This is a genomic window from Zoogloea sp. (assembly GCF_041911615.1).
Taxonomy (GTDB): Bacteria; Pseudomonadota; Gammaproteobacteria; order Burkholderiales; family Rhodocyclaceae; genus Zoogloea.
Map to the genome: position 1 here is coordinate 1 of NZ_JAYROR010000089.1, position 81,471 is coordinate 81,471.

At 68.8% G+C, this 81,471-nt stretch carries 68 protein-coding genes and 1 tRNA gene; 33 read left to right on the forward strand and 36 right to left on the reverse strand.

Features of this window, described 5'->3' with window-relative positions; genetic code table 11:
• The coding region (locus ACE3P2_RS10330; RefSeq protein WP_374264095.1) for an Hpt domain-containing protein at positions 1–602 on the forward strand (602 nt) is incomplete at its 5' end.
• 15 nt (positions 603–617) lie between these two features.
• On the opposite strand, the gene ACE3P2_RS10335 is transcribed toward ACE3P2_RS10330, so the two are convergent.
• The gene (locus ACE3P2_RS10335; protein ID WP_374264097.1) at positions 618–4,175 is read right to left on the reverse strand and encodes an ATP-binding protein; all 3,558 of its coding nucleotides are present in this window, start codon (positions 4,173–4,175) and stop codon (positions 618–620) included.
• A gap of 378 nt (positions 4,176–4,553) precedes the next feature.
• Between ACE3P2_RS10335 and ACE3P2_RS10340 the strand changes: the two genes are divergently transcribed.
• Together ACE3P2_RS10340 and ACE3P2_RS10345 are read left to right on the forward strand one after the other, a co-directional pair.
• Complete coding sequence (locus ACE3P2_RS10340; RefSeq protein ID WP_374264099.1) at positions 4,554–5,657, forward strand: ABC transporter substrate-binding protein; 1,104 nt, start codon at positions 4,554–4,556, stop codon at positions 5,655–5,657.
• A gap of 14 nt (positions 5,658–5,671) precedes the next feature.
• The gene (locus tag ACE3P2_RS10345; protein WP_374264101.1) at positions 5,672–7,447 is read left to right on the forward strand and encodes a bacteriohemerythrin; all 1,776 of its coding nucleotides are present in this window, start codon (positions 5,672–5,674) and stop codon (positions 7,445–7,447) included.
• A gap of 15 nt (positions 7,448–7,462) precedes the next feature.
• Here ACE3P2_RS10345 and ACE3P2_RS10350 read toward each other — a convergent pair whose 3' ends face one another.
• On the reverse strand, positions 7,463–7,906 hold the full coding sequence (locus tag ACE3P2_RS10350) for a hemerythrin domain-containing protein (RefSeq protein WP_374264103.1): 444 nt from the start codon (positions 7,904–7,906) through the stop codon (positions 7,463–7,465).
• A gap of 150 nt (positions 7,907–8,056) precedes the next feature.
• Between ACE3P2_RS10350 and ACE3P2_RS10355 the strand changes: the two genes are divergently transcribed.
• The gene (locus ACE3P2_RS10355; RefSeq protein ID WP_374264105.1) at positions 8,057–9,265 is read left to right on the forward strand and encodes an MFS transporter; all 1,209 of its coding nucleotides are present in this window, start codon (positions 8,057–8,059) and stop codon (positions 9,263–9,265) included.
• A 24-nt stretch (positions 9,266–9,289) separates the two neighbouring features.
• Here the strand turns inward: ACE3P2_RS10355 and ACE3P2_RS10360 are convergent, their stop codons facing one another.
• On the reverse strand, positions 9,290–11,125 hold the full coding sequence (locus ACE3P2_RS10360; RefSeq protein WP_374264107.1) for a diguanylate cyclase domain-containing protein: 1,836 nt from the start codon (positions 11,123–11,125) through the stop codon (positions 9,290–9,292).
• A gap of 127 nt (positions 11,126–11,252) precedes the next feature.
• Here ACE3P2_RS10360 and ACE3P2_RS10365 point away from each other — a divergent pair, with 127 nt between their 5' ends.
• Complete coding sequence (locus ACE3P2_RS10365) at positions 11,253–12,071, forward strand: class I SAM-dependent methyltransferase (protein ID WP_374264109.1); 819 nt, start codon at positions 11,253–11,255, stop codon at positions 12,069–12,071.
• A 52-nt stretch (positions 12,072–12,123) separates the two neighbouring features.
• On the opposite strand, the gene ACE3P2_RS10370 is transcribed toward ACE3P2_RS10365, so the two are convergent.
• The 3 genes from ACE3P2_RS10370 to infA all read right to left on the reverse strand — a co-directional run bounded on the left by ACE3P2_RS10370 (position 12,124) and on the right by infA (position 13,452).
• Positions 12,124–12,198, reverse strand: a tRNA-Thr gene (locus ACE3P2_RS10370).
• Between the two features lie 297 nt (positions 12,199–12,495).
• Positions 12,496–13,053, reverse strand: a complete 558-nt coding sequence (locus ACE3P2_RS10375) for an SRPBCC family protein (RefSeq protein ID WP_374264111.1) — start codon at positions 13,051–13,053, stop codon at positions 12,496–12,498.
• Positions 13,054–13,188: 135 nt separating this feature from the next.
• Positions 13,189–13,452: a translation initiation factor IF-1 gene (gene infA, locus ACE3P2_RS10380; RefSeq protein WP_374264113.1), complete on the reverse strand. Its 264-nt coding sequence runs from the start codon at positions 13,450–13,452 to the stop codon at positions 13,189–13,191.
• A 520-nt stretch (positions 13,453–13,972) separates the two neighbouring features.
• Here infA and ACE3P2_RS10385 point away from each other — a divergent pair.
• From ACE3P2_RS10385 to grxD, 5 genes are all read left to right on the forward strand, one after another.
• Positions 13,973–14,512 carry a hemerythrin domain-containing protein gene (locus ACE3P2_RS10385; RefSeq protein ID WP_374264115.1) on the forward strand — a complete coding sequence of 180 codons (540 nt, stop codon included), beginning with the start codon at positions 13,973–13,975 and terminating at the stop codon, positions 14,510–14,512.
• A gap of 158 nt (positions 14,513–14,670) precedes the next feature.
• Positions 14,671–15,921, forward strand: coding sequence for a glutamyl-tRNA reductase (gene hemA / locus ACE3P2_RS10390; RefSeq protein WP_374264117.1), 1,251 nt, complete (start codon positions 14,671–14,673; stop codon positions 15,919–15,921).
• 45 nt (positions 15,922–15,966) lie between these two features.
• Complete coding sequence (prfA, locus tag ACE3P2_RS10395; protein ID WP_374264119.1) at positions 15,967–17,052, forward strand: peptide chain release factor 1; 1,086 nt, start codon at positions 15,967–15,969, stop codon at positions 17,050–17,052.
• Positions 17,045–17,884, forward strand: a complete 840-nt coding sequence (prmC, locus tag ACE3P2_RS10400) for a peptide chain release factor N(5)-glutamine methyltransferase (protein WP_374264121.1) — start codon at positions 17,045–17,047, stop codon at positions 17,882–17,884. The genes prfA and prmC overlap by 8 nt, the downstream gene beginning before the upstream one ends.
• Positions 17,885–17,948: 64 nt before the next feature.
• Entirely contained in the window at positions 17,949–18,257 is a 309-nt protein-coding gene (gene grxD, locus ACE3P2_RS10405; protein WP_374264123.1) for a Grx4 family monothiol glutaredoxin, read from the forward strand.
• A gap of 25 nt (positions 18,258–18,282) precedes the next feature.
• Here the strand turns inward: grxD and ACE3P2_RS10410 are convergent, their stop codons facing one another.
• The 6 genes from ACE3P2_RS10410 to argH all read right to left on the reverse strand — a co-directional run bounded on the left by ACE3P2_RS10410 (position 18,283) and on the right by argH (position 24,229).
• Positions 18,283–19,407, reverse strand: coding sequence for a nucleotidyltransferase family protein (locus tag ACE3P2_RS10410; RefSeq protein WP_374264125.1), 1,125 nt, complete (start codon positions 19,405–19,407; stop codon positions 18,283–18,285).
• On the reverse strand, positions 19,404–20,321 hold the full coding sequence (locus ACE3P2_RS10415) for an HprK-related kinase A (RefSeq protein WP_374264127.1): 918 nt from the start codon (positions 20,319–20,321) through the stop codon (positions 19,404–19,406). The genes ACE3P2_RS10410 and ACE3P2_RS10415 overlap by 4 nt, the downstream gene beginning before the upstream one ends.
• Positions 20,308–20,640, reverse strand: a complete 333-nt coding sequence (locus ACE3P2_RS10420; protein WP_374264129.1) for a hypothetical protein — start codon at positions 20,638–20,640, stop codon at positions 20,308–20,310. Before ACE3P2_RS10420 ends, ACE3P2_RS10415 begins: the two co-directional genes overlap by 14 nt.
• A gap of 18 nt (positions 20,641–20,658) precedes the next feature.
• Positions 20,659–21,231, reverse strand: coding sequence for a hypothetical protein (locus ACE3P2_RS10425; protein WP_374264131.1), 573 nt, complete (start codon positions 21,229–21,231; stop codon positions 20,659–20,661).
• Between the two features lie 251 nt (positions 21,232–21,482).
• Complete coding sequence (locus ACE3P2_RS10430; RefSeq protein WP_374264133.1) at positions 21,483–22,763, reverse strand: protein kinase; 1,281 nt, start codon at positions 22,761–22,763, stop codon at positions 21,483–21,485.
• An 11-nt stretch (positions 22,764–22,774) separates the two neighbouring features.
• Positions 22,775–24,229: an argininosuccinate lyase gene (gene argH / locus ACE3P2_RS10435; RefSeq protein WP_374264135.1), complete on the reverse strand. Its 1,455-nt coding sequence runs from the start codon at positions 24,227–24,229 to the stop codon at positions 22,775–22,777.
• 84 nt (positions 24,230–24,313) lie between these two features.
• Between argH and ACE3P2_RS10440 the strand changes: the two genes are divergently transcribed.
• The 10 genes from ACE3P2_RS10440 (at position 24,314) to ACE3P2_RS10485 (ending at position 35,943) form a co-directional block, all read left to right on the forward strand.
• Positions 24,314–25,333, forward strand: a complete 1,020-nt coding sequence (locus ACE3P2_RS10440; RefSeq protein ID WP_374264137.1) for a sensor histidine kinase — start codon at positions 24,314–24,316, stop codon at positions 25,331–25,333.
• Positions 25,330–26,112 (forward strand): LytR/AlgR family response regulator transcription factor, encoded by a 783-nt coding sequence (locus tag ACE3P2_RS10445; protein WP_374264139.1) that lies wholly within the window; start codon positions 25,330–25,332, stop codon positions 26,110–26,112. The genes ACE3P2_RS10440 and ACE3P2_RS10445 overlap by 4 nt, the downstream gene beginning before the upstream one ends.
• 119 nt (positions 26,113–26,231) lie before the next feature.
• On the forward strand, positions 26,232–27,317 hold the full coding sequence (locus tag ACE3P2_RS10450) for an acyltransferase family protein (RefSeq protein WP_374264141.1): 1,086 nt from the start codon (positions 26,232–26,234) through the stop codon (positions 27,315–27,317).
• A gap of 149 nt (positions 27,318–27,466) precedes the next feature.
• On the forward strand, positions 27,467–29,557 hold the full coding sequence (locus ACE3P2_RS10455) for a YgiQ family radical SAM protein (protein ID WP_374264223.1): 2,091 nt from the start codon (positions 27,467–27,469) through the stop codon (positions 29,555–29,557).
• 213 nt (positions 29,558–29,770) lie between these two features.
• Positions 29,771–30,385 (forward strand): hypothetical protein, encoded by a 615-nt coding sequence (locus tag ACE3P2_RS10460; protein ID WP_374264143.1) that lies wholly within the window; start codon positions 29,771–29,773, stop codon positions 30,383–30,385.
• Positions 30,367–31,341: a hypothetical protein gene (locus ACE3P2_RS10465; protein WP_374264145.1), complete on the forward strand. Its 975-nt coding sequence runs from the start codon at positions 30,367–30,369 to the stop codon at positions 31,339–31,341. The genes ACE3P2_RS10460 and ACE3P2_RS10465 overlap by 19 nt, the downstream gene beginning before the upstream one ends.
• A gap of 134 nt (positions 31,342–31,475) precedes the next feature.
• Positions 31,476–31,898 (forward strand): GtrA family protein, encoded by a 423-nt coding sequence (locus ACE3P2_RS10470; RefSeq protein ID WP_374264147.1) that lies wholly within the window; start codon positions 31,476–31,478, stop codon positions 31,896–31,898.
• Positions 31,895–32,905, forward strand: coding sequence for a glycosyltransferase family 2 protein (locus ACE3P2_RS10475; RefSeq protein WP_374264149.1), 1,011 nt, complete (start codon positions 31,895–31,897; stop codon positions 32,903–32,905). Before ACE3P2_RS10470 ends, ACE3P2_RS10475 begins: the two co-directional genes overlap by 4 nt.
• Positions 32,902–34,710, forward strand: coding sequence for a hypothetical protein (locus ACE3P2_RS10480; RefSeq protein WP_374264151.1), 1,809 nt, complete (start codon positions 32,902–32,904; stop codon positions 34,708–34,710). Before ACE3P2_RS10475 ends, ACE3P2_RS10480 begins: the two co-directional genes overlap by 4 nt.
• Before the next feature lie 21 nt (positions 34,711–34,731).
• Positions 34,732–35,943, forward strand: coding sequence for a hypothetical protein (locus ACE3P2_RS10485; protein WP_374264153.1), 1,212 nt, complete (start codon positions 34,732–34,734; stop codon positions 35,941–35,943).
• A 100-nt stretch (positions 35,944–36,043) separates the two neighbouring features.
• On the opposite strand, the gene ACE3P2_RS10490 is transcribed toward ACE3P2_RS10485, so the two are convergent.
• Positions 36,044–36,592: a hypothetical protein gene (locus ACE3P2_RS10490; protein WP_374264155.1), complete on the reverse strand. Its 549-nt coding sequence runs from the start codon at positions 36,590–36,592 to the stop codon at positions 36,044–36,046.
• A gap of 244 nt (positions 36,593–36,836) precedes the next feature.
• A complete protein-coding gene (ppc, locus tag ACE3P2_RS10495) occupies positions 36,837–39,599 on the reverse strand; it encodes a phosphoenolpyruvate carboxylase (protein WP_374264157.1) in 2,763 nt (920 codons plus the stop codon).
• A 190-nt stretch (positions 39,600–39,789) separates the two neighbouring features.
• Between ppc and hemC the strand changes: the two genes are divergently transcribed.
• The 6 genes from hemC (at position 39,790) to ahpF (ending at position 46,217) form a co-directional block, all read left to right on the forward strand.
• Entirely contained in the window at positions 39,790–40,719 is a 930-nt protein-coding gene (gene hemC, locus ACE3P2_RS10500) for a hydroxymethylbilane synthase (protein WP_374264159.1), read from the forward strand.
• 9 nt (positions 40,720–40,728) lie between these two features.
• Positions 40,729–41,520: a uroporphyrinogen-III synthase gene (locus ACE3P2_RS10505; protein WP_374264161.1), complete on the forward strand. Its 792-nt coding sequence runs from the start codon at positions 40,729–40,731 to the stop codon at positions 41,518–41,520.
• 9 nt (positions 41,521–41,529) lie between these two features.
• Positions 41,530–42,618 (forward strand): uroporphyrinogen-III C-methyltransferase, encoded by a 1,089-nt coding sequence (locus tag ACE3P2_RS10510; protein WP_374264163.1) that lies wholly within the window; start codon positions 41,530–41,532, stop codon positions 42,616–42,618.
• 8 nt (positions 42,619–42,626) lie between these two features.
• Positions 42,627–43,802: a heme biosynthesis HemY N-terminal domain-containing protein gene (locus ACE3P2_RS10515; RefSeq protein WP_374264165.1), complete on the forward strand. Its 1,176-nt coding sequence runs from the start codon at positions 42,627–42,629 to the stop codon at positions 43,800–43,802.
• A gap of 208 nt (positions 43,803–44,010) precedes the next feature.
• The gene (ahpC, locus tag ACE3P2_RS10520; protein WP_374264167.1) at positions 44,011–44,574 is read left to right on the forward strand and encodes an alkyl hydroperoxide reductase subunit C; all 564 of its coding nucleotides are present in this window, start codon (positions 44,011–44,013) and stop codon (positions 44,572–44,574) included.
• A 98-nt stretch (positions 44,575–44,672) separates the two neighbouring features.
• Complete coding sequence (ahpF, locus tag ACE3P2_RS10525; RefSeq protein WP_374264169.1) at positions 44,673–46,217, forward strand: alkyl hydroperoxide reductase subunit F; 1,545 nt, start codon at positions 44,673–44,675, stop codon at positions 46,215–46,217.
• A gap of 60 nt (positions 46,218–46,277) precedes the next feature.
• On the opposite strand, the gene hemF is transcribed toward ahpF, so the two are convergent.
• The 16 genes from hemF to ACE3P2_RS10605 all read right to left on the reverse strand — a co-directional run bounded on the left by hemF (position 46,278) and on the right by ACE3P2_RS10605 (position 66,073).
• Complete coding sequence (hemF, locus tag ACE3P2_RS10530) at positions 46,278–47,186, reverse strand: oxygen-dependent coproporphyrinogen oxidase (RefSeq protein ID WP_374264171.1); 909 nt, start codon at positions 47,184–47,186, stop codon at positions 46,278–46,280.
• Positions 47,187–47,235: 49 nt separating this feature from the next.
• Positions 47,236–47,601, reverse strand: coding sequence for a 5-carboxymethyl-2-hydroxymuconate Delta-isomerase (locus ACE3P2_RS10535; RefSeq protein WP_374264173.1), 366 nt, complete (start codon positions 47,599–47,601; stop codon positions 47,236–47,238).
• 3 nt (positions 47,602–47,604) lie between these two features.
• The gene (gene purD / locus ACE3P2_RS10540; RefSeq protein ID WP_374264175.1) at positions 47,605–48,894 is read right to left on the reverse strand and encodes a phosphoribosylamine--glycine ligase; all 1,290 of its coding nucleotides are present in this window, start codon (positions 48,892–48,894) and stop codon (positions 47,605–47,607) included.
• Between the two features lie 13 nt (positions 48,895–48,907).
• Positions 48,908–50,476, reverse strand: a complete 1,569-nt coding sequence (gene purH / locus ACE3P2_RS10545; RefSeq protein ID WP_374264177.1) for a bifunctional phosphoribosylaminoimidazolecarboxamide formyltransferase/IMP cyclohydrolase — start codon at positions 50,474–50,476, stop codon at positions 48,908–48,910.
• A gap of 49 nt (positions 50,477–50,525) precedes the next feature.
• A complete protein-coding gene (locus ACE3P2_RS10550) occupies positions 50,526–50,765 on the reverse strand; it encodes a helix-turn-helix domain-containing protein (RefSeq protein WP_298603410.1) in 240 nt (79 codons plus the stop codon).
• A complete protein-coding gene (dusB, locus tag ACE3P2_RS10555) occupies positions 50,762–51,790 on the reverse strand; it encodes a tRNA dihydrouridine synthase DusB (protein ID WP_374264179.1) in 1,029 nt (342 codons plus the stop codon). Before dusB ends, ACE3P2_RS10550 begins: the two co-directional genes overlap by 4 nt.
• 98 nt (positions 51,791–51,888) lie before the next feature.
• Positions 51,889–52,581 carry a monofunctional biosynthetic peptidoglycan transglycosylase gene (gene mtgA, locus ACE3P2_RS10560; RefSeq protein ID WP_374264181.1) on the reverse strand — a complete coding sequence of 231 codons (693 nt, stop codon included), beginning with the start codon at positions 52,579–52,581 and terminating at the stop codon, positions 51,889–51,891.
• Between the two features lie 11 nt (positions 52,582–52,592).
• Positions 52,593–53,414, reverse strand: a complete 822-nt coding sequence (gene aroE / locus ACE3P2_RS10565) for a shikimate dehydrogenase (protein WP_374264183.1) — start codon at positions 53,412–53,414, stop codon at positions 52,593–52,595.
• A 7-nt stretch (positions 53,415–53,421) separates the two neighbouring features.
• Complete coding sequence (locus ACE3P2_RS10570) at positions 53,422–54,372, reverse strand: energy transducer TonB (RefSeq protein ID WP_374264185.1); 951 nt, start codon at positions 54,370–54,372, stop codon at positions 53,422–53,424.
• Positions 54,373–54,378: 6 nt separating this feature from the next.
• The gene (locus ACE3P2_RS10575; RefSeq protein ID WP_374264187.1) at positions 54,379–56,343 is read right to left on the reverse strand and encodes an RNB domain-containing ribonuclease; all 1,965 of its coding nucleotides are present in this window, start codon (positions 56,341–56,343) and stop codon (positions 54,379–54,381) included.
• 79 nt (positions 56,344–56,422) lie between these two features.
• The gene (locus ACE3P2_RS10580) at positions 56,423–62,332 is read right to left on the reverse strand and encodes an Hpt domain-containing protein (protein ID WP_374264189.1); all 5,910 of its coding nucleotides are present in this window, start codon (positions 62,330–62,332) and stop codon (positions 56,423–56,425) included.
• Positions 62,333–62,381: 49 nt separating this feature from the next.
• Positions 62,382–64,505, reverse strand: a complete 2,124-nt coding sequence (locus ACE3P2_RS10585) for a methyl-accepting chemotaxis protein (protein ID WP_374264191.1) — start codon at positions 64,503–64,505, stop codon at positions 62,382–62,384.
• A gap of 47 nt (positions 64,506–64,552) precedes the next feature.
• A complete protein-coding gene (locus ACE3P2_RS10590) occupies positions 64,553–65,068 on the reverse strand; it encodes a chemotaxis protein CheW (RefSeq protein WP_374264193.1) in 516 nt (171 codons plus the stop codon).
• A 9-nt stretch (positions 65,069–65,077) separates the two neighbouring features.
• On the reverse strand, positions 65,078–65,443 hold the full coding sequence (locus tag ACE3P2_RS10595; protein WP_374264195.1) for a PleD family two-component system response regulator: 366 nt from the start codon (positions 65,441–65,443) through the stop codon (positions 65,078–65,080).
• Positions 65,444–65,463: 20 nt separating this feature from the next.
• The gene (gene pilG, locus ACE3P2_RS10600) at positions 65,464–65,862 is read right to left on the reverse strand and encodes a twitching motility response regulator PilG (RefSeq protein ID WP_374264197.1); all 399 of its coding nucleotides are present in this window, start codon (positions 65,860–65,862) and stop codon (positions 65,464–65,466) included.
• A gap of 58 nt (positions 65,863–65,920) precedes the next feature.
• A complete protein-coding gene (locus tag ACE3P2_RS10605; protein WP_374264225.1) occupies positions 65,921–66,073 on the reverse strand; it encodes a rubredoxin in 153 nt (50 codons plus the stop codon).
• Positions 66,074–66,191: 118 nt separating this feature from the next.
• On the opposite strand from ACE3P2_RS10605, the gene ACE3P2_RS10610 reads away from it, so the two are divergent.
• The 3 genes from ACE3P2_RS10610 to hemL are packed head-to-tail and all read left to right on the forward strand — an operon-like array spanning position 66,192 to position 68,958.
• Positions 66,192–67,034 (forward strand): hydroxymethylpyrimidine/phosphomethylpyrimidine kinase, encoded by an 843-nt coding sequence (locus ACE3P2_RS10610; protein WP_374264199.1) that lies wholly within the window; start codon positions 66,192–66,194, stop codon positions 67,032–67,034.
• Positions 67,034–67,651, forward strand: coding sequence for a thiamine phosphate synthase (gene thiE, locus ACE3P2_RS10615; protein ID WP_374264201.1), 618 nt, complete (start codon positions 67,034–67,036; stop codon positions 67,649–67,651). The genes ACE3P2_RS10610 and thiE overlap by 1 nt, the downstream gene beginning before the upstream one ends.
• A 20-nt stretch (positions 67,652–67,671) precedes the next feature.
• Positions 67,672–68,958, forward strand: coding sequence for a glutamate-1-semialdehyde 2,1-aminomutase (gene hemL, locus ACE3P2_RS10620; protein WP_374264203.1), 1,287 nt, complete (start codon positions 67,672–67,674; stop codon positions 68,956–68,958).
• A gap of 117 nt (positions 68,959–69,075) precedes the next feature.
• On the opposite strand, the gene ACE3P2_RS10625 is transcribed toward hemL, so the two are convergent.
• Positions 69,076–69,609 (reverse strand): MarR family winged helix-turn-helix transcriptional regulator, encoded by a 534-nt coding sequence (locus tag ACE3P2_RS10625; protein ID WP_374264205.1) that lies wholly within the window; start codon positions 69,607–69,609, stop codon positions 69,076–69,078.
• 100 nt (positions 69,610–69,709) lie between these two features.
• Between ACE3P2_RS10625 and ACE3P2_RS10630 the strand changes: the two genes are divergently transcribed.
• On the forward strand, positions 69,710–70,543 hold the full coding sequence (locus tag ACE3P2_RS10630) for an EamA family transporter (RefSeq protein ID WP_374264207.1): 834 nt from the start codon (positions 69,710–69,712) through the stop codon (positions 70,541–70,543).
• Between the two features lie 36 nt (positions 70,544–70,579).
• On the opposite strand, the gene mgtE is transcribed toward ACE3P2_RS10630, so the two are convergent.
• The 5 genes from mgtE to ACE3P2_RS10655 all read right to left on the reverse strand — a co-directional run bounded on the left by mgtE (position 70,580) and on the right by ACE3P2_RS10655 (position 76,360).
• Positions 70,580–72,022 (reverse strand): magnesium transporter, encoded by a 1,443-nt coding sequence (mgtE, locus tag ACE3P2_RS10635; protein WP_374264209.1) that lies wholly within the window; start codon positions 72,020–72,022, stop codon positions 70,580–70,582.
• 135 nt (positions 72,023–72,157) lie between these two features.
• A complete protein-coding gene (locus tag ACE3P2_RS10640) occupies positions 72,158–73,300 on the reverse strand; it encodes an FAD-dependent monooxygenase (RefSeq protein WP_374264211.1) in 1,143 nt (380 codons plus the stop codon).
• Between the two features lies 1 nt (position 73,301).
• Positions 73,302–74,618 (reverse strand): Xaa-Pro aminopeptidase, encoded by a 1,317-nt coding sequence (gene pepP, locus ACE3P2_RS10645; protein WP_374264213.1) that lies wholly within the window; start codon positions 74,616–74,618, stop codon positions 73,302–73,304.
• Between the two features lie 22 nt (positions 74,619–74,640).
• Positions 74,641–75,342, reverse strand: a complete 702-nt coding sequence (murU, locus tag ACE3P2_RS10650; protein WP_374264227.1) for an N-acetylmuramate alpha-1-phosphate uridylyltransferase MurU — start codon at positions 75,340–75,342, stop codon at positions 74,641–74,643.
• A 19-nt stretch (positions 75,343–75,361) separates the two neighbouring features.
• Positions 75,362–76,360, reverse strand: a complete 999-nt coding sequence (locus ACE3P2_RS10655; protein WP_374264215.1) for an aminoglycoside phosphotransferase family protein — start codon at positions 76,358–76,360, stop codon at positions 75,362–75,364.
• Between the two features lie 81 nt (positions 76,361–76,441).
• Between ACE3P2_RS10655 and ACE3P2_RS10660 the strand changes: the two genes are divergently transcribed.
• From ACE3P2_RS10660 to pdxA, 3 genes are all read left to right on the forward strand, one after another.
• Positions 76,442–78,988, forward strand: a complete 2,547-nt coding sequence (locus tag ACE3P2_RS10660; RefSeq protein ID WP_374264217.1) for an LPS-assembly protein LptD — start codon at positions 76,442–76,444, stop codon at positions 78,986–78,988.
• 14 nt (positions 78,989–79,002) lie between these two features.
• Positions 79,003–80,298 carry a peptidylprolyl isomerase gene (locus ACE3P2_RS10665; RefSeq protein WP_374264219.1) on the forward strand — a complete coding sequence of 432 codons (1,296 nt, stop codon included), beginning with the start codon at positions 79,003–79,005 and terminating at the stop codon, positions 80,296–80,298.
• A 117-nt stretch (positions 80,299–80,415) separates the two neighbouring features.
• Positions 80,416–81,399 carry a 4-hydroxythreonine-4-phosphate dehydrogenase PdxA gene (gene pdxA / locus ACE3P2_RS10670; RefSeq protein WP_374264221.1) on the forward strand — a complete coding sequence of 328 codons (984 nt, stop codon included), beginning with the start codon at positions 80,416–80,418 and terminating at the stop codon, positions 81,397–81,399.
• The last annotated feature ends 72 nt before the right edge of the window (positions 81,400–81,471 follow it).

Below are 81,471 nucleotides of genomic sequence, written 5' to 3' on the forward strand. Positions count from 1 at the left end.
CCACCCTGCGCGACATCGAGGGGCTGGACGTGGCGGCCGGCGTGCGCAACGCCCTCGGCCGGGAGGCGCTGTATCTCACGCTGCTGGGCAAGTTCGTGGCCGGACAGCGGGATTTCGGCGCCCACCTGAAGGCCGCACTGGCCGAGTCCGACCGGGTATCGGCGGAGCGGCTGGCCCATACCTTGAAGGGCGTCTCGGCCCAGATCGGGGCCCGACCGTTGAGCGCCCAGGCGGAAGCCTTCGAGGCGGCTCTGCGCCGCGGTGACGCGGCCGAGGCGCTGGCGTCGCCCCTCGATGCGCTGGTGCTGCGGCTGGGCGCGCTGCTCGACGCGCTGGCGGCGCGCCTGCCCGGCGAGCGGCCCGCACCAGTGCGGGTCGAGGTCGATCCACAGGCACTGCAGGCGGTGTGCGCCCGGCTGGCCGGTGAGCTGGCGGCCGACGATTTCGCCAGTTGCCACACGCTGGAAGCCAACGAGGCGTTGCTGCGCGCCGGGCTCGGCCACCGCTTCCCGGTGATCGAGGAGGCGGTGCGCAGCTTCGATCTGGCCGCGGCCCTGGCAAGCCTCAGGGAGGCGGCGGCCAGCCTCGACATGCCGCTGTAGCCCCGGCGGGCGGGCTCAGGCGTCTTTCGCCAGGTAGCGCTCGATCAGGTCGGTGAGCAGCTGGTGGGCGGCTTCGAACTCGAAGTTGTCGATGGCCGCGCCGATCTCCCGTGCCGCGTCGGGTTGCAGGGCGTCGAGCAGGTTGCCGTTGGTGCGCCACAGGCTGCTGCTCTGCATGTCGTCCTCGGCCAGCAGCTTGGCCAGGTCGTCGGCAAAGCGGCGGATGCTGGCTCGATCGCCGGCGGGGCGGGGCGGCTTGGCGGCCGGCGGGGTACCCAGGGCGGCGTCGATGGCCGGGATCAGGCCCGTGAGCCGGACGTCGAGCCGCGCGATGAGAGCCTCGACCTGTTCGGCGGCGGCGTGCTGGCGCAGCGCCAGCTCGAGCTCGGCGGCGCAGCGGCTCACCTCGGTGGCGCCCACCGAGCCGGCGCTGCCCTTGAGGGTATGGGCGGCGCGTTCGGCGTCGCTGTGCCGACCGTCGGCGAGCCACTGGCGCAGCTTGGCGATTTCGTCCCGGTGGCTGCGGGTGAAGATGCCGAGGATGCGGCGGTAGCGGTCCTCGTGGCCGTGGGTGGCACGCAGCCCGGCCTGGAGGTCGAGACCTTCGATGTCCGCCAGACTGGCGGGGGCCGGCGCAGGCGCCGTGGGGGCGACCACGGCCGGCGTCGGGCTGGGCGGTGCGGCTGGCGGGGTGGTGGGCAGCCAGCGCAGCAGCGCCTGGTAGAGCACGTCCGGGTCGACGGGCTTGGCAACGTGGTCGTTCATGCCGACGGCGAGGCAGCGGTTGCGGTCCTCGTCGAAGGCGTTGGCGGTCATCGCGAGGATGGGCACCTGGCTACCGCCGGGCAGGGCGCGGATCGCCGCGCTGGCTTCGAGGCCGCCCATCACCGGCATGCTGAGGTCCATCAGGATCAGGTCGAAGTGGCCGCCGTGGCGGATTTTGTCCACCGCTTCGAGGCCGTTGGCGGCCAGCTCGACGGCGAGGCCGGCGTCCTTCAGCAGCTCGCAGGCGATTTCCTGGTTGAGGGGGTTGTCCTCGGCGAGCAGTACGCGACGGCCGGCACCCACGTCCCGCAGGCGGCTGGCCGCGTCGGCCGGGGCGGGGAGCGGGACCGGGCCGCCCGGGGTGGTTTCGCCGAGCGCGCCGGGGTGGCCGATGTCGAGCTGCAGCGCGATCCAGAAGGTGCTGCCCGCCTCGGGGGTGCTGGCCACGCCGATCTCGCCGCCCATCAGCTCGGCGAGGCGCTTGCTGATCGCCAGCCCCAGGCCGGTGCCGCCGTACTTGCGGGTGGTGGAGTTGTCGGCCTGTTCGAAGGGTTTGAAGATCGAGGCCTGCTGGGCGGCATTGAGACCGATGCCGCGGTCTTCGACTTCCAGGCGCAGGCCGATGCGCGGCGCGACGGCGCCCGGCTGATGGCGGGCGCGCAGGGTAATCGCGCCGTGGGGCGAGAACTTGATCGCGTTGGACAGGAAGTTGACCAGGATCTGCTCGATCCGCACCGGGTCGCCGCGCAGCACCGGCGGCAGCGCCGCATCGACCACCACTACCAGCGCGAGGCCCTTCTGGCGGGCGCTCTCGCGCACCAGGCTGGCGGCCTTGTCGAGGGTCGGGCGGAGCGGGAAGTCGATGGATTCGATGGTGATCTTGTCGGCTTCGATCTTCGACAGGTCGAGGATGTCGTTGATGATGCGCAGCAGGTGCTGGGCGGCGGCGCCGATCTTGGTGACCCGGTCGAGCTGCTGGGGCTCCTCGATCTCGCGCTGGAGCAGGTGCGACAGGCCGATGATCGCGTTCATCGGGGTGCGGATCTCGTGGCTCATGTTGGCCAGGAAGGCGCTCTTGGCGCGGTTGGCGCTTTCGGCCTCGTCGCGGGCGGCGGCCAGTTCGCGGGTGCGCTGCTCGACCAGGTCGGTCAGGTGGTGGCGGTGGGCCTCGAGTTCGCTGTCGAGCTGCTTGCGTTCGGTGATGTCGCGCACGACGCACATCACGTAGGTCCGGCCGCCCCATTCGACGCGGCTCGACTTGATGTCGGCGGTGTAGGTGCTGCCGTCCTTGCGCTTGTGGAGGGTTTCGAAGCTCTCGCCGAGGGGGCGGATGCTGCGCACCATCTGCTGCAGTTCGGGCTGCTTGAAGCGGCCCTCCCAGTCCCACACGTGCAGGCGCGCGACTTCCTCCGGGGTGTAGCCGATCAACTCGCAGAACTGGGGGTTGGCCTCGAAGACGCCGCCGTCCTCGTTGAGGATCACGATGCCGTCGCGATCCATCTCGAACAGCGTGCGCCGCCGCGAGGCTTCCTCGGCGGTGGCCTGCTGCGCCTGTTGCTGGGCCACGCGCTGGGCGCCGAGGGTGTCGAGGAGGCGGTTGAAGTGGGTGGCGAGCTGGGCGATTTCGTCGAACTCGTCGTCGAGGGGCACGCGGGCGCGCTCGTCGCCCTGGTGGACCGCCGTCATGGTGTCGGAGATGCGGGCCAGGCGCCGGGTGATGTCCTGCGAGCCGCGCAGGTAGGACAGCGACAGGACCAGCATCGCCAGCGCCAGCAGGGCCGCGACGCTGCCGGTGAGGAGCCACTTCTCGCGGATGAACCGGGCTTCCGGGAAGCTGATGCCGAGCATCCCGATGCGCTGCCCGTTGCCGTCGGTGAGCGGCGTGTAGCCCACGACGCAGGCGTTGTCGAAGATCTGGGCGCGACCGGCCCACGGCAAGCCCTGCCCGAGCACCTGGGCGCTGGCTTCGGGCACCCCGCGGGTGGCGATGGCGCGCTGCCCGTTGGCGAGGGTCACGGTGGTGGTCACGCGCAGATCGTCGAGGAAGATCGAGGTGACGCCGCCGCTCTCGCCGACCCGTGAATCCACCGGAAAGACCACGTCGCGGATGCGCTCGATCATCGGCAGGTTGTTGTTGATCAGCACGCCGCCGACCAGGATTGCGTCCGGGTGGGTGTTGGTCAGCGGAAGGTGAGCCGCCGCGTCGATGGTGAGGCCGCGCGTTTCGGTGGTGATGCCGTCGGCGCTGCTGATGTCGATGCGCGCCCGCGCCGGCAGATCGGGCGACAGCGCGGCGAGCTCCTCGGCGCTGAAGCGGGTGTAGTTGGCCGACGAGATGCCGGTGCTGGCCTGTCGGTAGTCGAAGTTGGACGGCAGCGGGCTGCCCGGCGCGATGCCGGTGCTGGAGGCGATCACCTGCCCGCCCTGGGTGGCGATGATGAGGTAGTCCAGTCGCGCCGCCTCGGCCCGCGCGGCGAGCAGCTGGTCGAGGGCGGGAATGGGCTGGCGTGCCACGTCGTCGTGGTTGGCGCTCAGCAGCTGGGCGATCCGCTCGACGCGGACGATCTCCTCGACGTGCTGGAGCGTCTGGCTGCGCATCTGCTCCATGTAGTTGTGCGCGCTGGCCAGATTGCTCCGGGCGTTGGCGATCAGGAGGTCGTCGAAGCGCGCGCCGCCGAGCAGGATCAGGGTGCCGAGGATCAGCGGGAAGACCACCAGCAGCGGTGCCAGGCCCAGCGCCAGCAGCCGCAGACGCAGCGACCCGCGCCAGCGGAGCGGACGATGAGCGGACAGGAAACGGGAGAGCATGGTGTCGTTCGAGCGATTTTCCCGGGCCGGTTGTGGGCTGGGCCGCGCGCGAGGCGGCCCGTGGCAGGACAAGGCTGCCAGATGCACGCCGCCTTGGCGAGAGGTAGACGGCGCGCGCGCGTGGGACTTGAGTGGGTTAGGGGGCTGATTCGTCAAATTCTACAATTTTGTTATTTTCGTTACAGCATGAAAAAACGCAACCTGCGCCGGAGCCCGCCCGCGGCTGCCGTCCGGGCACGCGCGGGTAAAGTCTGTGCCGTCCCGGCCGTGGTTTGTGAAGGGCGTGCGTCGATTGCGCGCGCCCGCCCGACGCCCCCTGTTGCCGCGCGAATGACGGCAGTATGATCCGGGGCCGGGCGGAGCCTTGAGGGGAGAGTCATGTCGCGCATGAGGTGGGGGGTGGTGCTCGCGAGCAGCCTGATTTTGCTGGGCTGCGGACCCGAGGCGCCGCTGCGTATCGGGTTCATCGGCGGCCTTTCGGATCGCAACTCGGACGTCGGCCAGGCGGGCCACAACGGGGTGTTGCTCGCCGTCGAGCAGGCCAACCGCGCCGGCGGCATCGGGGGGCACAAGATCGAGCTGGTGTCCCGCGACGATGCGCAGGACGCGGAGATCGCCGCCAAGTCCGCCGCCGAGCTGGCCGCCGAGAAGGTCGAGGCGGTGATCGGTCCCTTCACCAGCGGCATGGCGGCGGCCGTCGTGCCGGTCCTGGCGAGGCGCAACACCCTGGCGATCAGTCCGACCCTCACGTCGATGGATTTCCACGGCAAGGACGACAACCTCATTCGTATCAACCGCAGCACCCGCGACAACGCCGAGGATTACGCCCGCGTGCTGTTCGGCCGCGGTCAGCGCCGCATCGCGGTGGCCTACGACGTGCGCAACCGCTCGTTCTCCGAGTCGTGGCTGGGCGAGTTCCGCAAGGCTTTCGCGGCCCTCGGCGGCACGCTGGCGGCTGAAGTGGCCTACGAATCGCGCCCCGACGTCGACTTCGGCGCGGTGGTGGCGGCGATGCTCAAAGGTCAGCCGGACGGGCTGTTCTTCATCTCCGGCGGCATCGACGTGGCGCGCCTTGCCCAGCAGTCGCGCCGACAGGCGCCGGGGCTGCCGATCGGTGCGTCCGAGTGGGCGGCCAGCGAACAACTCATCGAATTGGGTGGCAAGGTGGTCGATGGCCTGGTGATCGTCCAGAACTACAACCGGGAGGACGATTCGCCGCGCTATCGCGAGTTTCGCGAGGCTTATTTCAAACGCTTCCAGAAGAACCCCGGCTACAGTTCGGTATCGGCCTACGACGCGGCGACGGTGCTGTTCGACGCGCTCGCCCGACGTACCGCCGGCGAGTCGGTCAAGATGGCGGTGCTGCGCCACGGGCCCTACCAGGGCCTGCAGCAGCAGATCGTCTTCGACGCCAACGGCGACACCCAACGCAAGGTGTTCTTCACGGAAATCCGCGACGGGCGCTTCGTGCTCCTCAAATGACGTCTTGCTGCGCCATGATCGACACCATCGAGATTTTTCCCTGGAACGCCAACTTTGAAACCGGCATTGCGGAGATCGACGTCCAGCATCGACGCCTCGTCGAACTGCTCAACCAGCTGGTCGGCCACCTGACCCGTCAGGCGGACGCGCCGACGCTCAAGTCGGTCTTCGACGCCCTGGCGCGTTACGCGCTCGAGCACTTCGAGTCCGAGGAGGCGATCTGGCGCGAGGCCTTCCAGGGCGACCCCTGGGAGACCGGGCACTCCGAGTCTCACCAGCGCTTCGTCGACGCCGTCGGAAAACTCCAGGCCGAGGCGGATTCCCGGCCCTACGAGGACGTGCTCACCGATGTGGTGGGCTTCCTGACCCACTGGCTGGCGCTGCACATCATCGAGTCCGACCGCCGCATGGCGCTGGCGGTGCTGGCGCTGCGCGAGGGCGCCGACGTGGCGTCGGCCAAGCGCATCGCCGACGCGCGGATGTCCGGGGCGGCCCGGGCGCTGATCGAGACGGTGATGGGGATGTACGACAAGCTGGCCAGCCGCACCGTCCAGCTGACCCGCGAGATCCACGCGCGCCGGCGCGCCGAGAAGGCGCTTCAGCTCGCCCACGCGGCGCTCGCCCAGGCCAAGGAGGAGGCCGAGGCGGCCAACCGCGCCAAGTCCGATTTCCTGGCCAGCATGAGCCACGAGATCCGCACCCCGATGAACACCATTGCCGGCGTCGTGCAGCTGATGCGCCGCGACGGCGTGTCGCCGCGCCAGGCCGAGCACCTGGGCCGCCTGCAGGATGCCTCCGGGCATCTGCTGGCGGTGATCAACGACATCCTCGATCTGTCGAAGATCGAGGCCGGCAAGCTCAGCCTCGAGGAACTGCCGGTGGATATCGCCGGCATCGCCGAGGGCGTCGCCTCGATGCTCTCCGAGCGGGTCCGCGAAAAAGGCCTCGCCATGACGGTGCGCGTCGAACTGCCGCCGGTGGCGCTGCTTGGCGATCCGACCCGGCTCAAGCAGGCGCTGCTCAACTACGCCACCAACGCGGTCAAGTTCACCGACGCCGGCAGCATCGCGCTGTGCGTCCGGGCGGTGGAAGAGGACGCCGGCAGCGTGTTGCTGCGCATCGAGGTGACCGATACCGGCATCGGGATTGCGCCGGAGGCGCTGGCCCGGCTGTTTGCCCGCTTCGAACAGGCCGAGGCGACGACATCCCGCGAATATGGCGGTTCCGGTCTCGGGCTGGTCATCACCCGTCGGCTGGCGCGCCTGATGGGCGGCGAGACCGGTGCCCGGAGCACGCCCGGGGCCGGCAGCACGTTCTGGTTTACCGCCCGTCTGCGCAAGGGGGCGGCGCAGGTCGGGCCGTCCGCGCCGGTCGATGTGGAGTCGGCGGAGCTGCGGCTGCGCCGCGATTTCGCCGGCCGTCGCATCCTGCTGGTCGAGGATAACGAGATCAACCGCGAGATCGCCGTCGACCTGCTCGCCGATGCCGGGCTGGCCGTCGAGTGCGCCGAGGACGGCGTCGAGGCCGTGGCGATGGCGGGGGCCGGCGATTACGCGCTGATCCTGATGGACATGCAGATGCCGCGCATGGATGGGCTGGAGGCGACCCGGCGCATCCGCGCGGCGGCCTGGGGGCGCGACGTGCCGATTGTGGCGATGACCGCCAACGCGTTTTCGGAGGACCGGGAGATGTGCCTCGCCGCCGGCATGAACGATTTTGTCGTCAAGCCCGTGGACCCGGACGTGCTGTTCGGCGCGCTGCTGCGCTGGCTGGCGCCGCCGCGGGGCTGAAGGGGCGCGCCGGCCTCAGCGGTCGATGGGCAGGTTGCGGCGCAGCACCACCGGCACGCCGCCGAGCTTCTTCTTGGCCAGCCACTGGGCGAGAGCCGAATCCAGGTAGTCGGCGTGGCTCGGGAACCAGTTGGCGAGCGCGGTGGCAAACTCCCGGCCCACCGCCAGTTCGCCGTCCTTCACCAGCTGTTCGACCTGATAGGCCGATTCCATCACCGCGTTGTGATCGTCGACGTGACAGTCCCGCGGGGGGAAGTCGGTCGCTTCCATCCAGTCCTTTTCCTGTCCGAAATGGGCTTCGGCGTGGATGATGAAGTCGTGCATCGCACCGGCCAAGTCGGCGTCGGCGCAGGTCAGCAGGCGGTCGACGATGTCGACGAACTCCCGGTGGGTGTCGTCCATCGCGTCGAAACCGAGCAGGAACGCGTCGGTCCACTGCAGGCCCTGTTGATCGGTCATGTTCTGTCTACTCCTGGCATGTCATTCTTCGATCCGCTGCGGGATCACGGAATCAAGGATAACCCGCCGCTCCGCCGGGATTGTTTGTGGTTAGTGAGCAATCCCCGGTATTGATTTCGATCAGACAACAATGAGACGAGACTTCGCACGATGAAAGCGCGCGCCACGGATTCCGCTCCCGCCGTCCCGACCCGTCTGCCGCCCGGCATCTGGGCGCTGGGTCTGGTGTCGATGCTGATGGACATCTCGTCCGAGATGATCCACGCCTTGTTGCCGGTTTATCTGGTCGGCGCCCTCGGCGCATCGACCTTGGCGGTGGGCTTCATCGAAGGTGTGGCGGAGGCCACCGCGGCGATCACCAAGGTTTTTTCCGGCGCGTTGTCGGACTGGCTGGGGCGGCGCAAGCTGCTGGCCGCCATCGGCTACGGCCTGGCGGCGTGCACCAAGCCGGTGTTCCCGCTGGCCGATTCGGTGGGCTGGGTGGTGGCCGCACGTTTTGTGGACCGGATCGGCAAGGGCATCCGCGGCGCCCCGCGGGACGCGCTGATCGCCGATCTGGCGCCGCCGGGCCTGCGCGGGGCAGCCTTCGGGCTGCGCCAGTCCCTCGATACCGCGGGCGCCTTCCTCGGGCCCTTGCTGGCGATCGGGCTGATGGCGGCGTCGGGCGGCGACATCCGGCTGGTGTTCTGGGTGGCGGTGGTGCCGGCCTGCGGGGCGTTTGCGCTGATCGCGCTGGCGGTGCGCGATGCGCCCCGGCCCGGTCTCGAGGCGCCGCGCGCGCCCTTGTCGCGAGCCGAACTGGGGCGACTGCCGGCGGCCTACTGGTGGGTGGTGGGCATCGCCGCGGTGTTCACGGTGGCGCGCTTCAGCGAGGCCTTCCTGGTGCTTCGGGCACAGGAGCTGGGCGTCGCGACGATGTGGATTCCGGCGGTGCTGGTGGTGATGAACGTGGTCTATTCGCTGTCGTCCTACCCGATCGGCGTGCTGGCCGATCGGATGCGCCGCGGCACCCTGCTGGCGCTCGGTTTCGCGATGCTGGTGGCGGCCGATCTGGCGTTGGCGCTGTTGCCCGGACTGGTCGGGCTGGCCCTCGGCGTGGCGCTGTGGGGGCTGCACATGGGCATGACCCAGGGCCTGCTGGCGACGCTGGTGGCCGATGTGGCGCCGGACAACCTGCGCGGCACCGCCTTCGGCGTGTTCAATCTGGCGGGGGGCGTGGCCTTGCTGCTGGCCAGCGTGCTGGCCGGCGGGCTGTGGGACGCCTTCGGGTCCCGGGCGACCTTCCTGGCAGGGGCGGCCTTCGCGGCGCTGGCCCTGGTCGGGCTGGTGGGGTGGTCGAGGCGCGGCGCGATGGGCTGACGCGACGCGGACGCGCGGACGGGCTCAGGCGCTCCAGCGCGCCCGGCCGGTGTTCTTGGCGCGATACATGGCGTGATCGGCGGCGCTGAGCAGGCGTTCGGCGTTCTCGCCGTCGGCCGGGAAGCGCGCCACCCCGACGCTGCAGGCGATGCGCAGGGTGTGGCCTTCGACTTCGAAGGGCTGCGACAGCGCATCGACGACCTTCGCGGCGGTGGGGCCGACGGCGGTGCTGCCGGCCTGGGCGGGCATCGCCACCACGAACTCGTCGCCGCCCAGCCGGGCCACCGTGTCCTCGTCGCGGAACAGGCGCTGCAGCCGCTTGGCGACCTGCTGCAGGAGCAGGTCGCCGATGTCGTGGCCGAAGCTGTCGTTCACCGGCTTGAAACGGTCGAGGTCGATGAACAGCACGACGACCTCGGCGTGCTGGCGCTTGGCGTGATGGACCATGCTCTCGAGGCGGTCGTTGATCAGCGAGCGGTTGGGCAGCCCGGTGAGCCGGTCGAAGTTGGCCCGCTGCCAGATCTCGCCGTCGCGCCGGCGCAGTTCGGTGACGTCGGAGATCAGCGCGACCCGGTGGGTGACGTGGTTTTCGGCGTCGAGCACGGCGGAAATCATCGCGTGGCCGGTGTAGGCCTCGCCGTCGCGGCGGCGGCCGTCGAAGTCGCCGCGCTGGTGGTGCAGTTCGGCGGGGCCGAGGAGTTCGGCCAGACTGCAGCCGCCGGCGCGGCCGGCGGGCAGGGTCGAGATGTGCTGGCCGCGCAGTTCGTCGATGCCGAAGCCGGTGATCGCGCTGAAGGCCGGATTGATGTCGACGATGCGGTTTTCGGTGTCGATGATCATGATGCCCTCGGCCATGTTGTCGAGCACGCCGCGCAGGTGCGCTTCGTGGCTGGCCAGGTCGTGGACGACCCGTTCGTAGCGGCGCAGCGCCACCAGCAGCGCACCGATCACCAGCATGAAGAGCAGGCTGAACATCGCGCCGCGCTCGAGCGCCCAGGCGTTCTGGGCGCGCATCGGTGCCAGGGCGTCGTCGAGGGCGATGCCGGACATCATCACCAGCCCCGACGGCAGGCGCGTCCAGCCGTACTGCCGCAGGATGCCGTCCACAGTGGCGTGGGCCACGTAGTCGCCTTCGCGCAGATCGGGGCGGGTGATGTACTCGCGTTGCTGGGGCGCCTGCTTGCCGTAGTGGGCGCCGGGGTCGAGGGTGCGCAGCAGCACATGGCCGGTGGCGTCCACGAGGGTCAGGGTGTCGTGGGGGGCGGATTCGAAACGGGCCAGCTGGGCCGTCCAGGCGTCGGGCGACACCGCCAGCGACACCACGCCGTCGAATTGCCCGTTGCGGCGTACCGCGCGGGCGATCTGCAGGCTCCACTTGCCGGTCAGCCGGCCCAGCACCGGGGGGCTGATCACCAGCGAATCGCCGGCGTCGCTGGCCAGCCGGGTGAAGTAGGCCCGGTCGCCGAGGAAGTTGCGCGGCGCCTCGCCGAGGGACGAATAGCTCAGGTAGCCGGCGGCGTCGATGCGGAACAGCTGCAGGATGAGGTCCGACGGCATCGCGGCGGCCAGCACCTGCTCGCGCAGCGTCTCGATGGCGAGCCGGTCGCCGGCCGAGGCGCGGGCGGTGCGCAGTACGAAGTCGAAGCGATCGAGTGTCGCCTGCACGGTTTCGGCGGCGACCCGGGACTGCAGCAGGGCCTGGGCGCGGACCCGCGCGCGGGTGTCGTATTCGTTCTGCTCGACCGACTGGAGCAGGTCGTACCAGGCGATACCCAGGGCCAGCAGGGTGGCGCCGGCGATGCCCAGGCGGATGAGTTGCAGCGGCTGGGTGGACAGTTTCGGGAAAAGCCGGGAAATCATGGGGGCGCCGCATCCTCGCGTGGCACACCGCGCCTCTTGCGGCCGATGCCTGCCAGTGCGGCAGTGTGCCTCAAGTTGGCCGCGGGGTGGATAATCGAGGTCCCGCTTCGAGCGAAGGCGATACGGAATGCGACTCCCCCGGTGTTTTCTCGCAACGATTTCGGCGCTCCTCGTCGCCGCCCAGGCCGTGGCGGCGCCCGACCCCACCCTCGCGCCGTGGATCGACGGTCCCCAGCGCAGCGAGGCCAATCGTGCCCGCGACGGGGCCCGGCAGCCGGCGGCGACGCTGGCCTTCTTCGGGCTGCGACCCGACCAGACGGTGGTCGAAATCTGGCCCAGCGTGGGCTTGTGGTGGTTCGAAATCCTCGCGCCCTATCTGCGCGAGCGGGGTGGCTATGTCGCGGCCCTACATGCTGGCGCCCCTAATCCGGCGGCCGCGCGGGCCGAGCAGGCCGCGGTGGCGGCGCGGATGGCCGCCGATCCCGCGCGTTTCGGTGCAGTCCGGCTGGCGCACAGCCCAGGGCTGGGCGAGACGGTGCCGGACGATTCGGTGGATGTGGTGCTGACCTTCTCGAACCTGCACAACTGGATCGTCGATGGCAACGTCGGCGACGTGCTGCGGGAGTTCCAGCGGGCGCTCAAGCCGGGAGGTGTGCTCGGGGTGGTGGATCATCGCGGACGCGACGACATCCCGCAGGCCGTCCAGCTCAAGGCGGGTTACCTGCGCGAGGACGAAGTGGTGGCGCTGATCGAGCGGGCCGGCTTCCGCCTCGTGGCGCGGGGCGACATGGCGGCGAATCCCCGCGATACGAAGGATCACCCGGCCGGTGTGTGGACCCTGCCGCCGAGCCTGCGCCTCAAGGACGTCGAGCGCGACAAATATCTGGCGATCGGGGAAAGCGACAAATTCACCCTGAAGTTCGTCAAGGTGGGGCGACCGGATTGACGAAGGCGTCAGGACGGTGTGTGCGTGATGCTGAGGAGAGGGGGAGGAAAGCTGGTGCTCATGGGCAGGATTGAACTGCCGACCTCTCCCTTACCAAGGGAGTGCTCTGCCACTGAGCTACATGAGCACTGCTGTCGGAACCGCTGAAGGCGGCCCGGCGGGTCTGTGGCGTGGCATCTGGCCAAGTGGCCCGATGTCCAACAACCCGTCTGGAGCGGCGCGCATGGTAGCAAGACCAATGGCCGGCCGCAAGGATGTCTGCTGCATCTTTGCGAGAAATACGGCGATATTTCACGTTTCGGCACAGGCGAGGGGGCGCCGGGGCGAATCGGAGGGGGTCAGCGGGCGTCGGCGGCCGGACTGGATTGGCGGCGCTGCATCTCGCGGATCATTGCCGAGAATTGCTCGGCGGTCTCGTGGCGGGCTACCGCCGGGCCGATGAGGGGGGGAGCCAGAAGCCCGGCTGGGCTTCGGAGTGGTAGTGCAGGCGGGTTCCCGTTCCCTCGGCTTCCAGTTGCATCAGGCTCTCGACCTGACGGATGTTGCCGCCGATGCCGCGGGAGCGGATCTCGCGCAGCGGCACCAGGTGAATCTCGCGCACCGATTCGAAATCCGCCGAAAAGAAGCCGTAGCGGCCGGTGCCCTTCTGGTGCACGGTGAGCAGCGTGTCCTGCCGGGCGGTCACGCGACTGAAGCTCAGGTTGGGGACGAAGTCGGTCATGTGCTCGAAATCGGTCAGCACGGCCCAGGCGAGGGCTGGCGGCACCGGGGCGTGCATGACCGCATCGACCACGAAGCGCTTGCCGCTCTTGTAGGCGGTCACGTCGTCCTCGCTCACCGCCGGGGCAGCGTCGAAAGCGCCGGCGGCGGCGGTCAAGGTCACGGCGAGGAGGGCGGCGGGTAGCACGCGCGGCAGGCGCCGCAGCGCATGGGCGAAGGGCTGGCGAGGCATCGGTTTGGGGCCGGTCCGGTCGGCGTTCATCGTTTTCGTCAGAGGCGTCGCGGCGCGATTTTGTTCAACGGGGGCGGTACAAACAAAAAGGCCCTCGCCGCCATCGGCAAGGGCCTTGCTGTGCTTGCGCCGTGTCTCGCGGGGCACGCTGCCCTGCGGCGAGGCTCAGTAGCGGCGGGCGGGCGCGGGGGCCGGGGCGCCGTTGCGGGCGGGCAGATGGCGGAACGTGATACGGCCCTTGGAGAGGTCGTAGGGCGACATCTCGAGGGTCACCTCGTCGCCGGCGATGATGCGGATGTGGTTCTTCTTGAGCTTGCCGCCTGCGTAGGCGATGAGCATGTGCTCGTTGTCGAGGGTCACGCGGTAACGTCCGTCGGGCAGGACTTCGGTGACCTTGCCGTGCATTTCGATGAGTTCTTCCTTGGCCATGTCGGGCTCCTTGTGGGTGGCCGGGGGGTGCCCCTGTGGTGCGCGGAGCATGTCGGCCGTGGCCCGCCACCGCCTTGGTGGGCCAGATTTCGCCGCGGCCCGGGTGGGGCAGGGCAGTCGGATGTCGGCGCGGATATCGGCGGGCCGGCGCGTGCAGTGTCTGCGCTCAGTGTCGCAGGCGAAGATGAACGTCGCTGTGTGCTGCCGTTGCGCGGTGCCCCCGGCGGAAAAAAATTAGGCCGACGCAGGGTCGACCTAGTTTTCCGGGCGCGTGCGGTTGAACTGACCTACCGATCGCTGGATCGGTCGGACATCCCCTGTTTGGGGGGGGGCAACGCAAGGCTGCAGGCGATCCGCCATTTTCTTCGTTTTGGTGCGGTGCGTCAAGAAAAGACTGCGCTAGCCCGGGTTTGAGCTGGCTCAAATCCGGGCCGCGTGGACTCGCATACGCTGTGAAGGCTTGCCAGAAGCCGTGCGTCGCAGCGTATGCGCCGATACCAACGATATCCAAGGAGACCGCATGATTGATCTGAACCGCACCGACGGCGTTGCCCCGATCGAGGATTTCTCCCAGTGCCACGCCGGCATCGTGTCCCACCTGGAGCAGCTCGATGAACTTGCTCCGCTGCTCGAGCCGGCGATGCGCGCGCGCCGGCTGGCAGCCGAGGCGCTGCGTTTTTTTCGCAGCGCGTTATTCGAGCATCACACCGACGAGGAGCGCGAGCTTTTTCCGTCCGTGCTCGCCCACGCCGGCAAGGGCGAGGAGCGCGAGCGCGTGCAGGGGCTCGTCGACCGGTTGGTGCGCGAGCATCGCTATCTCGAATCTCTCTGGTCGAAACTCGAGCCCGAGCTGCAGGCGGTGGCCACCGGCGGGCAGGCTGAGGTGGAGGTGTCGGTAATGCGTCAGCTGGTGACGCATTACCAGGCCCATGCCCAGTTCGAGGAGCAGCACTTCCTGCCGCTCGCGCGCGGCATCCTCGGTCGCGAGGGCGAGCATCTCGCCGCACTTGGCCTGCGCCTGCACATGCGCCACACGCCGCTGCAGCAGACGCCGTTCTGACTCGCGGCGCCATAGCGTCGCCGGCCTGCCTTCGCGCGGGCCGGTTTTTCGGGAGCGGCGTGCCGTGGGGGCGCCATCCGGCAAGCGCCCGCTTTGCGTGAAAAGCTCGGGTGATATAATCGCCGGCTGAAAAATTCCGCCCTCGCCCGGTGTTGCGCATGCAACTCTTCGCCCTCGGACTCAATCATCATACCGCGCCTGTCTCGATCCGCGAGCAGGTGGCCTTCCGGCCGGAACTGCTCGTGCAGGCGCTGGGTGATCTCGTGCGCGCGAAGCCGGTCAAGGAGGCCGCGATCATCTCCACCTGCAATCGCACCGAGCTCTACTTCGCGACGGAGAAGCCCCATTACGCGGCCGACTGGTTCGCCGAATATCACCGCGTCGCGCTGCAGGATCTGTCGCCTTACCTCTACACTTTTCCCCAGCGGGACGCCGTGCGTCACGTGTTCAGGGTTGCCAGCGGGCTCGACTCGATGGTCATCGGCGAGCCGCAGATCCTCGGCCAGGTCAAGGATGCGGTGCGCCACGCGGAGCAGGCCGGGACCCTCGGCACCACGCTGCACAAGCTTTTCCAGCGTACGTTCTCGGTAGCCAAGGAAGTCCGCTCCACCACCGCGATCGGCGCCAACATCGTGTCGATGGCGGCGGCGGCGGTGCACTTGTCCGAGCGCATCTTCGAGCGGGTGCGCGACCAGCGCGTGCTGTTCGTCGGCGCCGGCGAGATGATCGAGTTGTGCGCCGCCCATTTCTGCGGCGAGCAGCCGCGCAAGGTGAGCATCGCCAACCGCACCGCGGCCCGCGCCGAGTCGCTGGCCGGACGCTTCGGCGCCGACGTACTGCGCCTCGATCAGGTTGGCGAGGCGCTGGCGGGTTACGACATCGTGGTCTCGTGTACCGGCAGTCCGCTGCCGATCATCGGCCTCGGCATGGTCGAGCGGGCGCTCAAGGCCCGTCGTCACCGCCCGATGGTGATGGTCGACCTGGCCGTTCCGCGCGACATCGAGCCCGAAGTGGCGGCGCTGGGCGACGTCTTCCTCTACACCGTCGACGATCTGGCCAAGGTCGTCGATTCCGGGCTGGAATCGCGCCAGCAGGCGGTGATCGAAGCCGAGAACATCATCGACGAGCGCGTCGACGGTTTCCTGCACTGGCTCGACAGCCGCGGCACGGTGCCGACCATCCGCGCCCTCCGGGAACACGCCGACCACCTGCGTCAGGCTGAGGTCGAGCGGGCGCTGCGCCTGCTCGCCAAGGGCGAAGACCCGCACAAGGTGATCGAAGCCCTCAGTCATGGCCTTACCAACAAGTTTCTCCACGCCCCGACGCGCTTCCTCAATGACGCCGACGGCGCGCCGGGCGACTGTGCCGAACTGGTCCAGCGCCTCTTCAACCTCGACAAGAACCACTAGCCCGCCCGGGCGTCTCCCCCGCCTGCGCCCGCAGGCCGCCTTCCCATGAAACAGCGCATCCGCGACAAGCTCGACAACCTCGCCGACCGTCTGCAGGAGCTCGACCGTCTGCTCGCCACCAGCGAGGCCGCGGCCGACATGGACAACTACCGCAAGCTGACCCGCGAGCACGCCGAGATCGGTCCGGTCGTCGCCTTGTACCGTGACTATCGCCAGGCCCTCGACGACGAGGCGACCGCCCGCGAACTGCTCGCCGATCCCGAGATGAAGGAGCTCGCCGCCGCGGAGCTCGACGCCGCCCAGGCCGTCCAGGCCCGCATCGACGCCGAGCTGCAGGCCGCACTCTTGCCCCGGGATCCCAACGACGAGCGCAACCTGTTCCTCGAGATTCGTGCCGGCACCGGCGGCGACGAGGCCGCGCTGTTCGCCGGCGACCTGCTGCGCATGTACACCCGCTATGCCGAAACTCAGGGCTGGCGCGTCGAGATCATCTCGGCGAGCGATTCGGAGCTGGGTGGCTATAAAGAAGTGATTGCCCGCATCGCCGGCCACGGCGCCTACAGCAAGCTCAAGTTCGAATCCGGCGGCCACCGCGTGCAGCGCGTGCCGGCCACCGAGACCCAGGGGCGCATCCACACCTCGGCGTGCACCGTGGCGGTGATGCCGGAAGCCGACGAAGTGGGCGACGTGGAGCTCAACCCCGCGGATCTCCGCATCGACACCTTCCGCGCCTCCGGCGCCGGCGGCCAGCACATCAACAAGACCGACTCGGCGGTGCGCATCACCCACCTGCCCACCGGCATCGTCGCCGAATGCCAGGACGGTCGCTCCCAGCACCAGAACAAGGCCTCGGCGCTGCGCGTGCTGGCGGCGCGGATCAAGGACGTGCAGGTGCGCGCGCAGCAGGCCAAGGAGGCCGCGACGCGCAAGAGCCTGGTGGGCAGCGGCGACCGCTCCGAGCGCATCCGCACCTACAACTTTCCCCAGGGGCGTCTCACCGACCACCGCATCAACCTCACCCTGTACAAGCTCGATGCGGTGATGCAGGGCGAGCTGGGCGAGGTGATCGCCGCGCTCACCGCCGAACACCAGGCCGAGCTGCTGGCCCAGCTCGCCGACGAGAATGCCTGACCGCGCGCTGCCGGCCAGCTTCGGCGAAGCCCTCGCCGCCGCCCGAGGCCGCATCCCGGCCAGCGAGGCGCGCCTGTTCCTGCGCGAGGTGAGCGGCGCCAGTGCGGCCCAGATCGCTGCCTGGCCGGAACGTACGCTCAGCGCCGAGCAGGCTGCCCGCTTCGCCGACCTGCTCGCCCGCCGCGTCGCCGGCGAGCCGGTGGCCTACCTGCTCGGCGTGCGGGAGTTCTACGGACGCGATTTCCAGGTTGGCCCGGCGGTGCTGATCCCTCGACCCGAAACCGAGCTGATCGTCGATCTGGTGCTGGCCCGGGTTGTGCCGGGGGCAGCCCCCGCCATCCTCGATCTCGGCACCGGCAGCGGTGCGCTGGCGGTGACGCTGGCGCTGGAGCGGCCGGCGGCGACCGTGACGGCGGTGGATTTCTCGCCGGCCGCGCTGGCGATTGCACGGGCCAACGCGGCGGCGCTGGGCGCCAGCGTGCGCTGCGTCGAGAGCGACTGGTTCGCGGCGCTGGATGCGGGCGAGCGCTTCGATTTCATCGTCAGCAACCCGCCCTACATCGTCGACGGCGACCCCCACCTGTCGCAGGGCGACGTCCGCTTCGAGCCCGCCTCCGCGCTGGCCTCGGGGCCGGCCGGGCTGGACGACATCCGCCGCATCGTCGCGGCGGCGGCGGCTTTCCTGCTGCCCGGCGGGTGGCTGATGCTGGAGCATGGCTACGACCAGGCCGAGGCGGTGCGCGGATTGCTGCGGGGCGCGGGCTTCGGTGAGGTGGCGTCCGAGCGCGATCTGGCGGGTATCGAGCGCGTCACCTGCGGCCGTCGCCCTTGACGCGATCCGTTGGCGGGCCTAGACTTTTCCGACTGAATTGCTCAACTATTTTTGCGAGATCACGATGGACGTTCAAAAGATCATTGACGAACAGGTTAAATCCCACCCGGTGGTGCTCTACATGAAGGGTTCCCCGTCGATGCCGCGCTGCGGCTTCTCGGCAACCGCCGTGCAGATCCTGCAGGCCTGTGGCGTGGGCGAAGTGTTCGCGGTGGACGTGCTGGCCGACGAGGGCATCCGCCAGGGCATCAAGGAATATTCCAACTGGCCGACCATCCCGCAGCTTTACGTCAAGGGCGAGTTCGTCGGCGGCTCCGACATCATGCGAGAGATGTTCCAGTCCGGCGAGCTGCAGCAGATGCTGAGCGCCTGAGTGCGGTTCGACACAAAAAAGCGGCTCAGGCCGCTTTTTTTTCGCCTTTAGGCAGCGTGACCTGCTCGGTGGATAGTGGGTGGGTCGGCTGTTCGGGCGGGAAGATCGCCTTGTGGGCCAGGTGATAGGCGAGCAGCAGCGGCGGCATCCGCAGCCAGTGGGCGCGGATGTAGAGGCTGCGGCGGGCGAGCGGGGTCAAGGCGTCGGCGGTGCTCGGATGTTGCGGGCGCAGCACACGGGCGTAGATGCCGTCGAGGGCGCGCTGGCCGATGCCGCCGCGCTCCAGGCAGCGGCTGCGGGCGATCACGGCTTCCGGCAACGGTGTGTCGAGCAGGCTGCGGCAGTAGCGCAGTGCGAGACGCAGCGGGCCGGCGAGTTGCAGCCGCTCGGCGCGGTCGAGGAGCTGCGTCCAGGCGCCGTCGTCCTGGTCCAGGTGACGGAGCAGCAGATCGAGGTCGGTGAGATCGCGCAGCAGGTTGTCCGGTTCGCCCTCGTGGAACAGGTGGGAGGCGCTGTGCAGGATCAGGTCGGGCAGCGAGAGGGTGCGCACGCCGGGCAGGTCGGGCAGCGGCACGCTGGCGTCGATCAGCAGCCGGGCGTCGGGCTTGAGACGGGCGGTAGGCGGCAGGATGGTGTGGTGCACGTCGAGCGCCGAGCCGCGGAAGACGTGGCGCATTGCGGGCAGTTCGTGCATCCAGCGGCGATAGTAGCGCTGGTCGTAGGCGTCGGTGGCGGTGCTCGCCCAGCCCTTGAGCTGCAGCGCCGATTCGGCGTCGGCGAGGCGATCCTTGGGTAGCAGGATGTCGATGTCGGAGAACAGCCTTCCTCGGGCCGCGGGTAGCCCGGCGGCCACGTAGGCGGCACCCTTGAGCAGGATCACCGGGATGCCGGCGGGTGCGAGTGCTTCACGCAGGAAGCGTGCTTCGCGGCGGATCGCGTGGCGTTGTTCGCCGGCCATCACCGCGCCCGAGAGCAGGTGGTTGCGCGGCCGCTCGGGAATCTCGGCTTCGAGGCCGGCGGCCTGCAGGCGCAGGAACAGGCGCCCGAGCAGATTGGCGTGACGGGCCTGGCGTACCAGCAGGTCCCAGTCGGCGGCGCCGAGCTGGCGGATCGAGTCGGGCTGGCGGTAGGCGCCAAGCAGCAGGTTCATGCGCCGGCCTCCGTGGCGAGACGGTCGAACACGGCGATGGCGTCGTCGAGCCGGCTGTATTCGAAGCTGTAATTGTCGCAGCGGTCGGTGGTGGCGCCGACCGCCGCGAAGCCGCGCGGACCGAGCACGTGGTAGTTCATCGCGTTGTCGGCGAGCTGCATGAAGGCGGCGCCGCTGCCCATCGGGGTCAGGACGGCTTCGCTGCCGGCACGGTAGCGGGGTAGCACCATCCAGCGCGGCTGCGCCCATTCGCCGACGGCGTCGACGCTGGCCCGGGTGGGGGCCATCAGCGCCACGGTGCCCTTCGTGGTGTCCTTGACCGGGCGGGTCAGGAAGGCATCAGGGGCGTAGGCGCGGATGATGTCGATGCTGGCGTTCTTGAGGTTGACCGGCCGGGCGAGGCCCATGATCTCGCCGGTGTCGAGGCGGATCAGGGTGAGTTCGTCCGACAGCAGGCGCCAGCCGCGGTTGACCAGCGCAGCGCACAGCGTGCTCTTGCCCGAACCGGGGGGCGCCGGCAGGATCGCGGCGTGCCTGCCGCGGGCGACGCTGGCGGCGTGGACCACCAGGATGTGATGGCTGTAGGCGGTGACGCACCAGTTGAGACCCCATTCCAGCATCGCCAGGGCCTGGTTGCGGGGCAGCGGCGTGAAGGGCTCGACCGCGTCCACGACGAAGCGGGCCTGAGGCGCCAGCCAGCGGCGCAGCCCGTGGCCGGGCCGGACGGCGACATGGAAATCGGTGAAATCGGCAGCGTCCACAAGGCGGTGGTGCGCGTAGAGCTGAGCCAGTTCGTCGGCGATTTCGGGGATGCCACTTTGCAGGCGGCAGTTGAACGGGCCAGCCGCCAGCCGCAGGCCGTCCCCTGTCAGCCGGGCGCGAAATTCGGCCGGGGAGAGGTCACGGATTTTCAAGGGCGGGGCTCGATTCGACGCGGATCAGGTGGGCCTTGACGAGGGCGTCGAGGGCAATCGCGACGAGGCGCTGGCAGTCTTCGGGGGCTGCGTCGGGTTCTTCGTGCAGGATGGCGCGGACGAGATGCTGCCCGGTCAGGCGGCGGCCGGGAACGGTCAGCTGGTCGAGCACGAAGCGGGTGAGCGGGGCGAGCAGCAGGGTCTCGCCGGCGGATGGATCGTAGCGGACCCATCCTTCATCGACTTCTTTCCAGAGTACTTCGGCCAGCCCTTCGAACAGGGTTTCAGAGGCGATGTACGACGTGCCGGCCGTGAGCAAGACGCGAAGCGGGGCGAATCAGGGGTTGGCCAGCACGTAATCCAGGTATTGCTCGACCTGGGACGCGGTCCAGGCGATGCTCGGCACGCTGGGGTTCGGCACGAAGTGATTGCTGACGATGCCTTCGTTCCACATGCGGATCGCGGTGGCTTCGGTGAACAGCGAAGGGCTGGCCTTGGCGCTGAGCCAGGCAGCGATGATCTTCTTCTGGAGCGGCGAGCCGCTGACGGTGAGAACCTTGCGGATGCTGTCGGTGACGGTGGAGGAGAACACGTCGCCGAAGTTCTTGTTGTCCAGATCGTCGATGACGTTGGGCGGATTCGGGTTGGCGGCGGCGTAGTCCTGCCAGAACTTGACGCCGTTCATCTTCGGCGAGCAGGGCGTGGTGCCGTTCTGGCTCAGGTTGCCGGAGGCCGAGAAGCCGGAGGGTTGCTTGCACTCGGCCGCCAGCGCGGGAACGCTGGTGAGCGCCAGCAGCACGGGGGCGCCGGCGAGGCCGGTCTGGATGAGCTTGCGACGGGTTGCCTGGGGTGCGGAGCTGCTGCTGACGTGTTGCGGCTCGGCGGTTTTTTCGGAGTGTTCCAGCTTCATCCTAAACCTCGTTGAACTGACGCTCCGGGGGAGCGCGGTTGAGTGCAGTATAGGCGGGCCCGTTTTGCGGCGGTGTGACGTGGGTCCGCTTTTTGGTCAAAATAGGCAAAGCAAATTTTGTTCCGGATTTTTGGGCTCGTTTTAGGATTCTGATTCTAAAGGAAATAAAGTCCAACGGAGAAAACCGCCGGCAAAATCGGCAAGCATGTGTAAAAAATGCCGACAAAATTGGTGTCGGCGCAGGGCGGAGGTCAGACGCTGGCGATGCGGCTGTTGGCGAGCGACAGCCGGCTGGCGAGGACTTCGAGAAAGCCCTTGTAGAAGTGCATCTGGCACAGGCTCGACGCGCGCAGCAGCGCGGGTGCGCGGATGGTGAGGATGCGTGTCTCGGTGACGGTTTCGACCGACGCGGTGCGCGCCCCGCGCCCGGCGGCGAACAGCGCCATCTCGCCGAAGCAGTCCCCCGGGCTGAGGGTGTTGAGCAGGTGGCCCTTCTTGACGATGCGCAGCTCTCCGGCGATCACGTAGCAGAAGTAGTTGCCGGGTTCGCCTTCCTTCATGACCACCGTTCCGGGCGGAATCAGGCGCCATTCGCCGAAGCGGACGATCTCCCAGATCTCGATGTCCGAAAATTCACGGAAGAAATGAAAGGCGCGCAGGCGCTCGAATTTCTCGCTGTCGGGCAGTTCGCCGGGGGTGGCGGCGAGGCTGCGGTTGCGGTAGGCCTGGGCGAGGTCGTGGGAGAACTCGAGCCAGGTGGCGTAGCGGGCGGCCGGGTCGCGCTGCATGGCGCGGCGCACGATGGCGTCGAGTTCCGGTGGAATCTCGGGGCGAATGCTGGCCGGCGGCGGCGGGGTTTCGTGGGCGATCTGGTACAGCAGGTTGACGTTGCTGCTGCCTTCGAAGGGCAGGCGGCCGGTGAGCAGCTGGTACATCACCACGCCGAGGGAGTAGATGTCGGTGCGGTGGTCGAGCGGCTGTTCTCGCACCTGCTCGGGCGCCATGTAGGCCGGCGAGCCGAGGCCGGCGAGCTGGGTGGTTTCGGTGGCGGTGAAGATGGCTGCGCCGAAATCGGAGAGCTTGATGTCCTGGCCGTCGGGCGAGACGAGCAGGATGTTGGCCGGCTTGATGTCCCGGTGGGTGACGCCCTGCAGGTAGGCGTAGTCGAGCGCCCGGGTGCACTTGAAGATGATCTCGACCAGGCGCTCGAACGGCAGCAGGTGGCCGGGCCGGGCGAAGGCTTCGAGGGTGCCGCCGGGGACGTATTCCATCACCACGTAGGCGTCGCGCTCGTCGATCACCGCGTCGTGGATCTGGACGATGTGCGGGTGCTGCAGCTTGCCTGCGAGGGCGGCCTCGTTGAGCAGCATGTGGTGGTACAGCGTGGTGTGGTCGGTGACGCGCAGCATCTCGGGATGCAGTCGTTTGATGGCCACCTCGCGCTGGGCGAAAGGATCGAAGCCGAGGTAGACGACACTGGTGCCGCCTTCGCCCAGCGGCCGCCTGATCTCGTACTTGCCGATCCTTTCCATGGGTGAGCTCCTCAGCCGAGACGCTGCCGGGCGCGGGCGATGGCGGCGCGGACCTGCACCGGCGCGGTGCCGCCGATGTGGTTGCGCGATGCCAGCGAACCTTCGACCGTCAATACTTGGAACACGTCGTCGGCCAGACGTTCGACCGCGCCGGGCACGTGGGCCATCGCGGCCTGAAGCTCGGTCAGGGGGATCTGCGGGAGATCCACGCCCTTGGCGTCGGCGGCGCGCACGGCGAGCGCCACGGCTTCGTGGGCGTCGCGGAAGGGCAGGCCCTTCTTGACGAGGTAGTCGGCCAGATCGGTGGCGGTGGCGTAGCCCTGGGTGAGGGCGGCCTGCATCGCGTCGCGCTTCACGCGGACGTTGAAGATCTTCTCGCCGTTCTCGATGCGGCTGCCCATCATGTCGGCGTAGATGCGCAGGGTGTCGATGGCGGTGTCGGCGGAGTCGAACAGGGGCTCCTTGTCTTCCTGGTTGTCCTTGTTGTAGGCCAGCGGCTGGCCCTTCATCAGGGTGAGCAGGGCGATCAGGTTGCCGTTGGCGCGGCCGGTCTTGCCGCGCACGAGCTCGGGCACGTCCGGGTTCTTCTTCTGGGGCATGATCGAGCTGCCGGTGCAGAAGCGGTCGGCGAGGTCGATGAAGCCGACGCGCGGGCTCATCCACAGGATCAGCTCTTCGGACAGGCGCGACAGGTGCGTCATCAGCAGCGACACGGCGGCACAGAATTCGATGCCGAAGTCGCGGTCGGAGACGGCGTCGAGCGAGTTGAAGCAGACTTCCTCGAAGCCCAGTAGCTCGGCCACGTATTCGCGGTCGATCGGGTAGGTGGTGCCGGCCAGCGCGGCGGAGCCCAGCGGCAGGCGATTGACGCGCTTGCGGCAATCGGCGAAGCGCTCGGCGTCGCGGCGGGTCATCTCGTAGTAGGCCATCAGGTGGTGGCCGAAGGTGACCGGCTGGGCGACCTGCAGGTGGGTGAAGCCGGGCAGCGGGGTGTCGGCGTGGTGTTCGGCGAGGTCGAGCACCGCCAGCTGGAATTCGCGGATCAGGCCGAGGATGGTGTCGATGGCGTCGCGCAGCCACAGGCGGATGTCGGTGGCCACCTGGTCGTTGCGGCTGCGGCCGGTGTGCAGGCGCTTGCCGGCGTCGCCCACGAGGGCGGTCAGGCGCTTCTCGATGTTGAGGTGAACGTCCTCGTCGTCGAGGTTCCAGTTGAACTCACCGCGCTCGATCTCGCCGGCGATCTGGGCCATGCCGCGTTCGATGTCGGCCAGATCCTGAGCGCCGATGATGCCCTGGCGGGCCAGCATGGTGGCGTGGGCGATCGAGCCGCGGATATCTTGCGCGGCCATGCGGTTGTCGAAGAAGACGCTGGCGGTGTAACGCTTGACGAGCTCGGAGACGGGTTCGGAGAAGCGACCGGACCAGGCCTTGGCGGCGCCGTCCTGCGGTACGGATTGATCTGCCATAATTAAAAATGCTCTCTGCGATAAAGGGGGGCTATCTGCGGCGAGAATCCCGTGGATTCAAGGTTTTGGCCCGGATTTCGATTCATGAGTATAAAGCAAAAAGCACGCCCCGCCGGCTGGAGCCGGCATCCGGCGAGCCTGCCCGACTTCCGCAACCTCGGCGTGGTGCTGCGTATCCTGCTGCTGGTGAACGCGCTGGCGCTCGCCGCGCTGCTGGTGCGCAACAGCGCGCTCGCGGCATTGCCGGCGGAAGGCATGGAGATGGCGGTGCGCGTCGAGTTTCCCCTGATTCTCGGCGTCGCGGCCCTGTTCCTGCTGCAGCCGTTGCTGCGTCGGCTGCCCTACGTCGCCGGCGTGGCGGTGGTGCTCGGCGTGGTGCTGACGGTGGCGGCGGCGAGCCAGGTGTTGCTGGCACCCGTGGAGGTGGACGAGGCGCCGCGGGCGCTGATCTGGTCGTTGACGGTGGCGCTGGCGGTGCTGGCCTACTTCCACCAGCGTAACGCGGCCCAGGCGCCGGCGCTGGCCGAGGCGCGGCTCTTGGCGCTGACTGCCCGCATCCGCCCGCATTTCCTGTTCAACAGCCTGAACGGCGTGCTCGGCGTGCTGCGCCGCGATCCGCGACGGGCCGAGGAGGGCCTGGAGGAGCTGGCCGACCTGTTCCGCGCCCTGATGCAGGATAATCGCGAGCTCGTTCCGCTGGCCGACGAGATCGTCCTGTGCGAACGCTACCTGAGCCTCGAGCGCCTGCGCCTGGGCGAGCGCCTGCAGGTGAGCTGGCAGCGCGACGGGGCGGCCGACGCGGCGCTGGTGCCGCCGCTGCTGCTCCAGCCGCTGGTCGAGAACGCCGTCTATCACGGCATCGAGCCGGCGGCGGTGCCGGGCACGGTTTCGATTACCATCGCCCGGCGCGGCCCGGAGGTGCTCATCGGCATCGCCAACCCGCGCCTCGACGCGGCGAGCCACCACACGGGCAACCGCATGGCCCTCGACAACATTCGTGAGCGACTGATGCTTTTCTACGACCTCGAAGCCACCCTCGACACCGAACAGGATGCGGACGCCTTCCGGGTGCGCATCCGCCTGCCCTTCAGGAGCGAACGATGAGCGGTGCCGTCGAACACGCCTTCGCGCCGCTGTCGGTGCTGATCGTCGACGACGAGGCGCCGGCTCGCGAGCGTATCGCCGATCTGCTCGGCGACATCGCCGATACCCAGCCCACCCGGATCGCCGGCACGGCGGCCAACGGCGTCGAGGCGCTGGCGGTGCTCGAGCGCGAAGCGGTGGATCTGGTCCTCACCGACATCCAGATGCCGGCGATGGACGGCATCGAGCTGGCCCGTCACCTGGGGCGGCTCGAGCGGGCGCCGGCGGTGATCTTCACCACCGCCTACGACGAGTACGCGGTGCGCGCCTTCGAGCTGGCGGCGGTCGATTACCTGCTCAAGCCGGTGCGCGCCGCGCGGCTCGCCGAGGCCGTCGCCAAGGCGCGCCGCCTGCGACCGCCGGCCGACGAGATCCTGCGTCGGATGGCGCCGGCGACGCGCAGCCATTTCAGCATCAACGAGCGCGGGCGCATCCTGCTGGTGCCGGTGGCCGACGTGCGCTACCTGAAGGCCGAGCAGAAATACGTGGTGGCCCGCAGCGTGGCGCGGGAATATCTCCTCGACGAATCGCTGGTGCAACTGGAGGAGGAGTTCTCCGGGCGTTTTCTGCGCATCCACCGCAACTGCCTGATTGCCCGCGACGCCGTGAAGGGCGTGGCGCGCGCCACCACCGGCGTGGATGGCGAGGCGCATTGGGTGATCCTGCTCGAAGGCATTCCCGAGCAGTTGCCGGTGAGCCGGCGGCAGTGGCCGGCGGTCAAGGAGGCGCTCGGGGTGTGAAGTTCCCGGGTGCCGATGCCCCGCCGCCAACTTTGTCACGGCCGCGTCACGAACGGCGGCCGGTTTGTCTGTAATAAAATGTAAATTCTCCGCTCGCATATGACAGTGGGAGCGGTGGCGTGGGGCGGTCCTTTTCGATCTACCTCGATCTGATACGTTTTGCGGCAGCGTTTCTTGTCTATCTGTATCACTCGAATCAGCGTTTCCTGAGCACCTCCGAAGTCCCTTTCAGCGGATTCGGCCACAGTGCGGTGGTGGTGTTCTTCGTGCTGTCGGGCTTCGTCATCCGCCACGTCACCGACAGCAAGGAAGCGCACTGGGCGGACTACGTCGCCAGCCGCATCGCGCGCATCTTCTCGGTGACCGTGCCGGCGATCTTCCTGACCCTGCTGTTCGATACTGTCGGGCGCGCCTTCGCGCCCGAAATCTACGCCCACAGCGCTTCGGACCAGGTGCTGGCGCGCGTCGTGCTGAGCCTGCTGCTGCTCAACGAGGTGTGGCTGCTGTCGGTGATGAGCTTCTCGAACCTGCCGTTCTGGTCGATCTGCGTCGAGTTCTGGTACTACGCTGCCTTTGCGCTGGTGATCTTCCTGCCCCGACGGGTGGGCTGGGTCGCCGCCGCGCTGCTCGCCCTGGCGCTCGGGCCGAAGTTCATCCTGCTCGCGCCGATCTGGTGGGCGGGCGTGCTGCTCTACCGCTGGCGGATGCCGCCCTGGCTGGGCCGGCGCTCGGCGCTGGCGATGGTCGGGTTCAGCCTCACCGGCTTCTGGCTGTTCCACGCCCTCAAGATCGACCGCTGGGGTTGTCTGTGGCTCAAGGCTGCGCTCGGCCAGGACGTCGCCCAGTATCTCGGCTTTGCCAACTACGTGGTCGGCGACTACCTGCTGACGCTGCTGGTGTGCCTGAACTTCGCCGGGATGCGGGCGCTGCTGGCCGGCTCGGGCGGCTGGTTGATCGCGCTGGAACGCCCGATACGGCAGGTGGCCGGCTGCACCTTCACGCTCTACCTGCTGCATCTGCCCTTGTTCCTGATGTGGAGCGCGATCGTGCGCGGCAACCCCGCGCAGCCGTGGTACTGGCTGACGGTGACCGCCCTGGTCTTTGCCAGCGTGGTGCTCGTCAGCCGCCAGACCGAGGCGCACCGCTACCGCCTGCGCGGGTGGCTGCTGGCCCTGTTCGCTCGGCGGGGCGTGATGGCGGCCTGACCCCGCTCGCGGGCGGGAACGTCCGCTTTCGCGGGTGTTCCAAGGAGGGCTCCCGTACAATCGCGCCCATGGAAAACCCCGGCAATACTCCCTCCCTGCTTTCGTATCCCCGCCACCGGCCCATGCTTGCGCCGGCGCCCTTCCTGCCCATGAGTCGGGCCGAGATGGACGCCCTCGGCTGGGACGAATGCGACATCATCGTCGTCACCGGCGACGCGTACATCGACCACCCGAGTTTCGGCATGGCGCTGATCGGCCGCGCCCTCGAAGCCCAGGGCTTTCGTGTCGGCATCATCAGCCAGCCCGACTGGCACTCGGCCGACGCCTTCCGCGCGCTGGGCAAGCCGCGGCTGTTCTACGGCATCACCGCCGGGAACATGGATTCGATGATCAACCGCTACACCGCCGACCGCAAACCCCGTTCCGACGACGCCTACACCGCCGACGCGCAGCCCGACAAGCGCCCCGACCGCGCCGTGGTGGTCTACGCCCAGCGCGCCCGCGAGGCCTACCCGGACGCCAACATCGTGATCGGCTCCATCGAGGCCAGCCTGCGCCGCATCGCCCACTACGACCATTGGTCCGAGAAGGTGCGCCGCTCGGTGCTGCCCGATTCCAAGGCCGACCTGCTGGTGTTCGGCTCCGGCGAGCGGGCGGTGATCGCCCTCGCGCACCGCCTGGCCGCCGGCGAGCCGATCGAGCAGATCCGCGACCTGCGCGGCACGGCCTTCATGGTCAAGCCCGGCTGGCGGCCGGAGGGCTTCGTCGAGGTGGATTCCATCGCCATCGACCGCCCCGGCCCCGTCGAGCCGCATCCCGATCCCTACGCGATGGAGCCGCAGCAGACGGCGCCCGCCGCCGACGGCGCCCAGCCGGTGCGCATCGTGCCGGCCGCCGAGCGCGTCGCGGCCCGCAAGGCCGACCGGGCGAAGCAGGTGATCCGCCTGCCCGCCTACGAGGTGGTGAAGGACGACCGGGTCATGTACGCCCACGCGTCGCGCACCTTCCATCTCGAATCCAACCCCGGCAACGCCCGCGCGATGGTGCAGGCCCACGGCGTCGGCCCCGGCTGCCGCGACGTGTGGCTCAACCCGCCGCCGGTGCCGCTCACCACCGAGGAGATGGACTGGGTCTTCGGCCAGCCCTACGCCCGCCGCCCGCATCCCGCTTACGGCGAGGCGCGCATCCCGGCCTGGGACATGATCCGCTTCTCGATCAACATCATGCGCGGCTGCTTCGGCGGCTGCACCTTCTGCTCGATCACCGAGCACGAGGGCCGCATCATCCAGAGCCGCTCCGAGGCGTCGATCCTGCGCGAGATCGAGGAGATCCGCGACAAGACGCCAGGCTTCACCGGCACCATCTCGGATCTCGGCGGCCCCACCGCCAACATGTACCGCATGGCCTGCAAGGACCCGAAGATCGAGTCGTCCTGCCGTCGGCTGTCGTGCGTGTTCCCGGGCATCTGCGAGAACCTCGGCACCGACCACGGCCCGCTGGTGCGCCTGTACCGCAAGGCGCGGGCGATCCCGGGTGTCAAGAAGGTGCTGATCGGCTCCGGCCTGCGCTACGACCTCGCCGTGCGCTCGCCCGAATACGTGAAGGAACTCGTCACCCACCACGTGGGCGGCCTGCTCAAGATCGCCCCGGAGCACACCGAGGACGGCCCGCTCGGCAAGATGATGAAGCCCGGCATCGGCACCTACGACCGCTTCAAGGAGATGTTCGAGCGTTTCTCGAAAGAGGCCGGCAAGAAGCAGCACCTGATCCCGTACTTCATCGCCGCCCACCCGGGCACGACGGACGAGGACATGGTCAATCTGGCCCTGTGGCTCAAGTCGAACAATTTCAGGCTCGACCAGGTGCAGACCTTCATGCCGACGCCGATGGCGATGGCGACGACGATGTACCACTCCGGCAAGAACCCGCTTCGCAAGGTGTCGGCCACGTCCGAGTCGGTCGACACGCCCAAGTCCGGCCGTCAGCGCCGGCTCCACAAGGCGCTGCTGCGCTACCACGACCCGGAAGGCTGGCCGTTGATCCGCGAGGCGCTGCGGGCGATGGGCCGCGGCGATCTGATCGGCGCCTCGCCGCGTCATCTGGTGCCGCGCGATCAGCCGGTGATCCTCGCGCGCGGTGACAAGCCCACGGCCGGCAGTCCGCGCAAGACCGGCGGCAAGGCGGCCAGCCCGGTGGGCGCGCGTCGGGCGCCGCCGCCACGCCGTGGAGGCGGGCGGTAAGCTCTCGTCGCGAACGCGACGTGCTGCACGTCGCGCCGGCGCGCTGCCGGGTATCATGCGGCGCCCATGTCACGTGGGTTCCCGGCGCCCGCGGCCGTGTCGCACCGATCGCGGCGGCTGCGGCGGTTTGTAACAGTCCATCGTTAAGTTAAATGCTGTTACGCTGCCGTGGGGGCGCTGCCGTTTCAATGTCCCGTCATTCGTTGGTGAAAAGTGGAAAAGCTAGTCTATCGTTCGAGCCTCAGCGGGCGGATCGCCTCGCTGATCGATGTCGGTTTCGGCACCTTCCGGGGGTTCGTGCGGTTGGTCCTGGGGGAGCTGGCCTTCGTTGGTGGCGGCCTGCGGCCTTTCGTGCAGATTCGCCCCCGTGAGGTGAAGCGCCTGGTCTTCGTGTGCCTGGGCAACATCAACCGTAGTGCCTTCGGGCACGCCGTGGCCGACAAGCTCGGTGCCCAGGTGGCGTCCCTCGGCTTGTCCACCACCACCGGCGCGCCGGCCTTCGAGAAGGCGATCGCTGCGGCCCCGGTGTACGGCATCGATCTGGGCGCCCATCGCGCCACCGATTTCACGGATTTCCGTTACCAGCCCGGCGACCTGCTGCTGGCGATGGAGGTCCGCCACGTGCACGAGCTGATCCGCCGCGGCATTCCGGCCGACGCGATCGCCCTGCTGGGACACTGGTCGCGTCCGCACCGCATCCACATCCACGACCCCCACCTGCACACCGACCAGTATTTCCGTACCTGCTTCGCCATCATCCACTCGGCAGTGGCCAATCTGGTCGAGGAACTGCGCCTGGGAGAAAGCCCGTGTCTGAGCAAAAAGTGAATGTCTACCTGACCTTCGACATCGAGGTCTGGTGCGGCGGCTGGAACAACCTCGACGGCAACTTCCCGGGCAGCTTCGAGCGCTACGTCTATGGCCGCTCGCCGAAGGGCGACTACGCGCTGCCGAAGACCCTCGAAATCCTCGACCGCAACGGCCTCAAAGGGGTGTTCTTCGTCGAGCCGCTGTTCGCGGCGCGCTTCGGCGTGGACAAGCTGGCGGTGATCGTCGACCTGATCCGCGCCGGCGGCCACGACGTGCAGCTGCATCTGCACCCCGAGTGGTCGGACGAGCTGACCCCGCTGCCGTTTCCCGGCGCCAGCCGCAAGCGCCAGCACCTGGCCTTCTACACCCTCGAGGAGCAGACCATCCTGATCCGGATGGGCCTCGACCTGCTGGCCCAGGTGGGCTGCGCCCCGATCACGGCCTTCCGGGCCGGCAGCTTCGCGGCCAACGCCGATACCTTCCGCGCCCTGCGCGCCTGCGGACTGACGGTGGATTTCAGCCTCAACGAAGTGTGCGCCGACAGCGGTCCCGACCTGCGCGGCAAGGTCGACTTCCTGAATCCCCAGCGCATCGACGGCGTGCAGAGCGTGCCGATGACGATCTTCCGCGACGGCACCGGGCGCCTGCGTCCGGCGCAGCTGGGCGCCTGCAGCGTCGCCGAACTGTGTGGCGCGCTCGAATCGGCGCGCGGGCGCGGTGTCGAGCACTTCGTCATGCTGTCGCACAACTTCGAGATGCTCAAGCAGGGGCGCAGCGAGCCGGATGCCATCGTGGTGCGGCGGTTTGAAAAAATATGCAAATTTTTGGCGCGCCGGCGTGATGAATTTACTGTCGCCACCGCGGCTATGCTGCCAACATTCCACCCCGGTTCGCAGCCCCGCCTTCCGGTTGCCAGCCTGCCCGCAACGCTCTGGCGCCACGGGGAGCAGCTGGCTCGCCGCTTCCTCGGATGACGCTCCCGGCCCATGGTCGGGTGTTTTCCTGATCGTGTCGCCCGCGCACCGCTCTTGCTCCGACTTCCCGAGGCCTTCATGACGCGCATCCCTTTCTTCCGACCGGTCTGCGCCCGCCTCGCCGGAGGACGGCCGTGAGCGACGGGGCCGACGTCCGGCCGCCGCCGCTGCTGCGGGATCGCCGCCGTGCCGCCGCGGTCCGTTATGCCATCACCGGCGTGGCGCTGCTGCTGCTCGACATGGCGGTGTTCTTCGTGCTGGCGCGCGGACTGCAGGTCGAGCCGGCCCTGGCGCAGTTCGCGGCCCGCGCGGCCGGTGCGGTGGCGGGCTTCTTCGGTCACAAGAATTTCTCCTTCCGCAACACCGGCGACGGGCCGGCGATGCCGCTGCGCCAGGTGCTGCTTTATGCCACCGTGACCGCGATCACCCTCTGCGTGTCGCCGCTGGTGCTGGTCGGGTTGCTGGCGTTGTCGGACAACCTCGTGGCCGCCAAGCTCGGCACCGAGGTGGTGATGGTGGCCTTCAATTATTTTTGCCTCAGTAGGGTGTTCCGATGAAACTGGATACGGACAGGGTTGAGGTGTCGGTCGTCGTGCCGGCCTTCAACGAAGCCGAGGGGCTGCCCCGCTTTCTCGAAGAGATCGACCGGGTGATCGCGTCCCTCGATGTGCGCGCCGAGCTGGTTTTCGTGAACGATGGCTCGCAGGACGGCACCGAAGCGGTGTTGCAAGACATCGCACGTTTCCGGCCCGACGTGGTGCCGGTCAATTTTGCGCGCAACTTCGGCAAGGAAGCCGCGATGGCCGCCGGGCTCGCGGTGGCGAGCGGCGAGTGCGTGGTGTTCATGGACGCCGATCTGCAGCATCCGCCGCAGATCCTCGGCGAACTGCTCGCCAAGTGGCGCGAGGGCTACGACGTGGTGAATGGCCGCAAGCGCCGCCGCGGACAAGAGCCGGCCGTGTATCGCGCCTTCGCCAACCTGTTCAACGGCCTCATGAGCCGCGCGGTGGGGGGCGACATGGCTGGCGCCAGCGACTTCAAGCTGCTCGACCGCCAGGTGGTGGACACCCTGCTGCAGTTCCCCGAGCGCAATCGTTTTTTCCGCGGCATGGTGACCTGGGTTGGCTTCCGGGTGGCGGACGTGGAGTTCGACGTGCAGGAGCGCGAGATCGGCGCCACCAAGTGGTCGCTCGGTTCGCTGATGCGCTACTCGCTCAACAACCTGCTGGCCTTCTCGTCGATGCCACTGGTTGCGGTGGCCTACGTGGGCTTCGCCACCGTCGGCCTCGGCAGCCTGCTGCTGCTGCAGACGTTGTACCGTTACTTCGCCGGCACCGCGGCGATCGGCTTCACCACCGTGATCGCCGTGCAGGTGATGCTCGGCGGCATGATCCTGATGGCGCTGGGCGTCATCTCGATCTACATGGCGCGCATGTACGACGAGCAGAAGCAGCGCCCGATGTTCATCATCCGTCGCCCGCGTCCGCGCCAGGCGAGCCGCGGCGGCGTGGACCGCAGCCCGCTGACCATCGCCGGCGGGCGCGATTTCGGAGACGGCCAATGATCGGGCTCACCCGCAGTGAATCGCCGCTGACGCTGGCGGAAGGCGTCAAGGCCTTCGGGGTATTCCTGGTGCTCGCGCTGGTGCTGCATTTCCCGCACTACGGTTCGCACTACGGCGACCCCAACTTCGACTTCTACCTGCACTACCACTGGGCGAAGGAATACGCCGAGAGCGTCGCCCATGGCTGGTGGTATCCGCGCTGGACCTTCTTCGCCCGCTTCGGCCTGGGCGAGCCGGTGTTCGTGTTCTACTCGCCGCTCTACTACCTGCTGTCGGCGCTGCTGGCGCTGGGCGGAATGACCGTCTGGAACGCGATGCACGTGGTCGAGGTGCTGAGCAACGCGGTGTTCGGGCTGTTCGTCTATCTCACCTGCCGTCACTACGCGAGCAACCGGCTGGCCCTGGTGGCCGGCTTCGCGGCGTCGCTCAACCCCTTTCTGGTGATGCTGCATTACAAGTTCCAGGGCTTCGCCTGGGCGTCGGTGGGCTACGCGGCCCACGGGATGCTGCTGTGGGCGATGTTCCGACCCAAGGCCGACCCGGCGCGCATCAACCTGCTTGCCGCGGTGGCCCTCGGCATCGCAGTGGTCGGCCACACGATGAGCACCCTGGTGATGCTGGTCTGCTACTCGGCGGCGGTGTTCGTCGCGCCGGCGGGCGGCGGCGAAGTGCGGGTGGCGGGGCTGCCGCGGCGTCTCGTCGCCTGGGGCTGCACCGTGGCACTGGGCCTCGGCATGGGGGCGATCTACCTGTTGCCGGCACTCGGTTCCCAGTCGCTGATCAATACCGACGCCTGGACCGGCCCGCACATCCTGCAGGCCTTCGCCTGGCCGACCTTCTCGGCGGTGATCCACGGCGTGCAGTGGTTCTCCTTCCAGTGGCCGCTGGCGGTGCCGGTGCTGGCCTTGCTGGTGGTGCAGGCGTGGTTCCTGTTCAAGTTGAAGGGTGCCGACGGGCAGCCGATCCGGCCGTTGCTGATGCAGCTCTTCCTGGTGCTGGCGGTGGCGGTGTTCTTCGCCTCGGAGCTGTCGTACCCGCTGTGGACGATCCAGTCGCCGCTGCTGCGCATCCAGTTGCCTTATCGCTTCCTGTCGGTGGCCTATGTGATGGTGATCGTCATCGGTGTGCTGGCGGCCCAGGCGGCGCGGGCCCGAGGCCGTCGCGGCTGGGAGATCGGCCTGGTCCGCTCGGTGGCGGCGGTGGGCGTGCTGGGGCTGTTGATCGCCGCCAAGGCGACTTACCTGGACGGTGGCAAGCTGCTGCCGGCGATGGCCCGCGACCAGTATTCGTTCGAGCTGCTGCCCCAGTGGTCGCGCACGCCCGACGGGGGCTTCGCCTGCGCTGTCGACCGCAATGCCTGCCTGCGTCTGCCGCTGAGTGCGGGGGCTTTCCGCGGTACGCCGGAATACGCCACCAAGCACGCCACGCCGGCGTTCTTCGACTGGGCGATGGCGGGCTTCGCGAAGGAGTGCGCGCAGCGCGGCGCGGTGTGCGGTCCGGCCCGCTACGTGTCCAACACCGTCGGCTGGCACATCGAGGCGCGCGCGGCGACGCCGCTGCGTCTGCCGGTGTTCCTGTTCCCGATGTGGGCGGTCGAGGTGGATGGCAAGCCCGTCCCGGCGGTGCACGACCCCGAAACAGGCTTGATCCAGGTCGAACTCGCACCCGGCGCCCACGAGGTGCGGCTCGAATGGACGGAGACGCCGCTGTTCGCGATGGCACGCTGGGTCACAATCGTTTCCATCGGTGTGTTGATCGTGCTCGGGCTTGCTGGCAGAGTTCGACGTGGTGCCCATTTCGGGTAGATGTTCGGTTGAAGAGTGTCCATGACAGAAAAGTCAGTCCGTCCGCCGTGCTACGTGCTCGGCATCGAAACCCAGATCGGCCTGAGCCTGGTTCGCGAACTGGGCGAAGCGGGCGTCCCGGTGATCGGCATCGCCGCCCGGGACGACGCCATCGGGCTGCAGTCCCGTTACCTGACCCACGGCGAAGTGTTGCGCCACCCGCGCACCGACCAGGGCCTGGCCGAGCTGCGAGCCATCGGCGAAGGTCACGGTGCGGGTTATCTGCTGACCGTCTCGGAGGCCAATACCACCTGGCTCATCGATAACCGCGACCGCCTCGGGGTGCTGCAGCCGCTGCTGCCGTCGAAGGAGGCCTTCGAGGTGGTGCTCGACAAGGAGCGCACCCTCGAGGTGGCCGAGGCGGTGGGCATCGAGGTGCCGCAAAGCGCCAACCCGACCTCCTGGGACGAGGTCGAGGCGCTGGCCCGCAGCTTCCCTTTCCCGGCGGTATTGAAGTGGGCCGACCCCAACGGCGTGGCCCCGGCGCTGCACGCCAAAGGCATCGAGCTGGTCAAGGCCGAGTACGTCTATACCGCCGAGGAGTTCCTGCGCGTGGCCGGGCGCTATCGGCCGGTGGGCGTCTGGCCGCTGGTGCAGGCGTACTGCGCCGGGGTTGGCCTGGGTCAGTTCTTCTTCATGCACCGGGGCAAGGCGGTGCGGCGCTTCCAGCATCTGCGGGTGGCCGAGTGGCCGCCCGAGGGTGGGTTTTCGAGCGTCTGCGACGCGGTGCCGCTGGAGCGCTTCCGCGAATTGCAGGCGCTGTCGATCCGTCTGCTCCAGGCGATCGGCTGGGAGGGCGTGGCGATGGTCGAATACCGCTACGATCCGGCGAGTGGGCGGGCCGTGCTGATGGAAGTGAACGGCCGCTTCTGGGGAAGCTTCCCGCTGGCGATGTACTGCGGGGCGGGCTTCGGTCTGCTCGCCTACAGCCTGCAGGGGCAGGGCTTGATGCCCGAGCTGCCGCCGCTGCGCGAGAACCTGCGCTGCCGCATGGTGGCGACCGAGATCAAGCGCCTGAAGCGCATCCTGCTCGAGCCGGGGCAGATCCGCGACCGCAGTTTCCGCGTCCGGCCGGTGCGCGAGGTGTTGCGTTTCGCGGTGGATTTCCTGCGCCCGTCGGTGCGCTACTACGTCTGGAGCCTGCGCGACATCAAGCCCTTCTTCCGCGACGTGAAGAACGCGCTGGGCATCTGACCCGGCGTCGGCCGCCATCCGGCCGGGCGTGAACGAAACCAGCCGGGCGCGCGCCCGGCTGTTTTCGTTTCAGGGGCGCCGTGGCCCTTGCTTGGTGGGATCAGCGTCCGAAATGGGCCTTGACGCGCGCGACGCACTGGTCCTTGGCGTCGCCGGCGAGGGCGTCGCACTTTTCCTTTTCGGTGGCGTAGGCCGCGTCGTTCTTGGCCTCGGCGGCGTCATGCCAGGCTTCCTGGGTCTTCAGGCGGGCCTTGGCGTCTTCCTGGGCGTGCACGTAGGCTTCCTTGGCTTCCTTCTTGCACACGTCCTTGGCGTTGCCGGTCTTGTCGTCGCACATTTCCTTGGCGAGCTTGTAGTCCGCTTCGGCGATTTCCTTGCGGGCGTCGTAGGCCGCGGCTGCGGTGCCCTTGGCGCGGGCGTGGGCACTTTCGACCGTGCGGGTGCGCTCGGCCTTGGCCTTCAGCTTGCACACGTCGGCGCCGTTGCCGGAGAGCTTGGCGCATTCCTTCAGGGCGGCGTCGTAGGTCTGCTCGGCCTGCTGCTTGGTGGCGTCGTAGGGGGCGGTGCTGCTCGCCGCGAAGGCGGGAGCGGCCGTCAGGGCGGCGACGGCGAAGGCGGGCAGGATGCGGCGGGCGAAGTGGGAAATCATGGCGTTGCTCCTTGTCGTGTTGGCTGAGGTCGGTGGCGCGGTGTCGCGGCGGGGGGCCGGCGGCTGCGTCACTGGCTGTCAGATTACGGATCGGCGCGGGTCGCCACCGCCGGCGTGCGCCTACAGCCCCTGCCGGGGAAGGCCGAAAAGCGCGTAAGCCGATGCCTACGCGTGGTGGGCGGACGCCGGACGTGAAAACGGCCAGCCCAAGGGCCGGCCGTTGCGGAGCCGCGAAGCGCAGGCTTCAGCCGCTGTTGCGCAGGCCCGCGGCGACGCCGTTGATCGACAGCAGGATACCGCGCCGCACGCGCTCGTCCTGGTGACCGTCGCGGTAGCGGTGGAGGAGTTCGACCTGCACGTGGTTGAGCGGATCGAGGTACGGGAAGCGGTTGTGGATCGAGCGCTTGAGGAGCGGGTTGGCGTCGAGCAGCGCGCCCTGGCCGGAGATGGTGAGCAGGGCCTGCAGGGTGTCGGCGTGTTCCTGCTCGATGCGCGGGAAGATCGCCTCGCGCAGCGCGCCGTCCTTCACCAGATCGGCGTAGCGGCTGGCGATGGCGATGTCGCTCTTGGCGAGCACCATGTCCATGTTGGAGAGCAGGGTGGCGAAGAACGACCATTCCTTGTGCATCGCCTTGAGGCGCGCGAGGCCGGCGTCGCCGTGCTTCGCCAGGTAGGCCTGCACCGCGGAACCGAAGCCGTACCAGCCCGGCAGCATCAGCCGGCACTGGGCCCAGCTGAACACCCACGGGATCGCCCGCAGGTCTTCGATGGCCGTCGACTTTTTGCGCGAGGCGGGGCGGCTGCCGATGTTGAGGGCGGCGATTTCGGAGATCACGGTGGATTCCCAGAAATAGCGCTCGAAGCCGTCGGTCTCGTAGACCAGGTTGCGGTAGGCCTTGAAGGCGCCGTCGGAGAGCTCGTCCATCGCCTCGAGGTATTCGGGGCGCGGGGCCGGGTCGCGCGGGGCGAAGAGGGTGGCTTCGAGCGTGGCGGCGGCGAGCACCTCCAGGTTGCGGCGGCCGACTTCCGGGTTGGCGTACTTGGAGGCAATCACCTCGCCCTGCTCGGTGAGGCGGATCTGGCCTTGCACGGCGCCGCCCGGCTGGGCCAGGATCGCCTGGTAGCTGGGGCCGCCGCCGCGGCCGACCGAGCCGCCGCGGCCGTGGAACAGGCGCAGGCGCACGTTGTGGCGGGCGAAGGTGTCCACGAGGCCGATCTCGGCCTTGTAGAGCTCCCAGCCGGAGGTGAGGAAGCCGCCGTCCTTGTTGCTGTCGGAGTAGCCGAGCATCACTTCCTGCTCCCGCTTGCGGGATTCCAGCAGCGCCATGTAGGCGGGGATGGCGAACAGCCGGTCCATCACGCCAGCGGCGTTCTGCAGGTCGCCGATGGTCTCGAAGAGCGGGATGATGTTCACGTCGAGCACGCCTTCGGCCGGGCGCAGCAGGCCGGCTTCCTTGGCGAGCACGGCGACCTCCAGCAGGTCGGAGACGTCGTCGGTCTTGGAGATGATGCAGTTGGGCACCGCGGCCTTGCCGTAGCGCAGGTGGGCGGCGCGGGCGGCGCGGAAGATCGCCAGCTCGCCGCGGGTCTCGTCGGAGTAATCGAGCCACGGCGAGGCGAGCAGGCGCGGGCTGGCGAGCTCATCGAGCAGCATCTCGACGCGGCCGGCCTCGTCGAGCGCGAGGTAGTCGCGGGCGGGGTCGATGGACTTGATGAGTTCGGCCACCACGCGTTCATGCACGTCGGAGTTCTGGCGCAGGTCGATGGGCGCCAGATGGAAGCCGAACACCGACACCGCCCGGCGCAGCAGGCGCAGGCGGCCGCGGGCGAGGCTGCCCAGGCCGTTGGCGGTGAGGGAGCGGTGGATCACCTCCAACTCGTCGGCCAGCGCCTCGGGGCTGTCGTAGGGCGCGGCCGGGGCAACGGCGTGGCGCGGCGGCTGGTGGCCGAGCAGGCGCGCGTAGGTGGCGGCGAGGCGCGCATACACGCCGGTGAGCGCGCGCCGGTAGGGCTCGTCGGCGCGGTGCGGCGAGCCGTCCGGCGAGGCTTCGGCGAGGCGCAGCAGCGCGTCGGAGGCGCTCACCAGGCCCTGGGCGATGGACAGCTGCGAGCCCAGGGTGTGCACCTCGTCCATGTAGAAGGTGAGGACCTTCTCGGCCTGCACGGCGAGCGCCTTTTCGAGGATTTCGGCGGTGACGAAGGGGTTGCCGTCCCGGTCGCCGCCGATCCAGCTGCCCACCTTCATGAAGTTGGGCAGCTCCAGCGCGCCCCAGCTACGGTCGTGGGCGGCGAGGCGGTCCTCGACGCCGGCGTAAAGACGCGGCAGCTCGCGCAGGAAGGTGTAGTCGAAGTACGACAGGCCGTTGGTGACTTCGTCCATCACCGACAGCTTCTCGGTGCGCAGCATCCGCGTCTGCCACAGGGTGAGCACGGCACGGCGCAGCGCTTCGTCGTTGGCGTCCTGCTCCTCGGGCGTGAGCTGCATGCGGTCGCGCTCGTCGAGCAGGCGGGCGATCGCCATCTGGCAGTTGAGGATGCTCTTGCGCTGCACTTCGGTCGGGTGGGCGGTGAGCACCGGCACCACGTTGGCGGTTTCGAAGAAGGCGGACAGCTCCGGCGCCGCCATGCCGGCGTCGAAGGCGCGCTGCAGGGCGTGGGCGAGGCTGCCCTCGCGCGGCGCGGAGCCGGCGATCTGGTGGGCGCGGGAGCGGCGGATGTGGTGCTGGTCCTCGGCGATGTTGGCCAGGTGCGAGAAGTAGCTGAAGGCCCGCACCACGTCGATGGTCTGGTCGCGGGAGAGGGAGTCCAGCGTGGCTTCGAGTTCGCGGCGGGCGGCGTGGTCTTCGTGGCGGCGGAAGCGGATCGAGCACTGGCGGATCGCCTCGACCAGATCGAACACGGCCTCGCCCTCCTGGGCGCGCACGGTGTCGCCGAGAATGCGGCCGAGCAGGCGGATGTCGTCGCGCAGGGGGAGGTCTTTGTCGTCGCTCTTGTTGTGTTCGCTCATCGGAAATCCTGTCCAGTCGGTTGCGGTCGGCGCGGGAGGCGCAGCAGGGGGCCATGCTAGAATCCCGGCCCGGATGCCCGCCATAGGTGGCTACCCTGATGCTGCACTGCAGAAGCCGCAGATTGCCGCCCGAGCCCGCCGCTGTCCATCCTCGCGTCACCACCATCAACCCTTGCCGAGCCCGAATACCGTGAGCGCCCCTACGCCCGACCGCATCGTCATCGCCACCCGTGAAAGCCGCCTCGCCCTGTGGCAGGCCGAGCACGTCAAGGCCCGCCTCGAAGCCCTCTACCCGTCCTGCAAGGTCGAACTGCTGGGCATGACCACCCGCGGCGACCAGATCCTCGACCGGCCGCTGGCCAAGGTCGGCGGCAAGGGCCTGTTCGTCAAGGAACTCGAAACCGCGCTCCTCGACCGCGCCGCCGACATCGCCGTGCATTCGATGAAGGACGTGCCGATGACCCTCGCGCCCGAGTTCGCGCTGGTGGCCATCGCCGAGCGCGAGGTGCCGCTCGACGCCTTCGTCTCCAACAAGTACGAGAGCCTCGACGACATGCCACCGGGCGCCGTGGTGGGCACCTCCAGCCTGCGCCGCGAATCCCAGATCCACGCCCAGTACCCGATGCTGGCCGTCACCAGCCTGCGCGGCAACCTCGACACCCGCCTGCGCAAGCTCGACGAAGGCCAGTACGACGCGATCATCCTCGCCGCCGCCGGCCTGACCCGCCTGGGCCTCGCCAGCCGCATCCGCGCCACGCTGTCGTCCGACGTGTCCCTGCCGGCCGCCGGCCAGGGTGCGCTGGGCATCGAGGCGCTGTCCGACCGGCCCGAAGTCGCTGCTTGGATCGCCCCGCTCGCCGACGCCAACTCCGCTGCCTGCGTCCGCGCCGAGCGCGCCACCTCCCGCGCCCTGGCCGGCAGCTGCGAAGTGCCGCTGGGCGCCTACGCCGAAGTGAAGGACGGCGAACTGTGGCTGCGCGGCTTCGTCGCCCTGCCCGACGGCTCGCGCATCGCCCGCGCCGAGCGCCGCGGCCCGATCGACCAGCCCGAAGCCCTCGGCCTCGCGCTGGCCGAAGACCTGCGCGCCGACGGCGCCGACGACATCCTCGCCGGCCTGTAAGCCCGCGACATGGCCGGCCAGCCGCTCGCCGGGCGCAGCGTCGTCGTCACCCGTCCAGCCGGGCAGGCCGATGCGCTGTGCGCGGCGCTGGCCGCGCTGGGCGCCGAGCCGTTGCGCTTTCCGCTGCTCACCATCGCGCCCGTGGCCGATCCGGCGCCGCTGGTGGCGATGGCGCGTCGCCTCGCCGATTTCTCCCTCGCCTTCTTCGTCAGTCCCAACGCCGTCCAGTTCGCCCTCGACGCCATGCTGCCGGTGGCGCCGTGGCCCGCTTCGACGCGTGTCGCCACCGTCGGCAAGGGCAGTGAGGCGGCGTTGGCGGCACGCGGTTTCGCCGACGTGATCGCGCCCCAGTACGGCTTCGACAGCGAAGCGGTGCTCGCCCTGCCGGCCTTCCAGCCTGCCGCCGTGGCAGGCCGGCGCGTGCTGATCCTGCGTGGCGACGGTGGTCGCGACCTGCTCGGTGACACCCTGGTCCGTCGCGGCGCCACCGTCGAATACCTCACCTGCTACCACCGTGGCGGCCCGGTGGACGACCCGGCGCCCCTCGTCGCCCGTGCCCGCCGCGGCCGCCTCGACGCCCTGACCCTCACCAGCAGCGAGGGCGTCGGTCATCTGCTCGCCCTGCCAGGTGTCGAGGCGCTGCGCTCGGTGCCGGTGTTCGCGCCCCATCCGCGCATCGCCGCCGCCGCCCGCGACGCCGGATTCGCCACCGTCATCGCCACCGACGCCGCCGACCGGGGCCTGCTCGACGGCCTCGTCGCCCATTTTTCCGCGCCCAACCTCAAGGCCCATCCGGGTTAAACTCCACCCATGAGCAGCGAAAACCCCAGCCTCCCGCCCCCCGATTCCGCCCGGCCGGCGCCTGCGCCGTCGGCGTGGCGTCGTCCTTCCGCCTTCATCGCCGCCGCCGCGCTGGCCCTGCTCGGCTGGCAGTGGCTCGAAACCCGTGGCCGTGTCGCCGACATGCAGGAAGACCTGGCGCGCCGCCTCGCCGACAGCGACACCGTCGCCAAGGAAAGCCGCGCGCTGGCCAAGCAGGCCCAGGAAAACCTCCAGGACCTGCAAGGCAAGGTCGGCGCCCTCGAGGCCCGCTTCTCCGAATCCCAGGGGCAGCAGGTGGCCCTGGAGGCGATGTACCAGGAATTCTCCCGGTCCCGCGACGATCGCCTGCTCGCCGAGGTCGAACAGGCGATCGTCATCGCCGCCCAGCAGCTTCAACTGGCTGGCAACGTGCAGGCCGCGCTGTTCGCCCTGCAGACCGCCGAGGCGCGCCTCGGCAGCGTCGACCGGCCCCACTGGCTGCCGCTGCGCAAGGCCATCTCGGGCGACCTGGACGCCCTCAAGGCGTTGCCCCAGGTCGATGCGGCCAGCGTCGCGCTCAAGCTCGAGAGCCTGATCGGCCGCCTCGACACCTTGCCCCTGGCCTTCGAGGCCAAGCCGCGCGCCGAGGCCACCAAGGCCGACGAGCCGCCGCCGTCCTGGGCCCGGCGCCTGTGGCTGGATTTCTGGACCGAGTTCAGCCAGCTGGTGCGCGTCGAGCGCATGGATCGCCCCGATCCGGCGCTGCTCGCGCCGAGCAATGCGGTGTTCCTGCGCGAGAACCTCAAGCTGCGCCTCATGAACGCCCGTCTGGCCCTGCTCTCCCGTGACGGCAACACCTTCCGCGAAGACGTGCGCATCTCGGCCGACTGGCTGGCACGTTACTTCGACGTCAAGAACGCCGGTGTCGGCGCCGCCCGCGACGATCTCGCCGAGCTCCAGAAAACGCCGGTCGGCGTCGATCTGCCCAATCTCCAGGCCAGCCTCACCGCCCTGCACAGCCTGCAGTCGGTGCCCGAGCGGCGCATCGACGCGCCCGCGCCCGACAAGCCCGTCGCCGCCCCGGCGAAGAAGAACTGAGGCCGGCCATGCGCGGATTGCTGTGGTTGCTCGGCCTTTTCGCCCTCGCCGCCGCCCTGGCGGTGGCCGGCCGTTACAACGAGGGCTACGCCCTGCTGGTGTGGCCGCCGTATCGGGTCCAGATTTCCCTCAACCTGCTGATCGTGCTGCTGGTGGGCGGCTTCGCGGCGCTGTACGCGCTGTCGCGGCTGGTCTCGCGAACCCTCGCGCTACCCCGCGCGGTGCAGCAGTTCCGGGCCCGCAAGGGGCGCGAGCGGGCGGCTCAGGCGATCTACGACGCCGTCCGCCTGCGCATCGAGGGGCGCTTCGGGCAGGCGCTCAAGCAGGCCACCGCCGCCTATGAGGCCGGCGAGTCGCCCGGGCTCGCGGCCCTGCTGGCGGCCCGCGCGGCCCATTCGCTGCGCGACGAGACGCGCTACCGATACTGGCTCGGCAAGGTGGCCGAGCACGACGCCGAGATGCGCCTGGCGCGGCTGATGACCGAAGCCAAGCTCGCCGTCGAGGAGCGCCGCTTCGACGAGGCCGCGGAGCGCATCGACGAACTCAATGCGGGTGGCCAGCGCCACATCGCCGCGCTGCGTCTTGCCCTGCGCACGGCCCAGGCCCGCGGCAACTGGGCCGAGGCGGTGCGCGTGGTGCGCCAGCTGGTCAAGGTCAAGGCGCTCACCGTCGAGCAGGCCGAGCCGGTCAAGCGCCGCGCCCACCAGGAAGGCCTGCGCCAGCGCGCCGGCGACGCCCAGGCGCTCGCCGCCTACTGGCAGGAGGTGCCCCGCGACGAGCAGCGCGATGCCCGCCTCGTCGCAGCCCTGGCCCGCGCGCTGATCGCTGCGGACGACGGCGACGCCGCCCAGAAGATCATCGAAACGCAGCTCGCCTTCGGTTGGGATTCCGTGCTTGCGGGCATTTACGGGCGTTGCGAGGGCGGTGACGTGCGCAGTCGTCTGGCCCACGCCGAGGACTGGCTCAAGCAGGAACCTCGCGATCCCCAGTTGCTGCTGACCCTCGGCCGCCTGTGCGTGCAGTCGCAGCTATGGGGCAAGGCCGAGAGTTACCTCGAGGCTGCGCTGGCCGTCGAGCCGGGCTGGGAGGCCCACGTCGAGCTGGCCCACCTGGCCGAACGCGTCGGGCGCACCGACGATGCCAACCGTCATTACCGGGCGGCGGCCGAACTCTCCCGGCGCTGATGTCGCCGCGTCGGCAGATTGCAGGGACGGCGGAAGCGGCCCGTCTTCCCTGTTTCAAATTAGCGGAATAACATAGTCCGCTCGGGGTTCGCTCAGCGCTGGGTTGATAGCTTCAGACAATCCATATCATTTCATCAATCAATTTGAACGATATGATGCGCGGCCCTATCATGTGGCTTTCCCATCCCAACCAGTGAAGGAAACATCAATGTCCCTGATCAATACCGAAATCAAGCCGTTCAAGGCCACCGCTTTCCACAATGGCAAGTTCGTTGACCTGACCGAAGCCGACGTCAAGGGCAAGTGGTCCGTGTTCTTCTTCTACCCCGCCGACTTCACCTTCGTCTGCCCGACCGAGCTGGGCGACATGGCCGACCTGTACCCCGAATTCCAGAAGCTGGGCGTCGAGGTCTACTCCGTCTCCACCGACACCCACTTCGTGCACAAGGCCTGGGCCGACGCCTCCGAGACCATCAAGAAGATCAAGTACCCGATGATCGGCGATCCGACCGGTGCGATCTCCCGCAACTTCGACGTGATGATCGAGGAAGCCGGCCTGGCCCTGCGTGGCACCTTTGTGGTGAACCCCGAAGGCGTGGTCAAGGTCGCCGAGATCCACGATCTGGGCATCGGCCGCGACGCCTCCGAGCTGCTGCGCAAGGTCAAGGCTGCCCAGTACGTTGCCTCCCACCCGGGTGAAGTGTGCCCGGCCAAGTGGCAGGAAGGCGCCGAGACCCTGAAGCCGTCGCTGGACCTGGTCGGCAAGATCTAAGCCGCGCCCAGGCAGCTTCGCTGCTTTTTCAGACGCCCGGGCGCCCTCTGGCCCCGGGCGTTTTCACATTCACGAACCGGTAGTTGGAAGGATCCGTCATGCTCGATGCCACCCTCAAGACCCAGTTGCAAGCCTACCTGACCCGGGTGACCCGTCCGGTCGAGATGGTTGCGTCCCTCGACGACAGCGCCAGCGCCCGCGAGATGCGCGAACTGCTGCAGGAGATCGCGAGCCTGTCGCCGCTGGTCAGCTTCGTCGAGCGCGAGGACGGCGCCGAGCGAAAGCCGTCGTTCCGGATCGCCCAGCCGGGGGCCGACACCGCGATCCGCTTTGCGGCGATCCCGCTCGGGCACGAATTCACCTCGCTGGTGCTGGCCTTGCTGCAGGTCGGCGGCCACCCGCCGAAGGTGAGCGACGAAGTGCTCGAACAGATTCGCAACCTCGATGGCGAGTTCAATTTCGTCACCTACATCTCGCTGTCGTGCCAGAACTGCCCCGAGGTAGTGCAGTCGCTCAACCTGATGGCGTTGATCAATCCGAAGATCCGCCACGAGACGGTGGATGGCGCGCTGTTCCAGGACGAGGTCACGCGGCTGCAGATCATGGCGGTACCGACGGTGTTCCTGAACGGCCAGGCGTTCGGCCAGGGGCGGATGGAGCTGGAACAGATCCTCGCCAAGGTGGATTCCGGCTCCGACGCCCGCGCGGCTGCGAAGCTGGCGGCAAAGGACGCGTTCGACGTGCTGGTGGTGGGCGGTGGGCCGGCGGGTGCCGCGGCGGCGATCTACGCGGCGCGCAAGGGGATTCGCACCGGCGTGGTCACGGAGCGCTTCGGCGGTCAGGTGCTCGACACCCTGGCGATCGAGAACTTCATCTCGGTGAAGGAAACCGAGGGACCGCGTCTTGCCGCCGCGCTGGAAGAACACGTCCGCCAATACGACGTGGACATCATGAACTTGCAGCGCGCCGAGGCCCTGGTGCCCGGCGAGCTGATCGAGGTGAAGCTGGCGAGCGGCGCCAGCCTGCGCTCGAAGACGGTGATCCTGTCCACCGGCGCGCGCTGGCGTGACATGAACGTGCCGGGCGAAACCGAGTACCGCACCAAGGGCGTGACCTACTGCCCGCACTGCGACGGCCCGCTCTTCAAGGGCAAGCCGGTGGCGGTGATCGGCGGCGGCAATTCGGGCGTCGAGGCGGCGATCGACCTGGCCGGCGTGGTCGATCACGTGACGCTGCTGGAGTTCGACAGCAAGCTGCGTGCGGATGCGGTGTTGGTGGCCAAGCTCGAGAGCCTGCCCAACGTGAAGATCATCGTGAATGCCCAGACCACCGAGGTGAAGGGTGACGGCCAGAAGGTGACCGGCCTCATCTACAAGGATCGGGTCTCCGGCGAGATGCACGCGCTCGCGCTCGCCGGCATCTTCGTGCAGATCGGCCTCCTGCCCAACACCGGCTGGCTGAAGGGTACGGTGGAGCTGTCGCCCCGTGGCGAGATCGTCGTCGATGCCCACGGTCGCACGTCGGTGCCCGGTGTGTTTGCGGCCGGCGATGTGACCACGGTGCCGTTCAAGCAGATCATCATCGCGATGGGCGAGGGGGCGAAGGCGTCGCTGTCGGCCTTCGATCATCTGATCCGCAACTGATCCGGGTTTCCGTGCCCAAAAAAAACCGCCGGGTTTGCGCCCGGCGGTCGTGCTTTTAGGTCAGGCCCAGTCCTTGTGGATCAGGAAGTCGGTGTAGAGCCGCGCTTCCGGGCTGCCGGCTTCCGGCTGCCAGTCGTAGCGCCATTTGACGATGGGCGGCATCGACATGAGGATGGATTCGGTGCGCCCGCCCGATTGCAGGCCGAACAGCGTGCCGCGGTCGAAGACCAGGTTGAACTCGACGTAGCGGCCGCGGCGATAGGCCTGGAAATCGCGTTCGCGATCAAAGTAGGGCGTGTCCCGGCGACGCTCGACGATGGGCAGGTAGGCGGGCAAAAATGCGTCGCCGACGCTGCGGGTCAGCGCGAAGGCAGCGTCGAAATCCACCTTGCCGTCGGCGCCGTGGTCGTCGAAGAACAGGCCGCCAACGCCGCGGGGCTCGTTGCGGTGCTTGAGGAAGAAGTAGCGGTCGCACCAGTCCTTGAGGCGCTGGTATTCGGGTTCGCCCCAGGGCAGCACGGCGGCCTTGCAGGTGGCGTGGAAGTGGCGGACGTCTTCCTCGAAGGGGTAGTAGGGGGTGAGATCCATGCCGCCGCCGAACCACCAGACGTCGTCCTTGCCGGGCGCCGAGGCGATGAAGAAGCGCACGTTCATGTGCACGGTGGGGCAGTACGGGTTGCGTGGGTGGAGCACCAGCGAGACGCCCATCGCCTCGTAGCTGCGGCCGGCGAGCTCGGGCCGGGCGGCGGTGGCGGAGGGCGGCAGGCCTTCGCCCATCACATGGGAGAAGTTGCAGCCGCCGCGTTCGAAGAAATTGCCTTCCTCGATCAGGCGGGTGAGGCCGCCGCCGCCGGCCGGGCGGGTCCAGCTGTCGGTGACGAAGGGCTTGCCGTCGAAGGCTTCGAGGGCGGCGACGATGCGGGCCTGAAGGTCGAGAAGATAGGCTTTGACAGCGGCGCGGTCAGGCATGGGGTGGGCTCCGGGGATGGAAAAAACCGGCCAGCGGCCGGCGGATGAATCAGGCGCCGGGAATGAGGCGCTTCGAGTAGGTGTCGCGATCCATGTCGCGGGCTTCGGAGGTGATCTGCACCACCTGGGGGCCGGGTGCGACGAGGGGCGCGATGGCCTCCACAAGAGCGGCGGTGAGGCGCTGCTTGGTGGCGCTGTCACGGCCGGACAGCAGCGCCAGGCCGGCGTGGATGAAGCCGTGGTCGGCGCCGCTGCCGACCCGGAAGTGCTCGACCGGGAACAGCCGCGCCTTGATGGCGTCGGCCGGGGCGAACACGCCGCTTGCCACCAGCGCATCGGTGGTGGCCGTCAGCACCGCGGCCGGATCGAACCGGCCGGCGATGTTGGTGCTGTACTCGATGCGCAGGTGGGGCATGGTTCAGCCTTTGCGACCGACGGCGCGGTAGCCGATGTCGCGGCGGCACTGCATGCCGTCGAAGTGGATCTGGTCGAGCTGCTCGTAGGCACGCTTCTGGGCGCTCTTCACGTTGTCACCCAGCGCGGTGACGCACAGCACGCGGCCACCGTTGGTGACCACCTGACCGTCCGCCTCGGTGGTGCCAGCGTGGAAGACATGCACGTCTTCCGTTGCGGTGCCGGGTAGACCGTGGATCGCGTCGCCCTTGCGGGGGCTGTCCGGGTAGCCGGCGGCGGCCATCACCACGCCGAGGGCGAAGCGGCGGTCCCATTCGGCTTCGATCTTGTCGAGCTTGCCGGCGATGGCGGCTTCGACGAGATCGACCAGATCGGTCTTGAGCCGCATCATGATCGGCTGGGTTTCCGGGTCGCCCATGCGGCAGTTGAACTCGACGACGCGGGGCGCGCCCTTGGCGTCGATCATCAGGCCGGCGTACAGGAAGCCGGTGTAGGGCAGCCCTTCGGCGGCCATGCCGGCGAGGGTCGGCATGATGATCTCGCGCATGGCGCGGGCGTGGACTTCGGGGGTGACCACCGGGGCGGGCGAGTAGGCGCCCATGCCGCCGGTGTTGGGGCCCTGGTCGGCATCCTTGAGGCGCTTGTGATCCTGGGAGGTGGCCAGCGGCAGAGCGTGGCGGCCGTCGGCCATCACGATGAAGCTGGCTTCCTCGCCGTCCATGAACTCCTCGATCACCACCCGCGGGCCGCGCTCGTCGTACTGCACGCCCAGGGTGTTGTGGGTGAGCATGGCGTCGATGGCGGCGTGGGCTTCGTCCGTGGTCATCGCGACCACCACACCCTTGCCGGCGGCGAGGCCATCGGCCTTGATGACGATCGGCGCCCCTTCGGCGTCCACGTAGGCGTGGGCGGCGGCGGAGTCGGAGAAGGTCTGGTACTTGGCCGTCGGAATCTTGTGGCGGATCAGGAACTGCTTGGCAAAATCCTTGGAGCTCTCGAGCTGGGCGGCGAGCTTGGTCGGCCCGAAGATCGGCAGCCCGGCGGCACGGAAGGCATCCACCACGCCGGCGGCCAGCGGTGCTTCGGGGCCGACGACGGTGAGGGCGATCTGCTCGCGGCGGGCGAGTTCGATGAGCTCGGGGATCGCGGTGACGGCGACGTTCTCGATGCCGGGCTCACGGGCGGTGCCCGGGTTGCCCGGGGCAACCAGCACCTTCTGCACGCGCGGCGAACGGGAGAGCTTCCAGGCCAGCGCGTGTTCGCGTCCGCCGGAGCCGATGACGAGGATCTTCATGGGGGTGCCCGGATCAGTGACGGAAGTGGCGGAAGCCGGTGAGGACCATCGCGATGCCCTGCTCGTCGGCCGCGGCGATCACCTCGGCGTCGCGCATCGAGCCACCCGGCTGGATGACGGCGGTGGCGCCGGCCTGGGCCAGCACGTCGAGGCCGTCACGGAACGGGAAGAAGGCGTCGGACGCCACCACGCAGCCGGGGATCACGAGACCGGCGTTCTCGGCCTTGATCTTGGCGATGCGGGCGGAATCGACACGGCTCATCTGGCCGGCGCCGACGCCGATGGTCATGCCGTCCTTGCAGTAGACGATGGCGTTTGACTTGACGTACTTGGCCACGCGCCAGGCGAACAGCAGGTCGCCGAGCTCTTGTTCGGTGGGCGCGCGCTTGGTGACGACCTTCAGATCGGCCGCGGTGATCGGGGCGAAGTCGGCGCTCTGCACCAAGAGGCCGCCGCCGACGCGCTTGTAATCGGGCTGGCGGACGGTGCCCAGCGGATTGACCAGCACGCGGACGTTCTGCTTGGCCTTGAGGAGCTCGAGGGCTTCGTCGGTGTAGGCGGGGGCGATCAGCACTTCGAGGAACTGGGCGCTGACGGCTTCGGCCGCGGCGCGGTCGACGGTGGTGTTGAAGGCGATGATGCCGCCGAAGGCCGAGGTCGGGTCGGTGGAGAAGGCCTTCTTGTAGGCTTCCAGCGGGCTGGCGGCAACGGCCACGCCACACGGGTTGGCGTGCTTGACGATGACGCAGGCAACGCCGTCGAAGGCCTTGACGCATTCCCAGGCGGCGTCGGAGTCGGCGATGTTGTTGTACGACAGCTCCTTGCCCTGCAGCTGGGTGTAGGCAGCGATGCTGCCGGCCTGGGGCTGGGATTCGCGGTAGAAGGCGGCGGTCTGGTGGGGGTTCTCGCCGTAGCGGAGGTCCTGCACCTTGTCGAAGGCGAGCTGGAAGCGTTCCGGGTAGGCCTGCTTGCTGCCGTCGTCGGCGAGGGCGGTGAGGTGGTTGGAGATCGCCGAGTCGTAGCGGGCGGTGTGGGTGAAGGCCTTGCGGGCGAGGTCGAAGCGGGTCTTGTAGGACAGGGCGCCGTTGCCCGTCTTGAGCTCGGCGACAATCGCAGCGTAGTCGGCCGGATCGGTCACGATGCCGACGCCGCCGGCTTCGTTGCCGTGGTTCTTGGCCGCGGCGCGGACCATGGTCGGGCCGCCGATGTCGATGTTCTCGATGGCGTCTTCAAGCGTGCATTCGGGCTTGGCGACGGTGGCCTGGAAGGGGTAGAGGTTGACCACCACGAGGTCGATGCGCGGGATCTGGTGCTCGTCGAGCTTGGCCAGGTGCTCCGGCAGGTCGCGACGGGCGAGGATGCCGCCATGGACCTTGGGGTGCAGCGTCTTCACGCGGCCGTCGAGCATCTCGGGGAAGCCGGTGTAGTCGGACACGTCGGTGACCGGCAGGCCCGCGTCACGCAGGGACTTGGCGGTGCCGCCGGTGGACAGCAGGGCGATGCCGAGGGCGGACAGTTCACGGGCGAATTCGACGACGCCGGTCTTGTCGGAGACGCTGAGCAGGGCTTGGGTGACTTTCATGGGTATCTCGAAAAGGCCGCCGGGGCGGCGCGAAAAACGGAAATCGGTATTACAGGAGTTCGTGCTCGGAGAGCTTGCGGCGCAGGGTGTTGCGGTTGATGCCGAGCATCTCGGCGCACAGCGTCTGGTTGCCGCCGGCCTGCTTGAGGACGAACTCGAGCATCGGACGCTCGACGTTCTTGATCACCATCGCGTACAGGGCGTTGGGCTTTTCGCCGTCGAGGTCGCGGAAATAGGTGTCCAGCGCGCGACAGACAGAGTCGGCGATGTCATTGCTGGTGCTGCTCATGCTGCAAGCTCCTGGGGGAATTCTTCGGGGTCGGTGTAGACCAGTCGGCTGTCTCTGTCGGCGAGCCGGCCGAAGAACTCGTCAATGGCGGCAATTTGTTCTTGTACGGTGGGCAGGGTGTTCATGACGTGGCGGAACTGTGCCGACCCGACCAGACCCTTGGTGTACCAGCTGATGTGCTTGCGGGCGATCTTGACGCCGGTATCCTCACCGTAGAAGGCGTAGAGGTCGGCGAGGTGCTCCTTGCACACCTGCAGGATCTCGGAAACCAGCGGCGGCGGAAGCTGCTCGCCGGTGGCGAGGAAATGCTCGATCTCGCGGAAGATCCACGGGCGGCCCTGGGCCGCGCGGCCGATCATCACACCGTCGGCGCCGGTGTAGTCCAGCACGAACTTGGCCTTTTGCGGCGTGGTGATGTCACCGTTGGCGATCAGCGGGATGCGCACCCGGGTCTTCACGTCGGCGATGGTGTCGTACTCGGCGTCGCCGGTGTACTGGCAGGCGCGGGTGCGGCCGTGGATGGCGATCAGCTGGATGCCGGACTCTTCGGCGATCCGCGCGACGGTGGCGGCGTTCTTGTTGGCCTTGTTCCAGCCGGTGCGGAACTTGAGGGTGACCGGGGTGTTGCCGGCAGCGCCGACGACGGCCTCGAGGATGCGCGCGACCAGCGGCTCGTCCTGCATCAGCGCGGAGCCAGCCATCACGTTGCAGACCTTCTTGGCCGGGCAGCCCATGTTGATGTCGATGATCTGGGCGCCGCGGTCGATGTTGTGGCGGGCGGCCTCGGCCATCATGGCCGGGTCGGCGCCGGCGATCTGCACGGAGATCGGATCGGCCTCGCCGTCGTGGTTGGCACGGCGCTGGGTCTTGGTGCTGCCGTACAGCAGGGAGTTGGACGTGACCATCTCGGACACGGCGAGTCCGGCCCCCATCTTCTTGCACAGCTGGCGGAAAGGGCGGTCCGTCACACCGGCCATGGGCGCAACGAACAGGTTGTTTCGCAAGGTGAATCCGGCGAATTGCATCGGGGGAGGGCGCGACTTGGAAAACATAGCATTCTACCCGAAGGGGCGTTCGGCGGGCAGGGGCTGTGACGTCGCTAGGCGGGGCGCGGGGGCGCCGTTCAGGGCACTTCGGCGTACTGCATGCGGCCCTGGATGCGTGCCGCGTGGGCGGCGAGGCGTGGGCCGAAGCTCTTCTCGTACTTGCGCGGGTTGGGCAGCATCACCGCCATCCGGGCGGCCTGGGCGGGGGCCAGCTGGGCAGCGGGAATGCGGTAGTAGCGCTGGGCGGCGGCCTCGCAGCCGAAGATGCCGTTGCCCCATTCGACCACGTTGAGGTAGACCTCGAGGATGCGTCGCTTGTCCCACAGGGCTTCGATCATCACGGTGATGAGGGCTTCCTCGGCCTTGCGGAAGTAGCTGCGGGTCGGGGTGAGGAAGAGGTTCTTGGCGAGCTGCTGGCTGATCGTCGATCCACCCGCGACGGGTTTGCCCTTTTTCTGGTTTTTCTCGATGGCTTTCTGGATGCCGTCCCAGTCGAAGCCCTCGTGGTCCACGAACTTGTCGTCCTCGGCGGCGATGACGGCGCGCTTGAGGTGGATCGAGATGTTCTCGTAGGGCACCCAGCGGTAGTGAAGCTCGGCGTCGGGTTTGTCGGCGCTGAGCTCGTCGAGGCGCAGGCTCATGAAACTGGTGGCGGCCGGCGGGTTCCACTTCCACCACAGCACGTGGCCGAGCAGCCACACCTGGTAGCCGATGAACAGCAGGACCAGGGCGAGGAGGGCGCGGCGCGTCCAGCGCCAGAGGTGGAGCATCGCCGCCCGGCTCAGAGGTCGGCGCGGAGTGCGGTGAGCACCGGCGCCGTGTCTGGGCGAACCCCGCGCCACAGGGCGAAGCTCTCGGCGGCCTGTTCGACGAGCATCCCGAGGCCGTCGGCGAGGCGCGCGGCGCCTTGGGCGCGGGCCGCAGCGAGAAAGGGTGTGTCACCCTTGCCGTACATCATGTCGTAGGCGAGGCTGCCCGGGGCGTAGAGGCCCGGCGGCAGATCGGGGGCGGCGTCGGCGAGGCTGGCGCTGGTGGCGTTGATGACCACGTCGAAGCGGCGGCCGGCGAGCGCCGCGAAGCCGCAGCCGGTGGGCGCCAGGCGGCCTGGGGTGGCAAAGGCGGCGGCCAGGTCGACGGCTTTTGCGGCGGTACGATTGGCGACGACGAGCTCGGCCGGTGCGGCGTCCAGCAGCGGCAGGACGGTGCCGCGGGCGGCGCCGCCGGCGCCGAGCAGCAGCACCCGTTTGCCGGCGATCGGGCAGCCGAGGTTGACGGTGATGTCGCGCAGGATGCCGGCACCGTCGGTGTTGTCGCCGAGGATGCCGTCGGCGCCGAAAGCGAGGGTGTTCACCGCGCCCGCGGCCTCGGCGCGCGGCGTGCGCCGGTCGGCCAGGGCGAAGGCTTCGAGCTTGAACGGGACGGTGACGTTGAGGCCGCGGCCGCCCCCGTCGCGGAAGTCGAGGGCCGTCGCGACGAAACCGTCGAGGGGCGCCCGCAGGGCGTCGTAGCGGAGCTGCTGGCCGGTCTGGGCGGCGAAGGCGGCGTGGATGCGCGGCGATTTGCTGTGGCCGATCGGATTGCCGATCACGGCGTAACGGTCCATGGTCGGGTTACTCCCGCTTTGCCGAGGTGCGCAGCATGTCGGCGTTGGTGAAGGTCCAGGTACGGATGATTTCGATCTCGTCGGTGTCCTTGCGGATGTCCGGCGGGAAGGCGGCGTAGGGGGCGGCGAGCTCGACGATGCGACGGGCCGCGTCGTCGAGCACCTTGTAGCCCGACGAGCGCTGGATCTCGACGTTCCTGACACTGCCGTCGGCGCGGATGGTCACCGACAGCAGCAGGCTGCCGTAGAGCTTGCCGCGGGCGGCGTCGGGGTAGTTGAGGGTGCCGACGCGCTCGATCTTCTGGCGCCAGTCCTCGGCGTATTGGGCGAAGCGGTATTCCTGGGCGCGGGCGCCGACGAACTTGCGGCGCGGGCGGGCCGCGTATTCCATCAGATCCTTGTCGATCTGCGCCTCGATGCGGGCCACTGCCGCCGAGCTGTCGAGGAGGTCGTAGCCGCTGACCGGCCGCGGCGCCTCGGTGGGACTCACCTGCTGGGGATCGACCGCGAGCGCCGTCTTGCCCTTCGGGGCGGTCATGGCCTGCATCTGGGCGGCCTGTTCGGGTTCGCTGCGACGTTGGGCCTCGACGAGGTTGTCGCCCTGGCGGGTCTGCTCCTGGGGAGGCAGCGGTGTGGACGGGCGGGCCTTGGCGTCGTTGGTGCCGCCGGCGTCGAGGTTGGTCTGGGCGAGGATGTCGGCGGCATCGGGTCGCTGGGCGTGACGGGAGTTCACCAGCACGACTTCCAGGCCCTTGTCGTTGCGCTTGAACTTGGCCGGATCGGGCATCACGAAATGCACCGAGAGCAGGATGGCGTGCGCCAGCAGCGAGAGTCCGACGCCCCATTCGAGCGCGTAGCGGGCCGAGCGGCCGGTGAAAACCGGCCACGGGGCGCCGCCGCCGGCCGAGAGGGCTGGCGGCGCGGGCTGGACGGGAGGACGTTGAAGCGGCTGCTGCATTGCGGATCAGGCGGTGGGGCTGGCCTCGGCGGCTTCGGCGGGCGGCGGGGCGGCGTCGGTGGGCAGGGCGGCGTCGAGTTCGTCGTCGAGGGGGGCTGGCTCGCCGCTGCCCGGTGCGAGGGTTTCGAGGTAAGTCGCGCGCACGTCCACGTCGATGAGGTCGGTGCTGTCGATGGCGAGCTGGACCCGGGTGCCGGTCGGCAGCGTGGGCATCGACGGCACCTTGAAGATCAGGGGAATTTCCTCGAGGCGGACCAGGCTTTCGCGCAGCACGCGGGCGCTCATCGTGGGGTGGCCTTGCTGACGCAGCCAGCGCAGGCACCAGTAGCGCTCCATGCCGCGCTGGAACTCCGCGTAGGCGGCGTAGGTGAGCTCGAAGTCGCGCATTGCGGCGATCAGCTCGGGCGACTTGGACGGGAATACCGGCGGGCTCTGCTGCAGCCAGCTGATGAGCTGCCACTGATTGACCAGATCGACGTAGCGCCGTAGCGGCGAGCTGGACCAGGCGTAGCAATCGACGCCGAGGCCCTCGTGGGGTGCGGCGGCGGTGGTCATGCGCACCTTGCCGCCGGTCTGGGCGCGGTACAGCGCCGGGATGCCGGCCTCGGAGAGCGCCTTGCCCCAGGTGCTGTTGGCGGCAATCATCAGCTCGGCCACCAGCTTGTCGAGGGGCGAGCCGCGCGGGCGGCGGCCGATCTCGATGCGGCCGGGGCCGTCGGCGGTGGTTTCGGTCCAGTCGACGCTGAAGTTGTAATCGACGAGATTCTGATTGGCGGCGGGCTTGCCGCGGCCGGCTTCGAGCACGGTGGCGAGTTCCCACAGCAGGGTGAGTTCGGACTTCCAGGGGAAATCCGGCCCGCCGTCGGCCAGAGTGGTTTCGTTGAACACCGGCTCGATGTCGTGATGGCGCAGGTTGGCGGCGATCGGCACGCGCTCGACCCGCGAATGGTGGCCGGTCACCACCAGATCGCGGCTCACCTCGAGATAGAGCGACAGGGCCGGACAATCGCGCCCCTCGGCGAGGGTGAAGCGCTCGACGATGGCGTCGGGCAGCATGGTGATCTTGTTGCCCGGCATGTAGACCGTCGACAGGCGTGCGCGGGCGATGGCGTCGAGTTCGGAGTCGCGCCCGAAGCCGAGGCCCGGCGCGGCGATGTGGATGCCGATGCGCCAGCCGCCCTCGACGGGGGTGACCGAAAAGGCGTCGTCGATCTCGGTGGTGGCGGCGTCGTCGATGGAGAAGGCGCGCACGTCGGCGAGCGGCAGGTCGTCCGGCTCGCGCGGGGCGTCGACGCACGGGAAGCCGGTGCCGTCGGGGAAATACTCGAACAGGAAACGGTCGAAGTGCAGCTCGTGGGAGGAGGCCAGGGCGCCGCAGGCGAGCAGCAGACGGGCCGGCGATTTGCCGCTGTCGGCACAGGCGGCTTCGAGCGCCTTGGTCTCGAGGCGATTGCGGTCGGGCTTGTAGAGCAACTGGCGGACCAGCGGCTTGAGTTCGTCGGGGAGCGTGCCGGCGAGCAGTTCGTCGCGCATCCGCTCGATGGCCGCGGCTTGCTGGCGTTTCTTTTCGAGCCCGGCGAGGGCGGCCTGGAGGATTTCCGGCGGCGCCTTGCGGAAGCGGCCGCGGCCCTTGCGGTGGAAGTAGATCGGCGCGGCGTGCAGGCGCAGCAGCACGGCGGCGGATTCGACGGGGCTGGGTTCATGACCGAAGTAGTCGCGGGCGAAGTCGGCAAAGCCGAACTCGTCGTCGGTGCAGACTTCCCACAGGAATTCGGTGTCGAGGCCCTCGGCTTCGGCTTCGGCGCGGTCGAGAAGCTCGCCCGCGGCCGGCTGGGCGAAGCGCATCAGGACGTGGTTGCTCTTCAGCTTGAGGCGCTTGCCGTGGGGTGTTTCCACCTGCAGGGAGGCGTCATTGTCGGTCAGGATGGTGCCGGTCTTGAAGGCGCCATCCTCTTCGAAGAGCAGATTCATGGATCGATCGCGGGGGAAAACGACCGATTATAGCCAAGCCGGAGCCCGGCCCGGACGAAAGCCGACGCTTTCGTCCGGATCAGTTCGCGCGGCGGGTGACGAAATCGCGAATCAGCTGCAGCAGCACGTCCTCGTCGTAGGGCTTGCCGAGGTAGTGATTCACGCCGATCTCCTCGGCATAGCGCTTGTGCTTGTCGGCGGTGCGGGAGGTGATCATGATGATCGGCACGGCCTTCAGGCGGGCGTCGGCACGGATGTTGCGGGTCAGGTCGAAGCCGTCCATCCGCGGCATCTCGATGTCGGCGATGATGACGTCGGGGGTCGCGGTGAGCAGCTGCTCGAGGGCGTCCACGCCGTCCTTGGCGGTGATGACCCGGTAGCCTTCCCGTTCGAGCAGGCGGCCGGTGATCTTGCGCACGGTGAGCGAGTCGTCCACCACCATCACGGTGGGCAGGGCCGGCACGGCGGGAGCCTGGGGCCGCGCCGGCGCGTCGTTGTCGAGGAAGGCCGGGCTGCGACCGGCGAGGGCGACCGGGTTGAGGATCAGCACGATCTCGCCGTCGCCGAGCACCGTGGCGCCCGAATAGCCGACCATCCGGGCATATTGCGGACCGGCGTTCTTGACGACGATTTCCTGGTTGCCGCGCAGGGTGTCCACGTGCAGGGCCAGGGTTTCGCTGCCGGCGCGCAGGAGCAGCACCCAGTTGAAGCGGTCGAGCTGCGGCTGCGACTCGCGGTCGCCGAGCAGGCGCGGCAGGTAGCGATAGCTGAAGTGTTCGCCGAGCCACTCGGTGCCCTGGTTGGCGCGGATTTCCTGCAATGCTTCGGGCTTGAGCTCGAGCACCTGGGCGACCATCGAGGAGGGGATCGCGAAGGTGCGGCCGCCGGCGCGGATCAGCAGCGCCTGGGTGACCGCCAGCGTGAGCGGCAGGTGGATGCGGAAGGTGGTGCCCTGACCGGCTTCGGTGGCGACGCTGATGCGTCCACCGACGGCGGCGGTTTCGCTCTTCACCACGTCCATGCCGACGCCGCGGCCGGCGAGGCTGGACAGGCTGGCGGTGGTGAAGCCAGGCACGAAGATCAGGTTGGTGAGGCGCTTGTCGTCGGTTTCCTCGTCGGGCGCGATCAGGCCGGTTTCGATGGCCTGGGCGCGGATGCGCGCGAAGTCGAGGCCGGCGCCGTCGTCGCGGAACTCGATCACCACGTCGTTGCCTTCGTGGGTGACGCGCAGGGTGATCTGACCGATCTCGGGCTTGCCGGCGGCCCGGCGTGCCTCGGGTGCCTCGATGCCGTGGGCGACGGCGTTGCGCACCAGATGGCCGAGCGGGCCGGTCATGGCTTCGAGCACGCTGCGGTCGATTTCGATCTGACCGCCGACGATGTCGAGGTTGGCGCGCCGGCCGAGTTCCTTGGCGGTCTGGCGGACCAGGCGGTAGAGGCGCTCGGCGAGGCTGTCGAACGGCACCATCCGCACGTACATCAGCGACTGCTGAAGCTCGCGGGCCATGCGCGACTGGGCGTGCAGGGCGGATTCGGCACCGTCGAGGTTCTTGAGCAGGTTCTGCTGGACGGTGGTCACGTCGCCGACGCTCTCGGCCATCATCCGGGTGAGTTCCTGGAGGCGCGTGTAGCGGTCCATCTCCAGGGGGTCGAACTCGGTGTGGTGGGTTTCGACCTGGGAGAGGCGCGACTGCATCTGGGTGTCGGCCTGGATCTCGACCTCGCGCAGCTGATTGCGCAGGCGGATGACGTTTTCGGTCAGGTCGAGCAGCGAGCGGCGCAGGGTGCGCAGTTCGCCCTCGATGCGGGTTCGGGCGATGGAGATTTCGCCGGCTTCGTTCACGAACTGGTCGATCCGGCTGGCCTCGATCCGCAGCTGGGTGCGGGCCGCCTGGGCGAGGGCTTCGCCGGGCTGGGCCGGTGCGTCGTCGACGGCGATGGCGGTTTCGACCACGTTGGCGGGCGCCGCGGCGGGCTCGGCCGCTGCCGTGGCCGGGTGTTCGAGGAGGTCGAGTGCCTGGCGGGTCTGGTCGAGGGCGGTTTCGAGCTCGTCGAGGATTTCGGTGCTGCCCGGGTCCTGGCTGCGGGCGCGCTCGAGGCGGGTTTCGAGATCGTGCAGGCTTTGGCCGAGGGTCATCGCGCCGACCATCCGCGCGCTGCCCTTCAGGGTGTGCAGCAGGCGGGCGATGCCGGCGGGGTGGGCCGGGTCGGTGGGGGCGTCGCGCCAGTTGCGTACGGCGGTGTCGAGTTGGTCGAGGAGCTCCTGACCTTCGTCCAGGAAGATCGGCAGCAGCTCGGTGTCGATCTCGTCGCGCAGCTGCGGGGCCGGCGTGCTGGGTTCGGCGGCCGGACGCGGGCTGACGATCGGGGTGGTGACGAGGGCCGAGGGCGCGTCGGGGCGCAGGTTGATGACTTCGGCCAGATGCGCGGCGAGGATGTCGTCGAGCTGTTCGACGAGCTCGGGAACGGCTTCCGGCAGCACCCGGGCGGCCAGCTGCACCAACATGCTTTCGAGGGCGCTGGCGGCGGCGCCCAGCAGGGTGGCCTGTTCGGCGGCGGGGGCGCGGTCGTGGTCGGCGAGGCGCTGCTGGGCCAGTTCGAGTGCCTTGGCGAGGCGCTGCGGGGCGATGAAGCGCGCGGTGCCGGAGATGCCCGCCAGGGTGTGCGCGGCGCGAATGGCGGCCTGCGGCGGCACGAGGGTCGGATTGACCGACAGGCGGGCCAGCTCATGACGCAGGGTGGCGACGTGCTGGCGGGCTTCGACGAGATAGAGGTCGAACAGCGGACGCGACAGGGTGACGTCGCCGAGGCGGACTTCGTCCGGATCGCCGGCGTCGGATTCGTCGTCCGGCTCGGGCGGGCGGGGTTGGTCGGCTTCGTCCGTCGCGACGGCTTCATCGGCGGAAAACGCCTCGACGTAGAGGTCGTCGATGTCGTCAAGAGGCGGTGAGGCGGTGTCGATCGGCGCTGCGTGAAAGGTCGGCAGCTCGAAGACGGGGGCGTCGTCGGCGAGAATTTCGGGAACGGAGGGCTCGGGGGCGTCGGAGGCGACCGGTTCGGGAAGTGTGACGTGGGCCTCCAGATCGGCCAGGGCTTCTTCGACGGTCAGCGGCGCGTCGGCCAGGTCGGGCAGGGCGTCGAGTTCGGCTTCCAGCTCGACCTCGGCGGCGCCGAGCGTGTCGAGCCCGACCGGTTGCGGCGCAATCGGGGCCGCGGTGGGGACGTCGAAAGCCGGCTGTTCGAGCGGCGGGCGATCGATGGGCTCGGCATCGGTCGGCAGCGCGAAGGCGAGGGGTTCGACGGCCGTCGCGGCCGGTGGGGCGGCGACGCTGACACGGGGCGCCTCGGGCGTGGCCTCCACATCGATCGCCGGGCCGTCGTCGATGGGGATGTCGATCACCGGCGACAGGGCGGTCTCGCTGAAGCTGAGGTCGGGGAAATCGAGGGCCAGTGCCGGGGCCGGCGTTTCGGCGACAGGGGTGTCGTCGAAGCGCGGAATCGGCGTGCCGATGTCGGTTTCGGTGAAGTCGTGATCGGGCACGACCACGGTGGCTTCGAGGTTGAAGACTTCTGCGGCCAGGTCGTCCACCACCGGGAATGGAGTGGGGATGGCCGGGGCCGGGGCGACGGCGGGCGTAGCCACCGGTGCGGCTTCGTCCTCGCTGCGCAGGCGCTCGGCGTCGGCGAGCAACGCGTCAACGTTCTTGTGGGTGCCGGCGCCGGCCTTGATCTGGTCGATCCAGGCGGAGAAGGCGGCGTGGGCGTCGGCGATCAGGGCGAGGAGATCGGCGCCGACGGGCAGTTCGAGGCGCAGCCAGTGGTTGAGCGTCTGCTCCATGCCCCACGCGGCTTCGCCGAAATCCTTGAGGCCGACCATGCGGCCGCTGCCCTTGAGGGTGTGGAAGCTGCGCCGGATGGTGGTGAGCACATCCACGTCGTGGGGGCGCTCGCGCAGTTCGACGAGCTTGGCGGCGATGGTGGTGCGGACATCGATGGCCTCTTCGATGAAGATGGCCAGCAGTTCGGCGTCGATTTCTTCTTCGGAGGCGTCGAGCAGGCGGCTCGCCGCATCGGACAGGGCCGGCGCTTCGGGGGCGGCGGCGATGGGGGCTTCGGCGGTGAACAGCTCGCCGGCGTCGAGCATCGTGAGCGCCTGGCGGGCCTGTTTTTCGAGTTCGAGGTCGGCGGTGAGCGAGGCGTCCTGGCGCAGGCTCTCGAGGTTGAGCTGCAGTTCGGTGCGCAGGCCGATGTCGTCGGGGTTGTCTTTGAGCGCGGCGGTGAGGGCCGCGGTCTCGCGCTTCTGCTGGGCCAGTTCGGCTTCGACGGTGTCGGTGGCGGCGGGGCCGGTGTCGGGGCGCAGGATGCGGTCGAGATCGGCGGGGCCGTGTTGCAGCGCTTCGATGTAGACGCCGAGGGCCGACAGGCGGTGGGCGATCTCCTCGAACGCGCGGGTGTCTCCGCTGGCGTCGTCGGGGGTGAGGGCTGCGATGCGGGTGGCGGCATCCTGGACCAGTCGCACGGCACCGTCCTCGTTCATGACCGACAGGGCGCCTTCGACCTGCTTGAGCGGGGCGCGGACGGCGTCGAGGATGTCCAGACGGCTGGGCGAACGGAAGAAGCTGTCGAGGCTCTGCTCGACTTCCGACAGGTTGGTGAGGATTTCGTGGGCGAGCTGACGGTTGACCTGGCGCGCCTGGGAGTCGGGCTCGGCGATGGCCAGCGGGGCGAGTTGTTCGCCGCGCTGGTGGGCCGTCAAGCGCTGCAGCAGGACTTCGATCTGGGCGTCTTCCTGGACGTCGGCGCGGGCGTGGGCGTCGAGGCGGGTGTCGAGCACCAGCATCGTGGTGGCGACGTCCATCGACAGGGCTTCGGTGAGGCGCAGCGGATCCTGCCGCAGCCAGCGGGCGAGTTCGCCGAGTGCGCTGGCGAGATCGGCGACTTCGGGCTGGCCCAGGGTGCGGGCGTCGCCGATGACGAGGGCGATGGTGTCCTGGAAGCGCGGCAATCCGATGGCGCCGCCCTTGGAGAACTGGTCCCAGGCCTCGCGGGCGTCGGACAGGTTTTCGCGCAGCTTGCGCAACACCGGCGCGAGAGGCTTGTCGCTCAGCGGGCGATCGGCGCCGGGGATCAGTTCGCCGAGCCGGTAGGCGTCGCGCGTGGCATCGATGACCGGCGATTGGGCGGCGGCGGTGGCGACGTGGTAGAGCACGTCGCGCATCAGCCGCTCCGCGACGATCGCCGAGCCTTCCATGACGCGCCGCATCTGGGCGTCGATGCGGCCGCACAGGCGCTTGGTGGCGGCGTCGGGGGCGATGTCGCCCTGGCCGAGGGCGTCGAAGAACGCGGTGGCGGCGAACCAGAAGGCGCGTGAGGCGGGCACGCCCTGCAGTTGTTCGATGCCGGCGACGGAGTCGCGCATCTCTTGCGGGCCGGTCGGGTCATCGCCGTTGCGGAACCACTTGAGCAGGCCGCGCTCGAAGCGCCCGCGCAGCGCGCGCAGACGCTTGGGGTCGTCGCTGGTGTCGGCCGGTCGGGTGAAGGTCGGGCGCAGGGAGAGGTCGGGGAAGAACAGTTCGCCGGCGGTGGGGGGCTCCTGGCCGCGGGCCTGGGCGAGCTCGAGGTAGAGCCCGAGGAGGCGCAGGGCCTGGTCGGGCTGGCCGCGGGTGAGCTCGTCGAGATAGTTGCCGATGGCGGCGATGCTGCGCGTGGCGAGGCGCAGGGTGTCGGGCGTGGTGGTGACCTGACCGCCGGCCATCTCGCCGAGCAGCCGGTCGAGTTGCTCGGAGAACTGGGTGAGGCCGTCGAGACCGACGATCGACAGGGCACCGTGGGCTTGGTGCAGGTGGGTCTGGGCGAATTTGACCTTGCCGGAGCGGTCCGGTGCGGTGGCGGCTTCGGCGAGCGCCGCCGCGGCCCGCTCGAGGGCCAGATCGATTTCGCCTTTGACCCAGGTCAGCGGACCCAGGTCGAGTTCGTGTGCAGAGCTCATCGGTGCGTGCAGGTCGGATTCCGTTCCGGGGCGTGGGTGCGGCTGAGGTTCAGACCTTGAAGCCGGACACCGAGCCCTTGAGTTCGACGGCCAGATCGGCCAGTTCGCCGATGGAGACGGCGGTCTGCTGGGTGCCGGTGGTGGTGCGGTCGGTGATGGCGAGAATGCTGCGCATCTTCTCCGCCACCTGGGTGGCGGCCTTGGCCTGGACCTCGGTACTGACCGAGATGCGTTCGATCAGCGCGGCGGTTTCGGCAGACACGCGTTCGATCTCGGCGAGTTCCTGGCCGGCGGTTTCGGACAGGCGGGCACCGTCGACCACGTCGCGAGTGGCGTTTTCCATGGCGGTCACGGCGTCGCCGGTATCGGTCTGAATGGTCTTCACGATCGCGCCGATCTGCTTGGTGGCTTCGGCGGAGCGTTCGGCGAGGCGCTGCACTTCTTCGGCAACCACCGAGAAGCCGCGACCGGCTTCACCGGCCGAGGCGGCCTGGATGGCGGCATTCAGGGCCAGCACGTTGGTTTGTTCGGTAATGTCGGAAATCAGTTCCACGATTTCGCCGATCTCCTGAGAGGATTCGCCGAGGCGCTTGATGCGCTTGGAGGTTTCCTGGATCTTCTCGCGGATGTCGTTCATGCCCTTGATGGTGTCCTCCACCGCGGCGGCGCCCTTCTGGGCGGCTTCGAGGGAGCGACGGGCCACCTGGGCGGACTGCATCGCGTCCTCGGAGGCGGCGCTCATGGAGCTGGCCATGCTCTGCGCGGTTTCGCCGGCCAGGCGCAGTTCCTGGGCCTGGCGTTCGGTGGCGGACAGCAGTTCGTCCGAGGTGCGCTGGGCGGATTCGGTGGCACTGGTCACGCGCAGGGCGGCGTCGTTGATGCGGCGCACCAGCACGGAGAGTTCCTCAATCGTGTAGTTGACCGAGTCGGCAATGGCGCCGGTGATGTCCTCGGTGACGGTGGCGCGCACGGTGAGGTCGCCGTCGGCGAGGTCGCCCATCTCGTTCATCAGGCGAAGGATGGCCTGCTGGGTGCCGTTGCGCTCGTTTTCGGCCGCTTCGCGCAGTTGTTCGGAGGCCTGGCGGCGGCGCGCGATGTCGTCGTTGTAGGTCTTGGCCATCAGTGCCAGGCAGGCGAGGGCGAGCAGCGCGCTGAGGATGATCGCCAGGCTCACCCAGGTGAAGAAGCCGGTGTAGGCGTTGTTGTAGCCGTTGGCGAGGGCGGTGGTCTTCTCGAGCAGCGGGGTGGAGTCGCGGAAGATGTGGCTGCCGGCTTCCTTCGCCTTTACGAGGAGCTGGATGTTGTTGAGGATGGTCTGGACGGCGGTGAGGTTTTCCTTGCCAGCGCTTTCGAGTTCGGAGAGCTTGGCTTTGGTGTCGGTGCCGTCGCCGGTCATCTTCTGGAGCTGGTCGATCTGCTCGCGGAAGGTGATGGTGTCCTTGCCGAGCAGGAAGGCCACTTCGGGGTCGATGGCGCTGGCAATGAGCAGCGCGTTGGCGTTCTTGGCGATGCGCTGGGTGAGCATCACGACCTGGTTGGCCGTCGCGATCTCGCGGGCGGAGGCGCCGCCCTGCAGCTTGAGTGCGGCGACCTGCTCGGACAGTTCGAGCAGGTGGGGGTTCTTGCCGTTGATGGTGGCCACCGCCTTGCCCAGACCGGTGAGGTTGGTTTCTTCCTTGATCAGCTTGTCGGCATCGGCCGCGGTCTTCTTCCAGAGGGTCGAGACGGCCTCGAGTTCCTCGGCCACGGCTCCGCTGCCGCCGGGCACGTGGGTGCCGTCGATCTCGCCGCCGTCGGTGAGGACTTCGCGCAGCTGCTCGAACTGGGTGCGGCTTTCCTTGAGTTCGGCGAACGCGGCGGTATCGCCCTGCAGGGCGAGCTGGCTGGCCTTGGCGATCTGCTGCGACAGGGTGCGCATCTTGCCGGCGGCGGTGACGTAGGCGGTGCCGATGCCGTTGTCGCGGATCTGGTAGAGCACCAGCGCGGCGGTGATGGCGGAGAAGATCAGGAAGGGAACGCGCAGGACGCGCAGTTGCTCGGACGCGCTCTTGCCGGCCAGGAACGGAAGGGCCGCGCCGGGCTGCGTGCCGTCGCCGGCTTCGATGATCGTATCCACGTTGGTCGAAGCAGCCTTATTGCCGCCCAGCGAGAATCCCGGAAGCTTGAATGCCATGTTTGTCGTCCTTGGGCGGTGCGGGCCGCCGCTCCTCCTGAATGGTTTTACGATTGCGCGGCGTCGAGAAAACGTGCGTTGTTCAGTAGTTCGCTCACCTTGAGCCGGGTCCAGGGGTTGCCGTAGGCATCCTGGAGCTGGTCGCCGATCCAGGGCTGGTCGGCATCGAAGGGGGTGGCGAGGGGTTCGAAGTCCTCGATGGCGCGCAGACCCAGGGCACGCGTGACGAGGAGGGCGCAGTTGAGGTTGTGGCGCACGCCGACGAGCAGCAGCCGGGACTGACCGATCGGCGCGATCGGGGTGTCGCCGTGGAAGGCCGAGAAATCGACGACCCCGAAGAGGTTGCCGCGCACGCTGGCCAGGCCGCGGAACCACGGCTGGCTGAGCGGGACGGTGGCCAGGGGAGGGACGGCGAGGATCTCGCCGGCCTCGGTGAGGTCCACCAGCCAGTTGCGCTTGCCGGCCTGGATGCCGAGGAGGGCCGATGCGCGGCTGTCGCGGGCATCGGCGAGGCGCCGGGCGAGCCCGGCCTGGAATTCGTGGAGGCTGATCCGCTTCGCCATGGGGAGTCGTCAGTTGAGTGCGCGGATTTTCTCGAGCAGGACCGCGTGATCGAGGGGCTTGACCATGTAGTCGAAGGCCCCCTGGCGCATGCCCCAGATCTTGTCGGTCTCGAGACCCTTGCTGGTGCAGATGATGACGGGGATGTCGCGAGTGGCGTCGTCGCGCACGATGGTGCGGGTGGCCTGGTAACCGTTGGTGCCGGGCATCACGACGTCCATCAGGATCAGGTCGGGCAACTCGGCCTTGCTCTTGACCACGGCCTCTTCGCCACTGTCGGCGGTGATCACCTGGTAACCGTTCTTGACCAGCACTTCGGACAGGGCGAGCCGTTCTGTCGGGGAATCATCAACGACGAGGATTTTCTTGATCGGCATGGAGGCGGCGTTTCGTGGGGTCAGTCGTGGGCGGAAAGCTGGCGGGCCTGGGTGTGGCTCGCGACCGAGCGCAGCAGGCTTTCCTTGGTGAAGGGCTTGGTGAGGTATTCGTCGGAGCCGGCGAGGCGGCCGCGGGCGCGGTCGAAGAGGCCGTCCTTGGAGGACAGCATGATCACCGGCGTGGCCTTGAGGCGGGGGTTCTTCTTGATGAGCGCGCAGGTCTGGTAGCCGTCCAGGCGCGGCATCATGATGTCCACGAAGATGAGGTCGGGCGCATGGTCGGCGATCTTCGACAGGGCGTCGAAACCGTCCTCGGCGAGCACCACCTGGCAACCGGCCTGGGCGAGGAAGATCTCTGCGCTGCGGCGGATGGTGTTGCTGTCATCGATGACCATGACCTTGATTCCGCTGAGATTCACCTTGACCCTCCGGGCTCCGTGCTGATGATGGTAGTGCCGTGCGCTGGCGGTCGAACCGTCAGAGCGCGATCATTTCGAAATCGTCCTTGCGTGCACCGCACTCGGGACAGGTCCAGTTCGGAGGGATGTCTTCCCAGCGCGTTCCGGGGGCGATGCCCTCTTCGGGGGCGCCGGTTTCCTCGTTGTAGATATAACCGCAGATCAGGCACATCCAGGTTCGGTACGGAAGGCTTGCCATGTGGGTGTGTCGCTTTGATTTCGGCTAGAATCGATTGGATCGTGAATGGTAGCGCAGTCGCAGTTAAAATTGTGCGTCCTCGTTTCCCGGAATGACTACTAACCGCAACGATCCTTCCCCTCCGCTGGTGCTTGTTTTTGCTGCCTCCGACCCCACCGGTGGCGCTGGAATCCAGGCTGACATCATGACGATCTCCGGCATGGGGTGTCACCCCCTGACCGTGATCACCGCGCTCACGGCGCAGGATACCGTCGGCGTCGAGGAGATTCTGCCGGTCGATTCCGACTTCGTGATCGAGCAGGCGCGCACCGTCCTCGAGGACATGCCGATCCAGGCCTTCAAGCTCGGTGTGCTCGGAAGTATCGAGAACATCGAGGTAATTGCCGAGATCATCTCCGATTATCCACACATCCCGGTGGTGGTCGATCCGATCGTCGCCTCCGGTCGCGGCGACGAACTGGCCTCCGAGGCGATGCTCGCGACCCTGCGCGAGTTCATCCTGCCCCAGGCCACCGTGATCACCCCCAACACCATGGAAGCGCGTCGGCTGATCTCCTGCTACGGCGGCGAAGATTATGACGAGCGCAGCATGGCGGACTGCGCCGTGCAGTTGCTCGAAATGGGTAGCGAGTACGTGCTGATCACCGGCTCCCACGCCAATACCCCTCAGGTGGTCAATACCCTTTATGGGCGCGGGGGGGTGCTGCGGGCCGATCCCTGGGAGCGGCTGCCGGGCAGTTACCACGGTTCGGGGTGCACCCTGGCGTCCGCGCTGGCATCGGCGCTGGCCCACGGCATGGACATGTCGAGCGCAGCCTTCGAGGCGCAGGGGTTCACCTGGCAGACCCTGGTGGCGGGTTTTCGTCCGGGCATGGGGCAGTACATCCCCGATCGCTTCTTCTGGGCCGGTCCGGCCAACCAGGGGGGCGGCTGATGGTGATGCGTCGCGGTCTTTACCTGGTGACCCCCGACGAGTCCGACACCGATGCGCTCGTCGCCGCCGTCGTTGCGGTGCTGCCGGCACGTCCGGCGCTCGTGCAATATCGCAACAAGCTTGCCGACCGGGCCCTGAAGCGCGTCCAGGCCGAGCGTCTGCTGCCCGTATGTCGCGCCGCTGGGGTGCCGCTGATCATCAACGATGATTTGCCCCTGGCCCTCGAACTGGGCGCCGACGGCGCCCATCTGGGACGTGACGACGGCGATCCGGCGGCGGCCCGCGCCGCGCTGGGGGTCGGCCGCATCCTCGGCGTGAGCTGTTACGACGAATGGCCCCGCGCCGTGGCCGGCGCCGCGGCGGGTGTCGACTACGTGGCCTTCGGGGCGATGTTCCCGTCGTCCACCAAGCCGTCCGCACCGCGCGCCGGCCGTGCGCTGCTTACCCGCGCGCGGCACGAGTTCGACCTGCCTGTTGCGGCCATTGGCGGCATTACCCTCGACAACGCCCCGGCGCTGATCGAAGCCGGCGCCAGCCTGCTCGCCGTCATCAGCGACGTTTTTTCCGCGCCCGACCCCGCCGCCCGCGCGGCGGCCTACGCCGGGCTGTTCGATTGACCTCTCAGAAAGCCTCCAGCATGACCAGTCGCAACGAAGCCCTCTTTGCCCGCGCCCAGCGCACCATTCCCGGCGGCGTCAATTCGCCGGTGCGCGCCTTCCGCTCGGTGGGCGGCACCCCGCGCTTCCTCAAGAAAGCGCTGGGTGCCCGGGTGTGGGACGCGGACGGCAAGGAATACCTCGACTACGTGGGCTCCTGGGGCCCGGCGATCCTCGGCCACGCCGATCCGGTGGTGGTCGAGGCGGTGCGCGCGGCGGCGCTCGACGGCCTGTCCTTCGGTGCGCCCACCGAGCGCGAGATCGACATGGCCGAGCGCCTGTGCGAGCTCCTGCCGAGCATGGAAATGGTGCGCCTGGTTTCCAGCGGCACCGAAGCCACGATGAGCGCGATCCGCCTGGCCCGGGGCTTCACCGGCCGCGACGCGATCGTCAAGTTCGAGGGCTGCTACCACGGCCACGCCGACAGCCTGCTGGTCAAGGCCGGCTCGGGCCTGCTCACCTTCGGCAACCCGTCGTCCGCCGGCGTGCCCGAAGATTTCGCCAAGCACACCGTCGTGCTCGACTACAACAACCCGGCCCAGCTCGAGGAAACCTTCCAGGCCCGCGGCAGCGAGATCGCCTGCGTGATCATCGAACCGGTCGCCGGCAACATGAACCTCGTCAAGCCGTCGGCCCATTTCATGCACCTGCTGCGCCGGCTGTGCACCGAGCACGGCGCCGTGCTGATCTTCGACGAAGTGATGACCGGCTTCCGCGTCGGCCCGCGCGGCGTGCAGGGCCTGTTCGGCATCACGCCGGACCTGACCACCCTCGGTAAGGTGATCGGTGGCGGGATGCCGGTGGGCGCCTTCGGCGGCCGTCGCGACATCATGGAGAAGATCGCCCCGCTGGGCGGCGTGTACCAGGCCGGCACCCTGTCGGGCAGCCCGGTGGCCGTGGCCGCCGGGCTCGCCAGCCTCGAGCAGATCGCCCGCCCGGGTTTTTACGAGACCCTCACCGCGCGCACCGAGCGGCTGGTGGCCGGCCTTAACGCCGCAGCCAGGAAGCACGGGGTTAACTTCATCGCCGATTCGGTGGGCGGCATGTTCGGCCTGTACTTCGCCAAGGCCGTGCCCCAGCGCTACGCCGACGTGATGGCCTCGGACCGCGAGACCTTCAACCGTTTCTTCCACGCCATGCTGGACGCGGGCCATTACTTCGCCCCGTCGGCCTTCGAGGCGGGTTTCGTGTCGGCGGCCCATACCGAGGCGGACATCGACGCCACCGTTGCCGCCGCGGAGCAGTGGTTCGCCGCGAACGCCGGCTGACCGTTTCGTCGCATCGCGCCTGAACGGCCAGGCGCCGCCCGGTGCCTGGCCGTGTTTGAAAGACCCGACTCCTGCCAAGGGCGTCGGGTTTTTTTCATGGGGCGCGTCGCCCTGCGTTCAGCTTCGGTCGCTGCCGGGCGAGCCTTCCAGTGCCTGGAGCAGCGCGCAAAGGGCCGTGTCCAGGTCCGCCAGCATCGCGGTCGGCAGGGGCGACAGAATCCGGCGTTCGTTTTCGATGTGCGCCTCGACGACCTGATCGATCAGCGCCAGCCCGGCGGCGGTCAGCTGCACGAGCAGGCTGCGCGCATCCTCCGCGTTGGGCTCGCGCGTCACCAGCCCCCGGGTTTCCAGGCGCTTGAGTCGGTGAGTCATGGTGCCCGATGTCACCATCAAGGTCGAAAACAGCTCGGTCGGGCTCAGTCGGTACGGTGCGCCGGCGCGCCGCAGCGCGGCGAGCATGTCGAACTCCCAGGCGCTCAGCTCGAAGCCTGCGAAGCAGGACTCCAGGCGGGGCGCCAGCAAGGCTGCGCAACGCGCGAGGCGTCCGATCGGTCCCATCGGGCTGGGGTCGAGTTCGGGGCGCTCTCGCCGCCATTGCTCGAGAATGACATCCACCGCGTCCGCGGGGCGTGGCGTGGTCTGGGATTTCATTTGTCTTGACTTCAAGTTAATTTGCTTCGCCATCATGATAACTTGAATTGAAGATAAAACCATGCCGCTCACCGCTTCATGGCGCCATTGGCGCGATGTCATGCTTACCGCCGTGGCGCCCGCAATCTGGGGCTCGACCTACATCGTGACCTCGGAATACCTGCCGCCCGACCGTCCTTTCACTGCTGCTCTCCTTCGCACATTGCCGGCCGGCCTGGTGTTGCTGTTGCTCACCCGCCGCCTGCCTGTCCGGCGGGATGGCTGGCGTCTCATGGTGCTCGGCGCGCTGAACATCGGCCTCTTCCAGGCGCTGCTGTTCATCGCGGCCTACCGTTTGCCGGGTGGCCTGGCGGCCGTGCTGGGGGCCGTCCAGCCGCTGCTGATCATGGTGCTGGCCTGGGCCGTGGACGCCCGTACGCCGTCCCGCGTCACCCTGTGGGCGTCTCTGGCGGGCGTGGTCGGCATGGCGGTGCTGCTGCTGTCGCCGCAGACGGTCTATGAGCCGGTGGGCATTGCCGCGGCCCTGTTCGGTGCGGCCAGCATGGCGGCGGGGGTATGGCTGACGCACCGCTGGCGGCTGGATCTGCCGGTGCTGGCGCTCACGGGCTGGCAGCTGCTGATCGGTGGGTTGATGCTCGCGCCGGTGGCCTGGCTGGCCGATGGGCCGCTGCCGGCGCTCACGCGGTCTCAGTGGTCGGCCTACGCCTACCTGAGTCTGGCCGGCGCCTTGCTTGCCTACGCGCTGTGGTTCCGCGGCGTGGCCCGCCTGCCGACGGTGGCGGTGGCCTCGCTCGGTTTGCTGAGTCCGCTCACGGCGGTGGTGCTGGGCTGGGTGCTGCTCTCCCAGTCGCTGACGGGCTCGGCGCTGGCCGGGCTGATCGTGGTGCTGGCGAGCGTCCTCGTGGTGCAATGGACCGCCGCCCGGCGCGGGTGAAGCGCTTTCGACCGCTTGCCCGCCGGCTGGCGGCGATCACATCAGGAAGATCGTCGCCAGCCCGAGGAAGATGAAGAAGCCACCGGAGTCGGTGACGGCGGTGATGATGACGCTGGAGCCCACCGCCGGGTCTTGCCCGAGGCGATTGCGGATCATCGGCGCCATCACGCCGACGAAGGCGGCGAGGAGCAGGTTGAGGGTCATCGCGGCGGTCATCACCGCGCCGAGCTTGCTGCTGCCGTACAGGAACCACGCCAGCACGCCGAGCAGGCCACCCCACACCAGACCGTTGATGAGGGCGACGCCCATCTCCTTCTTGAGCAGGCGCGACAGGGCGTCGTCCTGCACCTGGCCCATGGCGATGCCGCGCACGATCATGGTGATCGTCTGGTTGCCCGAGTTGCCGCCGATGCCGGCCACGATGGGCATCAGCGCGGCCAGCGCGACCAGCTTTTCGATGGAGCCTTCAAAGGCGCCGATCACCCGGCTGGCGATGAAGGCGGTGACCAGGTTGGCGGCCAGCCAGGCCCAGCGGTTCTTCACCGAATCCCACACCGGTGCGAAGATGTCCTCGCCTTCCTTCAGGCCGGCCTGGGAGAGCAGTTCGTTCTCGGTTTCCTCGCGGATGAAGTCCATCACCGCCGCCACCGTGAGGCGGCCCACCAGCTTGCGGTGGTAATCGACCACCGGCGCGGAGACGAGGTCGTAACGCTCGAAGGCCTGGGCGGCGGTCTCGGCCTCGTCGGCGGGCTCGAGGGTGAGGGTATCGGTGAGCATGATCTCGCTCACCTCGGTTTCCGGGTCGTTGAGGAGCAACCGGTTGATCGGCAGCACGCCGCGCAGGTGCTCGTCGCGATCGACGACGAAGAGCTGGTCGGTGTGGTCGGGCAGCGCGTCGAAGCGGCGCAGGTAGCGCAACACCACTTCGAGGGTCACGTCCTCGCGCACGGTGACCATCTCGAAATCCATCAGGGCGCCGACGGAGTCTTCGGGGTAGGACATGGCGGCGCGCAGCTGCTCGCGCTCTTCCGGGTCGAGGCCGCGATACACGGCCTCCATCACTTCGTGGGGCAGATCGGGCGCGAGGTCGGCCAGTTCGTCGGCGTCGAGCTGTTCGGCAGCGGCGCGCAGCGAGGCCGGGTCCATCGACTCGATGAGGGATTCCCGCACCGCGTCGGACACTTCGAGCAGGATCTCGCCGTCGCGCTCGGCCTTGACCAGATCCCAGACGAAGAGACGATCCTCCAGCGGCAGCGCTTCGAGGATGTGGGCGACGTCGGCCGAGTGCAGGCTGTCGAGCTTGTGGCTCAGTTCCTGGACGTGCTGCTTGTGCACGAGGCTCTCGACGAGATCGTGCTTGGGCATGTCCTGGCGATGGACCAGATCCTCTACCAGCTTGTGGCGGGCGAGCAGGTGCTGGACCTCCTTCAGGTGGCTGTCCAGGTCGTCGTGGTGCTGGAGGTCGTCGGCTTCGGCCATGGCGGAACTTCCCGTGGGCGGCGGGGCGCCGGGCTGGCGCGCAGGCTGCGGATTCTACGGGGTTTGCTGCGCCGCGGCGACCCGCAGATGCAGGGTTTTCGGGCCTTTTTTGGGCCTTTTGCGACCCGCCCCGGGCTAGGGCCAGGCGCGGGCGCCGAACATCATCCGCTTGGCGACGAAATGACGGGCCGGTGGCAGCAGATCGAGGGCGAACAGCCCCGCGCCGCGGGCGTGCTGGAGCGGCGCGACGGCATTGCTGAACAGGCGCACCAGGCCGTCGGTGAAGCGGATCGTGCCGCTCCTGTCGAGGCGTCGCGCGCGGGCGTAGCCGGCGAGGGTGTCGGCCGCGCCCGGGTCGCCGCCTGCGCGCAGGATCGCCTGGGCGCAGGCCCACACGTCGCGCAGGGCGAGGTTGTAGCCCTGGCCGGCGACGGGGTGCAGCGTCTGGGCGGCGTTGCCGAGCCAGACGCTGCGCTGGCCGACCGGGTCGGGGCGGTAGCGCAGCTTGAGCGGGTAGCGGGCCCGCGCGCCGACCGCGGAAAAGCGCAGGCGGTCGCCGAAATGGCGCTGCAGGCGGGCGAGGTAGGCGTCGTCGTCGAGGGCCATCAGCGCATCGGCGTCGGCGGGGCTGGCGGTGTGGACGATGGCGCAGTCGGCGCCGCAGGGCAGCACGGCCAGCGGGCCGTGGGGGGTGAAGCGTTCCCAGGCGCGCTGGCCGTGGGGCATGGCGGGCGTGGCGACGCTGATGACCGCGTGCTGGGCGTAGTCGCGTTCGACGAGTCGGGCGCCGTCGTCGCCGTCGATCAGGCCCTCGGCGCAGGCGGCGAGGCGGGCTGCGACGGGCGTGCCGTCGCCGAGGGTGAGGATCACGTCGTCGGCCCCGGCGGCGAGGCCGCTCACCGCGGCGTGGTCGCGGATCGGGATGCCGGCGGCGGCGAGGGCGTCGTCTAGCGCGGCGGCGAGCGGGCCGGCGCCGACCACGTAGCCCAGCGCCGGCTGGCCGTATTCGCGGGCTTCGAGCACGGTGCGACCCAACCCGCCCTGCTGGGAGACGTGGATCGTCTCGATGGGCGTGGCCGGCAACTGCGACCAGATGCCCAGGCGCTCCAGCGTCAGCCGGCTGCCGTGGGAGAGCGCCAGCACGCGCGGGTCGTGACGGGCGGCGCCACGGGCGCGGGCGTCCAGCAGCAGGATGTCGAGACCGGCGTCCTTGAGGGCTAGCGCGAGGGTCATGCCCACCGGGCCGGCGCCGACGATGGCGATGTCGTGTCGTTCCACGTTAGCGCTCCGCCATGATGGCTTCGATGTCGGCCACGGATTTGGGCGTGGCGTGGGTGAGGATGTCGCTGCCGTTGTCGGTGACGAGGGCGTCGTCCTCGATGCGGATGCCGATGTTCCAGAAGGCTTCGGGCACGCCTTCGGCCGGGCGGATGTAGGTGCCGGGCTCGACGGTGAGCACGTTGCCCGGCTGCAGCGGGCGCCAGTCGCCAGCGAGCTTGTAGTCGCCGGCGTCGTGCACGTCGAGGCCCAGCCAGTGGCCGGTGCGGTGCATGTAGAACTGGCGGTAGCTGCCCGATTCGAGCGCCCCGTCGAGGCTGCCGGTGAGCAGGCCCAGGTCGAGATAACCCTGGGCGAGCACGCGCACCGCGGCGTCGTGACCGGCGTTCCAGCTGGCGCCGGGGCGGATCTCGGCGATGGCGGCGGCCTGGGCGGCGAGCACCAGTTCGTACACGGCCTTCTGCGGCCCGCTGAAGCGGCCATTGACCGGGAAGCTGCGGGTGATGTCCGAGGCGTAGCCGTCGAGCTCGCAGCCGGCGTCGATCAGCAGCAGGTCGCCATCGGCCAGCTGGCGGTCGTTCTCGACGTAGTGCAGCACGCAGGCGTTGGGGCCGGTGGCGACGATGGAGCTGTAGGCCGGCGCCTGGCTGCCGTGGCGGCGGAATTCGTGGATCAGCTCGGCCTCGACTTCGTATTCGAAGACGCCGGGGCGGGCGGCGCGCATGGCGCGGAGGTGGGCACCGGCGGAGATGTCGGCGGCGCGGCGCATTGTGGCGATCTCGGAGGCGTCCTTGATGAGGCGCATCTCGTCGATCAGGCTGCGCACGTCGCGGATCTGCGCGGGGGCCTGGGCGCCGGTGCGGGCCTGGGCGCGCACGCGGTTGAGGGCGTCGGCGATGCGGCGGTCCCAGTCGGGCTCGTAGCCGATGGAGTGGAACACCGCCGGCTGGTTGGCCAGGAGCACGCCGAGCTGCTCGTCCAGCGCGTCGATGGGGTGCGCCTCGTCGAAGCCGAAGGCATCCTTGGCGGCGTCGGGGCCGAAGCGGTAGCCGTCCCAGATCTCGCGCTCGACGTCCTTGCTGCGGCAGAACAGGATGCTCCGGGGCGTGTCGCCGGCCACCAGCACCAGCACCGCCTCGGGCTCGCGGAAGGCGGTGAGGTAATAGAAGTAGCTGTCGAAGCGGTAGGCGTAGGTGGTGTCGCGGTTGCGGTGGCGCTCGGGCGACGTGGGGATGACCGCCACGCCACCGCCGGCGGCCTGCATGGTGGCGAGAAGCCGCGCGCGGCGGGCCTGGAAGGGAGCGATGTCGAGGGGCATGGGGCGGTTACCGTGGGGGCTTTCAGGCGTTGACCGGCGGCGTGCCGGCCGGTTGCAGGCTGGCGTCGAGCTCGGCGAGGCGCGCCGGGGTGCCCACGTCGATCCAGCGGCCGTCGTGGCGGGCGCCGGTCACGCGGCCGGCGGCCATCGCGGCGCGCAGCAGCGGGGCGAGCTTGGCGGGCTGGTCGGGGGCGATGCCGGCGAAGAGCGCCGGGTGGTAGGCGCCGATGCCCGAGAAGGTGAGGCGTTCGCGGCGACCGTCGTCGACCACGTGGCCGTCGGGCAGCAGGCCGAAGTCGCCGCCGGGGTTGTGGGCGGGGTTGGGCACCAGCAGCAGGTGGGCGAGGGCGCCGTCGGCCGAGAGGCCTTCCGCTGTGCGGGCGAGGGCGGCGAAATCGGCGTCGCAGAAGACGTCGCCATTGACCACGACGAAGGGCGCCTCGCCCAGCAGCGGCAGGGCGCGGGCGATGCCGCCGGCGGTCTCGAGCGCGCTGCTTTCGGACGAGTAGGCGATGGGCAGGCCGAAGCGGGTGCCGTCGCCGAGCGCGTCTTCGATCATCTGCCCGAGGTGGGCGTGGTTGATGACGAGGCCGGCGATCCCGGCGGCGGCGAGACGTTCGATGTGCCAGACGATCAGCGGCTTGCCGCCGGCCGCCAGGAGCGGCTTGGGGCAGGTGTCGGTGAGGGGGCGCATGCGTTCGCCACGGCCGGCGGCCAGGATCATGGCTTTCATGGCGGCTCGCTCAGAACGAATAGCCGACTTCGGTGACCTGCGGGTCGAGCTGCTCGAGCAGGCGCAGCAGGGGCTTGAGCTGGCCGTAGCGTTCGCAGGTCTTGCGCAGGTATTGCATGACGAGCGGCATGTCCTTGAGGTAGCCGTCCTTGCCGTCGCGGTGATACAGGCGGGCGAAGATGCCGAGCACCTTGATGTGGCGCTGCACGCCCATCCATTCGAAATCCCGGTGGAACTCGGCGAAGTCGGCGCGCACCGGCAGGCCGAGGGCGCGGGCGGTTTCCCAGTAGCGGGCCAGCATGTCGAGCACGAAATCCTCTTCCCAGTGGATGTAGGCGTCCTTGAACAGGGAGGCGAGGTCGTAGGTGAGCGGGCCGTAGACCGCGTCCTGGAAGTCCAGCACGCCCGGGTTGGGGGTGCTCAGCATCAGGTTGCGGCTGTGGTAGTCGCGATGCACGAAGACCTGGGGCTCGGCGAGGTTGACCTCGACGATGCGGTCGAACACCTCGTAGAGGTCGGCGGTCTGCTTCTCGGTGAGGGTCACGCCCTTGTGGCGGCCCACGTACCACACCGGGAACAGCTCCAGTTCGCGCATCAGCAGCTCGCGGTCGTACTCGGGCAGCACGCCGGGCTGGCTGGCCTTCTGGATGCAGATCAGTGCGCCCAGGGCGTCGGCGTAGAGGTGATGGGCGTTCTCCTTGGTGAGCGCCTGCAGGTAGGTGGTGTTGCCCAGGTCGGACAGCAGCAGGAAACCCTCGTCGAGATTCTGGCGCAGGATCTGCGGCACGTGGGCGCCGGCAGCGCCGAAGAGCTCGGCCACGTTGATGTAGGGGCGGCAGTCTTCGTGGGCGGGCGGCGCGTCCATGACGATCAGCGGCACCGAATCGTCAGCAAATGTAACCCGGAAGTAGCGCCGGAAGCTGGCGTCGGCGCTGGCCGGGGCGATGTCGAAGGGGCGGCCGGGAAATTCGGCGGCGAGCCAGGACTGGAGTTGTTGGCGTCGTTCCACGGGAGTCGGAAATCGGTTCGTGTAAAATCGCGCAGTTTATCAAACCATGCGGTCGGCTCGCCGGCTGGTTCCTGTTCCGGGATGAAACCTCCTCGTACCCAGTTGCGCTTCCTGTCGATCGCCCTGTTCGCCCTGTGGGGGCGTGCCGGTGCCGAGGCGCTGCCGCCCTTCGTGGTGTCGCCCGCGCTGCTCGGGCCCGTACCCGCCGCTGCGCCGGCCGATGCCGACGCCGCCCAGGCCGATCGTCGCTCCGCCAGGCCCGCTGTCGCGAGGCCCGTCACGCCGAAGGCCGAGGCGGTCGTCGCGAAGCCTGCCGAGCCGCGTGTCGCCCTCGACAAGCCGGCCGACAGGCCCGTGGCGCCAGCGCCCGGCCGGGTGAGCCGCGTTGCCACCGCCCCGGCGCCCGCCAAGCCGCCCAAGACGGGCATCACGGTGATCACCGCCGAAAAGGTCTCGGGTCTGCAGGACGTGGACGCCGTGGCCGAAGGTTCGGCCGAACTGGTGCGCGACGCGGCCCGCTTCGAAGGCGACCGGCTGCAATACTTCGAACTCACCGACGAGGTCGAGGCCACCGGCAACGTCCGCGTCACCCGGGGCGGCGACACCATGACCGGCCCGCACATGCGGATGAAGGTCGAGGAGCAGGTCGGTGCCTTCGATTCGCCCGAATACGTCATCAGCCGTCCCGGCCGGCCGGCGCCGCCGGGGCAGATCCTGCTGCCGGGGCAGTCGGTGCCCCGCGCCCAGCAGCCCCTCACCGGCCACGGATCGGCCGAAAAGCTTTATCTCGAGGGCGAGAACCAGTTCCGCTTCCTCAACGGCACCTGGACCAGCTGCAAGCCGGATCGCCCCGACTGGTATCTGCGCGCCAACGAACTCGAGCTCGACTACGACCGCGAGGTCGGCGAGGCCAAGGGCGGCACCCTGGTGTTCAAGGGCGTGCCGCTGGGCTACATGCCGTGGGCCGACTTTCCGCTGTCCGAAGCGCGTCGCTCGGGCGTGCTGTCGCCCACCTTCGGCACGTCCAACAAGGTTGGTGTCGATTTGTCGGTGCCGTATTACTTCAACCTCGCACCCAACTACGACGACACCCTCACCTTGCGCTACATGGGGCTGCGCGGGCTGCAGGTGCGCAACGAGACGCGCTACGTCACGCCCACCTACCGCGGCCTCACCCTGCTCGAGTATCTGCCCAACGACCAGGTCGAGCAGCGCAGCCGCTACGCTGGCTCGATCCGCCACGACCAAACCTTCGGCAACGGCTGGACCGGCAACATCAACTTCGGCGGCATCTCCGATCCGCGCTACTTCACCGATCTGTCGACCCGCGTCGCGCTCACCTCCACGGTGAACATCCCGCGCCAGGGCTCGCTGACCTACGCCGGCGGCGGCTGGTGGACCGTGACCGGCATGTTGCAGTCGTTCCAGAACCTGCCCGACCCGGTCACCGGCGTGCGCACCGAGCCCTACAAGCGTCTGCCGCAGATCACCCTGAACGCCCTGCGCCCGGACATCCTCGGCCCGACGACCTTCCACCTCGCCAGCGAGTTCGTCAGCTTCAGCCATCCGACCCAGACCGAAGGGCGTCGTCTCACCTTCTACCCGCAGCTGTCGCTGCCGCTGCAGACGTCCGCCTTCTACGTGACGCCCAAGATCGGCGTCCATGCCACCCAGTACGACCTCGACTACCGCGGCACGCCCACGGGCGACACCAGCCAGAGTCGCACCTTGCCGATCATCTCGGTCGACAGCGGGGTGACCTTCGAGCGCGACACCACCTTCGGTGGCCGCAACTACATCCAGACCCTCGAGCCGCGGGTGTACTACCTCTATGTGCCCTACACCGATCAGTCGCGGATTCCCAACTTCGACTCCGGTTTCTACGACTTCAACTTCGCGCAGATCTTCGCCGAGAACGTCTACACCGGGGGCGACCGCATCTCCAACGCCAACCAGGTCACCACCGCGGTGCAAAGCCGCCTGATCGACCCGGAGACCGGCGCCGAACGCGTGCGCGCGGCCCTGGGGCAGCGCTATTACCTGGTCGACCAGCGCGTTGCCCTCAACGACGGCGCGCCGATGCGCACCGGCAAGCAGGCCGACCTGCTGGCCGCCTTCAGCGCCACCTTCATGCCCAAATTCCAGTTCGATACCGCGTGGCAGTACAACCCGCGCGACAACTGGACCGAGCGCTTCAACATCGGCGTGCGCTTCCAGCCCGCCTACGCCCGCGCGGTGTCGGTCAACTGGCGCTACAAGCACAACTACTCCGCCGACCCCACCTCGCCCGACGGCTTCCGCGACCTGGACATCTCCGGGCAGTGGCCCCTGTGGGGCAACTGGTACGGCGTCGGCCGCTACAACCGCAACCTGCGCGATCACCGCCTCACCCAGGGCATCGCCGGCCTCGAATACAACGCCGGCTGCTGGGTGTTCCGCAGCGTGATCCAGCAGCTCGTCACCACGTCCAACGACAACAACCGTTCGTTCTTCTTCCAGCTCGAATTCAACGGCGCCGGCAGTATCGGCTCCAGCCCGCTCGAGATGCTCAAGCGGAACGTGCCCGGTTATGGGAAGATCAACGGCGGCACCGTGCCTTATTTCGGCGCCGAAGACGAGGATTACTGAAAGCCCCCCGCCCCATGAAACGCATTGCAAGCCTGATCGTCGCCTCCCTGCTCACGCTGTCCGTCCACGCCGCCGGCCCGGTGGAAGTGGACCGCATCGTGGCCGTGGTGAACAGCGAAGCGATCACCCGAGCCGACCTGCGCCAGCGGGTCGAGCAGGTCACCCACCAGCTCTCCCGCCAGGGCACTCCGCTGCCGCCGGCCGACGTGCTCGAACGCCAGGTGCTCGAACGCCTGATCGTCGAACGCCTGCAGATCCAGCTCGCCAACGAGACCTCGATCCGCGTCGATGACGTCACCCTCGAGCGCGCCATCGGCCGCATTGCCGACAACAACAAGCTGTCGATGACCGACTTCCGCAAGGCGCTCGAACGCGACGGCATCACCTGGCCGCGCTTCCGCGAGGAAATCCGCAACGAGATCCTGGTCGCCCGCGTGCGCGAGCGCGAGGTCGAGAGCCGCATCATCGTCTCCGACGCCGAGGTGAACAACTTCCTCTCGCATCCCGAGAACGCCGTCGGCCAGGAGGAGTACAACCTCGCGCACATTCTGCTGCGCACGCCCGAGGGCGCCAGCCCCGACCAGCTCGCCCGCGTCCGCGCCAAGGCCGAGGACGTGGCCGCCCGCGTCGCCCGCGGCGAGCCCTTCGACAAGCTCGCCGCCGGTTACTCCGACGCCCCCGACGCGCTCTCCGGCGGCAATCTCGGCTGGCGCAGCGCCGAGCGTCTGCCTGGCCTGTTCGCCGAGGCCGTCGCCAATCTCAAGCCCGGCCAGGTCACGCCGATCCTGCGCAGCGCCGCGGGCTTCCACATCGTCAAGCTCCTCGACCGCAAGGGTGGCAGCCAGGCCGGCGTGCCGGCTCAGGTCCAGCAGACCCGCGCCCGCCACATCCTCATCAAGACCAGCGAGGTGGTGTCCGACGCCGACGCCCGCCGTCGCCTGACCGAACTGCGCGAGCGCATCGTCCAGGGCGGCGCCAGCTTCGCCGACCTGGCCCGCCAGTACTCGGCCGACATCTCCGCCTCCAAGGGCGGCGATCTGGGCTGGATCTACCCGGCCGACACCGTGCCCGAATTCGAGCAGGCGATGGACGCCCTCAAACCCGGCGAGCTCAGTCAGCCGATCCAGTCGCCCTTCGGCTGGCACCTGATCCTGGTCGAGGAGCGCCGCGTCCAGGACGTCTCCGACGACCGCAAGCGCGCCGCCGCCCGCAACGCCCTGCGCGAACGCAAGTCCGACGAGGCCTACCAGGACTGGCTGCGTCAGCTGCGCGATCGGGCCTACGTCGAATACCGGCTCGAAGACAAGTAAGCCCGCTGGGCCGGCGCGGGTGGCCGCGCCGTCCCAGCCCTGTCGCCGGGGTGGGTGCGCCAGCGGGCGCGACCGTCCCGGCCGGTTTTTTTGATTCCAGCTTTGCATCGCTCCGCCATGTCCCTGCCCATCCTCGCCATCACCAGCGGCGAACCCGCCGGCATCGGCCCCGATCTGTGCGCCGCGCTGCCGCGCCGCGACTGGCCAGCCCGGCCCGTCGTGCTGGGCGACCGCGCGATGATCGCCGCCCGCATCCACGCCGTCGAACCCTCCGTCGATCTGATCGACTACGTGCCCGACGGCACGCCCCGCGCGGGTGCCATCGAGGTGCTCCATGTGCCGCTGACGCGCCCGGCCACGCCCGGCCGCCTCGACGTCGCCAACGCCCCCTACGTGCTGTCGCTGCTCGACCGCGCCATTTCCGGCTGCCAGTCGGGCGAGTTCGCCGCGATGGTCACCGCGCCGGTGCACAAGGGCATCATCTGCGACGCGGGCGTGCCGTTCTCGGGCCACACCGAATACCTCGCCGAAGCCACCGGCACGCCGCTGGTGGTGATGATGCTGGTCGGCGGCGGGCTGCGCGTCGCGCTGGCCACCACCCACCTGCCGCTCAAGGACGTCCCCGCGGCGATCACTCGCCCGCTGCTCACCGACACCTTGCGCATCCTCGACGCCGACCTGCGCCGCCACTTCGGGCTGGCGTCGCCGCGCATCCTCGTCGCCGGCCTCAATCCCCACGCGGGCGAGGGCGGCCACATGGGCACCGAGGAAATCGACACCATTGCGCCGGTGCTCGAAGCGCTGCGTGCCGAGGGCATGCGGCTCGTCGGCCCGCTGCCGGCCGACACCCTTTTCGTGCCCCACACCCTGCAGCAGGGCGACGCGGTGCTGGCGATGTTCCACGACCAGGGCTTGCCGGTGCTCAAGCACGCCAGCTTCGGCGGCGGGGTGAACGTCACCCTCGGCCTGCCGATCATCCGCACCTCGGTGGATCACGGCACCGCCCTCGACCTGGCCGGGAGCGGCCGCGCCGACCCGGGCAGCCTGTTCGCCGCGGTCGAACTGGCGATCTCGATGGTGCGCAGCCGGGGCGCGGCATGAATCCGCGTCGGCGCGTCCTCCTCGGCGGCGTCAGCGCCCTGGGCCTCGCCGCCTGCGGCGCGCTGCCCGGCA

What these genes read in the sequence shown, in the direction of transcription:
- ACE3P2_RS10590 (WP_374264193.1), bottom strand. Translation starts at nt 65,068, where the DNA reads ATGGCGAAGCGGATCAGCCTCCACGAATTCCAGGCCGGGCTCGCCCGG.
- mgtE (WP_374264209.1), bottom strand. Translation starts at nt 72,022, where the DNA reads ATGGCCGAAGCCGACGACCTCCAGCACCACGACGACCTGGACAGCCAC.
- ACE3P2_RS10510 (WP_374264163.1), top strand. Translation starts at nt 41,530, where the DNA reads ATGAGCAGCGAAAACCCCAGCCTCCCGCCCCCCGATTCCGCCCGGCCG.
- thiE (WP_374264201.1), top strand. Translation starts at nt 67,034, where the DNA reads ATGGTGATGCGTCGCGGTCTTTACCTGGTGACCCCCGACGAGTCCGAC.
- mtgA (WP_374264181.1), bottom strand. Translation starts at nt 52,581, where the DNA reads ATGCTCCACCTCTGGCGCTGGACGCGCCGCGCCCTCCTCGCCCTGGTC.
- murU (WP_374264227.1), bottom strand. Translation starts at nt 75,342, where the DNA reads ATGATCCTGGCCGCCGGCCGTGGCGAACGCATGCGCCCCCTCACCGAC.
- ACE3P2_RS10595 (WP_374264195.1), bottom strand. Translation starts at nt 65,443, where the DNA reads ATGCCGATCAAGAAAATCCTCGTCGTTGATGATTCCCCGACAGAACGG.
- ahpF (WP_374264169.1), top strand. Translation starts at nt 44,673, where the DNA reads ATGCTCGATGCCACCCTCAAGACCCAGTTGCAAGCCTACCTGACCCGG.
- ACE3P2_RS10335 (WP_374264097.1), bottom strand. Translation starts at nt 4,175, where the DNA reads ATGCTCTCCCGTTTCCTGTCCGCTCATCGTCCGCTCCGCTGGCGCGGG.
- ACE3P2_RS10345 (WP_374264101.1), top strand. Translation starts at nt 5,672, where the DNA reads ATGATCGACACCATCGAGATTTTTCCCTGGAACGCCAACTTTGAAACC.
- hemF (WP_374264171.1), bottom strand. Translation starts at nt 47,186, where the DNA reads ATGCCTGACCGCGCCGCTGTCAAAGCCTATCTTCTCGACCTTCAGGCC.
- ACE3P2_RS10535 (WP_374264173.1), bottom strand. Translation starts at nt 47,601, where the DNA reads ATGCCCCACCTGCGCATCGAGTACAGCACCAACATCGCCGGCCGGTTC.
- ACE3P2_RS10440 (WP_374264137.1), top strand. Translation starts at nt 24,314, where the DNA reads ATGAGTATAAAGCAAAAAGCACGCCCCGCCGGCTGGAGCCGGCATCCG.
- prfA (WP_374264119.1), top strand. Translation starts at nt 15,967, where the DNA reads ATGAAACAGCGCATCCGCGACAAGCTCGACAACCTCGCCGACCGTCTG.
- ACE3P2_RS10365 (WP_374264109.1), top strand. Translation starts at nt 11,253, where the DNA reads ATGCGACTCCCCCGGTGTTTTCTCGCAACGATTTCGGCGCTCCTCGTC.
- ACE3P2_RS10505 (WP_374264161.1), top strand. Translation starts at nt 40,729, where the DNA reads ATGGCCGGCCAGCCGCTCGCCGGGCGCAGCGTCGTCGTCACCCGTCCA.
- ACE3P2_RS10610 (WP_374264199.1), top strand. Translation starts at nt 66,192, where the DNA reads ATGACTACTAACCGCAACGATCCTTCCCCTCCGCTGGTGCTTGTTTTT.
- ACE3P2_RS10375 (WP_374264111.1), bottom strand. Translation starts at nt 13,053, where the DNA reads ATGAACGCCGACCGGACCGGCCCCAAACCGATGCCTCGCCAGCCCTTC.
- ACE3P2_RS10625 (WP_374264205.1), bottom strand. Translation starts at nt 69,609, where the DNA reads ATGAAATCCCAGACCACGCCACGCCCCGCGGACGCGGTGGATGTCATT.
- ACE3P2_RS10605 (WP_374264225.1), bottom strand. Translation starts at nt 66,073, where the DNA reads ATGTGCCTGATCTGCGGTTATATCTACAACGAGGAAACCGGCGCCCCC.
- hemA (WP_374264117.1), top strand. Translation starts at nt 14,671, where the DNA reads ATGCAACTCTTCGCCCTCGGACTCAATCATCATACCGCGCCTGTCTCG.
- ACE3P2_RS10475 (WP_374264149.1), top strand. Translation starts at nt 31,895, where the DNA reads ATGAAACTGGATACGGACAGGGTTGAGGTGTCGGTCGTCGTGCCGGCC.
- ACE3P2_RS10665 (WP_374264219.1), top strand. Translation starts at nt 79,003, where the DNA reads ATGAAACGCATTGCAAGCCTGATCGTCGCCTCCCTGCTCACGCTGTCC.
- ACE3P2_RS10550 (WP_298603410.1), bottom strand. Translation starts at nt 50,765, where the DNA reads ATGAGCAGCACCAGCAATGACATCGCCGACTCTGTCTGTCGCGCGCTG.
- ACE3P2_RS10485 (WP_374264153.1), top strand. Translation starts at nt 34,732, where the DNA reads ATGACAGAAAAGTCAGTCCGTCCGCCGTGCTACGTGCTCGGCATCGAA.
- pdxA (WP_374264221.1), top strand. Translation starts at nt 80,416, where the DNA reads ATGTCCCTGCCCATCCTCGCCATCACCAGCGGCGAACCCGCCGGCATC.
- ACE3P2_RS10445 (WP_374264139.1), top strand. Translation starts at nt 25,330, where the DNA reads ATGAGCGGTGCCGTCGAACACGCCTTCGCGCCGCTGTCGGTGCTGATC.
- ACE3P2_RS10585 (WP_374264191.1), bottom strand. Translation starts at nt 64,505, where the DNA reads ATGGCATTCAAGCTTCCGGGATTCTCGCTGGGCGGCAATAAGGCTGCT.
- ahpC (WP_374264167.1), top strand. Translation starts at nt 44,011, where the DNA reads ATGTCCCTGATCAATACCGAAATCAAGCCGTTCAAGGCCACCGCTTTC.
- ACE3P2_RS10430 (WP_374264133.1), bottom strand. Translation starts at nt 22,763, where the DNA reads ATGGAAAGGATCGGCAAGTACGAGATCAGGCGGCCGCTGGGCGAAGGC.
- ACE3P2_RS10360 (WP_374264107.1), bottom strand. Translation starts at nt 11,125, where the DNA reads ATGATTTCCCGGCTTTTCCCGAAACTGTCCACCCAGCCGCTGCAACTC.
- purD (WP_374264175.1), bottom strand. Translation starts at nt 48,894, where the DNA reads ATGAAGATCCTCGTCATCGGCTCCGGCGGACGCGAACACGCGCTGGCC.
- ACE3P2_RS10350 (WP_374264103.1), bottom strand. Translation starts at nt 7,906, where the DNA reads ATGACCGATCAACAGGGCCTGCAGTGGACCGACGCGTTCCTGCTCGGT.
- prmC (WP_374264121.1), top strand. Translation starts at nt 17,045, where the DNA reads ATGCCTGACCGCGCGCTGCCGGCCAGCTTCGGCGAAGCCCTCGCCGCC.
- dusB (WP_374264179.1), bottom strand. Translation starts at nt 51,790, where the DNA reads ATGCAATTCGCCGGATTCACCTTGCGAAACAACCTGTTCGTTGCGCCC.
- ACE3P2_RS10515 (WP_374264165.1), top strand. Translation starts at nt 42,627, where the DNA reads ATGCGCGGATTGCTGTGGTTGCTCGGCCTTTTCGCCCTCGCCGCCGCC.
- pepP (WP_374264213.1), bottom strand. Translation starts at nt 74,618, where the DNA reads ATGCCCCTCGACATCGCTCCCTTCCAGGCCCGCCGCGCGCGGCTTCTC.
- purH (WP_374264177.1), bottom strand. Translation starts at nt 50,476, where the DNA reads ATGAAAGTCACCCAAGCCCTGCTCAGCGTCTCCGACAAGACCGGCGTC.
- ACE3P2_RS10425 (WP_374264131.1), bottom strand. Translation starts at nt 21,231, where the DNA reads ATGAAGCTGGAACACTCCGAAAAAACCGCCGAGCCGCAACACGTCAGC.
- ACE3P2_RS10455 (WP_374264223.1), top strand. Translation starts at nt 27,467, where the DNA reads ATGAGTCGGGCCGAGATGGACGCCCTCGGCTGGGACGAATGCGACATC.
- ACE3P2_RS10575 (WP_374264187.1), bottom strand. Translation starts at nt 56,343, where the DNA reads ATGAATCTGCTCTTCGAAGAGGATGGCGCCTTCAAGACCGGCACCATC.
- ACE3P2_RS10340 (WP_374264099.1), top strand. Translation starts at nt 4,554, where the DNA reads ATGTCGCGCATGAGGTGGGGGGTGGTGCTCGCGAGCAGCCTGATTTTG.
- ACE3P2_RS10660 (WP_374264217.1), top strand. Translation starts at nt 76,442, where the DNA reads ATGAAACCTCCTCGTACCCAGTTGCGCTTCCTGTCGATCGCCCTGTTC.
- aroE (WP_374264183.1), bottom strand. Translation starts at nt 53,414, where the DNA reads ATGGACCGTTACGCCGTGATCGGCAATCCGATCGGCCACAGCAAATCG.
- ACE3P2_RS10630 (WP_374264207.1), top strand. Translation starts at nt 69,710, where the DNA reads ATGCTTACCGCCGTGGCGCCCGCAATCTGGGGCTCGACCTACATCGTG.
- ACE3P2_RS10480 (WP_374264151.1), top strand. Translation starts at nt 32,902, where the DNA reads ATGATCGGGCTCACCCGCAGTGAATCGCCGCTGACGCTGGCGGAAGGC.
- ppc (WP_374264157.1), bottom strand. Translation starts at nt 39,599, where the DNA reads ATGAGCGAACACAACAAGAGCGACGACAAAGACCTCCCCCTGCGCGAC.
- infA (WP_374264113.1), bottom strand. Translation starts at nt 13,452, where the DNA reads ATGGCCAAGGAAGAACTCATCGAAATGCACGGCAAGGTCACCGAAGTC.
- ACE3P2_RS10580 (WP_374264189.1), bottom strand. Translation starts at nt 62,332, where the DNA reads ATGAGCTCTGCACACGAACTCGACCTGGGTCCGCTGACCTGGGTCAAA.
- ACE3P2_RS10410 (WP_374264125.1), bottom strand. Translation starts at nt 19,407, where the DNA reads ATGAACCTGCTGCTTGGCGCCTACCGCCAGCCCGACTCGATCCGCCAG.
- ACE3P2_RS10385 (WP_374264115.1), top strand. Translation starts at nt 13,973, where the DNA reads ATGATTGATCTGAACCGCACCGACGGCGTTGCCCCGATCGAGGATTTC.
- grxD (WP_374264123.1), top strand. Translation starts at nt 17,949, where the DNA reads ATGGACGTTCAAAAGATCATTGACGAACAGGTTAAATCCCACCCGGTG.
- ACE3P2_RS10355 (WP_374264105.1), top strand. Translation starts at nt 8,057, where the DNA reads ATGAAAGCGCGCGCCACGGATTCCGCTCCCGCCGTCCCGACCCGTCTG.
- ACE3P2_RS10490 (WP_374264155.1), bottom strand. Translation starts at nt 36,592, where the DNA reads ATGATTTCCCACTTCGCCCGCCGCATCCTGCCCGCCTTCGCCGTCGCC.
- ACE3P2_RS10570 (WP_374264185.1), bottom strand. Translation starts at nt 54,372, where the DNA reads ATGCAGCAGCCGCTTCAACGTCCTCCCGTCCAGCCCGCGCCGCCAGCC.
- argH (WP_374264135.1), bottom strand. Translation starts at nt 24,229, where the DNA reads ATGGCAGATCAATCCGTACCGCAGGACGGCGCCGCCAAGGCCTGGTCC.
- hemL (WP_374264203.1), top strand. Translation starts at nt 67,672, where the DNA reads ATGACCAGTCGCAACGAAGCCCTCTTTGCCCGCGCCCAGCGCACCATT.